Genomic DNA, 115,343 nt, shown 5'->3' with positions numbered 1-115,343 from the left:
CAGCTAAATTTAAGAATGGTAGATTTCAATGGAGAAGTGGTCTGGGAAAAATCAGTTTTAGCAAGTATCCCGCCAAATTCAAGCGCTTCCTACTTTGATGTAAACCGATTTGATTTCCTTCGTGACAAAGACAGTAAAACTCAGGTTTTAATTACTGAATTGATTGAGAATGGGAAAATAATTGCCAGTAATCAGTTTTACTTCAGACCAGTTAAAGAACTGAAACTGCCAAAACCAACGGTGGAATATAAAATTAATGAAGCTGAGGGTGGATTTGAAATTGTGCTATCTACCGATCTTCTCGCCAAAAACTTATTCATGACCATTGGAGATGAGGAAGGATTTTTCACAGACAATTATTTTGATGTGATGCCAAACGAAAAAGTGAAAATAAAATTGGAAACTTCAATTTCAAAAGATAAATTAGTCGAAGTTTTTACCATTCAAACAATGGATGGTGCCTTTTAACAATCTTTAATCGATTTAAGGAAAGGCTGTCTTAATGGGCAGCCTTTCTTTGTCATAACATAATGAATTTAAACACCATTGACATAATTGCATTTGATGCGGATGATACCCTCTGGGAAAATGAAAACTTTTTTAGAGAAGCAGAGAGAGAATTCTGTCGAATCCTTCACGAATACAAGCCTGATGAAGAATTGATGAGTAATTTATTTCAGGTTGAAGTACAAAACATGGAAATATACGGATACGGAATCAAAGCATTCGTCTTATCATTGATTGAAACAGCCCTGCTAATATCTGATCAAAAAGTTACCCCCAAACAAATTGATAAAATTCTGCAAATCGGGAAAACCCTCTTGAATAAAGAAGTCAATTTACTCCCGGGCGTTAAAGTAGTGTTGAATGAATTGCATGGGAAATATCGCTTGGTTGTGGCCACAAAGGGAGATTTATTGGATCAGGAACGAAAATTAAAAAAATCAGGACTGCTCAAATATTTCCATCACATTGAAGTGATGACCCATAAAAAAGAAGAGAACTACCTCGAATTACTCAATCATCTTGATATTCCCGCTAATCACTTTATGATGATTGGCAACTCGCTTAAATCAGATGTATTACCGGTTATTAATTTAGGAGGAAGCGCTGTTCATGTTCCCTACCACACAACCTGGGCCTACGAGCATATGAACCCGGAGGATATAAAAAGTGATCGCTTTTTTGAGAAAAATTCGATCGTTGAGGTGTTGGAATTATTCCAGTAATTTTGTTATTCTTTCATATTAAATTTTGAAACCACTATGGAATACCAAGGAAATATATTGAAAATGCGCACGGAGCTTGCCACGCCTATCCGTTATTTCTTACCAATCGGGGAGCATGAAATTCCAATGAATGACCTCATTGGAAAGAACATTCAACTCAAACATAATGGAGTTATCAATTGTATTTCCTGCGGTAAAAAAACAAAAACATCATTCAACCAGGGATTTTGTTATTCCTGTTATCAAACTGCCCCGGAAGCAAGCGAAGAGGTAATGCGTCCGGAATTGTCAAAAGCTCACTTGGGTATTTCACGCGATATGGAATGGGCTGAAAAACATGATCTGATTGACCATTTTGTTTACCTTGCAGCTTCGAGTGTTGTTAAAGTTGGGGTCACCCGCCATCTCCAGATTCCCACCCGATGGATTGATCAAGGTGCAAGTAGTGCGATAAAACTCGCACAAACGCCCAACCGACACATTGCTGGAATCATCGAAGTTTTCCTGAAAAATCATTACAGCGACAAGACGAATTGGCGCGAAATGCTGCAAAATAAGGTTGACGGATCGATTGCTCTATCCGAAGAAAAAAGCAAAGCTGCAGCTTTACTTCCAGCAGAGCTTCGACAATATGTTTCAGATGATGATTCAGTAACAGACTTAGTTTATCCCGTGGAAAATTATCCTTCTGTGGTTAAAAGCCTTAACTTCGAAAAAGCTCCAACTATTGAAGGCAAACTTTTAGGAATAAAAGGTCAGTATTTAATCTTCGATCAGAATCAGGTCTTAAACATCAGACGTCATAATGGATACCATTTAAGCATAAATGTCACTTCTTAATTATGTCCAAACGATTGGTAACGAATTGTTGCTAGTAATCATTTTTTTCTTAAAAATCCGTAATTGCCTGTTTTTGAATACATTTATATAACATCATTTTTTACACTTGATTAAGACTTTTAGCTTTTAATGTCAGGTTTTTTTTTCGTTATTTTAGGATTCCAAAAAAACCAGATTGCTAAACATTTAATTCTATGGGAAACAGAGACTGGAAAACGATAGGTTTTGGGTATAGCAAAGCCGATTTCAATATACGCTGTTATTACAAAAATGGTGAATGGGGACCACTTGAAATCAGTGACTCTGAAACTGTTAACATGCATATCGCTGCTACTTGTCTTCACTATGGACAACAAGCTTTTGAAGGATTAAAGGCTTTTATGGGGAAAGATGGGAAAGTTCGCGTATTTCGAATGACAGAAAACGCAAAGCGTATGCAACATTCCTGTGATGGAATTTTAATGCCTCAGTTACCCGTTGAAAAATTCAATGAGGCTGTTCGACTTGCAGTTAAAAAAAATATGAGTTTTGTTCCTCCATATGGTTGTGGTGCATCACTATATATTCGTCCTCTATTGATTGGAACAGGCCCGGAAATTGGCGTTAAACCATCTGAAGAGTACTTATTTATGATCTTTGTAATGCCAGTTGGACCTTATTTCCCAGAAGGTTTTAAACCAACCGATTTATTAATCATGAGACAGTACGACCGTGCTGCTCCTCAGGGAACCGGGAAATACAAAGTTGGTGGAAATTATGCAGCCAGCCTTGCAGCAGGCAAAAAAGCAAAACAGGGAGGTTACTCTGCTGTGCTTTATTTAGACTCAAGAGAAAAAAAATATATCGATGAATGTGGCCCGGCTAACTTCTTCGGGATAAAAGATAATACCTACATCACTCCAAAATCTGAATCAATACTACCATCTATCACCAACATGAGTATCATTCAGCTTGCTGAAGATATGGGGTTGAAGGTGGAACGAAGAAAAGTCCCAGTTGAAGAATTGGAAACCTTTGAAGAAGTAGGTGCTTGTGGGACTGCTGCAGTCATTTCTCCAATCAAACGGATCTATGATGCAGATATGGATAAAGAGTATTTGTATGGAAACGAACCGGGTCCTTTAAGTGTAGAATTATACACTAAACTTCGTGCGATTCAAAATGGCGAAGAGGAAGATGTTCACGGATGGACCGACATTATTGAATAGTAAAATTTAGAATCAAATTAAAAACCTCGTTTTGAATCAAAACGGGGTTTTATTTTATAACAATCACCTGATCATCAATCTGAACCTGATCTCCCTTCCTTATTTTAGCACGCTTCCGATATTCAACTTCCCCATTTAGATAAACTAGTCCATCCTCAACAAATAACTTTGCCTGCCCTCCAGATTCAACCAGACGCAATAGCTTTAAAAGCTTAATAAGTTCAATATATTCTGTATTCAGTTCAAATTCAATCATTACATTTGACTATAAATTGGCTAACTCTTCCTTTAATTTTTTTGGCAAACTGGCAACAATCAAATCATAAGAATCGTCGATCCAGCCTAAAATCATTTTGCTGGCAACTGATCCATCAACCATCACGGTGTTCCAATGTTGCTTGCTCATATGATAACCTGGCAGAACGCATGAAAATCGTTCTCTCAAATCGATGGCGTGTTCAGGATCACATTTCAAATTAATTCTTAATTCACCATCTAAACTTAAGAGAGCAAACATTTTATTCATCACTTTAAAAACCAAAGTAGTTTCATCAAACGGAAAACTTTCAGTTACCCCCTTTTTGGTGATACAATATTCTCTGATTTCTTCAACGTTCATAATCAAAGTTTTTACAAAAGTAGTTGAAAAGAGTAGATTTTCAAGTCTGATTAAGCAGTTGAATAAAACGCATCTTTATAATGCTCCAAGTCAAAATTTTGTCCGTAAAAAATGACGGAGATAACATCAAACCGGGTATCCAAATTAATATCATACTCCTGAATGTATGCTTCTGCTGCATTCACCAAAAATCGAATCTTCCGATCGGTAACAGCTTCAGACGGATGCTCATAACGGTCACCACTCCTTGCTTTCACTTCAACAATTACCAACTCATCCTTATCCTGTGCCACAATATCCAACTCATAATGATGAAAATACCAATTGGTCTTCAGAATCTGATATCCCAGCGTTTTAAGATAAGTTTGAGCAATTTGCTCTCCCTTTTTACCAATTTCCTGCTGTGGATTTTTGGATTTTGCCATGTTTTGTAATTCTTTCTTTAGGAGTGAGACAAAATAAAAGAAGACAAAAGTTACAACTATTCTGTTAAACTACATGATTATTTGAATGATAAAATATCTTTCATTATTGAATTGGTAAAAGTATCTTTGGATTTCTCACTAAATATAAATTCCATGGCAATTAAAGCATTTCGGGGAATGTCTCCCTGGTCTCAATTCATATTTGCAGCGTTTATCATACTCGTTACCTTTTTAGTGGTTTTTATTGTTGGCGTAATAGCCATTATCCCATTTGTTGGTTTGGAAGGAATGATCTCTTCACTTTCCGGATCCGTGAATTCACCAGAAGCAATTAAACTGCTTAAATATTTTCAAACGATACAGTCAATCGGATTATTTGTTTTACCACCTTTTATAATTGCCTATTTGTATGAGGGCCAAATTCGTAATTACCTCATGCTAAACAGAGGATTCACCGGGAAAGCTTTTATTTTGGCTATAACGGCGATGTTAGTTTCGTTGCCATTTATCGGGTTCACCGGGGAATTAAACAGCAAACTGGTTCTACCTGAATTTATGGTGGGTGTTCAAGAATGGATGCAAAATATGGAAGATAACGCCACCGAACTTATTGATCGTTTCATGGATGTTAAAACTACCGGCGGATTGCTTTTTAACTTGTTTATGATTGCTGTTATCCCAGCTCTGGGTGAAGAGTTTTTATTCCGTGGTGTGATCCAAAAGATCTTCATTAATATGACCCGAAACCATCATTGGGGAATCTGGATTTCAGCATTTTTGTTTAGTGCCTTGCACATGCAATTTTTTGGGTTCGTCCCACGAATGTTGCTGGGAGCTTTGTTTGGCTACATGCTGGTTTGGAGTCGTTCTATGTGGCTTCCGGTATTAGGACACTTTGTGAATAATGCAATTGGGGTGATGGCTCTGCACGTACAAAATCAAGCGAACGAAAAAATAGCAGAAATAGGCGAGTTTGCCGAAACCTTCTCTGTGTCCTGGATTGTTGCCCTTCTAAGTCTGGGTATCACAATTAGTTTGCTATTGGTATTAAAAAAGGAAACGACTGAATCTGTTAGTTAAAAATCAGATTAGTTTGTAGTTTTTCAGCTTCCATTTTTTTAAGTTCCGAAGCCCTGTAAACATAGGTCACACCATATTCTTGTGCCTTTTCGCGACGGACATCCGATGTAAATACACTGAATCGCTCCTCAACTTCATTCCAAACTTGTTGGATCAGTTCATCAGCACGATCGCGCATATCCTGCATTTTTTGTGACGCACGATTTGTATTGTTTTGAAGCGTAATCATATGCCGATGAGCATCCTGAAACGACTCAAAATGAACTTTTACCAGTGCAATGGATGGACTATAAATTGGACTTCCACCATTCATGCACCTTTTCCTCTCCCCCTCAATAATTCGCTCACCCCATTCCAAAACATTCTTCTCCAGGTTTAAGGAAGGAACATTTAAGGTATCAGGATTTAAGCCATAAAACTCGCGAACTTCAGGTTTCATTTCTTCACGAAGAATTGCAAAATTTAAAACCTGCACAAAATGGGATAAATAAAGTTTAGCTTTTTTGAAGATATTGCCATATTCATTTGATCTATCAAACTGAGTCTGCTTTGAAGATTGGAGCTGACGAATAGCACCAGAAAAATGAGGGTAGAGAATTTGCAGTTTCTCAAGACTTTGTTGACTAAAAGCCAACTCAGTCAATGCTGTTCTTTTGCCTTTTTCAAGTGCTTGCTCAATTGCTCTCTGACGAGCCTGGTCGGTATTAGGTAATCTTCTGTATGGCATCTAAACTAAGCTATTCATTTTATACGAAGATACAAAATCAGAAAGGCGCCTTGGTGTATTCGCAGCAAAACTAATCAACAGCTTACTGTTTACAACCCCCCTAAAACTCCGTATAAATCTTAATAAACAGAAACCTGCCCATAAGATATGAACAGGTTCGTGCTAATTTTATAAATGTCGTTTATCTATTTTGAAATTTCCAACATACGAATGATCGGGACTTGTGCTTTTTCTATAACTTCATCGGAAAGAATAACTTCAGGTTGCTCATGTTTCATGCAGATATAGAGTTTCTGAAGGTTATTTAATTTCATGTATGAGCAGTCATTACAAGCACATGTGGAGTCATTCGAAGGAGCTGGAATAAATATTTTATCCGGACAGGACTTGTTCATTTGATGAAGGATTCCACTTTCGGTAGCAACTATAAATTTCTTTGCATCACTTTTTTGTACGTAGTTTAACAACGATGTTGTTGAACCAATATGCTTTGCCAAAAGCAACACAGGCTGTTCACACTCAGGGTGCGCAATAAACTCAGCGTCCGGATGTTGATCCATCAAATCGATGATCTTTTCAACAGAGTATTCTTCATGAACCATGCAAGCACCGTCCCACAATACCATACTCCTACCGGTAATGCTATTGATATAGTTTCCAAGATTTTTGTCAGGAGCGAAAATTAATTTTTCATCTGCAGGAAAGCTCTGCACTATTTTTTCAGCGTTCGAAGATGTACAAACAACATCAGTCATTGTCTTTAAATCCGCCGTACAATTGATGTAAGAGATTACTTTATGGTCAGGGTATTTTGCCTTAAAAGCTGCAAATTTTTCAGCTGGTGCAGATTCTGCCAGGGAACAACCAGCTTTTAAATCGGGAAGAATAACCTTCTTCGAAGGATTAATAATTTTTGCCGTTTCCGCCATAAAATGCACGCCCACAAAAACAATCATATCAGCATCAGTTTTGGCAGCTTCCTGAGCCAAACCCAAACTATCACCAACATAATCAGCTATATCCTGCAATTCACCTTCAACATAAAAATGACTTAAGATGACAGCATTCTTTTCCTTTTTCAGCCGATTTATTTCGTCAACCAATTTTAGCTGTGGATCTATTTTTTCATCAATAAATCCTTTCTCCTCCAACATCTCCTGTACCAGTGTTTTTTCCATCACAAAAAACTTTTTCAAAAAATATGGCCGCAAAATTACTAATTCATTTAAAAAAACAGGTGAGAAAGCTGAAATGTTTTGAATATGAAGTGGTATAAATAAGACAAAATGGTTGCTAATTCTTAAACTTCAGCCCATAAAAAACCCGACTGGTATAACCAGCCGGGAAATATTTTATTCGCGAAATAGGAATCTAAGTCCTGATTGACTAGAACTTTTCTTTTGCGAGCTCAACAGGATTATCTTCTGAACCAATTGCTTTTATGCGGAACGAATAGCTATACGCTTTCTTTGTTAGTCGATACTGATCATGTGTCCATGCTCCCCAACTATCATCTCCGCCCACTCCCATTTGTTTGTCGTCAATATTCACAGAAGTTAAATCACGAGGTTTTACATCATTAATATGTCGGTGGACTGGTTTCACACCTTTCTGATGTCTTCCATCCGTGCGATCAGGAGATTCAAAATCTTCCATGATATTGTGATGGGCACTGACAGAAAGCAGCGGTTCTCCAACAAACAACAAGCCTGTTCCACTTTCATTTGTGATGGTCATCCAACGAACGTCTGTTTTATTTCCATTCTCTTGCGGACGTAAATAAGCCCAATACTGATCTGCTACAGCTCCGGAATATAAGCCAACAAACGCGCCTGTCTTGCGATCGGCATATGACTCTTGAGGGCCACGCCCAAACCAACTCATTTGATCAAATTCTCGTGGCATTACCAAGTTCATACCCATACGTACAATCTCCGGCAATTCGTCATTCGCCATTTTAAATTGATTTTCAACAACAATATCCCCACTTCCATAAATGGTGTACGTTGAAGTATAATCGGCAATTTTCGATGCATCCTTGTCATTCAATTCAAACTTGAAAGTAAGCTGAACTTTATTTCCCGATTCTTTAGTTAGCTTCGCCTCCTCGACTTTACGATTTTCGCCAGCCTTTCTCCATATGCGACTTCGCTTGTGCAAATTGTTTCCAAAGTCATTATCAATTGGTGCTCTCCAAAAATTAGGGATTGGTCCGCTCATTAACATTTCCTCTTCGCCAGACTTGAAGCTTTTTAAAACACCCTCAGTTTTATCAAACGATAGACTAAATCTGTCTCCCGTAATATAAACCTCCGAATCAGTCTCCTTTATTTCAAGTGACTGAAATTTCGAAATTTCAATTATTGACACAGATTTATAAATTGGTAGCTCCATTTGCTCCCCTGCCATTTCATAATCTGCCGGAACCAAATTTTCTTCCTTTTTAGTTTTCACCGAAAAGGTGACAAAATATTCCGTTCCTGGCTTAGGATCAATTGCGTAATCAATATTTACCTTTTTCGTGGACAGTGCTGCTAACTCAAAACCTTCCAACTTCCCATCGTTCACGATTTTACCATCAGCAGAGATATTCCAACTAATGTCATATTTATCAAGATTGGTAAACACATATTTATTGGCTATTTCAAAAACACCTTTGCTAAGATTGATCGCTTTAAAACCTACATTCTGATACACTTTCTTAACCTCTAACAACTGTGGTTTTACAGCACGATCAGGATCAACCAGCCCATTGTTACAGAAGTTTCCATCGGAAGGAACGGTATCCGGACCAAAGTCTCCACCATAAGCCCAAAATTCCTCTCCGGCTTCGTCTGTTGTTAACAGTCCTTGATCAACCCAGTCCCAAATGCAACCACCCTGCAACACATCATAACTTTCAATCAAGTCCCAATAGTCCTGCAAATTTCCAACACTGTTTCCCATCGCATGAGCATATTCACATTGAATAAGTGGTTTCTCAGGATTTGATTTTGCGTACTTTTCCATGCCTTCCATACGCGCGTACATCGGGCAATTAATATCCGTGTTTTCTCCACCATGAGCTTGCTCATACTGAACAGGCCGAGTACCATCTATTTCCTTCAGAAATTTATAATCTGCCATAAAGTTGATACCGTTGCCAGCTTCATTACCCAACGACCAAATAATAACTGATGGTTGGTTTTTATCACGCTCGAATAGGTTTTTGGTGCGATACAAGTGAGCTTTCCCCCAAAGAGGATTTTTGGCCAGCGATTCGTCCCCGTATCCCATTCCATGAGATTCAATATTTGCCTCATCAATTAAATACAAGCCATATATATTGCACAGTTTATACCATTCTTCAGGTTGTGGATAGTGAGATGTGCGAACGGTGTTGATGTTGTGCATCTTCATAGTTTTGATGTCTTTCAACATTGTTTCCTTATCAACTACATGCCCATTTACATCGTGGTGCTCATGCAAATTGACTCCCTTCACATAAATGGGTTTACCATTAACCATCAATTGGCTGTTCTTAATTTCAACCGTACGGAAACCAACATCTTGCCGAACCACTTCGATCAGGTTTCCTTCTCCATCTTTTAAAGAAATGAGCAACTTATACAAGTTTGGAGTTTCAGCGGTCCATGCTTTAACATTTGGGATCAGTGCTTTAAATGAGGTGCTCTCATCAATTTTGGCCAGAGCTACTTTTTCAGAAAACTTCTGTATTGATTGATCACCATCAAATAATTCAGCATCAACTGTAACATCTGTTTGCTCTTCTGATAGATTCGCAAGGTCGACTGTAAGTTCAAAAACACCATTCTGATAATTTTCATCCAATGTACTTATTACCCGAAAATCATCAATGTGCTTTTTATTGCGAGCCATTACATATGAGTCACGAGTAATTCCACTGAGACGCCAAAAATCCTGATCCTCAAGATAACTTGCATCACTCCAACGATGAATTTCAACTGCCAAGCTATTTTTCCCTTCTTTAATGACATTGGTTACATTAAATTCTGCAGGAGTCTTACTGTCTTCGCTATAACCAACATATTGTTCGTTCACCCATACACTTAAACAAGAGCTTGCTGCTCCAAAGTGAAGGTAAATTTCTTTTCCATCCCAATCTGCAGGGATTTCAAAAGTGCGTTTGTAGGAACCAACAGGATTGTAATTCTCCTGAATTAATGGGGGAGTTTTTGCATGAGGATAATCCACATTTGTATAAATAGGATAATCGAAACCCTGTACCTCCCAATTTGATGGCACTTCAATTTCATCCCAATCGCGGGTGTCATAATCATCTTTAAAAAACCAATAAGGACGTTCGCCGGGATTTTGTGACAAATGAAACTTCCATGTTCCATTGAGAGTTTGCAGAAGCGGAGAATTCCACATCACATCTTCATTCGCCTGATCAATAGAAGTATAAGGAATATAAGCCGCCCGGGGATCTTCCTTGTTTATCTGAACAATTTCAGGATCTTCCCATGGCTTGGGGTTCATTTCTTCAAATGGCACATCTGTGTATTTGCTCGTGCATGAAGCTAAAACGAAAAGTAAAATTACCGATAGTAGTTTATTCATAGTTTTGGATTTTGTTTGGCTCCAACCAGTTGGGACTAGTTGGTATGCAAAAATGAACAGAAACTTAGAATTTTGCAAACAAATATGCATGCTATATACAATTGATAGACTTAATATTCAGCGCATAAAAAAGCCGGAAGAAATCTCCCGGCTTTCGTTATATTTTAGCAATCTTAACTAACTAGAATATATATCGCAATGTGAATTGTGCTTGCCAGCGTGAACTCTGCAAGCCAGAATCATCAATATACCAGGGTTCGTTCTTATTTGGTTTTGGACTGGTATAAGATAAAACCGGAATTGTTTTCAGCCCTGTCGCAGCATCATTCGCCATTCCTTCAAATTTGATCAGCGAGATATTGCTGTTGGAAGCGTAATACATTCTTCCCCAATCCATATTCAATAGGTTTCCCACATTGAAAATATCAAATCCTATCTGGAAGGTTTGCTTTCTGTCTGCAACATTCACCCAAACATCTTGCAATATTTTCAAATCAAAAATATTCTCCCAGGGCAAACGAGAACCATTGCGTTCAACGTATTCTCCCCTACGTGTTTTAAGGTAATCATCTTGCGAAATATAGGCATTTAATGCTGTCCACATTTCCTGAAACTCCGGAGAATCCTTTTCGTAGATTGTTGTTCCAGTACCAAAATTGATGTCGGCCTGAGATACAGGCACATAAATTAGAGAAGGGCCACCATAGGCTTCATTGGTTAACGCACCATTGCTGTCATTATAAATATAAGAGAAACGTCTTCCGTCTTGTCCATTATAGAAAAGGGAAACAGTCGTTTTCAAGTTATTCAACCATTCCTTTTCATAACTTAGTGTACCTACGATTCTTGAACCCAAGTCAAAACTTGAATATCCCAATTCCGCTTCATTTCTTGGAACAGGACTGGAAACGAGATAATTCCATTGTGAGGAATTTTGAGAACTTGTTCCATCAAAGATAGACTTGGCTTCTCCATATGTATAAGCCAGTCCAGCTGTCAAACCAAATTCAAAACGCTTGGAAAGGTTTGCAGTTATATTATACGTGTATCCTTTATTGGTATTATCACCAAGCATGATCTGCCCAAAATCAGAATCGATTCCATTCTTGTATGTAATATATAAAGGACGATCGTCTCCGGAACCGGTTGCCTGAGCAAAAGCAGGCTTCACATTAACATCTTTCCACAATACATTATTGATTGTCTTGGTGTAAATAAACTCAAGGCTTCCAACAATTCCGCCAGGCAATTTCTGATCAATAGCCAAATCACCGCGAAGCATTTGTGGGCATTTAAAATCCTCAGTGTATAAATCAATCTGGCTTCCCGTTGGAAGATCTTTTGATCCTGTTGTTTGAGTTTGCCAATCCGGGTTGAATGTAATTCCGCTATAGATACGATAGTCACCAACCATTATCCCATTATTGGTATAGGAACCTGCCGGCCAAACAAAAGGAATCCTGGATGTAAATACGCCCAATCCACCGCGTAGCTGCGTTTTCTTTTCACTGGAAACATCCCAGTTAAAGCCAACTCTTGGTGAAAACATGAGATTTCCAGTAGGCATTTCACCAGCTTTTGCGCCTTTTAAATCGTAATGTTCTTCAAGCACTAGGATCGTGGTTGTATTGAACCCAGGAATTGCCATAGGCTTGTCGTTAATAAATGGGATATCAATTCTCAAACCTGCAGTTAATTTAAAATCCGGAGTAAATTGAATTTCGTCCTGCACATAAAATCCAAGTTGAAAAGCATTAAAGTCAGCTGCGGCTGCAGAGCCATCACCGCGAACATCATCAACCAATGAATATCCAATTCGATATTGCGATGCATTTTCATTTAGAAAATCCTCCACGCTGTCAAACTCATAATACCCAAATGCCCGACGCATAAATAAGTTATAAATGGAGTAAAACTCATTATGAGTTCCGAAAGTAAATGTATGCTTTCCGGAATATAACTGTAAGTTATCGGTGATAGTAAGAATGGTTTGTTTTAAATCATTTCCTGTTGAGTAAACCTCAGAACCGGCATTAATAGCACCATCTCCATCTTCAATATATATTCCAGGGAATTTTGCTCCCAGAGGATCTCTGTTATCATGCACATTGGTATAGCCAATTTTTAAATTGTTTGACCATTTCTCAGAGAAACGGCTATTTAATTCCAACGCTGATGCATGTGTTGTTGATGGAAAATAAACACCCCTGTTATAAAAATAGATGTTCCCGGGATTGGAAGTTGTTGGCGAGAAGCTTTCTCCTTTTGTATATTGATGGCGAACCATCAAATTATGCTTGTCATTAATATTCCAGTTAATTTTAACCAGCAGCTTTTCACCTTTTAATTCTTCATTGACACTTTCAAAACCTCCCGGTTCATATCCATAATTTCGTAACTTATCTGCTACCTGATTAATTTCAGACATTCCTGCATCTCCTTTATAAGTAGTAAAATCGTATGGTTTTGGAGTTTCATCCCGCTGTAGCTCAGCATTTATGAAATAGAATAATTTATTTTCGATAATTGCACCTCCAACATTAAAGCCATACATTTTTGCAGAAAAGTCTGCCAACTTGGTACGTTTAACAGCAGGATCATCAGTCGGCGTTTTTCCAGCCAAACCTTCATTCCTAAATTTATAATAAACGGTACCTTTCAATTTATTAGTTCCTCTTTTTGTTACAGCATTAATACCACCTCCAGCAAATCCACCTTGCCGAACATCGTACGGAGCAATAACAACCTGAAACTGATCGATGGCTTCAATACTAATTGGCGAAACACCAGCTTGTCCACCATTCATCCCATTCGAGGCCAACCCAAATACGTCATTATTTACCGTTCCATCAATCATTAATGAATTATATCGGTTATTGGCTCCGGCAATAGTGATACCATCACCGTAAAATCCAACCTGAGGAGTAAAACGCAATACATCATTCAGGTTTCCGGATAAGCTCGGAAGCACATCAATTTGTTGACGGTCCACTACTGTTTCTGAACCAGTACGGTTTCCATCAAACAAATCACTCCGGGCAGTTCCTGTAGCAAGAACCATAATCTCAGGAATCTCCAAATCAGCCGGAGTCAGACTAACATTGATTTTTAAAGACTGCCCCAACGATAAATAGATACCCTCTTTGGAATATTCATGAAATCCTACAAAAGAAATCTTAACCGTGTAGGGTCCCCCAACAGTGATGTTGGGAAAACGGAAAATCCCTTCACTATTTGTGATTGTACCATTTTGCGTTCCTGTCGGATTATGAACAATTAATACAGTTGCTCCGGGAAGCGTTTCGCCATCAACCGAAGTAACAGTTCCGTTAATTTCTGCAGATGTCATACCTTGAGGATAAGACACAAGATAGGTCAACCCCAAAATAAGAAGCAAGGTAATTTTTAAGTGTGTTGTTTTCATAGATTGATTGTTTTCTTAAAAATATCATTCAAGTTACTGAATTATAAGTTTTTGACACCATGACATTCATCCTGTTTTTCTTAAGTTTATAAACAGAATATGAACAATACATTGATTTGACAAATGTATACACTGCAAAGGAAACTGACTTACTTTACTTAATTATTAATGAAGCATTAAATCTGTTTTTTTTCAAGATGAGTACCCAACCCACTAATTATATGCGCATTATTAAATTAAATAGAATATGAATGTTAAATATCAATTCTCAAATTTTGACTGATAAGACAATTTTGAAGAATGATTTATACAGAATAATTTAACAAAGTAACCGCAACGAATTCAAAATTTCGAATCCAAAATGCTAATTCAGACTCAATTTTTGAGTTATTTCCACAAGTATTCAATTTTTTTTAAGGAATAAATCTCCCTTTCTTACACTATCTATTGAACTATATGTTATCAATTTTCTCAAACCTCAAAAAATATCTAAATTTTTTTGAAAATATTTTAGTCTATTTAATTGCTCTATTTCAGTCTCTTAACACACATACTGGAAAATAAATTTGAAAATATATGGTACTTTGTATTGCATAGTTCCATTTAATGTTCATATATTTGTATAGCAAGAAACAAGGTTTAAACCAGATGTAGTTTTAAAAAAGTTCTATACGAAGTGTAACGAAACAGAAAAACAATCGTCTTAAAGACAGAAACAGAAAACAAACAAGCTCTCAAAGCAACAAGAAAACAATTTGACAACAGAAAACAGAAAACAGAAAACAGAAAACAAACAGGAGGCCCAAACCATGAAAACACAGAACAACAAACAAGCAAACAGAAACAATCAAATTCAAAAAGTATTGTTAAGAAGCGCAGCCGTAATTATTAGTTTTGTATTAATTAGCTTTACCGTAAGCGCTCAAGGATTTTGGAAACAACTATTAACCAACAACAGTTTTGGAAAAATGGCCATGTTGATGGTTGAAGAATCTGAAGCAGATTTATATGCTCAATCCAGCGATGCAGCAGCTGAAGTTCCTTCAAAATCAGAAAGTACAGCTTTCTACTTTGAACAATCGACAGATAAAGCATTGGAATTGGAAAACTGGATGACCGATGATTATTATTTTGGAGCATATAATGAAATGTTAGAACCAGTTAGTGAACCTGCTCTTGAGCTTGAAGACTGGATGAAAAGTGATAGCCACTTCAAAACAACCAGCAACAATGTCTCTGATAAAGAATTAAATCTAGAGGCATGGATGGTGAATGATGAATACTGGGGATCATAATAAACCCAAACACAAGACAGATTCAATTAGAAACTCGCGATAAACGTGACGAAATGAAAATAGAGAATACAAAAGCACAAATGCGAAAAGGGGTTTTAGAGTACTGCATACTACTGGTATTAGACGGAAAACCCCTTTACGCCAGCGATATTATCGATGAATTAAAAAACTCGAAACTGATCGTTGTTGAAGGAACACTCTACCCCCTATTAACTCGTTTGAAAAATGCAGGATTACTTGGTTACAAATGGGAAGAATCAACACAGGGGCCACCCCGAAAATATTACGAACTGACTGATACCGGAAAGACCTTTGTTGAAGAATTAGGGAAGTCGTGGAACGAATTGGTAGAAGCAGTTGGAACGATTAAGTCATCAAAATCGTAATGATAAACGAAAAACAAACGCACAAAATAATAAAATCATGAAAAAGACTTTTACAATCAATATAAGCGGTAGCGTTTTTCATATCGATGAAGATGCCTATCAGAAACTTCAGAATTACCTGCAAATGTTGGGAAGCCACTTTGGAACCAGCGCCGAAGGTCGCGAGATATTGCAGGATATAGAAGCAAGGATTGCTGAACTTTTTAACGAAAGAAAGCAAACGGAAGAAAAAGATGTAGTGATTGAAGCCTGGGTTGACGAGGTTATTGCCAGAATGGGAAAACCTGAAGACTTCATGGAAGAAGAAGAGGAAGAAGAAAGCACAGAGGAAAAAACGGTTCAGGAACCTGCCAAAGTAAAACGTAGGATGTATCGTGATCCTGAACATCGGGTTCTTGGTGGAGTTTGCTCTGGAATGGGTGCCTATTTCAACATTGATCCAGTTATTCTTCGGATTATTTTCATTATTCTGTTCTTTGTAAGTGGTGGAATCGTGTTCTTTATTTATATCCTGCTTTGGATAGCTGTTCCTAAAGCAAGAACAACAGCACAGCGATTAGAAATGCGAGGGCAGGAAGCCACCGTTTCCAATATCGAGAAATCGATTAAAGAAGAAGTAAAAGAAGTTAAGGAAAGCTACAAACGCTTTAAAGACTCAGACTCCTATAGTAAAGGGAAAGATCAAATGTCACAGTTTGGCGATGTGGTTGTTAATGTACTGAAAGTTATTTTGAAGTTAGTTGTCGTTGTATTCGGTGCACTAATGATCCTTCTCGGATTTCTCGGATTAGTTGGATTTATAACGTCAATGGTTATCGGTCATTCATTTATAGAAACTGCACCTTGGATTCATGGATTTGTTCCCAATGTTCACATGCCTGCAGTAGCAAATCTGTTTATAAATCCTGCATCATTAACCATCCTTACAATTGCAATTTCATTGTTTGTAGGTATCCCTCTGCTAGCAGTTTTATTTATAGGTACTAAACTTATTTTCCGATACAAAACAAATAACAAACTTATTTTCCTTGGAAGCTTTGGTGTCTGGTTAGTGTCACTTATCGTTATCATCGTAGTTTCAGCAGGACAGTTAAATGATTACAGCAAAAGAACAAGTATCAATGAAAGTAAGGTTATAAACTGTCAGGATTGTACAACGCTTTACCTGGAACTGGGCGAAGACACCTATCAATGGAATAAAGGTTATGAACTGGACCTGGACAGAATGAAAGTGATTACAGATGACGGAGAAACAATTTTACTTGGAGAACCAAGATTAGATGTTGAGAAAAGCAGCAGCAATGAGTTCGTAGTTATGATTCGTAAGAAAGCCAGAGGAAGCAGCCAGGAAGCAGCAAAAGAGAATGTGGAAGAAATATCCTACACGTTCACTCAAAAAGACTCAACGATCTACTTCGACCCATATTACAAGTTGGAAGACGGTAGCCGTTGGCTAGATCAGGAGGTTGATATTACGCTAAAAGTACCTGAGGGAAAAAGCATTTATCTGGGTGATAAATTAGTAAAAATCATTTATGACATTGAAAATGTTTCCAACACCTGGGATGGCGATATGGTTGGTAAATACTGGAAGATGACTGATTTGGGATTGGAAGAAGTTGAGAAGTAATTCCTAATGAATTCAATTAACTAAAGATCAAAATCATGAAAACATATTCAATCAGATTACTAGTAATAATTAGCCTTTTGGCTGCTTCAACAGGTCTGTTCGGTCAAAGTAAATCAGATAAAATATTTGACAACTTCAAAAATAAACCTGGCTTCACCTACTTTTCTTTCAATAAGGATATAAAAGACGCGTTCAATATCAATCTGGATGATGAGAATAAGACGATTTCGGGTGATTTACATGAAATTAAATTCCTTTCATACAATCCGGAAAAAGGAGATTTGTCGGGTCGCGGATTCCTAAAAAGAGCAATTGATATGCTACCCTCAGCTTACGACAAAGTCGACTTGGATGACGATGACAACAATGTGGTTGTTTGGAAACTGGGAAAAAAGAAGAAAATTTCCGAATTCCACGTCTTTATCAAAAGTGATTCTCCTGATGGATACCACTTTTTGATCTCATTCCTTGGAGATTTTGATGTGGACGATGCCGAGGGAATCAAGGAAATTGGAGTAAGCTTTTCATCAAAATAAAAAATTAAAGCCATGACAAAAAGATTAACAAAATCATACGATAGAATTATTGCCGGAGTTTGCGGTGGTATTTCAGAATACATTAACCCGGAGCTTGATCCGCTAATTACAAGAATTGCATTTTTAGTGCTGACATTTTTCAATCCACTTTTGCTCATACTATATTTAGTTTTAGCGGCTGTAATGCCTTATCCAAGCAGAACGAATTAAGAAATCTTAATACATTAACAGCATAGTTTTTTAAAGAGCGGAGTATTCCATATACATCCGCTCTTTCAATTATAAACCTTATAAGTCAATGATGGTTATTATAGATTAATAAACTCACCTATGTTGGATCAGAAGAAACATACATTTGATACTTTTCAATTAATTGTTGAAGCCTCACCCAATGCTTTGATCCTTGTTAATAAATCAGGAAATATTGAATATGTAAATGCCTTTACAGAAAATCTCTTTTTGTATTCAAAAAAAGAATTAACCGGTGCCACTTTAGAAACGATCATTCCAAACCGATTCATTAATAAACACAACGAATATTTTCAACGTTTTCTAAAAAATCCTACGCCCAGGCAAATGGGAAAAGGAAGAGATCTCTTTGCAGTTAAAAAAGACGGACAAGAATTTCCAGTGGAGATTGGATTAAATCCAATTGTAGTAGGCAATAATCCCCTAATTCTGGCCCTCATTATTGATATTAGTGAACGGAAAAAAGCAGAAATTCTTTTACGCAAGCACTCCAAAGAATTAGAATTAAAAAATAAAGAACTTGAACAGTTTAATTCCATTGCTTCGCACGATTTACAGGAACCCCTCAACACCATAATAAGCTGGACCGACTTACTGCAACATACACTGGATTTATCTGAAGACGATGAAAGCACCCAGATGTTTGGCTACATTACAAATGCTGCTACCCGAATGAAAAAGCTCATTCACGGCTTGCTTGAATACAGTCATCTTGGTAGGGATGCAGAACTTAAACAAGTAAACTGCGCCAGTTTATTAGAATCAGTTGAAGAAGATTTATTGGCTTCCATTGAAAAATCAAATGCAACACTTGAAATATCTGATCTGCCAACAATTTGGGCTTATGAACTCGAGTTGCGATTGCTGTTTCAGAACCTGATAAGTAATTCTATCAAATATCGGAAAGAAAGCGAATCACCAAAAATTACTATTTCGGCGAAAGCCATCAATGATGCCTGGCAATTTACAGTAAAAGATAACGGCATTGGAATTGAAAAAGAATATCACGATAAAATTTTCACCATTTTTCAACGAATTCATCCGTCAGAAACGTACGAGGGATCAGGAATTGGACTGGCACATTGTCGAAAGATTATTGATTTACATCATGGCTCCATCGAAATTGAATCGGAATCCGGCAAAGGGTCATCCTTCATTTTTACTATTCCCGATTTAAAACATTACAAGTCAGCACCTGAATAAACTGTTATTGGAATCGCATACAAAAAACGGTTTCTTCGCCGGGAATTGATTTTGCCAAAAGCGCTCCTCCATGCAATCGCATAATTTGGCGTGATAAACTCAAACCGATACCTGAACCATTTTCACGAGTGGTGAAAAAAGGAACAAATATTTCATCCAACAATTCTTTGGAAATTCCTGGACCGTTATCTTTTACACAAAGCTCATGCTGCCCATTTCTGTTTCTTCCCGCAATTAAAGTAATCTGCCCATTGGCTTTATCGGTTAACGCTTCTCTCGAATTTTTCATCAGGTTAAGTAAAACCTGGGAAATTAATTTTTCATCGGCAAAAATTTCAAAATCAGGAGATTCTATTTGGACATTTAACTGAATGGATGAGTTTTGATTTTCAACCTTATTTAAGAGTATAATTTTATCGAACAGATCTTTCACCGGAATGCGCTTCTTCTCGGGCTTTGGCAATCGGGTTAACTTACGATACGACTCAACAAAAGTAATCAATCCTCTCCCCTGCTCTTTTATCACTTCAAGCCCGCGTATCGTAGTGCTAATAACCTTTTCATTAATTTCTTCCGGCGAAATGGCAACCCCGTCTTTTTGAAAATAGCTGCTTAAACTTTCAGACAATGAGGTAACCGGAGCAATGGAATTCATAATTTCATGGGTCAAAACCCGAATTAGTTTCAACCAGGAATCAAGTTCTTTTTCATCCAATTCCCTGTTAATATCCTGCACAGATAATAGAACCAAATTCCGCTCTCTATTTTTAAATGCATTTGCTTTGATTGCCAAGTTCACCTTTCCCTGTTTTCCGGAGAAGCTAATTAGTTTTTGATCTCTTTCCTGAACCTGCCTAAAAGAATTTAATAGGGTGGAATCAACACGTTCCAACTGCTTTAGGTGTGTGAAATGCTCCATCCCAAGAATCTTCTTCAGGGCACTATTCGCATGAATAACAAACCCCTTCTCATCATAGGTCAAAATACCCGTTCCAACATGCTCAATCACCGCTCTAAAATACTGGTCCTGCTGCTGGCTTTCAATTTTGATTTGCTGAATCTGCTGATTAACCTCATTCAGATTTTGATTCAGCTTATTAATAATTTTATCTCCTTTTATATTTGGATACAACTGGCTAAAGTCACCATTTTTAACAGCTTCAAAAAAATAGCTGATCCGTTCATTTACACTGTTCTGATAATTTACCAAGTTGATAATTACGCCAAGATTAACAAGGCAAAGAAATATCCCAAAGACAATTGAATGTAACTCGAAAAAAGACCATCCGATTCCAAATGAAACCACCGCAACGATTAGGATACGGACCACAATATTTAAAGTGAATGATTGTTTCATCCGATTCCAAATTTTTTCATCTTATTGTACAAGGTCTGGCGGGTAATTCCTAATTGCTCAGCTGCCGCACTCACATTTCCGGGATTTTTCTCCAAGGCCAGGATTACCAACCGCTTTTCCATTTCCTCCAGCTTCAGCGAATCACTGTCTGTTCTATTTCCGCTCACCGGTTTTAAAAAGAAATCATCCGCTTTTAATACATTGTTCTCACTCAAGATCACCGCTTTCTCAATGCTGTGTTCCAATTCGCGAATATTCCCGGGCCACTGGTATTTCAATAGTTTTTCCTGTGCCTGGTTATTCAATTTCAATAATGGCTTATCGTATTTGTACGTGTATTTCTTCAGGAAAAAATCTGCCAAAACCAGAATATCATTCCCACGCTCTCTTAGTGGCGGTATTTCAATCTGAATGGTATTTATTCTGTAAAGTAAATCCTCCCTGAACAATCCTTCGTCAACCAACTCAGCAAGGTTTTTATTGGTCGCGCAAATTAGTCGAATATCAATAGGAATTGTCTGATTGGAGCCAATTCTGGTAATTTCCCGATTTTGTAACGCAGCCAAAAGCTTCGCCTGTAAGTGGAAAGAAAGGTTACCAATTTCATCCAGAAAAAGAGAACCTTTATTGGCCAATTCAAACTTACCTGCACGATTTTCACGTGCATCGGTAAACGAACCTTTAACATGCCCAAACAATTCACTCTCAAACAACGATTCGCTAACCGCTCCCATATCCACACTAACCAACATTTCATTGCTTCGGTTAGACAGTCGGTGGATCTCACGTGCTATCAACTCTTTCCCTGTTCCATTTTCTCCAGTAATTAAAACATTGGTATCTGTTTTAGCTACCTTCCGCACAATTTTCAACACGTTCATTAATTCCGGTGAAGATCCGATGATGAATTTCTCATCACGATTGATCACCTTCTTCAATTCCTTTTCTTTCAATTTTAAATGATTCACCTCGGCACGAGACATGCTCAATTGAATAGATGACCGAATGGTGGCCAGCAGCTTGGTATTTTCCCAAGGCTTCAAAATAAAATCAGTAGCTCCAGATTTCAAAGCCTTTACCGCCAGTTCCACGTCACCATAAGCCGTAATCAGCACCACTGATATGTCAGGGTGATTATCTTTGATTTGCTGAAGCCAGAAAATTCCTTCATTTCCTGTATTTACTCCAGCTTTAAAATTCATATCCAGCAATACCAAATGATATGAATTTTTCCTCAATTCGCTAATAATCAAATTTGGATTTGAAAGACAATGTACTTTGTCAAACTCTGGTGAAAGCAATATTTCCAGCGCACTCAATACGCTCTTATTATCATCTACAACCAGAATGTTTCCTTTGGACATTTTTTATTTCAAAAGTAGTTCATCAAAAAAGCAAGCGCAATAACCTGTCAATTTTTTTTACAATTCAATGTCAATATATTTTACAATCCTGTATTTGCCGCCGCTCCCTAACTACTGATTATCAATACGTTTATTTTTTGGCATTATAATGGTTTTGAAACTGGCAAACATATATGAAGAATGATACAGAAAAGGAAACTTGCTATTTTGCTATTCACACTCATCGGAACAATGCAGCTATATGCTCAGAAAGATTGGAGCTTAAATGAGTGCATTAATTTTGCCATTGAGAATAACCTCAATCATCAGCTATATGAATTGGATGAGCAAACAGCATTAATAAATGCGAGACAATCAAAACTGAATTTACTCCCATCCGTGTCTGCATACTCATCTGCAGGTATCAATTTTGGACGATCAGTTGATCAATTTACTTATGACATTGTTAACACCCAGTTTTTCAATAATTCTTCGAACTTAAATTCCAATGTTTCATTATTTCATGGATTTACCCAGCTAAACCAAATAGCTTATTCTAAATTCAGAAAACAAGCGGCTCATTGGCAAAAAATAAATAATCAGGACGATCTTGCATTCACAATTCTGATGGCCTATTATGATGTGATATACTACCAGGGATTGGTTGAAATTGCCAAGGAACAACTGAAATTATCGTCTTTCAATCTTAAAAAAACAGAAACGCAAATAGAAACCGGCTTAAAAGCCAAAATGGATTTAGCAGAAATGCAATCCACTTATGAAATGGAGAAGCTAAATCTCCTTCAATCAGAAAACAAGTTAGCTGAAGTTAAGTTAGTGCTTGGCCAGCAAATGAATTTGCCAGCCGGGCGGTTAGTGAGTATTAATATCGAAGAAGCGGAACCTGTGGTCTCATCAAATCTTAGTCTGGCCTCAGATTCCCTCTTTGATGCTTTTGCACAACAATCTCCCTATGTAAAGATTGCTGAAAATGATTTTGAAGCAGCCAGAAAAAATGTATCCATTGCCCGTGGCAATTACTTTCCTTCTATTAATTTGAATGCATCTGTCAATACAGGTTACTATGAAACCAATCGTGATCAGTCAGGAAATACAATTTCTTTTTCCGATCAATTTGAGAACAATATGAGTCAATATGTTGGTGCCTCAATCTCGATACCAATTTTCTCGAGAAACCAGATCCGTAATAATGTTCATCGAGCTAAAATAGCAGAACAACAAGCTCAGACCCGACTTGAAAATTATCGGCAAATGGCTTATTACGAACTTGTAAATAATAACCGCGAATTGAAAGCACTTTTTACCGAATACTATCAAACCCAGAAGCAACTTGAAGCGGATGAGTTATCATATAAAGTAGCTGAACGCAAATACGACGAAGGACTTATTGATGTTATTCAACTATTAACTGTAAAACAAAGATTAGCAGAAACAAAAAGCCAATTATTGCTTTCGCGATTACAATGGAAGATAAAAGAACGGGTAATTGATTTTTATAAAGGAATCCGTTTTTGGAACGAATTAGAAAAAAATTAAAATCACAAGATATGTCAATGGACCGGGTTATAGAAAAGAAAAAAGGATTAAAAATGAAGCATCTTTACATGGGATTAGGTGCTGTAGTCTTATTGTTTTTAATCTATCAAATCATATTTACTGATCATCAATCGGTATTTCGTGCAGAAAGAGAGAAACTTACCGTCAGCTCAGTGGAAGACGGATTATTCAATGATTACATCACCATCATAGGACAGGTTGAGCCAATTTCAACCATTTACCTTGATGTTGAAGAAGGTGGTAAGGTAGAAGAAATCTACATTGAAGAAGGGGAAATGGTCAAAAAAGGCGATGTTATTTTAAAGCTTCGTAACAATGACCTTAATACCACTATCATGAATAGTGAATCGCAATTGGCCTACCATGCGAATGAACTTAGAAATACACAAATTCAGATTGAGCAACAACAACTTCAAAATAAGCAACAGCGCCTACAAATCGATTTAAAAGTCATCCAGGCAAAACGGAAATTTAAACAATACGAACGCCTTTTTAATGAAGATTTGGTTGCCAAGGAAGAATTCCTCCAAGCCAAAGAAAGCTATGAGTTGTCACTAAAAGAAAAAGAGTTGACCTACCAAAAGATGGTTCAAGACTCTATTTTCCGAAGCAACCAACGAACCAGCATGGATGAAAGTTTGGAAAACATGAAACTCAGCCTGCAAATGGCTCGTGAACGACTGGAAAACCTCAACGTAAAAGCACCTGTAGATGGGCAACTTGGCCTGTTGGATGCCGAAATTGGCCAATCCATTTCGCGAGGCCAACGACTAGGGCTCGTACATATCTTAACAGATTTTAAAGTGAATGCCAAAATTGATGAACACTATATTGACCGGGTAAGACGGGAATTATCAGCAGCCTTTGACCGGAATTCCGAAAGTTATCAGCTGAACGTCAAAAAGGTATACCCTGAAGTTCGCGAGGGACAATTTGAAATTGATATGGTTTTTGAAGGAGAAAAGCCTGACAATATAAGAACCGGACAAACTTATCACGTAAAACTTGAACTCGGTCAGTCTGAGAAAGCAGTGTTGCTTCCCCGCGGTGGTTTCTTTCAAAGTACTGGAGGGCAATGGGTATATGTGCTAAACGAAAATGAAACAGAAGCGGTAAAACGCCCCATCCGCATTGGCAAGCAAAACCCTCAATATTATGAAGTACTGGAAGGACTCAATCCTGGCGAGAAAGTAATTACATCAAGTTACGATTTGTTCGGTGATAATGATAAGATCGTGCTGAAGTAGCAAAGAGCGCAGAGTTTGGGGCAAAGCGTCACTAGAAATGGGTTTAGAAGATAAAGTTCTATAGTTCGGAAAAGAATAAGAAATGATCATTAATTCATAAATTGAATAAAAAACTTTAAAATGTTATTATGGCTCAATTTAGATTTATGGATTTAGAAATTTGGAAGGAATCAATCGCTCTGAATGATCAACTCTTTAATTTGGCGGATGCATTTACTGATGCTAAAAGCTATAGGGTTGCAGAGCAATTGCGCAGTGCATCCCTAAGCATCTCAAATAATATTGCGGAAGGATCAGGATCCTTTTCATCCAAGGACTTTGCCAACTTCCTAAATATTGCTAGAAGATCGGTTTTTGAAACAGCAAATATTTCAGTTGTAGCCCATCGAAAAAACTTCATTGACGATGAAACATTTAATCAAATCATAGAAGATTTAGATATTCTAAGTAGAAAAATTACAAACTTTAGAAAAGCGATATTAAAAAATAACTAAAAGCATAGCAAAAGAATTCACCATGCTCTTTACCCTATGCTCTAAGCATTAAAAATCATGATAAAAACAGTCAATCTTCAAAAAGTATTTCGCACGGAAGAAATTGAAACCAGTGCGTTAAATCAGGTGAATCTTCACGTTCAGAAAGGTGAATTTGTCGCCATTATGGGACCCTCCGGTTGTGGAAAATCAACTTTGCTTAATATCGTTGGGTTGCTCGATAATCCGTCTGGTGGTGAATATTATTTTGACGGACAAGAGGTCGGTCAGCTAAAAGAGCGCAACCGCACTCAGCTTCGAAAAGGTAACATTGGTTTCGTGTTTCAAAGTTTCAACCTGATTGATGAGTTGAATGTATACGAAAATGTTGAACTTCCGCTCATCTACTTAAAGCTAAAAGCCAGGGAGCGCAAGGAAATGGTTGAAAAGGTTTTGGAGCGCATGAAAATCAGCCATCGCCGCAAGCATTTTCCTCAACAACTTTCCGGTGGTCAGCAACAGCGTGTCGCCATTGCCCGTGCCGTAGTTGCCAATCCAAAATTAATTCTGGCCGATGAGCCTACTGGTAACCTCGACTCGAAAAACGGGTTGGAAGTAATGAACCTACTGACTGAACTCAACCGTGAGGGAACCACCATCATCATGGTAACACACTCATTACACGACTCTGAATTTGCTCACCGGGTAGTTAACCTGTTCGATGGTCAAATCATTACGGAAGAAGTGAAAAAGCAACTGGGAGAGGTTTTGCTTTAGATTAAGGAATGCCACATTTGTCAGTGGCTAAAATGGTGTGTATTAGATTGATTGAAAGGGGCTTTCTCTGAAATATAGTTGAAGTTATGATCTTATATTATTTAAAGACGGCAATAAAAAGTATCTGGAATAACAAAAGGTTTTCCGCCATTAACATCATTGGATTTGCTTTTGGTATTTCCATTTGCATGGCGATATCCCTGTTTCTAATCAAAGAATATTCGTATGACCGCTATCACGAAAATGCGGATCAAATAGTACGTTTGACAGATACCAAGAACAATTCAAGTTCGATTGACTACCGAATAAAAGATGTCCTGCAAAACAGATATTCTGAAATTGAAAATGCCTGTATCGTTCAACGGGTAGACCGTCCGGTAGAAATACAATCGGAAAACAAGGGCTTCTATTTAGATGATATCATGTCGGTCGATAACAACTTCTTTGATGTCTTCTCGATTCCTTTTGTTTCTGGAAACTCATTAAATCCACTTGCTAATATCAATTCAGCGATCACTACTGAAAGCACATCCCGAAAACTATTTGGAACAGCAAATCCAATTGGTAAAGAAATACTGGTAGATGGAAGAACAGTGGTTACAATAACCGGGGTGATAAAGGATTTTCCTGAGAACTCGAGCATTACCGCTGCACTTTTAGTTAATGCAGAAAATGAAAATTTTAAATTCAGTAAATGGATTGGGAACAGCAATGATTTAAGTACATACCGTTGGCCGTTTCGAGTTTATCTTCAGCTAAATAAAAATGTCGAGCCGAATACACTTTTATCAAAAATAAATGCGCAACCAGAATGGCTAAAACCATATGGAGAAGAAGTCGGGTTTTTAAAACTAAAGGACATTTACCTTCATGACACAACCACAGGAAGTAGTTCTAAACGAGGGAATGCCGGATTATTAAGACTGCTAACTATCGTTGCCGCTATCATTTTAGCACTGGCTGTAATTAACTACATCAACCTAAGTGTAGCGCAACAAAATAAACGCAACAAGGTAACCGGCATTAAGAAAACAATAGGTGCAACCCGTGGTAACATATTAATCCACTTTCTATTTGAATCCATACTTGTAACTGCCTTGGCCTTCGTTGTTGGAATTATTTTGGTTTGGCTGGGCTTACCAGTTTATCAATCGGTATTTAACACTCAGCTAAGCATAAATGCACTCTTCCAATTTCCTAATTTCATCTACCTGATAGGCTTCGTATTTTTAATTGGTGCGGTTAGTGGTTGCGGCCCCTCCCTGACATTATCAGGTGTTAATCCTGTCCATATTTTAAGTGGCTCAACCGCAGTATCGGGAAAACGAAATTATGTACGCAGCTCTTTAACGGTTTTTCAATTTGCAACATCTATAATTTTAATTTTCAGTGTTATTATTGTCGTTCGTCAAATCCAATATGTCAAACATAAAAATCCAGGATTTGCAGAAGAGCAATTGCTACGCCTGGATATTCCTGATATTCAAGAGAAAGATATTTCAAAAGCCCTGGCGTTAATAGATGAACTTCACAAATCACCCTACCTCGGAGGTATTTCCGTAACCAATGGAGTTCCCGGAAGAATTAGGATGAGCATGGGAACAAACATGGAGAATACCGATAAAAACACGAGTATCAAATGCCTTATGGCCGACACAACATTTCTTGAAACTTTTGATATTAATGTAATAAAAGGTCGAAATCTGCAACCCGGTGATTATGGAAATGTATGCATGATCAATGAAGCAGCGTATAAATATTTCGAATTTGACAATCTGGAAAATAAACGAATCAATAACTACAATCCCAATGGTTTTGAAATTATAGGAGTGATTAATGATTTTCAGTTCAATTCACTGCATAGCGCAATCGAGCCTATCTGTATCATGTTCACCCCAAGATATATGCCAACAACCATTAACATTCGACTGGCAGAAAATGGCGTTACTGCAGGAATGGATTTCATTCAAAAAACATGGCAGGATGTTTTACCGGGATATCCTGTCAATTACGAATTTTATGATGCCTGGTTTGACTCTATGTACCGTGCAGAAGAGCGATTTGCACAGTCAATCGGCCTATTTGCGCTGCTTGCAATTGTGATTTCATGCATCGGAATTTGGGGGCTGGCAATATTCTCCAGTGAACGAAGAACCAAAGAAATTGGAGTACGGAAAGTTAACGGCGCAAGAATCTCAGAGGTAATGACGATGCTCAATAAGGACTACATAAGATGGGTAGCAGTTGGCTTTATTATTGCCACACCAATCGCTTGGTATACCATGAATAAATGGCTCGAAAGTTTCGCCTACAAAACCACCTTAAGTTGGTGGATTTTTGCACTGGCCGGACTGCTGGCATTGGGAATTGCTTTGTTGACTGTTTCATTTCAATCGTGGAAAGCGGCTACTAAAAATCCTGTGGAAAGTTTACGATATGAATAATCAGCTTTTGTTCACCCCTCCGACTCCCCCAAGGGGGGAGAACAGAACAAAGGCACAATGACAATAGTAAAGAAGTAGATAACGACATTGAAAATGTGATTAAACGAATTGAAACAACAATCATACACCGACTTGAAAGTCCCCCTTTGGGGGATTTAGGGGAAATATTACTGACAAAGTTGGAAAGCGGCCACCCGAAATCCCGACATCTCGCGGATGGAAGCCTTACGTTACGAATAAAATGAAAAATCCTGCCTATGCTGTATTAATAGCTCAGGATAAATAGAAATGGAAATTATGAACAGAATTAAGTTTTTTATCCGAAGAAATTTTATCAATAGCAAAATGACTGTTTTGAACATTGCCGGGCTAACACTCGGAATGTTCACATTCCTTTTCATCTATTTTTATTTTTATTCGGAAAATAATTATGACCAGTTTCTGCCCAATGCCGATAGCCTTTATCACGTACAATGGGAAGTTGAAAAAAATGGGAACAGTTCGTTGTATTCAACTACCCCAATGCCTTTTGCGGAAACAGCTTGTAGTGAAGTTCCCGGAATTGATAATTGGTGCACTTATTGTTCCATTTACGAAACAGCAATTTTAGATAACGGAGAAACAGATTTCCTCAATCCCAAAGTACTGTATTCCAATCCCGGATTTCTCTCGATGTTTCAATGCAAAGCAATTAACGGGGATCTGAAAAATGCAATTGAGCCAGGGAAAGTGGTTCTAACACGTTCTGCTGCTAAAAAATATATTGGTACCGTTAATGCCACCGGGAAGCAGTTTAAATTACTCCACGACAAAAAAGCTCCTCTACTTGTAACTGTTGCTGCCGTTATAGAAGATATTCCTCAAAACAGTAATATTCATTTCGAAATGGTTGGCAGCATCGACGATTACGTGCAATTGATCGGCGATTGGATCAACTCCTGGAACATAAAAGCTTGTCAATCCTACATTGCCGTTCACAAAGGCACGAGCATTGCGCAAGTAGACAAACAACTTTCAAAGTTGATTGACAAGTACGTTAATAGTAAACAGGATCAATCTCAAGGTAGCATAACGGTTTCAACTGAAAAAATTTCAGAAAAACACTTTCAAAAAAATTATACATTCCAAATGCCATCAGAGAAATTTGTAAGCCGATTATCTCTGCAAATTATTTTGGCAGTCGGAATTATTACCTTGCTGATTTCGTGGCTTAATTACATCAACTTCCTGAATTTCCATCAAAGCAAACATTTTAAAGAAATTGGTATCCGGAAAATAATTGGGTCGACAAAAAGCCGGTTAATTGTTAGCCTGTTAAAAGAATCGCTGGTATTTACGGCAATCCCTGTTTCAATTACATTAATCTTGTTTTTCTGGCTGGCACCTTCGCTCTACCAGATGTTTCACCTCAATATGAATGGAATTGAAATTGATTTCTATTCCTTTTGGCCAGTAACCATCGGGTTATTTTTAATTGGTTCGGCATTATCGGCCTTGCACCCAATTATAAAAATCAGCGGAATACAGCCTCTGAAATTAATGCAACAGAAAAATACGCTCGCGGTCAAGAACAACAGGGGAGCCGTTATATTGATTGCTCAATTCACTCTCTCCATGGTACTGATTTCAGGAATCTTGGCAATAAACAAGCAGAACAGTTTTTTGGGTCAGCAAAAGCTGGGATTCACGGCCAACAACATTATGGTTCTGCCTGCTCCGATAACTTCTGATTTCGAATCGTACAACAAGAAAATGGAACTTTTTAAAGATCAGGCATCTCAATTACCCGGAATTGTAGCCTTATCAGCATCAAGCTCCATTCCGGGCAAGAAGCTAACCACCGAACATTTTGGTCTAAAAAACAGGGAAGAAACCATAAATAAATACGTGGGGCTTTCGTGCGACGCAGACTATTTCGAGGTTATTAATACTAATTTTCTGGCTGGACATAGTTTTAGTAAAAATCCGGAAATAAGTCGCAACGAAATTGTTATTAATAAAACCCTGTTGCATAAGCTAGGCTTTACGAATCCTGCCGATGCAATTGATCAACCCACGAACTGGGGCAATATGAAAATTGTAGGCGTGGTTGACGATTATCATCACACTTCGTTGCACGATAACTTTCAACCCATGCTTTTCCACTTTGGACTTGACAGGCTTTCTTTTTTGATGATTAAAGCCGATAAACAAATGCGCAAACAGCAAATAGATGAACTCAGTGGTATGTGGCAGCATATTTTCACCGACAGCCCCTTTGAATATACGCTGTTGAAATCGGAGTATGAACAGCAATATGCTGGTGATAAACAACTTTCTAAAATCGTTCTGCTGTTTTCAATTATTTCGATTCTAATTTCCACGCTTGGCCTAATCGGAACATCGCTGAATACTTCTGATACACGTACCAAAGAAATCGGGATAAGAAAAGTAAACGGAGCCAAAATATCGGAAGTGATGACGATGCTTAATAGAGACTTTGTAAAGTGGGTTGCAATCGCCTTCGTAATTGCCACGCCCATTGCATATTATGCCATGAATAAATGGCTCGAAAACTTCGCCTATAAAACAGAATTAAGCTGGTGGATTTTTGCCCTGTCCGGAATACTGGCGCTGGGAATTGCATTGTTGACTGTAAGCTGGCAGAGCTGGCGGGCAGCGAAAAGAAACCCGGTCGAAGCTCTCCGATACGAATAGTAAGGAGGGCTGAGATCCCGAGAACTCGTGGATAGAGGCATTGAGGTATGAATAATAAAGTAAATTGAGAATAAGAAAAAATATGAGGACTAATTTTATCATAGCATTTAGAAATCTCTACAGAAGTCAAATATCTGGAATATTAGGAATACTTGGATTTGCAATTGGGTTTGCAGTCTGCCTGGTTATTGGCGCTTATATTTATGGAGAACTAAACGTTGATCACCACCAAAAAAACTATCGAAATATCTTTCGACTTGTTGACTCAACTACTGACAATTGTGAAATTGATTATCGGTTACATGATATTTTAAAGGAAAAATACGCATCAATTAAGCAAGCAGTTCCTGTTGAGATACAACCAGATTTAAATGCTGACACCTATACTGATGAACACTCATACTACATTCAAGGATTAATAGCTACCACAAATGACTTCTTCGATATTTTTCCAATTCAAGTGCTGAAATGCATGGATACAGAGAATCCATTTGCTGACATTAATTCCTCCATTTTAACAAAATCTGCTGCTCAAAAGATATTTGGAAATGTCAACCCTCTCGGTCAGTCATTAAAAGTGTCTCACATGCAAACTACTGTTAGTGCAATAGTCGCAGACTTCGATGCCGGTTCAAGTTTTACTGGACAAATATTTTTGAATTCAGCAAACGAAAATTTCAGACTTAATAGTAATTGGGCTAAGGGTGAAATATTCAATACCACAAACCACTTTGTTTTATTAGAGGAAAATACACAAATTGATCAGCTCACGACAGAATTAAACCGATCAATTGGAAATTACAGCAAGCAAATAAGCACAATTAAATTACAGGCACTTACTAACATTTATTTAAATACCACGATACGTGATAAAAGCAGACATGGAAGCAAATCACTCATTATAACTATTTCAGTAATTGGAATTCTGATATTGCTTTTATCAATCATTAATTACATCAATTTCGCCATCGCCTTACAGCTTAAAAAACTGAACTTAATTGGCATTAAAAAGACAAATGGGGCTGGTATTTGGAATATCGTATTTTATTTTATTACTGACGTTTTCGTTTGGGTAATCCTATCACTCTCACTTTCAATTTTAATCGTTTATGTTTCACTCCCCTTATTCAATCGACTATTTCAGCAGCAATTACAGGTCGAATTATTTTACTCCTTCCCAATGATTGTTGGGGGTGCCATATTTTTATTGCTGATTGTTGTTGTTTCCGTTGTACCTGTACTTCTTCTGCTGTCCAGATTCAGCATTCAGGATTTCCTGAAAAACAACCTGCGAAATAATAAAAAGAGAAACTCTTCTAACTTCCTGTCTGTATTTCAGTTGTCTGTATCTATTGTTTTGCTGATCGGATTAATTGTAACGGTAAATCAGATTGCTCATATGAAACATCAAAATCTTGGTTTTGACGATCAGTTATTGCTGCACGTTGCCATTCCCTACAAAGCATTAAACGAGCAGAGTTTCAAGAATGAGTTATTAAAACATCCATCTATCGAGAAAGTCAGTTTGAGTGCAGGAATTCCTGGTAAGATATCAAATAAGATGAATAATCCTGCCTGGCCATACACACTTAATTTTATTGATATCGATAACGATTTTATTGAAACAATGGGAATTACGCTCTTGGATGGAAGACTACTGACTCCGAATGACAAGGACAATTGCATTGTAAACCAAGCAACGCTTAATGCACTTGAATATACTGACTATCAAAATAAAAAAGTGAACGGAATGAATATCGTGGGCGTTGTCCACGACTTCAATTTTGCCTCATTGCATCAAAAAATTCAACCCATAATAATGAAAATCGGCGAAGGACGTGATGTAAGCATTCGTATCGCAAATGGAGAAATTGCTCCTGCCATCGAATATATAAGAAACACTTGGGGAAAGATGACCTCGAATACTCCATTGCAATATCAATTTTATGATTCGTGGTTTGATTCTCTTTACAAGAAAGAGGAGCAGCTTGGAAACGCTATTACGATACTTGCACTTGTTGCTATTGCCATTACATGTTTAGGACTATTAAGTCAGGTTATTCAAATAGCAAGTCAAAAAACCAAAGAAATTGGTATCCGTAAAGTAAATGGTGCTAAAATTTCTGAAGTGATGACGATGTTGAATAAAGACTTTGTGAAATGGGTAGCCATTGCTTTTATCATAGCTACTCCAATTGCATACCTCGCTATGAATAAATGGCTTGAAAACTTTGCCTACAAAACAACATTAAGCTGGTGGATTTTCGCACTGGCCGGCCTACTAGCTTTGGGTATTGCTTTGTTGACGGTGAGTTGGCAGAGTTGGAAAGCAGCAACGAGGAATCCGGTGGAGGCGTTACGATATGAATAAAGAGACAACTAATTAGAAATAATTACACTATGTTCAAATTGTATTTTATACGGGAATTAAGGTCTTTACTGAAGAACAATTACATCTCGGCACTAAAAATTAGTGGACTGGTTGTTGGTCTTTGGGTTTTTATGGCCGCAGGTTATTACGTATTACATGAAACGAGCTTTGACTCTTTTCAAAATTCAGCGGAGAATAAATATAGTATGGAATGCCGTGATAAGTTTGGGGAGGATTATTTTCAATTTCCGTTACCTTATGTTCTTTGTGAATCCTTCACCGATCGTTATCCCAAGGTGGTTAGAAATACTAGCTTCGACAGTAGAACCACCAACATTTACATTAAACAGGAAAACAATCTCATAAAATCAGACTATACTGAAATTGGATTTGTTGAGGAAAACTTTTTCGATTTCTTCGCTTTCAGGTTTATTGTTGGTAGTGCAGAAGAAAGCTTTAATACTTCTAATCCTCTGATTATATCGGAGGATGTTGCGCTAAAAAGTTTTGGGAAAGTTGATGTTGTAGGCACGCCTGTCACTCTTATTGTGGAAGATCAACTTCTTAATTACACCATTACAGGTATTATCGAAAATCCACCAAGCAACTCAAATGTCAATTATCATTGGATCGGAAGTCTTTCTCATTTCTCACAAGTTCAGGGCAAAACGGATTACAAATCGGACTGGAACTACCAGTGTAAAAACTTTGTTGAACTGGCACCTGGAACTGATCTTTCTGATTTCGCTGCAAAACTTTCGCAGGATTATGTCAGGCTTGCACAATTAGAAAATGTACCAGATCTATTATTTACTTCATTAAAAACCTTGCATAGTAACAATCGGCTGAACATCTTTATCACGCTGAGCATACTTATACTTCTAATTTCAATAATCAACTATGTGTTGTTGTCTACAATTGAAAAAACACAACAAATGCGCTGTTGGGGTATCGAGAAAGTTTCTGGTGCCAGAAAATTCCATTTATTTTTAATGAACTCTATATCAGTATTAATCTATACGTTTATAGCTTTTATCCTTACGCTCGGATTATTTAGACTTACCTTACCCTACTTCCCTAATTTAATTGGCAGCGATGTTCCATTCAATGCAATTCTTGATATAAAAAAGATTATCATCGGGGCATTACTTTGTTCTTTTTCAATCATTTTGCTTTCGTCAATTATCAATCAATGGATTAGCGGCAATATTAAACCCCTGGAAATTCTTCAAAATAAATTGAGTAAAGGAATTGCTGGTAAAGTTCTTTTTAACTCCCTCCTAACATTCCAGCTGATAGCTTTTATTGCTTTAATATCTGCATCTATTCTTATTCAGAAACAGTTGACATTTATGCAAAAAAGCGATCTCGGTTTTAATAAAGAATCGTTGATTTCAATGAATATTGCACCTGACGATGTTCATTCTTACTCAGTCTTTAAAAACGAATTGTTAAAAACCACCAGCATCAAAAATATTGCTGGAACCAGTAATCTCCCACTTACAAAAATGAGCATGATTTATGGCGAAGCATATACCGATAGTCTGGGCAATAAACAGATAAAAACAACAGAGTTTATTAATGTTGATAATGACTTCTTCAAGACCATGGAAATCAAATTCAGCCAGGGTGCCGATTTTAAAGAGAATGCTGAAAATCAATGCATCGTTAATCAAACCCTGATTGAAGAACGCGGAGTTAAAGACCCTCTAAATGAAACAATTAAACTGGGCGGAACAGAATACCGTATTTGTGGAGTTATTGAAGACTTTCACTTCAAATCAATGCAAATGTCGATAATGCCATTTGTAGCTCACTGCAATCCCGATAAAATATCGCATGCGGTTATTCGGTTTTCCGGTAATCCTGCAGAAGCAATCGATCGAATAAAAAGTGCTGCAAAAAAATACCTGCCCAACACCATTTTTGAATACGAGTTCTTCGATCAACGAATAAAGGCAGCTTATAATTCTGAAAGACGGTTTAGTAATATAATTAATTTGCTAACAGCACTTTCGATATTTATTGCGATACTAGGTTTACTGGGAGTCTCCTATTTCTCTTCTCTCCTAAGGATCAAGGAAATTGGCATCCGCAAAGTAAACGGAGCCAAAATATCAGAAATTCTTGCAATGCTCAACAAGGACTTCGTGAAATGGATAATTATTGCGTTTGTAATCGCTACACCAGTTGCATATTTTGCAATGAACAGATGGCTTGAAAACTTTGCCTACAAAACCGATTTAAGCTGGTGGATTTTCGCACTGGCCGGCCTGCTTGCATTGGGATTTGCCCTGTTAACCGTGAGTTGGCAAAGCTGGCGGGCAGCCACTCGGAATCCGGTGGAGGCGCTGCGGTATGAATAACGAACGTAAATTTGAAAAGTAAACTGAAGTATCATGAACCTGTTAAAATCCATCTTTCGAAGTTTCATTAAATTCAAATACTATTCTGGCATTAATTTATTTGGATTAGTGCTTGGATTAACCTGTTCAATCACACTGTTTCTTTATGTCAGTTTCGAGTTTTCATTCGATCAATTTCATGCCGATAAGAATCGCATCTTTCGAATTAATGAAATATCGACCAGCCCAAAAAAAACAGAAAAATATCCGTTGGTGAGAATTCCTGTTGGTCCGGATTTGAAAGCAGCATTTCCACAGATTGAGGATTTTTCCCGGTTAAAGCCGAACCGTCAGAATTTACGACTGGAGTTCGGAGAAAAAAGCATCTCAATCAATCAGTCTGTCTATGCTGATGCCAACTTTTTTCAATTCTTCTCATTTGGGTTGAAGCTGGGAGAACCTGCTACGTTATTAGTCGATGAAAGAAGTATCGTGCTAACCGAGAATGTAGCGGGTCGGTTGTTTGGAGATCAAAACCCGGTGGGAGCAACCATTACATGTAACAATAAGTACTATGTCGTGAGCGGGATTGCAAATGACGTACCCTTAAATTCACATATTCCTTTTGATGCGGTATTTCCGATTGAACCACAAATTAAAGCTCCCGGCACTTATATTTCATGGGATGGCGGAATGTCTGCCACTACGTTCATCAAATTGTATCAAGCCAATCAACTTGCCGAATTGGAAAGCCAGATGCCCGATTTTCTCTGGAAAAAAACGAATAAAGCCAATGAGGGTAGCGGATTCTTTACCGAATTTGAGTTGGAACCCCTTGCAAGGATTCACGTTCACTCAACGGTCGATTGGGACCCGTTTCTCAAAAAATCCTATACAAATCTGATGACCCTTTTTGGTATTGGTCTCCTGATTTTATTGATAGCGATTGTGAATTACCTCTTTATTAGCAATGGCACACTGATGCTTCGTTCAAAAGAATTTGCCATTAAAAAATATCTGGGTATTAGTAAATTTAATATTGTCAGGCGATTCCTGTTGGAGTCGTTTTTACAGTACTTTGCTGCCAGTGTTATCGCGATTTTCGTTTTGATGTTGTTGCGGCCGGGTATCGAGAAGCTATTCGGCGATGTTTTTATTCTTCCGCAAATATGGAAAAGCTTACCTGTACTAATCGGCATTCTCCTTGCTATCAGTGTGCTTTCCGGGCTTATTCTTTATGGCAGTTTTCGCAGCAACCTGGGCACTCAATCGCAGCCAGCCATGGTTTCTTCGCCTTTCAGGAACAAGAAAATTGCCTACGTATCGGCGCTCCAATTTTGTATCTCGATTGCACTTATTGCCTCAATTCTGATTGTATACAAACAATTAAACTTTGCGCTTCATAAGGATTTGGGATTCAAAGCGGAGAATATCATCAATCTGATGCACGGAGAAATTGGGGCCAAAAGTGAAACACTGATTGCCGAATTGAAAAAAGTACCGGGAGTTGCAAATGCTTCAGCGAGCTTTGGAATTCCGGGTCTGGAGTCCACCCAAAATGGCTATAAACCAGAAGGAGAAGACCAGTGGCAAATGTACAATGCCCTTCATGTTGATGATCATTTTTTCGATACCTACCATGTTGAGCTTCTTGATGGACGTAATTTCAGGGAAGGGCGGAATATAGATGATAAATCCTTTATCATAAACGAAACACTTGCCAAACAATTGGGGTGGACAAATCCTGTTGGGAAGACCATTTTCAGAGATGGCAATCACGAAATAGTCGGCGTTGTCAAAGATTTCCAGATTTCTTCGATTTATGAAAAAATACCGCCGCTTATTATATCAAAAGAAATGCAGTCCTACTTCTATACCTTGTCGATTGCGCTCCGTCCCGATAATATACCGGAAACTCTTAAGCAAATTGAGAAGATTTGGATCCAGGTCATTCCAGGCTCCTCTTTCGATTATTTTTTCCTGGATCATCGCATCAACAGTATGTATGACAATGTCCAGCGAACCATTCGCATACTTCTGGTTTTCACCGGAATTTCAATCCTGATTTCAATTCTTGGCTTGTTTGGAATAACGCTTTTGTTGCTTCAGGGAAAGACGAAAGAAATTGGTATCCGGAAAGTGAATGGCGCAAAAGTATCCGAAGTAATGACCATGCTAAATAAAGACTTTATAAAATGGGTGATCGTTGCCTTTACGATAGCTACACCAATTGCATATTACGCCATGAACAAGTGGCTTGAAAATTTTGCCTACAAAACCACTTTAAGCTGGTGGATTTTCGCCCTAGCTGGACTACTTGCTCTGGGAATTGCATTGTTAACTGTGAGTTGGCAGAGCTGGAGGGCAGCAACGAGGAATCCGGTAGAAGCACTAAGATATGAGTAAGCAGAGCACCTCAATAATGAATCAGCTAATGGTCGATATACTGCAGTATAATTAAATAGAAATTGTAAACAAAAATGATAAATCTGATAATTAGATACATAAAAACTACTTTTCGCAATGCAGTAAAAAACAAATACATTTCATTGCTGAATTTGTTTGGATTAACCATAGGATTAACGTGTACGTTACTTCTTATCCTGTGGGTATCCCATGAATTGAGCTTTGACCATTTTTTTGCAAATAGCGAAAACATTTATCAGGTCAATTTTATGGGCGAGCAAAATAATAAGGAAGTTAAGGTATGCTCCACACCTCAAGGTATTGGAGTTGAAGCGAAAAAAATATTTCCTGAAGTCATCAATTTTACTCGTATACGTAAGCATAATCGGGCTGTTTTTAAAATTGAGGATCAACAATTTTACGCTGATGAAGGATTTTATGCCGATTCAACTTTTTTTTCTGTTTTTTCATTTGAAGGAAAACTTGGTGACTTATCTAATTCATTAAATAAACCTGACCAAGTCGTTATTGACGAATATTTGTCTGCCAAGTGTTTTGGCACGAAGTATCCATTAGGGGAAAATATAAATATAAATGGAAGAGATTACTCTGTTAGTGCTGTTGTAAAAGATGTAGCATCAAATTCACATTTACAATTTCACTACCTGATACCAATACTTAATCTTTCTGAGGGTTGGCAGAATACAAAATGGACCAGCGATAATTGTTTTCAATATCTTGTAGTAAATCATGCTGCAAACATACCTGAACTAGAGAAAAAATTGACTAACCTGGTCAGGAGTAAGTTTATTGTTTGGAAACAATTAAATGCTTTCATAAAGTTGTACCCGTTACATGAGATTCATTTTAGGTCTGGATATCTCCTGGATTATGCTGTTTTGGGAAATAAACAAAATGTTTTTGTTTTAGGCCTAATTTCATTTCTGATTCTGTTAATAGCATGTGTAAACTTTACAAATATTTTTATTTCTACATCGTTAAAACGCACAAAATCAACTGGAGTTAAAATTGTATCGGGAGCTAACAAAGCTGGAATTATTAAAGAATTTGCTTTTGAGGTTTTTCTATTTATTCTTATATCATTCCTGATTTCTTTTGGGTTGCTCTATCTAATGTTGCCAGTATTCAATAATCTGGTCAACTCAGAATTACATATAACAATATTTAGCCTAAAGTTCCTTTCAATAAGTTTTGCAGTAATTATCCTCACTTTATTGATGTCAGGACTTTTCCCTGGTTTCTATATTACACGTTTTAATGTCGCGTCAGTTTTAAAGGCCGGCTATTCGGGAGTCAAGGGGAACAAAAATAAGTTGCAACATGGCTTGGTAACTATTCAATTCATAATTGCTATCATACTTATCATTTCAGTGCTGGGCATCCAAAAGCAAGTTCATTTTTTACAAAATAAACAATTGGGATTTGATAAAGATAAGGTATTGTATGTTAGGACTTATGGTGAGTTAGATAATACTCAAAACATTAAACTAATGGCGTCAGAATTGTCACAAATCCCAAGTATTGTTGCCATTTCATCGCGCAGTTCTTTACCGACCCAACTTGTAAATGGAGGGCAAATGCAACTAAGTTCAAACCCAGATCATAAAGTACATGGCGAACGTGTTGAAGTTGGGGAAGGCTATTTTGATTTAATGAATATAAAGTTCATTGAAGGGGGACAAAAATTTGACTATTCTAACGAGCAAATCAATACCTGTATTATAAACGAAATTGCAGCCAAACGACTTCTCCTTAAACCTCCGTATTGTGGACAGTTCGTATTTGACTTAAATCAAGGACATGATTTGAAAATTATTGGTGTAATACCAAATATTAATACCAAATCCCTCAATTCAGAAGTAACACCTTGCCTATACACAAAGGCTTATAATTACAATGCCAATGGAGTTGTCCTATTTAAGTTGGCTAGTAATTTGGAACCTGCAATTAACCAAATTAAAGCCTACTGTGAAAAATATAACAGCGCTGTTCCTTTCGAATACCATTTTTTAGATGAGGTGTATGACAATTTATATGTGAATGAAATTCGGGTTCAAAAAATTCTGATCTGGTTCTCCATCATCTCAATTCTGCTTACGAGCCTTGGTCTATTAGCGATGTCGTTTTTTATGACAGAAAAACGAACCAAGGAAATCGGCATTCGGAAAGTGAATGGAGCTAAAATATCAGAAGTATTGACTCTGTTAAATAGAGATTTTATAAAGTGGGTGATGATTGCTTCCATTATTGCCGCCCCAATTGCCTGGTATGCCATGAATAAATGGCTCGAAAACTTTGCCTACAAAACTAGTTTAAGCTGGTGGATATTTGCTCTTGCCGGAGTAATGGCTTTGGGTATCGCATTGCTAACTGTTTCATTTCAATCGTGGAAAGCAGCCACACAGAATCCCGTAGAAAGTTTACGATATGAATAGTCTAATGGTGAGTTGTTGCTAAGAACTCGGAAGCGAGCTGCTACGAGGAATCCGGAAGAAGTATTGCGGTCTGAATAAAATTAATAGTAACAATTCTAAAAGTTTGTCGTCATATAGTTAATAGTCAGACAAAACCATTAAATCAAGATCATTATGAAAACTCAAAAAAACTTCAAACTTTTTACAATAATTGTAGTGTTAACTGCAGTGCTTTCGCTGAACGGATTTTCAGAAAATAACCGTCCCAGTATCACAAAAACTTTTGATCTGAACCAGCCGGGTAAACTTCACGCTGTTTCGTCAGGAGGCGGAGTAACCGTCCAAGCTCACGATCAGGCTAAAGTGGTTATTCAGGCATTTGTTAGAAAAAATGGCAAACTTATTTCTCCAACCGACAGATCATTGGATGAAGTATTGGATGACTTTGACATCGATTTTTCAAAAAGCGGATCTACAATTTCAGCGATTGTTAAACGCAAGTCCCTAATGAATTTCTGGAGAAACAATGTAGGTATTTCACTAACCATTACTGTGCCAAAAGAAATGTCATGCGAGGTCTCGTCAAGTGGTGGCGGTTTAAAAATTTCCGGTGTAAAAGGAACACACGAATTCTCGAGCAGTGGTGGTGGAGTAAAACTGGAAAATACCAGCGGAACCACAAAAGCAAGCTCTTCGGGAGGAAGTGTTAAGGCAGCAAATCACAACGGAGATATCCGTTTAAGTTCGAGTGGTGGAGGCGTTAGCCTAAATGGGGCTCACGGAAGAGTGTATGCCCACAGCTCCGGTGGCGGAGTACACTTGGAAGATATTCATGGAGCAGCAGATGCTTCGAGCAGTGGAGGCGGTGTTAGTGTAACCGGAGAAGCCTCATCGGTGAAAGCCAAATCGAGCGGTGGATCGGTACACGTAGATATTCGCAATTTAACTGAGGAACTATACTTACAATCAAGTGGTGGTGGTGTTTCTGCGATTATACATGGTGGCGATCAATTGGGACTTGACCTGGATTTAAGTTCCGGCAGAGTGAATATTGACCTTCATAATTTTTCAGGCACCTCCGAAAAAGATCGTGTAAAAGGTTCGATGAATGGCGGTGGAATACCAGTTTACATGCATGCATCCGGAGGTAATGTGAATGTGGAATTCTGATAATGGAAAGGTCGATATGACAACTGAATTTTCATTTCTGCAACACCAATTCCATTAATGCTAATTGAATGGCTCGAAGGTTTTGCTTTGACAACCTCTTTGAGTTGGATAAACTTTTCTCTTATAGGTTTGCTGGAAAATAGGAAAACAGCAATTAGAAACCTTGTTGAAACCTTATGCAGTGAGTAAGGCTGAAAACCTTGACAGCCTATCTTCAGGGTAAAGACACTAAAGGATCGGTGACAAAATTATTGACGTTAAGTGTGTGATAATTTGACAGGTTGCACCCATCACATTTCCTATATCATTGATATTCACCCATTAATGCTGACGGCATGGTTTATGAAATGCTCAATAAGCATGAACCATAATCGATAAATGATGAAAACAAAACTGTCCCTTTTAATCGCCCTTTTCGTTTCTATTTTCATCGCTTGTAACCAATCAAAAGCAACCAAGGAAAAAGAACCGGAACCAAATAGTACCGAGAAAGTCACCATCGAAAAGAAAGATCCAATTGTTGCCAAAGGAGTGTTACTAAATGAGAAAAACGATGAACCGATAGGTATGGCAATGGTAATTATTGCCGGAACCAAAGTTGCTACGATGTCTGATCAGGACGGTAAATTTCAAATTGAAGCTCCTGCCGAAGCCAAACAACTCATCTTTAGTGCTTCCGGATTCGAGTCCCTGAAAGTAAAAATTGATGGTGAAAAAGAGATGACCGTTAAACTGCAACCAAAAACAGAATAATAGAATCAAGCGCTCATGATTCTCCACAATATAAAATCGGCATTTCGATATTTCCTAAAACAAAAAATGTTTGTGGGAATCAACCTATTGGGTTTAATAATTGCATTTTCAGTTTCCTCATTAATCATGCTTTATGTAATTAATGAATTGAAATACGACGCAGGTCACAAAAATGCAAAACACATTTATCGTATCATAAACAATATAGAATCAACCGGGACGACTGATGCACTGACGACTCTCGATTTAGGTCCACTTATTCAGGAAAATATTCCGGAAGTGGAAGATATGACCCGCTTAACAAATGCTAAATCATGGGTGATTATTAATGGAGAAGAAATCAAGTCGAAATCAATTTTTGTTGATCCCGGGTTTGTTGAAATGTTTACTCTAAAAAGTAAAGAAAAACAGACAGCCTCTTTGCTAGAGGACCCAAATTCAGTATTAATTACTGAAGATCTTGCGCAACGAATATTTGGCAATGCCTACCCCGTAGGGAAAGAGATCAAAATAAAATTTCCAAAGGGTGAATATTTTTTCCAGGTAAAAGGAATCATTGATAATTTCAGCAATTTTTCATCTGTAAATGGCGATTTGCTTTTAAATTTTCAATTCTTCCACAAAAATCTGTGTAGTGCATTCATAGAATCATACCCATACTTTACCACCTTTCTAATGATCAAACCAAGCGCAAATATCGCGTTTGTGGAAGATAAAATCAATAAGGCCAACATCGAAGAGTGGACCGGAATTTCAACATCCAAATACGAATTGCAAAAATACAGTCAAATGTATCTGCATTCGGATTACCTGAGCAATAATTTCTTTAAAAAAGGAAATGCACGGATAGTATACGGGCTGATGTTTTTGATTGTTCTGGTTGTATTGACTGCTTGCCTGAACTTTGGCATTTTGTCAACCGCTTGTGCCCTATCGCGAAATAAGGAAATTGGCGTAAGAAAAATAAACGGAGCTTCAACCAATCAAGTAAAGAAACAATTGATGTTTGAGTCGTATTTTCTTGCAGTTATTGCATTGCCGGTTTCACTTTTTATTGCAAAAGCTCTACTACCCTTTTTTAATAACTTTTTTAACCGAAAACTTGAATTCAATTTCCTTGAGAATTTTCCTTTCATATTGTCAATGCTGGGCTTGGTCGTATTAACCGCATCAGTTTCAGGAATTTTCACATCGTTCAGTACGAGCCAGATAACTCCAATTAGATTACTAAAAAAAGAAAATACAAAACTCAAGTTAGGCATTAACCTCAACAAAGTGCTGCTGACCGGCCAAATGCTCATTGTAATTTGGTTTCTCGCACTTGCGTTTCTAATTTTTAAGCAGATTAATTTTGCTCAAAAAAAAGGACTTGGATACAATCCCGAAAATTTGATCGTTTGTTCAGCGGTCAATCCGAATTGGAAGGGTGGCTTTGAAAATCCGGATATTGAAAATTTTAATAAACTGGAAGATTTAATCGCTCGCATAAAAGAACACCCTTCTATAAAAGATGTAACTCTTTTGTATGAAACTCCACCTTTGGGCGACCAACTTGGTTCAGGCGTTATTCAGCTAAAAGAAACCCATGAAACCTACCGAATTGCAACTATTGGCGGCATCGCTAATTTTCCCGAAATGTTAGGTTACAGGTTAAAAGAAGGGGGTTTTCTGACCGAAAATTATTCAGGAGATGCAAAAAATAATATTCTTCTAAATGAAGCTGCAGTAAAGTATTTGGGATTGAAAAATCCGGTAGGCACTCAAATTAGCATGGATGGTGCTGAAAATGCAAAAATTGTTGGAGTGGTTTATGATTTTAACTTTCAGTCCATGCGCAAAGAGATAGTACCGGTAAGAATTAGAAAAACCAATCGTTTTTTGCGATCTTTCGATGTGGTTGTCAGGTATCTTCCAGGCTCCGAAAATGAAGCTCTGTCTCATTTGAACAGTAGTTTTAGTCAGCTTTATCGGGGATACGAAACCGAGCTTGTTTTTCATGAAGAAAAAATGAAAGCCCTGTATGAAAAGGAAATTAACGAAGCCCGTGTGATTACCCTTGGAATTGTGTTGGCAGTTTTCATTTCAATTATGGGAATTTTTGGTATTTCCCTATTCTCCATCCGACAACAAGTAAAGGAAATTGGTATACGCAAAATAAACGGTGCCAAAATTCAATCGATTTTATACCTGATTAATTTGAATATTGTGAAGTGGGTAGGACTGGCTTTCGTTATTGCTACTCCTCTTGCCTGGTTATCGATGAACAAATGGCTCGAAAATTTTGCCTACAGAACCACATTAAGTTGGTGGGTATTTGCTATTGCTGGCTTGTTGGCTTTGGGAATTGCATTACTAACTGTGTCATTTCAATCGTGGAAAGCAGCCACACGAAATCCGGTGGAAGCGTTAAGATATGAATAACCGAATAGCAACAAATTAAACCCAATTATTTACGAATTTAGAATCAATACAATATGATCACGCATCACATAAAACAATCGTTTCGAGGTCTAAAAAAGAATAAATTATTCTCCTTCTTAAATATTGGCGGATTTGCTGTTAGCTTTTCAGTTTGTATGATCCTTGCCCTTTATACTTATAAAGAGTTCAATGTGGATAAAGATTATACTTCGCATTCAACAATCTATAGGCTTATTGATACAAAAACAAATTCGTGTCGTATTGATTTTGAATTTGCTCAGAAACTAAAGGAACAATATTCCGATATCAAATTGAGCATTCCTCTGAATTATATTTCTTTTTCTGGAGAAAACGTTTTCATAAAAACATTGGATAAGACTGATTATATCAAGTCAAAGGCGATGATTAGCACCACCAACGATTTTTTTAAGGCGTTCTCTGTACCAATCATTTCAGGGAATCCCAATGCCCCTTTTGCAGACTTGAATTCTGTTGTTATAACCAAAAGTGCTGCGATCAGATTATTTGGTAAAACAGATGTGTTAGGTGAAATTATTAACTTCGGTGATGTATTTGAACTTCCGGTAAGTGCTGTTTCTGAAGACTTACCAGCCAATTCGAGCTTCGATGCTGATGTATTTTACAATGGTGAAAACGAAAAATTCAGGTTTGCCCGCTCAAGCTACAATGGTATTAAATACAATCCAGTTGATATTTATGTCCAGTTGAATGATGAAACTGATGCCGCCCGATTTGCGACAATGGTTAATAAGAATATCCCGCCAAATAAATCACGTCTAGAAAGCATCGGTTTACAGAAACTGACCGACATTTATCTTACTACTGGAATTGAAGGAAATAGGAACAGAACAGGCAGTCTTGGAATGATACGTATTTTCCTTTCAATTGCCCTGCTAATAATGCTCTTGTCGGTTATTAATTATGTGAATTTCTCTCTGTCAAAGCAATTATCTACACTTAAAGAAATAGGAATAAAAATAACGAATGGCGCCGGAACAAGACAGCTGCGAAGCTATTATCTTGTCGATGTTAGCACCTCTGTTCTTATTGCTTTCATTCTTGCCTTAGTAATTACCAAAGTACTTCTTCCTTTTGCAGACAACCTTCTAGGTGTATCTTTGGACTTTAATTGGCTGTTTTCTCCTGTATTGATGGGCCTCTTTCTCCTTATTCTGCTCACGGTTATACTTATCTCATCGTTTGCTCCTGTGTATATTGTTTCAAAATTCGATGTGCAACGACTGTTTGGCATGAAACAATATGCTTTTGGAAAACAACATGGCAAAAAGGTGTTAACGGTATTTCAATTGTCGGCGGCCATCGCGCTATTGATCGGATTAATGGTGATACAAAAGCAAATTCACTATGTAAAATCTACTGACTTAGGATTTGACAAAGAACAATTGGTTCGAATTGATTTTCGAAAGGACATGATAAACATCGATGCAATGAAACAGCAAATCGACCAACTTCCATTTGTACAAAATTCAACGCTCAGTCACGGTGCCCCCGGAAGTATCTATATGACAATGTCCAGTGATATACATGACAAAAATAATTTTGATGTAGAAACTATAAACGTTGATGAAAAATTCATAGAAACCTTTGACATTCAATTGTTGCAGGGAAGAAAATTTGAAGCTTCCGATATTGGACATGCCTGCTATATTAACGAAGCAACATTCAAACGATTTGGATGGGATAACCTTGAAAACCGGAAAATAGACAGTGGAATAGATGAAGGTTTCAAGGTGATAGGAATTGTTAACGACTTTAATGTGGCATCGCTACATACGGGAATGGAACCTGTATGTCTGATATATCGTAAAAAATACACTTCAGTTAGCGTTAAACTAAGACAAGGTAATTTGGCTGAACAGATGAAACAACTCACCGCTATTTGGAAAGGTTTTGTTCCCGAAAATCCTATGATGTATACATTTTATGATTCCTTTTTTGATGCTTTTTATAAAAAAGAAGAGCGACAGGGGAAAGCTATTGCCACTTTCTCAATTATCACATTTATTATTACATGCCTGGGATTAATGGGGCAGATATTCCAAACCACAAACGCCCGAATCAAGGAGATTGGTATCAGAAAAGTGAATGGTGCAAAAGTATCAGAGGTTATGGGAATGCTTAACAAAGACTTTGTAAAATCGGTCATGATTGCTTTTATAATTGCAGCTCCGGCTACGTTCTTCGCCATGAATAAATGGCTCGAAAACTTTGCTTACAAAACCAGTTTAAGCTGGTGGATATTCGCTCTAGCAGGAACAATCGCGATGGGAATTGCCCTGTTGACCGTTTCGTTTCAAAGCTGGCGGGCAGCGACACGAAATCCTGTTGAGGCACTCAGGTATGAGTAAAGCGAAGATCCTCGATAGCGAAACTTGTTCCGTGCCTTTGGCCGGAAGCGTATCGGGATGGAAGCTTTACTATATGAATAATTAAAATAGAAAAATAACCATGTATAACAGAATTATATACGCATTGCGAAATATTAAGCGAAACAAGTTAAATGTGGCAATCACTACAATTGGACTTTCTATGGCACTTGCCAGTGTAATTATCATCTTTCTGTTTGTACGGCAAGAACATTCGTATAATGATTTCCACGAAAATGCAGATCGGATTTATCGCGTTAACTACTCGGTTACAATGAAAGATGGGACCAAAGGTTCTGATGAACTTACCAGGCCCGAACTTGCAAAATATCTTGAAGATAATGTTCCGCAAATAGAGCATGCCACAGCCTTTAGGATGGGATACATGGCCCAACTGGATTTAAAAGAAGAGAACCTCAGGATTGAACTGGGAATTGCTGAGCAGGAATTTTTCGATATGTTTAGCTTCGAGCTTTTAAAGGGAAACAGAAATGATTTGCTGGTTGATCCCACCAGTATTGTCATCACAAAATCGCTTGCACAAAAAATAACAGGTACAGAATCTCCTGACTACGATCAGCTTATTGGACAAGGCCTTGAGTTTACTTTCATTAAGGATGTAAGTTTTACCATAAAGGGGATACTTGTTGATGTTCCAAAAAATTCAACACTCGATTTTGAAGCAATCATTCCGTTTGAGCATCAGGGGCCATTCTGGCAATCGAACAATGCCCTTGGTAATTCTATCCTGTTTTATCAATTAAAAGAGGGTATTAATACTGAGCAGGCTAATAATCTGGTTGCTGATGAAGTTAAAGAATTTTATCAGATGGATATTGAAAAGGCACAAAAGGAAAACTTTCTTTCTTCTTCATCTGATTGCTTTCAACCATTCGTTCTTCCGCTAAAAAGTTTATACCTCGACAAAACTGTCGATGATTCAACATACCAACTTACAGGTAACAGAACTCAATTGCGGATTTTAACCATCATTGCACTTCTTATTTTATTCATCGCTTTTAGCAACTACATCATTTTAACCATTGGCCAATTCTATAAAAAGGCAAGCGAAGTAAGTATCAGAAAGTCGATGGGAGGAAAAAACGTCGATATTTTTAAAATGTTCCTGAGTGAAAATACAATCACCATATTGATTTCATATGTTGTAGGTGGGATGCTTGGCTATCTGTTAATTCCGTTATTTAATGACATTTCGGAGAGTCAGATCCACTTCAGTCTGATAAATTTTCCTTCACTTGCAGTTTTCTCTGTCTTGTCGATATTTTTACTGATTGCACTAACCAGTACCATACCTGTTTTTATTTTTCGAAAGGTTAAACCAACACTTTTGTCAACAAAAAAGTTGTTTGCAGGGACTAAGGCCGGAGCTTCGCAGGTATTTGTTGGATTACAATATGCATTAACTATTGTGCTTATTATAGCTACCATTTCCATTAATAAGCAAACCAATTACCTGAAAAATAAATCCCTTGGTTTTTCGGATAAGAATATTATTTCTTTGGATGTTCGGTATCTGAGCCAGTCAAAGGCGGCGGTTTTAAAGAACATATTAAACAACAAGGCAGGTGTTATTAATACCTCGTTAACCAACCGCGACTTTTTCGATGGTTATTCTACCAGTACATTCGAAGTGTCCAGTTCGGAAGTTTTGAATACATATATTTTTAAGGCTGATAATTACTTTATCCCTACGCTGAATCTTAAGATTATAGATAGTAGAAACTTCGCTGAAAGTAATGTAGATTCCGCCGACAGGTCAATAATTGTAAACGAGGAGTTTGTAAAAAAAATGAAGATTGTAGGTTCTCCCATCGGGCTTAATGTCAGAGGCGACCTGGATCAGTTCGAAATTATTGGTGTAGTAAACGACTACCAGTTTCTAACATCGAGGGAGAAAATCCAACCGATGGTTTTGTATTCGAATACAACTATTGGGAATGGCTACAGCTCTATTCTAATAAAATACAATCCACAGGATTTAAGCAATGTAATTTCTGCTATAAAAGATGGGTGGAAAGAGATGGACACAAAGGAAAACCTGAATTATACATTTTGGGATAAAGAGTTGGAGAATCGCTACAAGGCAGAAGAGCGATTAAGTAAAACAATACTTTATGCGTCGATTATTGCCATCATTATCCTATCCTTAGGGCTTTTCGGTTTAACCGTTTTGATATCAGCTCAACGAACACATGAAATAGGCATCCGAAAAGTTAATGGTGCCAGAATAGGCCAGGTTGTAATGATGCTTAATGCCAATTATTTGAAATGGGTATTTTTTGCTTTTACCCTTGCCTGTCCAATAGGATGGTCTCTAATTGTTAAATGGCTCGAAAACTTTGCCTACAAAACCACTTTGAGTTGGTGGATTTTTGCCCTGGCCGGAATAATGGCATTGGGAATAGTCCTGTTGACCGTTTCGTTTCAAAGCTGGCGGGCAGCGACACGAAATCCTGTCGAGGCACTCAGGTATGAGTAGCATCAATATAAAATGATTTGAAAGAAAAATCCGAATGAAAAAAGAGAGCTAAAGATATATCCGATAGAAACTATACACCCATGAAAAAATCAAATTTCAGACTAGCGCTTAGAAATATTTTCAGGAACAAATTTCATTCATCAATAAATATTTTAGGCTTTGCAGTGGGTATTGCTGTATTCATGCTAATTGTTCGTTATGTAGATCATCAGTTCAGTTTTGATCGTTTCCATAGCCAAAACAAGAATATTTATAAAATTCATTTAGGCGATAATAAATCGCTCCCACCAGCAACAGCTCAGTTTTTAAAGAATAATGTTTCAGGCATCGAAGATGTGGTGAGGTTAGATGAATGGTACGGCGGAGGTAGTAAAGGTTATTTGAAAAATGAAAATGTTACATTTAAAACTTCTGATTTACTATTTGCTGATAGCAGTTTTTTCAATTTTTTCAATTTTGAATTATTATATGGCGAATCAAAGCAGGCGTTATCCGCACCTAATTCAATTATACTATCGGAAAGCTTATCGCAAAAATTATTTGGAAACGAAAACCCAACCGGAAAACAAATTGAATACTTAAGTGATTACCCAAGTGCGACCTATCGTTTTACCATCCAGGGGGTAATTGCAGATAATCCTGATAATTCATCCATTCAATACAACGGTTTAATTTCAATGTCAACCATTGAGTTCAATCATATTAGGAATGGAAACATTGACGAAGATTGGAGTAACTGGGGATTTGGAACTTTTGTTAAACTAAATAGCCCGGAAATAGCAACTCAAATAAATTCAGAATCGCCAAAATTCTGGACTGATTTTGTTGCTGAAAGGTGGAAAGCCCCCAAAGATAGCCCTCGGGCACAAGATTATAAATTAACATTTGTGCCGTTAAAAGATGTACATTTTATGAGCGGTGCTAAACGCTCATCGGTTTATTTAATCTTTCTGATAGGCTTAATCATATTAATTATTGCCATTATTAATTACATTAATTTATCGGTTGCTATTTCAACAAGCCGGGTTAAAGAAATTGGAATTCGGAAAGTGATTGGTGCAGGTAAAGGTTCACTTTCCCGCGAGTTTATTGCTGAATCGATTGTTGTTACTTTCATTTCGGCAGTCCTTGCTGTATTAATTATGTATGTGGTTCATCCATATTTATACGATTTCACCGGATTTAATGAAATTGTCGAGCAAGGCGAAATTTTCAGGGCATTATTATTATTTATAGGAGGCCTCTTTTTTATCGGCTTTATATCGGGTATATATCCGGCATGGTTCCTTACAAATGTAACTCCTGTTCAAAGTTTGAAAAATGAGTTCAATAAAGGTAAAAAAGGAAATACCTTAAAGCATATTTTAATTACATCACAATTTGTGGTATCTATTTTTCTATTAATCTCTGTCGTTACCATTTCAAAACAGGTTAATTATATAAAAACCAAAGAACTTGGATTTGACAAAGAGCATATTGTTTATCTTTCAGGAAGCGCAAACCTGAATCAAACATACCAATCTTTTAGAGAAACATTGCTGAAAAATCCAACTATTCAAGATGTTGCAAGATCGAATGGTACCTTTGCCGGCCATTTGAATATTGGCTCAAAACATAAAGTCAACGGCGAGTATAGAAAATACAATGCAACAACTGTCGATTCCGATTTTATTGAAACCTTCGGTATAGAACTTATCGAGGGCCGAAATTTTTTAAGGAACAATAAAAATGACCAGAGCAACTCTGTATTGGTTAACGAATCATTTGTAAAGGAAATGGAATTGGATGAACCAATAGGCTCAAAAGTTACTTTTCTGGGAGACGAAGTCACCATTATAGGTATCGTTAAAGACTTTTATATAAACTCCTTACACCACAAAATCGAACCGTCTTTGCTTAGTAATATGCCATGGAATGTGTGTGTAAATATTAAAATTTCTGAATCAGACATACAAAATACCATTGCTACAATTGAAAAAACCTGGAAAGAGTTTTTACTCGAAGTGCCATTCGAATATCATTTTCTGGATGAAAATTTTGACGACTTATACAAAGCCGAAGTTGAGTTTAGTCTATTAATAAGAGTATTTTCCATTCTGGCGGTATTTATTGCTTGCCTGGGTTTATTTGGTTTAATCTCCTATTCAGCCGTTCAGCGAAAAAAAGAAATCGGTGTTCGTAAAATAAACGGTGCCAAAACTATTGAAGTTATATCCCTGCTTAACCGCGATTTTATTAAATGGGTAGCACTAGCATTTGTCGTAGCCTGTCCAATTGCCTGGTACGCCATGAATAAATGGCTTGAAAATTTTGCGTACAAAACCAGTTTAAGCTGGTGGATATTTGCTCTTGCCGGAGTAATGGCTTTGGGTATCGCATTGCTAACTGTTTCATTTCAATCGTGGAAAGCAGCCACACAGAATCCCGTGGAAGCGTTAAGATATGAATGAGCCCAACATCATTAGCTGAAGGTAGCGAAAAGTATTAAAACTGAAATATAATTAAAGACAAACACAATGACACTCATAAATTATTTACTGAGAACCGTTAAGAAAAATAAGCTGGATTTTTTCCTTAATCTGATTGGACTCTCAGTTGCAATGGTTGTATTTATTTTCGTCACTATGTATGTTCAAAACGAAGTCACTTTCGACTCGTATCACAAAAATGCAGATCGGATTTTTCGAATTACCACCTCGCTTACCTCCCCAGCCGGACAAGCCACTGATATGGCTCTGGCCAATCCTCCGTTTGTGCAGTTTCTGAAAGATGAATGTCCTGAAATTGAAGAATTCGCGTGCGTGGAAACCGAAGGAAGCGATGCTATCACTTACAACGAAAATGAATACAAAAACTTAAATATCAGGGAGGCAACCCCTTCCATTTTCAAACTATTTTCCTATCCCTCCATTCTGGGAAATTCATCTAATTTTCTAACTGCTCCAAATACAATTGTTCTGACCGAATCTCTTTCTAAAAACATTTTTGGAAAGAGTTCTCCTATTGGTGAGAAACTAACGATAGGCAAAAAAGACTACGAAGTTACCGGCGTAATCGCAGATTTACCCACCAACACTGACCTTCAGTTTTCGGCGCTAATTCCGTCAGATTTTAATGGAACAGGGGAGATATTTGATTGGGGAGATTACTATGTATATATCCAGTCAATCAATTCAGATGTCTCCGGGCTAAATTCAAAAATTGAGAGAATTACAGATGAGAAATACACTGATTTATTAAGTGGAATTGGTGGGTTCAAACTTGTCCATCACCTTCAACCCTTAAAAAATATTCATTTTGAAAACACCCTCTTAGCTGACACACCAAAGGGAAATAAAGCAAACGTTTATATTTTCTCAGTAGTTGCACTCTTAATTCTACTTATAGCCGGAATTAATTACACTAATTTATCACTGGCTCAACTTGAAAAACGAGACCGGGAATTTTCAATCCGGAAAACAATTGGCTGTGGAAAACGATGGATTTTTTACCATATTATCGGAGAATCCATTCTCAACGTATTAATTGCGTCAGCCATTTCATTGATCCTTTCTATTTTTTTGCTTTCCTACTTCAATGAACTTTTTGCCAAAAAATTCGATATCATTTCCATCCTGAAACTGATCTTACCGCTATTGTCTGTATTCCTCGCTTTTGGAATATTAACCGGTATCTACCCGGCATTTAAAACAACAAAAACTACCACCAACAGGCAACCCGGATTTGGCATGTTTGGAAAATCATTGGTCACTTTCCAAAATGTAATTGCTATTGTAATGATTGCCGGTTTGTTTATGATTTGGAACCAGGTTCACTATATGAGAAATGCTGACTTGGGTTTTGATAAAGAGCAACTTTTGGCAATTTCACTGCCTCAGGAGCCTGAAAAATTCCCGGGAAAAGAAGTCTTAAGACAGGAATTTTCATCGATTCCGGAAATATCAGGTCTCGCGTTCGGAGGAGGTGGAACAATTCTGGGAAATACCGGCAACTGGATGAAAACCATCATGGCGGTAAAAGATGAAACAGGGAATGAAGTTCAGTTTGTTTTAAACCAGCCACAAATTGATGAAAAATATATTGAGTTATTTGGAATTGAGTTATTGAAAGGCCGAAACTTTTCAACTGAATTATCCAAAGAATCTGAAGAAGCGGTGATCATCAATGAATCCTATGCAGGAATAATGGGTTGGGACGATCCAATTGGGAAAATCCTTGATGAAACTCCTAAACAAAAAATAGTTGGGTTAGCTAAAAATTTTCATTTTGACGCGCTGAATAATCCCATTGAACCCTTAAAATTTAGATTGCTAAATGGAAATCCATCCTACCTGTTCGCAAAAATTAACCCCCGGGATATACCTGCCATCCAACAAAAATGGGAAAGTATTTTTAGTGACCAAGCTTTTGAGTTCCAGTTCATGGATCAGCATATGGCCAGCCTTTATCAGAAGAACGAAACTGAAATGACTATCTTTTCCTACCTGACAATTATAGCTATCCTTATTTCGTGCCTGGGCTTGTATGGGCTGGCATCGCATTTCATCAGCAATCGCACCAAGGAAATCGGCATCCGGAAAGTAAATGGAGCTAAGATAGAGGAAGTAATGGCAATACTAAATAAAGGATTTATTAAATGGATTTTAATTGCTTTTGTTATTGCCACGCCCATCGCTTACTACGCCATGAATAAATGGCTCGAGAACTTTGCCTATAAAACAACTTTGAGCTGGTGGATATTTGCATTGGCCGGTTTGCTCGCTCTGGGAATTGCACTACTCACAGTAAGCTGGCAAAGTTGGAAAGCAGCCACGAGAAATCCGGTGGAGGCTCTCCGATACGAATAGTAAGGAAGGCTGAGATCCCGAGAACTCGAGGATGGAAGCTTCAAGGTATGAATTGTAAAATTCTACATATGTGAAATTGAGACATTGAGACGTAATTTGCGTAAATTTATTTTACAATTCTTGTAAAATAAATTTACACTTAGATTTCCATGCAACAAATTAAACACCACGATTACAGTCGTTTGCAATCAAGGCACAAGAGTTGATAGAAATGTTTTTCATGATGAAAATAAACCCGGTTGAGGCGTTGGGGTCTGAATAATTACAATTGATCATTATAAAAAAGAAGAAAATGATTTTGGCAAAATTCAGTAACATTTTTCGATACTTAAGAAAAACCTGGGTCTCAACCATAATAAACGTGGTAGGTTTGGCTTTTGGATTCACTTGTGCCATCCTTATATTGTTGCACGTCGCCAAAGAAAACTCCTACAACGACTCCATTCCAGAAAACGAACGAGTATTCAACCTGTTACAAAAAACTCCGGATTCCCCTTTGGGAGGTACTTCCATAAGCTATGCCCTTTCTCCTTTACTTGCCGAACATTTTCCCGAAATTGAATATTTTGCACGTACTGAAAATTACAGTTGGTTTAGCAATTGTATTGTATCGTACCAACCATCTGGTGAAACTGATTTATTAAGCTTTAACGAACCTGATTTCTACCTGGCGGATCCCGATTTGTTTCAAATTATTCAATACCCGTTTATTGAAGGTTCTCGCGAAAACGCACTGAAAGATCCAAATTCAATAGTGCTGTCTGAAAATACTGCTGAAAAATATTTTGGAAATGCCAGTGCCCTTGGAAAAACATTGGTGCTAAATAATAATCAGTCATTTGTGGTTTCTGGTGTTGTGGATTTTCCAGATTATACAACTTTCCGATTTTCCATGTTAGCCCCAATGACAACTGTACGATCTGAATCAAAACTGGCTGGTTGGGATAGCAACGGACAGCCTTTTTTCAAGCTGCATAAAAATATTTATTATAAGGAATTCAATAAAAAAATCGAACATTTTTACAGTGAGCTAAATTTGGATGACATTTCCAACCCGGAGCAGCTGACACTGTCTCTGTTACCAATTACTGAACGACACCTCTATTACAATAAAAATCCACTCTACCTGCTAATTTTTATAGGTATTGTTGTCTTAATTGTAAGTGTTTTGAATTATGTGAATATGTCTACGTCGATGGTTCACAAACGCCGATCTGAAATTGCCCTGAAAAAAATATCCGGTGCTAGCAAAAAAGTTATTGCCCGTCAGTTTATTTGGGAAACCTTGTTGATTGGATTTATGGCGGTCTTACTCGGGGGGATTCTTGCGATTATCGGCACGCCGGTTTTTCGAATGCTTGTCGGCTCAAATGTTCAACCGTTCCTTAAAGCTCATATCGGATTTTTTATCATCGGGAGTGTCTGCCTCTGGTTAATTACATCGATACTTGCCGGATTTTATCCGTCCATAATTTTATCGGGAGTAAAACCACTCGTCCTTTTCCGAAAAGAAGGTAAAACAAAAGTTGGCCTGTCCAGTAAAAATATTTTAATTACTTTTCAGTTTGTCATCTCAATTATTTTGGTGATTATCACCTTGATGGTCGACAGACAATACAGGTACATGGAGAACATGTCATTAGGGTTCGACAATAAAATGGTCTTGCAAATTCCGTTTACCAATCAACTGAAAGACAACTATACAAATCTGAAAAATGAATTGAAACAGAACCCTTCTGTTAAAGATGTATGCGCCGCATCATCAATGCCGGCGGGAATTCCGAATCATTCCGGAGTATCCTGGGTTGACGATCAGGGCTTAAAACATGAAGAGTCTTTTGGTTTTGCAATTGTTTCAGACGGCTATACTCAAACTTTTGACATGACTATGTCACTGGGAAACGAGTTTAAAGCTGACCGGCCAGATGAATTGAAAGGATTGATTATCAACGAAACTGCTGCAAAGAGGTTGGGAGTTGAAAACCCAATTGGCAAACTGCTTCACTTTTGGGGAAAGGATAACCTGGTCATTGGTGTAGTGAAAGATTTTCAGAATAATTACCTGTTCAATACGGTTAAACCCATGATTATATCAGCCCGTCCCGAAAACCAGGGATTCACCAAGTTTTTATTTGTAAGCCTGTTCCCCGGTCAAGTTGATCGAACGATCAATCGCATTGAAAAAACAATCAAAGAGATATCTCCGGATTTTCCTTTTGAGTATAGTTTTACAAATGCTGAAGTTCAAGGATACATCAATGAGATCAAGGAAATAAATCTGACATTTCGATTCGCAAGCATTGTTTCCATCGTATTAGCTATCATTGGTCTCGTTGCTCTTACATATCATGCCACACAAGCCAGAATAAAGGAAATTGGCATCCGAAAAGTAAACGGAGCCAAAAACATTGAAATTATCAACTTACTTAATAACTCGCTTCTGCGATCCGTGATCATTGCTTTTGTTGTTGCATCTCCGATTGCATGGCTAATCATTTTTAATTTATTGAAAAGTATTGGAAATAAAACCAATATCGCCTGGTGGGTATTTGTTCTGGCGGGCGCAATGGTCGGTATCATTGCAGTTATCACTGTAACTTGGCAAAGTTGGCAGGCGGCTACGAGAAATCCAGTAGAAGCACTTCGCTATGAATAAATTTTAAATGAGACCTAATCCTAAACCTTATAAATACTATGCTTCAAATAAAAAATATCCTCCGGAATTTAAAAAAGAATAAGGCCTTTACCTTTATCAATATTGGAGGATTAAGTATTGGCATCGCGGCTTTCTTTCTTCTTATGATTTATGTGGCATTTGAAAAAAGTTACGATGAATTTTTAGATAATAATGAAAATACGTATCGGGTTCAGCTTAAGCAATATAAAAATGGTGAACCACTTTTCAATAAAGCTACATCAACCTATAATATTGGTCCGCTAATTAAGGACGAAATCCCTGAAGTTAAAGAATTTGCACGGGCAGGTTTTGAGAAATGTTTGGTATTTCGCGAAAACAATTACCTAAATTCTCAGGATTTATTTTGGACAGACTCAACATTTCTAAACGTTGTGAAGGTTGAAATGGTACAAGGAGACAAGCAAACGGCACTCATCTCTCCATACACAACTGTTTTATCAGATAAGCTTGCTAAGATATATTTCGGAGATAGTGATCCAATAGGGCAGATTATCTACATTAATGAACACTTACCATTTACGGTTACCGGAGTCTTCAAATCGCTTCCCGCCAACAGCCATTTGAATTTTAAACTTTTACTTTCACTTTCAACAGGCAATGTTTTGTGGCCGGGTTGGGGAACCGATAATTATAGCTGGGGTGGACACGGATGGCTTTATACTTACATCACTTTACAAGAAGGAAGTTCTCCGAAAGTAGTAGAGGATAAAATTGCAAAACTGGTGAAAGAGAAAATGCCGGAGAATTTTCTGGCAGAGAATATTCAATTTGAGTTTCACTTGCAAAAAGTCACAGACATTCATCTCAATTCAAAACTCGAAAACGAATTTAAGGTGAATGGTTCAAAACAATACATTAATATTTTCATGCTGATTGGTATTATCGCTCTAATTATTGCATGGATCAATTTCATAAACATATCAAATGCTCAGGCATACGACAAGGTTAAAGAATCGGCCATTCGAAAAGTAAATGGAGCCACCCGGAAAGACATCACCAGTATATTTATTACTGAAGCATTTATACTGAACCTGCTGGGTACAGTAATTGCATGCATTTTAATTCTAATTAGTATCCCAGTCTTTTCGCAATTAACAGGTAAAGCGCTCGATGTATTCTTGAAACAGAATCCTTCTTATATATTCATGCTACTTGGTACAATGATCATTGGCGCTATCATTTCAGGAATTTATCCCGGACTAATCCTTTCCTCAATTAAACCGGAGAAAGTATTGAAGTCGAACCATGTTAATCCAAAGTCAAAACTTAGCTTCCGGCATGCACTGGTGGTTTTTCAATTGGCAGCATCAATATGCCTTATAATTACTGTAACCACAATCTACAAACAGATGCAATATATTTCTAAAAAAGATTTGGGTTACAATAGAAACTTTGTTGTTGTTTTAGAGGCCCCACGCTCCATGAATATGGACTCCACCAAATACGTTAAATACAGAACATTTAAAGAAAACTTTACACAAATCAGTGCTGTAAGAAACATTACAAGTACTCTTTTTAAAATGGGAGAAGAATCCGTGTACGATTTCAGTGTAAATCGAATAAACGGAGAAGAAACCAAAGACATTCTTATCAAGAGGAATCTTATAGATGACGACTACTTAAATGTGTTTGGCATTCATCTACTGGCCGGGGAAAATTTTAGGTCAAATACAAGAAGGAGAAGTGAAGAGATTATTATAAATCAACAAGCATGTGAATTACTCGGCTTTAAATCACCGGCCGATGCTATCGGTAAATCAATTTCATCGAATGGGAACAATCGAGCGAAAATTATAGGAGTCACAGCCAACTTTCACCAGGAAAATCTTAAAGTTCCTGTTCGGGCGATGTGTTTTTCTTTTGACCATCCAAATAATTTTGGCAGCTACATTGTTTCTGTGAATCCTTCAGATATTAATGGAACTATATCACAAATAGAAACTATCTGGAATGAAATCTATGTCAACGATCCATTTATTTATCAATTCCTTGATGAGCAGCTAGAAAATCTATATTTCTCAGAAATCAGGTTAGGTAAATTATTGATGATTTTTGCATGCATCACCGTGTTTATAACCTGCCTTGGACTACTTGGATTAATATTGATAACAACTAAGAAAAATATAAAGATCATCGGCATCAGAAAAGTTAACGGAGCAAATTCCATCGAGATCATCAACCTGTTAAATAAGGATTTTGTAAAATGGGTTGTGATTGCCTTTATCATTGCAATCCCAGTAAGCTGGTACGCGATGACCCAATGGCTTGCAAGTTTTGCCTATCGAACCACCTTAAGTTGGTGGATATTTACCATGGCCGGATTAGTAATATTTGGCATTGCTATGCTAACCGTGAGCTGGCAAAGCTGGAAAGCCGCCAGCCGAAATCCCGTGGAAGCATTGAAGTACGAATAAAATTGAATTGAAATTAACTAAAATAAGCTGGCAATTTATGAACTTCAGATTTTTGAAAATTTTCATCAGAAATTATAAAAAACACAAGGTTGTTACGACCATCAATATCCTTGGGTTAACGATCGGCATCCTGAGTTCGTTGTTTATATTCGAATATGTGTTTTTTGAGCGGAGTTTCGATGACTATCATGAAAAGGGCTCAAGAATTTGCCGTGTTGTTTACAATCGGTACCAGAATGAAAAGCTTCAGTGGAAAACGGCTAACTCATTTTATCCAACAGGTAAGTGGTTGAAAGAAAATTACAGCGAAGTGCAGGATTGGGCTGTTATTTCGAGAAAGTATAACATTACGGTAAGCTACGAAAATACGGTTAACGACAAGGTGTTTTACAATGAAGAAAAAACTTATTATGCCAGTAATTCCTTATTCAATTTATTTACCATTCCTATAATTAAAGGAGAACAGCAGTGTCTGGAACAACCGAATACAGTAGCCATTTCGCAGCGCGCTGCGAAGCGGTACTTTGGGAAGGAGAATCCAATTGGCAAAGTGCTTACAGTAAACAATTCTGAAAATTATACGATAACCGCGGTTTACCAGACCATCCCTGCAAACTCGCATCTGCAGACTGACTTTTTGTTCTCATACTCAGCCGTCATTACATCTCAGAATTTAGAAAATAACTGGTGGAACGACTATTTACATACCTATATTTTACTAGCCCCGGGCGTTAACCCTGATGAATTTTGTAAACGAGCTATGCCTGAATTGATTGCAAAAAACTATTTAGCCGACTTGGAAAACACCCAATCGCGTGATGAATATTTTTTGCAGCCTGTTCCCGATATTCATCTTAATTCCAATATTGAATACGAAACTGAACCGCCAGGAAATGCCAAAACAATGAATATACTATTTGGATTTGCCATTTTCCTTTTGGTTATAGCATGGATTAATTACATCAACCTAGTTACCGCGCTATCGTTAGATCGTGCGCGAGAAATTGGTATCAAAAAAATAAATGGTGCCCGAAAAATAATGTTAATCGGACAGTTTATTTCCGAAGCATTTCTGTTCAATTCACTTTGTTTGACGCTTACCCTTGGGATGTACTTCCTGATCAATCCGATATTTAAATCGGTTACTAATATTCATGACTTTAACTTGCTTCTGCAGGCTAGTTTCATAAGAACCGGTTTGCTAGTCTTTTTGTCGGGAATTATAATTTCTAGCATTTATCCGGCAATAGTGCTTTCATCCTACAGACCTGTCACTATTTTAAAGGGGAAATTCAAGAATTCAATGCAAGGAATTGTTTTTCGTAAAGGACTAGTTACCACACAATTTATTATTTCTATAATCTTGTTGATCGGAACAATAGTTACATTCCGACAGGCTTCTTTTTTACAGCAGAAAGAAATGGGGATTGATTATAATTCCAGTTTGGTGATCCGTGCTCCTCAAATGGCAGATAATCTGGAAACACGAATGAAGAAACTCCAGCTTCTTAAAAGCCAAGCACTTCAGCTTCCTGAAATTACAGATTGCACCTTGTCTTCAGATGTCCCCGGACAAGAAATTAACAACGGATTCGGTGGTCGTCGGAAAGGTTTTGATAAGAATGATAGCAAGGCTTATTTTCATATTGCCGTAGATGATCAGTTTATGGATTTCTATAAAATAAAGGTGTTGGCAGGCCGAAAATTTCATAAGAATGAGACTACTGGACAGAATACTCTTCTGATGAATAAATTGGCAATGGAACGTTTTGGGTATTCTAATCCAGAAGATGCGGTCGGTCAGGTTTTTATAGACTGGGGCAATCGCGAGTGGCAGGTAATAGGTGTTGTTGATGATTTTTATTATAAATCAGTAAAAACAGAACCGGTACCAACCATTATTACCCTTGATGACGGAGTTAAAATATTTCTGACATTCAAATTGAGTAATCTGGGATCGGGATCTTTTGCTTCGTTAGTTCCACAATTACGGTCTTATTATGAAGCGATCTTCCCAAACCAACCGTTCGAATATTTTTCGCTTGATGATCGAATGCGAATGGATTTAAAGCCAGATAAAACATTCGCATCAGTGTTCACCCTGTTTTCTGCATTGGCCATCTTAATTGCAGTTATTGGAATCATTGGATTGATCTTGATTACGATTAGTCAGAACAAGAGAGAGATGGGGATTCGTAAGGCTTTGGGTGCTGAGATCGCTGATGTGGGGAGGCTTTTGTCGAAGCAACTTATTACTCAGTTTGTCGTTGCGATACTTGCAGCTATTCCACTATCATATTACGGCTATAAACATTGGTTCCTTGAAACCTACATTCATCGCATCAATTTGGATGTCTGGTTTTTTGCCGTTCCTGTATTGCTTTTATTAACGGTGATCTTTTCAGTTGTATATCTTCTTTCAGTTAATGTTTTTAGAATGAGAACATCGGATGTTTTAAAATGTGAGTAACTAAAAATCAACCCACCAAAGTCATGATCGGATACCAACTAAAACTTACACTTCGAAGAATAATAAAGGACAAAGTCTTTTCAATTATCAACATTGCCGGACTGATGATCGGTATCACTTCGTTCTTAATTCTGTTTCTTCATGTGAATAATGAAAAAAGTTTTGACAAGCACTTCACGGATCATCAGGATATATATCGGGTGATTTCTACTCCAGTTGGCCACGACGCGAATATCTGGGCACGAAGCTTAGGCATTGTTTACGAATCGGTTGCCGGAATTCCCGAGGTTGTTGAAGCAACACAATTTTCGCATACTCCTGTTGGGACTTTAAAAATAAATGATCAGATTGTTCAACAGAAAGATATCATGTCAGTCGACTCCAGCTTTATCAGCATGTTTTCGGTGCAGAGTCTGGTTGGCGACTTGTCAGAAATTAATAAACCAAATACGGTTTTCATTTCTGAAGATTTTGCAAAAAAGTATTTCAAAAATGAAAATCCAATTGGTAAAACTCTGGAGGTAGACGCGCTCCAATACACCCAAAACCTTGGAACCTATGAAATCAGGGGAATTGTAAAAAATACACATCCAAAAACACATTTTCAATATGAACTGTTATTGTCGCAAAAAGGAGCTTTGCAGGAACGATTCACCTCGCTACCCGATCGGAAAATTCAGTGGGTCTATAGCTATATCAAACTCCAAAAAGGAGCAAAACCGTCCGAAGTAGCTTCCAAAATCTTAGCCTTTTACAACGATAGTGAACTAAAAGAGACACGTGGCCCAAAAGATTATCAGTTCTCTTTAATGCCATTGGATGATATCCATTTAAAATCTGATTATCGCTTTGAACTGAAAGAAAGTTCCAGCAAAATAAACATCGGCTTATTCATCATGATTTCTGTGGTTATTTTGTTGATTTCACTACTCAATTTCATCAACCTGACCATTGCAAAATTAATCAAACGAGCACGCGAATTAGGTTTAAAAAAATCAATTGGAGCAGCCAAAATCCAACTTATTGGACAGGTCTTGGTGGATGTTTTAATCATGTGCTCTTTTTCAATATTATTAGCTTTCGGTTTGGTCGAATCTCTAAAACCACTCATTAATCAGCTTTTCGAAATCAATTTTGATATTTATTATTCCGAACCGGTTGTTTACCTCAGCATGCTTGGGATTGTCCTTACTTGTCTGATATTAACTGCTTTGTTTGCTACTTTCTTTTTATTCGGAAAAACATCAACCATCGACATTCTCGCAGAAAGAAACAATTTCTCGGGAAGTCTTATCCTTAAATCACTACTTGTTGGGCAAGTGTGTATTGTCATCATCTTGATGTCCGGAACTTTTTTGGTGAATAAGCAAATCAATTTTATCTCGAACAGATCATTGGGATTTGATAAAGAAAATGTTGTTGTTCTTCAGGTGAAGGATTTTTCAAAAGATCCGGAAGTATTTGCCGACGCACTCAGAAAACAAAGCCAGGTAAAAGCAGTCGGATTTACCAGTCAGCATTTTGGTTATCCATCGCAAAGCTTACCCCTTGATGGTTTGGGAATTGACGGAAGTGCGGAATTTGTTTTTGCGAACTACGATTATCTAAAAACCATGAATATCCAGCTAGTTGAAAGCTGGATTAATCCGTCCGCCGATACTGTTCAAGGCATGATCATTAATGAACATTTATACAAAAAGCTGATGGAACGCCACGGAAGTATGGAAGCGCTGAATGCCTATCAGCAAACACAACCCTTGGCTCCAGATCAAGTTCGGATCAAATTCATTGGTGTTGCTAAAGATTTTAATTACCACTCGGCACACCAGGTTATTGGTGACTTTGCTTTTTGGCTGGATGAATCACGAAACCGAGCCCGATTTACCCATGTCCGGTTAAATCCTGGAAATCTTCGGTCGGCAATGACACAAATAGAAACCATTTGGAAAGACTATTATCCTGCACAGGACTTCAATTATTTTTTTATTGATGATAAAATTGCCCAACAATATAAGGGAGAAATTATTTTAAGCAGGATTTTATCCTCATTCTCAATCCTCGGAATCCTGATCAGTATTATAGGTATCAGCGCCCTTTCGCTGTTCATTTCACAACAACGCACTAAAGAAATCGGCATCCGAAAAGTAAATGGCGCCAAAGTATCTGAAGTATTGACAATGCTGAATAAAGACTTTATTAAGTGGGTAGTAATAGCATTTGTAATAGCTGCTCCTTTGGCATATTATACCATGAGTAAATGGCTTGAAAACTTTGCCTACAAAACCAACCTGAGTTGGTGGGTATTTGCCCTGGCAGGCTTGCTGGCGCTGGGAATTGCGCTATTAACTGTTAGTTGGCAAAGCTGGAAAGCAGCAACTAGAAACCCGGTGGAAGCACTGAGATATGAATAACAATGTAAAATCACGTAAGCTATGTATAACCTAAAAATAACCATTCGCCGACTTTTAAAAGACAGAGCTTTCTTGCTCATTAATGTCTTTGGGTTGGTAATTGGCATTTCATCATTTCTTGTTTTATTTATCCATGTTTCCAACGAAAAAAGTTTCGACAAGTGGATTACAGGACACGAAAATATTTACCGAATCAGCTCGACTGCCAAAGGCAATCCCAGCAAATGGGCACGTAGTTTGGGTATTGTTCATTCCGCTTCGTATGAAATTCCTGAGGTTGAACTGGCGACTCAGTTTATACATTGCCCTGTTGGAATCCTAAAAATCGATGACAACTCGTTTCAGCAGAATGATATTTTTTGGGTTGATAAGGCTTTTATTAAAATGTTTGAAGTTAATTCGAAGGTAGGTGACCTATCGGAATTGGAGAAGCCAAATACCCTTTTTATTTCAGAAGATTTTGCTCGTAAACACTATGGAAACCTAAATCCCATTGGGCAAATCATCAAATTTGAAGCCGGTCAATACACAAAAGATATTGGTGATTACGTAATTCGTGGAATTGTAAAAAACACGCATCCCAAAACACATTTTAAATACGAATTGCTGGCATCACAAAAAGGTAACATGCAAAGATCTTTTGATAAAACATTACCCTCCTTAAAAACTCTATGGGCTTACCATTACTTTAAACTTCAGAAAGGTGCATCTCCCAAATTGGTTGCCAAAAAGATAGCAGCTTTTTGGGACAAGAGTTCTTTAAAACAGGAAGGAGGACCTAAGGAATGGGATTTTTCCTTGTTCCCATTGGACGACATCCACTTGAAATCGGATTTTCGTTTCGAAATGCGTGAAAGTTCGAGCAAAATAAATATCTCTCTTTTTGTAATTATCTCCTTTGTTATTTTGCTGGTTTCGTTGCTAAATTTTACCAACCTAACCATAGCCAAGCTCATTAAACGTTCAAAAGAAATGGGGATGAAAAAGTCCATTGGTGCTAACCGGTGGCAAATTATCAGGCAAGTATTAACCGAAGTATTTATAGTTTGTGTCCTGTCAATTAGTATTTCATTGTTATTTATTCACGGGACAAAACCCTTTGTTAACCAATTTTTTGATATCGATTTTGAAATATTTTACAACGAACCGGCTATTTACTCGAGTATACTGACAGTTATTGGTGTCTGCTTAACGGTAACAGCCCTTTTTGTTACCGTGTTTTTTCTGCGTAGAAATTCCACCATAGATATTCTTGCCCAACGGAATAATTTTTCGGGAAGTTATGTGCTTAAAAGCCTTCTGGTGGGCCAGATTGTAATTGTAATTATATTAATATCAGGGACATTTTTGGTAAACAAACAAATTGACTTTGTATTAAACAAACCCTTAGGTTTTAATAAGGAAAATATTGTTGTTCTGGAATTAAAAGACTTTTCAAAAGACCCGACAATTTTTGCGCGGGAACTGAAAAAACAAGCAACTGTTGAGTCTGTTGGATTTACCCGACAATACTTTGGATGGCCAACTCAAACATTCGCTCTTGAAGGTTTAGGAATTGAAGGAACCGCCGAAGCTGTCTTTGCCAATTACGATTACCTTAAAACCATGAATATTAAGTTGATTGAAAATTGGATAGAACCTTCAAGTGACACTGTACGTGGAGTGGTAGTTAACAACCATCTGTACAAACGTTTTATGGAGAAATACGGTAGTCTGGAAGCAATTAATGCGTACCAGCAAACACAACAAATGCAACGAGGGAAGGAAAATTACCAGATCATAAAATTTTTAGGTGTGGCTGAAGATTTTAATTACAACTCGGCACACGAAGACATTGGAGATTTTGTTTTTTGGTTGGATGAATCCTTGAACCGTGCGCGTTTTATTCATATCCGCTTAGGCAAGGGAAGTTTGCATACTGGCATGAATGTCATTAAAAAAGTATGGAACGAGTATTACCTCAACCAGAAAATGGATTACTTTTTTATGGATGAAAAAATAGCACAACAATACAAAGCTGAAACCATCCTAAGTCGCATTCTTTTTGTTTTTTCAACTATAGGTGTACTAATTAGCATTATCGGGATTAGCGCACTTTCACTTTTCATTTCACAACAACGCACCAAAGAAATCGGTATCCGAAAAGTGAATGGAGCCAATGTCTCTGAAATACTGACAACACTCAATAAAGAGTTTGTAAAATGGGTAGCAATTGCTTTCATAATAGCTACGCCAATTGCTTGGTACACCATGCAAAAATGGCTTGAAAATTTTGCCTACAAAACCACATTAAGTTGGTGGATTTTTGCACTGGCAGGATTGCTGGCGCTGGGAATTGCGTTACTGACTGTTAGTTGGCAGAGCTGGCGGGCCGCTACCCGAAATCCGGTGGAGGCATTGCGATATGAATGACATCATTCAACAAAAATGAATAACCTAATATCTAACCTAAAGCCAAGAGAACAATATGAATACTAACCTAAAGATGATAATTAGAGGCATACTAAAAAATAAGAACTACATCTATTTTGGAGTTGGTGGTTTAGTGATTGCCTATAGTTTCTCCTTGTTGCTCATCACCTATCTTCATGTTGAATTAAGTTTTGACACTCAAATCCCTGAATATAAGCAAATATACAGGGTGAGCACTCAGGTTAATTATGAAGGAGCGAAAATTAAACAGACGGCTAAGTCTCAGATGCCACTGGGAGATGCATTGATTAATGAGATACCCGGCATCGATTTATATACCCGCATATTGGACGAAGAATGTTTATTTAGGAAAGGTGACATTAAATATAACCACCAAAAAGTGTATTGGGTAGATGAAAAATTTCCAGAGATATTTTCTCTTACCATGCTTGAAGGTAATGCAAATGATGCACTAGCCAAGCCCCTTTCAATGATTATCTCGGAGACAGCTTCAAAACGCTTTTTTGGAGACGAATCTCCAGTGGGCAAAAGCCTCGTTTTAAATGAAGGGATTATTATTGATATACGTGGAGTATTTAAAAACCCAACGACTCAATCTCATTTCAACTACGATTATCTACTCTCCTTCAACACCATTACGGCCAATGGCTGGAATGAACACCAAAATAATTGGGATACCGATGCTTTTTACACTTACGTGAAATTAGCTAAAAACGCTAATATTGAAACTGTTCGGCAAAGTCTCACTGAATTCTCAAATAGAACTTATACCAATCATCACAAAAAAAATCAACAGGTCGTTCTCAATCTTCAACCTATTAAATCCATTCATCTGCATTCACATCTTGACGATGAATTAAGTCAAAACAATAAGTACAGTTTTATTCTGATTTTAGCCCTCCTTGGATTGGTAACCTTGCTAGTTTCGTGGATGTATTTCTCTGCGATGGTATGCTCCCGATATTCCTCCAATCAAGTATCTTTATTTATAAATAATATCCTCGGAGCTTCTAAATATTCGCTGATAAAATCTATTGCTGTAGAAATCCTTTTGCTTAATTTTATAGCAATTATTATTTCATTCTCTTTGTTTTCTTTTGTGGGTGATTCAATCTTCAACACACTTGAATTACCAACTGGACTTTATCACCAAAAGATTAATTTTTCTCTTCAGATGTTAGTGGCGCTATTAATCTCAGGTGTTCTTGTCTGCAGTCTCATGCCGGTTTCTGTACTTGCTCAAAGAATGAAGGATGCCGTTAAAAAAGATAAATCGGCCATCTTAAAAACATCAAATAATCATCAAACATCATTTGTTGTTTTTCAATACAGCTTCTCCATTTTCCTTATCATCTTTTTGATAGTAGCCTTTCAGCAAATCAGGTTTTTAAAAGATAGCAATCCTGGATTTAATAAAGATCAGGTACTGGTGGTTCATTCTCCACGAACATTGATTTTTAATCCAATTCGAATAGTAAAGGGGAAGCAATTTATCGACCTTCTAAAGCTGAATGAATTTGCCAAAGAAGTATCTTATGCTTCGGATATTCCAGGCAAAGCGGTCCAAACTGACGATAAGGGTTTGTGGATATCTCCTTCTGAGAATCCGGATATAAAAATTGCAGTCGATCGTCTAAATATTGACGACCATTATTCTAATACACTTGACTTAAAAATCATTGCCGGCAGAAATTTTGAATCTCAAAAGGAGTTCAATGACACAAAGTTGATTGTTAATGAGTGTGCGGTGAGTGAATTGAATTTTAATGATTCAGAGAGTGCTATTGGATCACAAATTAAAGACCAAAATGGAAATTCTTTTACGATTGTTGGCGTTGTTTCAGATTACCATCAGGAAGGTTTGCAAGAGGAAATAAAACCTATGGTATTTCAATTCGGATATGACTATCTATTTGGCTATTGTACTGTCAAATTAGCAAATGTATCAGAATCAACGATTGCTTCAATTAAGCACCTCTGGGAATCCATCTATCCGGACGATCCATTTGACTATTTTTTCCTTGATGAACAATTCAATAACCAATATAGAAACGAAGCATTATTTTTTAAACTGTGTTTCATTTTTGGTATTGTTTCAATGTTAATTGCATGCTACGGGCTTTTTAGTATATCATTGGAGACTATTCTTAAAAAACAAAAAGAAATTGGAATTCGAAAAGTGAATGGTGCAACCATTGCAAAAATTATAGCAATGTTGAATCTAACTTACGTCCGACTAACAATAATCTCATTTTTGATCGCTACTCCTTTTGCGTACATTTTCATCCATAAATGGCTTCAAAACTTTGCTTACAAAATTGACCTTAGTTGGTGGATTTTTGCCATTTCGGGTTTGCTTGCAATGGGCATTGCTCTGCTGACAGTAAGTTGGCAAAGCTGGAGAGCAGCAACGCGAAATCCGGTGGAAGCTTTGCGGTATGAATAGTGAGAAGTGTGAAGATCCCGATCGCTCGGGATGGAGGCATTGAGGTATGAATAATTTGAAAACTCATATGCTATTTGCACAGAATGCTTTTCTATTTTGCTGTCAAAATATTATACAGAATATGTGAAAACTTTACACATATCTATAACCGCAAGAACACACAACACACTGATAATAAGCACACTTAAAATTAGGCATTGAAATTGACCTAAGTAAAATAATCGATCTTGTATTTCCCATTTTCGATAAATCTAAACTTGAACCTAAACTAAATAACTATAATATGATTGTAAACTATTTGAGACAAATACTTCGGGGAATTCGGTCAAAAAAAACCTATTTTCTGCTTAACCTGCTCGGTTTAACTACCGGAATCACAGCATTCGTTTTAATTGTTCTTTGGGTTAAAACCGAAACTTCATTCGACCAGTTTCACGAAAATGCACAGAACATTTACCGGGTAGATTACAAACTTTATGAAGAGGAAGTTCTGGAACTTTATTCTGCGGCAGCTGTGCCGGTAATTGGGCCGCTTTTGCAGGAAACTTACCCGGAAGTGGAACAGTACACACGTTTTAGCAGAACAGAGGGAGTAATAAAATACAACAACCTGTTTTTCAAGGAAAAGCAACTATTTTTTGCTGAATCATCATTTTTCTCACTGTTCAATTTTCAGTTGGCAGCTGGTAACCTCAATGATGATCTACTTGCCGTTAACAAAGCCGTAATTTCAGAACGCGCAGCAAAAAAGTATTTCAACAATGAAGATCCAATTGGGAAAGTTATCACACTCAACGGGAATGATAAATATTCCATTTCTGCTGTTGCCAAGAACGTTCCCGAAAATTCACACATCAAATTTGATATCTTACTTTCCTATGAAAATCTAATTAACCGGAATTCCTTTTTTGACAACGGCTGGTTTGGCCCTTCATTTCAAACCTACGTCCGGCTTGCCCCTGGAACTGATTTTAAAGCAACTGAAAGAAAAATTCCGGATTTGGTGGAAGAGAATCTCGGGGACTTTATGAAACGGGCTTTTTTCCTGGCTGAGTTTAAGTTGCGCCCACTACTGGACATTCACCTAAATTCGAACCTCAAAAATGAGTTGGGAGTTAACGGAAATCGAAGCCACGTACAATTCATGTCTATAATTGCCTTGCTGGTACTCGTGATTGCTTTTATCAACTACATCAACATGGCCACAGCCCGATCTGCCGAAAGGGCTTCAGAAGTAGGCGTGCGAAAAGTGATGGGAGCTATCCGAAAACATTTGCTTGCACAATTTCTTTCAGAATCAGTAATTGTAAATGCAACTGCCATAATACTCAGTTTAGGATTGGTCATCATCCTCCTGCCCATTTTTAGCGATTTTACCGGCAGTCCGGTTTCAATTCCTTGGGGAACATTGCCAATTATTCTAATCGTTATATTTCTTATTAGCAGTTTTAGCACCGGCATTATTCCGGCCACCTATCTTTCACGATTATCGCCTAGTCTTATTTTAAGGGGGAAAGGAAGTTCTCGTTCCCAGAAGGTATCCAGGCTTAGAAATGGTCTCGTAGTTTTTCAGTTTGCAATCTCGGTAATACTCATCGTTGGAACCATTGTTATTGGGAAACAGCTATCCTTTCTGCAAAAGCAGAATATTGGAATTGATATTGACCAGATGCTGGTGGTTGAAGGCCCTAAAGCAGTGAACAATGAAACTTACACAAACAGCCTTGATGCTTTCAGAAGCGAAATGGTGCAACTGGCTCATGTCAAACAAATGACTGTCTCAACCAGTGTGCCCGGAGAAGAAATTACGATCCAGCCAGTGTATGGGAAGTTGGTTGATGGATTGAATACGGAGAAGAAAATAGATATGATCGGAATTGATCAGCATTTTATGGATACCTACGGACTAAAATTAATAGCGGGCCGCAATTTTGACAAAAATTATACACAAGATATTCGCGAAGTCATTCTCAACGAGTCAGCATTGCCATATCTTGGTTTCAGTAGCGCAAAAGAAGCTATTGGCAAAAGATTAACCGGAAGTCCGGGAGAAGCTGATATCATTGGCGTAGTTAATGATTACAACCAGCAATCACTTCGTCAGAAACCATATCCGATGATTTTCTGCAATCGCCCCAACAATTCCTGGTATTCCATAAAAGTGAATGCTTCACAGGCTGACCTTGTGATCTCAAAATTGGAGAACCTTTGGGGGCAAAAGTTCCCAGGCAACCCACTCAAGTATTTTTTCCTTGATGAACATTTCAACGAACAATACCGGGCTGATAAGAAAATAGGCTCACTTTTTATGCTGTTTTCCGTGCTTGCCATTTTCATTGCCTGCTTGGGATTACTGGGTTTATCGGCTTATGCAACGGCCCAGCGAACCAGAGAAATTGGTGTGCGAAAAGTGAATGGAGCTAAAGTGGGCGAAGTCTTGTTGATTTTAAATAAAGATTTTATAAAGTGGGTAGCGATGGCTTTTGTAATTGCAGTGCCTGTTGCATGGTATGCCATGAATAAATGGCTTGGCGGATTTGCCTATAAAACTGCCCTCAGTTGGTGGATCTTTGCCTTATCAGGAATACTCGCCTTAGGAATTGCCCTATTAACTGTTAGCTGGCAAAGTTGGAAAGCAGCAACTAGAAATCCGGTGGAAGCACTGAGGTATGAATAATAGTTAGAATTGAAAATCACTAAATAAAAATGGTGGTTGGTTCCACTAGATACTATTTCTGGAGGTGTTGATTATTTTCTTCAGCACCTCTTCTTTCTTCTGACGTGAAATTGGAACATTGCCTCCGCCATCCAATAAAATATAGCCACCATCGGTTTTAACGTAGGCAGATATTTTACGACAATTGATAAGGTGAGACTGGTGGGTACGTATAAAACCATAAGGTTCCAGAATCTCATGATATTCTTTGAGTGTTTTGCAAACCAGGTATTCTTTGCTGCCTTCAATAAAAATGCGTGTATAATTGCCATCTGCTTCGATACGAACAATGTGATTTATCACCACAAATTCTATCTTATCCGCCAACGGCAAAGCGAGTCGCTTCTCTTCGTCAGGACGATCGATATTAGCAACCAACTCAGCAAGTCGCTGGTTTTCCTTTTTTCGATTAATTTGAATAGAAGCTTTTTCGACAGCTTTAGAAAGTTCAAAAATATCGATAGGCTTTAGCAGGTAATCTATGGCACAAAACTTAACGGCCTGAATGCCATATTTGTCGAATGCGGTAACAAAAACAACTTCAAATTGCTGGTCATTTAAAGATTTTAAGAGATCAAACCCAGAACCACCCGGCATCTCAATATCGAGAAAGACGATGTCCGGGTTTACTTGTTTCACCAGTTTCAATGCCTCAATAGCTGATGCTGCTTCACCAACAATTTGGACTTGTTTGCAATATTCACTTAGCAGATCGCGAAGGTTACTCCGGCTTTTCGGTTCATCATCGACAATTATGCTTTTAATGCTCATGCTCATTTACTTTAAGAATTTTAATCAATTGGAATAATAAGAGTAGCTTTTGTTCCACTACCCCCGCCATTATTCACAATCGTAAGTTTTGCCTGTTTATTTCTATGGCTTAAAATAGCCAGACGTTCTTCAACCAGTTTCAACCCAAATCCTTTCTGGCTTAACTTATCTTCTTTCTGTTTTGAAAGACCTACACCATTGTCAATTACATAAACACAAATACTGTCATCACACTGAGTTACGTCTATCATTAACCTCCCATTCTCACGGATGGGCGACAAACCGTGCACGACCGCATTTTCCACTAAAGGTTGAATAATCATTCCCGGTATTTCAATCAAGTCGCTATTAATTTGAGGAGAAACTTTAATCGTCAGCTCAAACTCGAAGCGCAATTGTTCCAATTCGCAGTATAGCCTAACTGCTTCCAACTCGTCGGATAAAGTTACCATATTTCGTTCCGAATTACTGAGCACACTACGCAAAAGCACCGAGAATTTTGACAGGTAAATATTTGTTTCCTTAAATTGGTTGCTATTTACCAACGATTGAATGGAATTTAGCGCATTAAATATAAAATGAGGATTCATCTGCGAACGAATGGCTTTTATTTCCAATTCTTTAATTCGTCGTTTTGCAGCCTCCTTCCGCTTAAGTCTCCGGATTCGAATTCGATACACCCACAAACCAGCTAAAAATGTAAAAAGGATGGAGCCTAAGCTCCACCCTGCGTTTTTATACATCGCAGCCTTTTCTTCTTTGGAATATCGTTTTGCCAGAATGGCCTTTCTAATTGCATTCTCAAGGCTCTTTGACCCAAAATAATTATTGGGATCTTTAGCTTCATCATCAACAATCCGCAACCATTTATCAAGCAAGAATATCTTTGACCCACTTGATAATAAAACCTGCCTTTTCAAATCTTTCTCAGTTACGTCAATCACTTTTACATTGGGTAGGGCAAGTATTGTACTATCCACAGGGTCTTGGGTTATCCAATTACGAGGCATTACAACGAAGACAAAATCAATTTGATCGGGTTCAAATTTCTCAATATTCTTCTTAAAGTTATTGATGTTTCCCCTTGGTGCATCTAAGATAACCAAACAAACAGGCTTTCCCTTATGAGTAGAAAGATCAAATATTGTACTGTCTTGCTGAAGGAATGATTGTACCGGGAAAGTTTCACCCGTGGCGAGTTTTGCTACTGTTTCATGCACTTTGGCTAGAGGTTCGGTAAGCAATGGATCTTTGCAGTTATTCATAAAGTCCTGGTAGAAAGGTTCAACTTCTGAGGCAGATGCGAAACCTGATCTTAATTCCAGATCAATAGCCTTAGCAAGAGCGGAATATAGCGGAAATCCTTTTAAGGAAGCTCTTGAGAAATAGTAGTTTGCGTAAAAGTCGTTATCTAAACCGCCGACAGCCATCCCCAACCTGTTTTTTCTAAATTTATAAGCTTCTTCGAGATAAGCCTTGTAATGTTTACACCAGGGATCGTTAACCATTAAAGTTGCAAGGGTATCACATTCCAAGAAAAAATCATCAGGATAGTCAATGTTTACTTTTACAAACTTTTGAAAGGAACCAGACTTATCTGCGATAAACTTTGTCTCAATCTTTTCAGGAAGCGCTAATTTACTGTATGCCAAATAGTAATCCCACTTTGTTTTAAAGTAATCAATGCATGTCTCCGATGCTTTCCTGCGATAGTGATTAATAAGTTCATTTACCTTTTGAACCATTACGTTTCGGTATTCCTGATAGGCTTGTAAATCTTTCGGCACTATAAGATAATTCGTCATCCATTCATCCATTTCAACAGATAATTCTGCATTGAAAGCTGCATTCCCTTTAAAATTTGCTGAACCTAACAAATAACCAGGGCTTGTTGGACAATCGTGAAAAGCACCTCTGTATGAAACTCTTTCAACTTTCTGAGAAATCGCAAGAATCTCCAATGTATCTTTTGGCTCAACAAAAGCACTTAGCTTCTTATTTCCTATTTCTATGTTCAAATAAAATGAGCGATTCAAAAAGATAGGACAAATAAACGATCCATCTTCATCCGTTTTAAAGGTTGCTTTTTTAAAGTAGAATTCTTTATCATCTCCATCCAGACTGATTGTTATCTCCTGATTGGCCTGGTCTGTCAGTTCCCCTTTAATTAATGTATTTGCAGGAATGCGAAATGAAGCATTCTCCAAATGACACATTTGATCAGCAACAAGAATCCTCTCCTTTTTTAAACATTTGATTTCTACTGAGATCGAATCATTTGATCTTATCTCATATACGCCATAAAATTCTGTTTCACTATAGTTATTGGTTTCAATTTTATTCTCCAGTAAAGTTTTAAACCCCGATTTTGGTGGTAAAAAAGCCACAAAGTTTGAAAATAACTCAATCGATTTTGTTGGAAGATTTAGGGAGTATGATGATCTTACTCTATGATTATTATCTGGACTAATCTTAGAATGATTAAACGAAGGAAAGCAACCTGAGATTGAATCAAAACGGCTTACAATCCCATCAGGTGTTACTTCCATTTCAAATTGTATGAACTCTTTCGCTGCATTATTATCATCCTGATAAGGGGGATAATAGGAATCATAGCCCATCCATCCCTCAGAACCAAGCAGTTTACTTTGAACTCTTTTAATTGATACGTTGAAAAGCTGGTTCCCATTTGAACGCTGATTCTGCAATTGATAACGCAAAAATACTGTAAACGTTGCGCCACCTGAATCTTTAAAAAAATCAAGTGGAGAAGTGCAACCAGATCTAAAGCTCAAGGGAAGATCAAACTTCATTTCGAACCAGTCGCCCACTTCTAGTCCAAATCGTCCTTCCGGGGGGACGGCTGAAAGTTTGGTGGAAAGGAATAAGAATCCGAGGACAAAAAAGATTAAAAGGTTTTGTTGTTTCATGGTGTTCAAATTTTATGAATTAATATTTCATAAGCAAAACACGACAAAACATTTTGTATAAATCAGGTTCATTTAGCATTCAGCAGATCTGGCTAAATATTTGGTAGTTTTTCGATAATTTAGACACGCGTGGCAGTTAAGCCTTTGGAGTCAGTTGGATATTCGCCGCGTAAATTGTATTTAAAGTTGAAGCATAATATAAATGACTGGTAACTCATATTCATTGAAGGAAACCAAATAGAAAAGTAAAAGGCGCTTATAGGCGCCTTTCTTTATATGGTCACATCGTCGGGTGTTGCTCATATATTGTCCAAAGTTGAAGCTTCGAGCCTGACTTTTTCTTCAGGATAACGGGGGAGTTAGTTGCTCCTTTGGGGTCAGACGGCATTACATAGAGCTCGGTTCCAGCCAAACGAATCAGGTAAGTTTTATCGCCTTGATCAATGAATTCCCATTTCTGCATTTCATCGTTAGCGCTGATGGGCAGCTGTTTTAACTCAACACCTTCCTTGGCTGGCTGCCCAGCCGTTGTGAATGTTTTACCAGTAAAAAGGTTTTTAAGATGATAGGTTTCACCTGAAATATTCTGAAAGTCCCAGGTCATACATTTCCAATTAACGGGGGAGTATAGAACTAAGGGTGTTAAGTCTTTACCGTTTGCATCTTTTATTCGAAGCAATTTACCCGTTTCCACATTTTTTATCGCATACGTTCCCTCAATGTTTTGCGCTGTAACAACTCCAAAAAAGAAAAAAAGAACCACTAGTAAACTCGAAATTTTTGTTTTCATATCACTCAAATTTTATTTTTCACTCTGCATTTCTAAAAATAAGAAGTCTCAGCTAATATATTCGCATGTTCTGACTTAGATTTTGTAATAATCGATCATTAATACCAAATTTCTCCCTGAATATTAAGATAAACAACCAACTACTGACAAATAATTACACAATGCACTGTCTAAATATTTTACACAACATGATGGCTTAAAAAATTAACTTGCTGTTATCATGAGAATTATAAAATTGGTATATTTTCTGATTTAAAATCGAAAATTAAAATATCAATTATGATCAGGCTAACGGACATCGACAAGTACTACGATTCAAAGTTTCAACGGACTTTTGTTTTAAAAGGCATTAACATCACTGTAAATGATGGAGAATTTTTAAGCGTAATGGGGCCAAGTGGTTCCGGCAAATCAACCTTATTAAACATCATTGGGTTGTTGGATACTCCTTCCGCAGGAAACTACCATTTGTATGACGAACCCGTTCTTGATTTGAAAGAAAAAAAGAAAGTGGAATATCACAGAAATTTCATGGGATTTATTTTTCAGGCCTATCACCTGATTGAGGAAATGACTGTTTATGAAAACATTGAGACCCCACTAATTTATAAAGGAGTAAAAAACAAGGATCGAAAAGCAATGGTAGCAGATCTTTTGGATCGTTTTAATATGGTTGCGAAGAAGGATCTTTTCCCAGCTCAACTATCTGGCGGGCAACAACAACTAGTAGGTATTGCAAGAGCAATTGTTGGAAAGCCCAAACTACTTCTGGCTGACGAGCCTACCGGAAACCTGCATTCATCTCAAGGAGAAATGATCATGGACGTATTAAAAACACTCAATGAAGAAGGGATGACTATTATTCAGGTTACACATAACGAGAAATTTGCCAACTATGGAAAACGAATTGTTCGCCTGGAAGATGGTTTAATTCGTACAGATGAAATAGTGAAATAACATCAGGCAACAAACGCTTTCTTTTTGGGAGCCCACTTCAGTATTACAAAAAATAGGACGAATATAAAAGGTAGGTTGATTAATAATAACGTCTGCCAACCAACAGCAAAAATAAACCAACCTGCTGACAGGGAAGCAATTGCCTGAACTCCAAAGATCACAAAATCATTTACAGCCTGAACCTTAAATCGTTCACTTGCCCGATAAACCCGAGGCAGTATCGTGGTGGCTCCAATAAAAAGGAAGTTCCAGCCCACGCCAAGCAATACGAGTGAAAACCAATAGTTCCCAAAATGCTTACCGGCAAACGCAATTCCAATACAAATAAGGTAGGCAAGCAATCCTGTTATCATCATCCTGGAAATTCCCAGTTTACCAATAATCCAGGCCGCTATTAATGATGGCAAATACATTGCAATAATATGACTCTGAATCACCCATTTGGTATGGCCAAGTGAATGACCATCCATGACGTGCATACTTACCGGAGTGGCAGTCATTATAAAACTCATCACTGCATAGCCAACCGTCGCGCCCAATAATGCCACCCAGAACAACGGTTGTTTCAATATTTCCTTCAGAGGACGTTGATCACCATCTGCTTTTTCCTCGTTGATTTCAGGATTTCTAAATCCAGACAAAACAAGCATGCCTAACAAAAACAGAACTGCTAACAATAAAAATGAACCAGCGTATTCCACACTCAAAAGATCTTTACCAAATACTGCTATTTCGGGACCAATAAAAGCTGCTACAATACCTCCAACTAAAACCATTGATGCAGCCTTTGCAATCAAATCTCCGCTTACACTTTCCATTGCTGCAAACCGAAATTGCATCACGCATGAATAAAGCGTACCAAAAAGAAATGTGCTCAAACAAAAAAGGTAAAAATGACCGATTGTAATCGCATAGCTTGCTAATAATGCTACAAAAATGGAGAACGTTACAATGGTGAAGAACGCCTTTTTCCGACCTATTAATTTCATTAAGAGCGTAACTGGTGGTATGGTTAATGCCGTTCCGATGACTGTACATGCAATCGGTAATGTTGCCAGATTTTCGAGAGGTGCCAACTTGGTGCCTACCAATCCACCGACAAACACAACCATTGAACTAACTGATAAAAGTAATGCTTGAGAAATGGTTAATAACCACACGTTTCTTGGAAGACTTTTCATTCGACTGATATTGGATTACTGTACTATTTATTGTCAAATTTCACTCCAATAAAGAACGAGTCAATACCATAAAAGTTCGAACAATAACCATTTAAAACGCTGGTCTATCCATTCTTTCTTCCTGTTTCCAATTTGGTAGTGACCTCACGCCGAACTCTTCCATGAAGCTGATCCCAATATTTATCCATAAAATCAATCACAGCTTGCTTATCAGATTTTGAAAGTTCCCGTAAGGCCCACGACAATGCTTTGATCACCATATCGTCACGATCATCTATTACTTTTTCACAGACCATCAATGTCCGCTCAACATCACCAGTTCCTCCTTTTGCCCGAAGATTTAACGGAATCGTACAAACAACTGCTACCCTTCTCCACCAACGGTTCTCACTTTCCAACCATTTTAGAATCTGAGCATCCTGCAGCGTACCTTCTCTCCAGTGCCAACCAGCAATCATGGTGCAATAACTATCTACTGATGCCCAATTATCAAGCTTCCCAGCAAGATCAAGAACTTGTTGTTTGGATAAGCTTTTCAATAACGGCTTATTCTTCCATACCAATTCATATGCTAATTGCTGGCACTCGAAAATGCCTTTATTAACCAATTTCACACACAGATCTATCCAATCTTTCAATGAAAAATCATATAAAATGCCTCGCCAATTCTTTGCAACTGCCTTCAAATCCGCTGCACGAACACCGAGCATTTCCATTGATGTTGGGAAATTTATCACTCCCAAAGCCTTTCTTTCATGAGTTGCAGTGGATTCTAAGTCCTCAATCATCTTATTAATAATTTCATCGTGTGTCATTGGCAGGATTTTGTAAATTTGACTTCTTCAAAATTAAACAACACAAATTAGATTGATAGAAGATGGAACTTGTTTTTGCAACAAACAATCAACATAAATTAAGGGAACTGCAACAGATTTTAGGCGATTCAATCTGCTTATTAAGTTTAAAAGATATTGGTTGCGAGGAAGAAATTCCCGAAAACCAGGAGACATTGGAAGGAAACGCCTCAGAAAAGTCTTTTTTCATTTATAATAAATACGGATACAACTGCTTTGCCGATGATACAGGTTTGGAAATTGAAGCACTCAATGGCGAGCCTGGTGTCTATTCTGCCCGTTATGCAGGGGAGGAAAAAAGTGCAGATGCAAACATGCAAAAAGTGCTTCGAAAATTAAGTGAAATAAAAAACCGGAACGCACGTTTTAGAACTGTGATTTCGCTGGTTATTGATGGCGAAGAAACCCAGTTTGAAGGCATTGTGGATGGAGCAATTTTAGAAGTACGAAAAGGCATGGAAGGATTTGGATACGACCCTATTTTTCAACCTAATGGCTTTAAAGAAAGTTTTGCAGAAATGGATGCTGAGCAAAAGAATGAAATTAGTCATCGTGGAAGAGCCGTACAAAAACTGGTGCAATTTTTAACTCGCACAAGCAGCTAATTATGAAAAGAACTCTACTGTTAGCAGTTTTAACTGCATTTGTAACACTATCATTTGCTCAGGCCGGCATTGGTGAATGGAATGATTACCAATCCTATTCCAACGGTAAAAAGATTGCAATTGCTAACGACCACATATATTGTGCAACTTCCGGTGGCTTATTTACTTATGAGAAAAGTGATAATAGTATACTAAAATTAACAGGTGCAAATGGACTTTCCGATGTTGGCATCCAAACCATCGCTTATGGCGAAGAATCCAATGTTGTTTTGGTAGCTTACGAAAACAGTAATATTGACTTGATCTATGACAAGGAAATTTTCAATATTTCTGCGATTAAACGCAAGCAGATTCCGGGGGATAAAAAGATTTATAACATCCTGTTTGTTGATCAGACAGCATACCTTTCCTGCGGTTTTGGAATTGTTGCGATCAATCTTGAAAAGAAAGAAGTTAAAGACACGTATTATATTGGGAATAACGGATCATCGATTGTCGTTTATGATATGACTTCTGATGGGCAAAATTTATTTGCAGCCACGGAAGAGGGTATTTACAAAGCACCAATAGATTCACCAAACTTGCAAGACTTTAGCAACTGGGAACACGTGGAAAACATTCCTCATGCGAATGAAGCCTACAGCATGCTGGAGCTTTTCAATGGTGACATTGTTGCTGCATATTCTGGTGATGACTTTGGGACAGAAGAACTGTATCGGCAGGATGGAGCAAATTGGATCTCCTACCTCCCGGTTGTAACTTACATTGATGATATGCAAGCCGTTGGGTCGACCCTCGTTTTAGCAAGAACCGGACAAGTTGATCTCTATAATCAAAATGGTGAACGACTTGAAAAAATTGCTTCTTATTCTTTACTGGATAATCCTATTTCAACCATACACGCGAAAAGTGCAGCAATAGATGCTGATGGAATTGTTTGGATTGCAGATTCGCAATTGGGAATGATCAAAAAACAGGGAAATAATTATGAGCAAATCATGCCAAAGGGCCCGGTAGATAATATGGTTTTTTCTCTTTACACAGTCGAGGATAATCTCTGGGTATCAACAGGAGGCCGGAATGCTGCTTGGGGAAACTTATGGAATCCGGCACAGATACAACGATTCAGTAATGACGACTGGACTACTTTTAATCCAACGACACACGCTGAAATCTCTGGATTTCCGGACATGGTTTGTGTAATTTCTCATCCGAATGACCCGGCTCACATTTATGCAGGCTCTTGGGGTGGTGGGTTAATTGAATTCCAAGGTGATGAATTCGTAGAAAGATATGCCCTCCAAAACAGCAGTTTGCAAACCGCACTTCCCGATCAACCAGACGAGCCATATGTTCGAGTTGGAGGGATGGATTTTGATTCACAAGGCAACTTATGGGTGACAAATTCAGGTGTTGGCAAACCCCTTTCTGTCCTTAAAACAGATGGCAGCTGGGAAGCATTTTCATTAACCGGCATTTCCAGCAGTTATACCATTGGACAAATTGCAGTTACGGAAAATGACGACCAATGGATTGTTCTGCCAAGAGGAAATAACCTCTACGTGCGAAAAGCAGATGGTTCCGGGGGGAAAAGACTTCCTCTGATTGCATACTTTTACAATGGAGAGAGAGAGAATTTCACCCCGTTGAATGACATTTACTCCATAGCACTTGATAAAGATGGAGCCCTTTGGTTAGGAACTACTAAAGGAGTTGCTGTTTTTTACAATCCTGAAGAAATATGGGAGCATGAAAATTTTTACGCTGCACAACCCGGTCTTGACCTAAATGACGGAATCTATCATCCACTTTTGGAGACCGAAACAGTAACATCCATCGCTGTTGATGGCGGAAACCGCAAATGGTTTGGCACTAAAAACTCAGGGTTGTTTTTAATCTCCGAAGATGGAGAGCACGAGTTGGAGCATTTTACTGAAAGTAACAGCCCTCTCCTGTCGAATGAAATTACCAGCATTGCCATCAACCCAAAAAATGGAGAAGTATTTATAGGTACTCCAAAGGGATTAGTTTCCTACATGGGTGAGGCAACTGAAGGATCGAATGAATATGCCGATGTTTATGCATACCCAAATCCAGTTCGTGAAGACTATTATGGAGATATTGTAATTGCCGGCCTTATTGAAAATACGGAGGTGAAAATAACCGATATTAGTGGCAACCTTGTCTATGAAACCAATTCAGTTGGCGGGCAGGCAACCTGGAATGGAAAAAATACCTTTGGACATCGGGTCAGTACGGGTGTGTATATGGTTTTCGGGAATGATCGGCTGGGCGAAAAAACCTTTGTAACAAAGATTCTTTTCATTCATTAAAAGTTATTGCCATGCTCGAAAAAACCCGTGGCATTTTTTTACATCATATTAACTATTCCGAATCGAGTATCATTGCACGGATATATACCGAAAAATTTGGTCGGCAATCGTATATCATAAATGGAGCTCGCGGGAAAAAATCCAATACAAAAGTGAATCTCTTTCAGCCTCTCTTTTTACTTGACATGGAGGTCTATCACAAACCCGGAAGAGAACTTCAACGACTGAAAGAAGCTCGAATAGCCATTCCTTTTGAACATATTCCATACGACATCCGAAAAAGTTCGCAAGCTATATTTTTAGCCGAAGTACTCATGCGATCTCTCAAAGAGGAAGAACCAAACGCAGAATTGTTTGACTTTCTCTTTCATGCTGCTTGTTTGTTGGATTTAAAAAGTGACGGCATCTCTAATTTCCACATCGTTTTTCTTCTAAAGCTGACCAGGTATCTCGGTGTTTTCCCTCATTTGAAAGAGAATTTTGACAACTTGTTTTTCGATTTACTATCTGCCTCTTTTAAAAGAACTGCGCCTGCCCATCAACAGTTTATGAATGTTGAAACCAGTAACAATTTCAGGAAGTTATTCAAAGTTGAAATGAGTGAAATTGAAAAGCTATCATTTACTGGAAATCAGCGAACTGTTTTACTATCCAAATTGTTGGAGTATTACAATATTCATCTGGATATGAAAGAAGAAATAAAATCATTGGAAGTATTGAAAGAGGTGATGGAATAAAATTAATTGATAATTATTTCCGTATTTTTGCAAATATATAACAACCATCAACCGTTAAGAATGATGGTCAATATAGAAAAATGATACAATCAAAATTACCAAATACAAAACAAAGCATATTCACAACCATTCACCAATTAATTGAGGAGACTGGTGCCATTGACGTTGCCATTGGAAAAACTGACTTTGGCTGCCCGAAAGAATTGTCAGCTCTGGCTGCGAAATACTTGCAAGATGGCTATAATAATTATGCACCCCTTGAAGGAATTATTGAACTACGCAAAGCCATTTCGGAGCGCGTACTTGAGAATTACGGTCACCAATATAGTCCCGAATCTGAGATAACAATTACCGCTGGAACGATACAGGCAATTCATACTGCGATCAGTGCTGTAGTAAAAGAAGGTGACGAGGTTATCATTTTTGAGCCTGCTTTTGAGTCATTTGCCCCTTCAATTATTTTAAATGGTGGGAAGCCGGTCTACGTAAAACTTAAAGAACCTGCTTTTCGAATTGATTGGGAAGAACTCAGGAAGATGATCACTTCGAAAACGAAGATGATTTTATTAAACTCCCCACACAATCCGACAGGATCAGTTTTCTCAGATGAGGACATGAAGCAACTTCAGAGGTTAACAAATGGAACGAATATCATTCTTTTAGCCGATGAAATATTTGAATCAATTGTCTTCGACAACCAAGTGCATCAAAGCATAGCCAGATATGAAAAGTTGATCGACAGAAGTTTCATCGTTTCCTCATTTGGGCCTTTATACAATATTAATGGGTGGGGAGTTTCCTATTGTTTGGCTCCAATACACTTAATGGCTGAGTTTCGCAAAATGCAGCAAATTCAGCTTTACAATGTAAATACACCTATGCAATATGCATTGGCAGAATATCTACCCATAGATTATTCATTTGCTGATAATTCTGAGCTTTATCAAGGAAAAAGAAATTACTTTAACCGACTGATGAGCAATAGCCTGTATAAACTAATTCCTGCTCAAGGTGGCTATTTTCAACTACTGGATTATTCTAAATTAATTGATGAGCCTGATACTGCATTTGTTGAAAGGTTAGCTCGTGATTTTGGAATTGCAGCACTGCCAATCTCCGCTTTTTACCATGAAAAAAGCAAATCACGATACATTCGTGTTTGCTTTGCAAAAGATAATGGAAAATTGGAGCAAGTCGCAGAGCGCTTACTCCAAGTCCCATCTATGATTGTAGAAAATCTTTAAGTTCCCTTACTTTTTAATCAACAACCAGGTATCAGCATACTTAGGAAAATCTGTCCTGATTTGGTATACCCTTTTTCGGGCCTCCATTTCATTTGTAAATGAATTTACACATACCCTGTAATACCCTGTTTCACTGTGTAGAACAATCGGATTAAATCCTTGAGGTACCAATTCTGATTTATATCGGTTTGCATTTTCGTTGCTGCTAAAACTTCCAATAATTACGAAATAACTGCTACTCTCATTCTTCACTTTGTCTTCTGCTTTATCAAAAGTGAAACTTTCAGTTTGCATGCGAACTGGTGGAGCTTTTTCAGCAGGTTCATACATCACATCTGAAGTTGGTTCTTTTCGAACACCTGGATTCGCATTTGGCACGGAGAACACTTTTGTTTGAGGTTCCTCAACAGCAACCGCTGTAGGTTCATCTTTCTTTTTCAGGCTTTCAAAAACTTTACATCCTGAAAACAAAAAAGCAGCTAAAATACTGGCAATGATTATTTTTTTCATGGTTGTTTCCTTTAATTGATTTCAATCAACAAAAATACAAAAAAGACATTCGTGTATTCAATTCTGGAAGAATCGTTATTAACCGTTGATTGTTGAAATCTAAAGGTTAAGCTCCCTTTTTATAAAGCGTTGTCCATTTTGACTCATGTAGAATTTACACCGACGAATGGCTTTAACCTTGGTGTCAAATCCTTCATGATAAACCATCACCCATGGAGATACATCTTTAGTCAAATCAACTTTGCCCTGATTATGAGCAATTTCCGCATTTTTCAAATTGTCAGTAAATCCATAATAAAAGCGGTGATATTCCTGATTATAGATCACATATGAAAAGAAATTCATGTATTAATTTTATCAATGAGTAATGTAAATGATACTTTCGATCGTTATTAATGTTACAAAATTATAAAAATTGAGAGATATGAACGCCTAATGTCACAATCGCAGTATATAATTAATATGGTTCTTGTGCTATAATGCTTAGTATTGTATCTTCAAACTACGATTCAAAATATCCTAAATGAATTTCAACCAGCAACAGAAAGAAGCTTATCAGAAAGCAGCGTTTTTGTGCAGCAAATCGGAAAAGTCATCCAATAAAATCAAATTGAAATTGATTGATTGGGGATTGACAGAAGATGAATCTATTTCGATTGTTGAAAAGCTGATCGAAGAAAAATACATTAATGACGAAAGATATGCCAGTAGTTTTGTTCGAGATAAATTCCGTTTTAATAAATGGGGCAAAATCAAAATTGCTTACCACTTAAAGGCAGATCGAATTTCTTCAAATGCAATTGACAAAGCGCTCAAAGAAATTGATGATTCAGCATATCGCAATACTTTAGAAAAACTTCTTAAAGAAAAAACCCGAAAAATAAAGGCCGTAAATCAATACGACCAAAAAGCAAAACTCTTTCGTTTTGCACAGAGTCGTGGATTTGAAAGCGATCATATTTTCTCTATTCTAGATGAAATATTGAAAGCTTAATTTACCTTCTTTACTTTTTTCATGTTTTATCAACATCCATTTCATCAGCAAAATGAAAACCTTAATTTTATGCTGCCCGCAATTACGGCATGAGGATTTGACGAAGATTGACAAAACTTATTGAAAATGATTCCATTTACGCATTTACATGTTCACTCACAGTATTCCATTTTAGATGGTGCAGCCAGCATAAAAGGATTGGTGAACAAAGCCAAGAATGATGGCATGACAGCTTTGGCACTTACCGACCACGGAATGATGTTTGGGGTTAAAGATTTTTATGACACGTGTAAGAAAGAAGGAATCAAACCAATACTTGGTTGCGAAACGTATGTGGCTAGTCGCTCTATCAAAGACAAAAGTGACAAAATAGACCGATCGGGAGATCACCTGATATTGCTCGCTAAAAATAAGACTGGTTACCGAAATCTGATCAAATTAATATCAATTGCCAATACGGAAGGATTTTACTACAAACCGCGTATTGATAAAGACATTCTGGCTAAACACAGCGAAGGGCTTATTGTATCATCTGCTTGCCTTGGTGGAGAAGTTCCACAGAAAATAATGCAGTCAAACATTCCGGAAGCTGAAGAAACCATTTCCTGGTACAAATCAATTTTTGGCGATGATTATTATTTGGAACTGCAACGACATCAATCTGAAATTTTGGAACTCAATGAGGATGTATACAAAAATCAGGTCATCGTCAATAAAGCAATTTTAGAATTAGCTGAAAAACATCAGGTTAAAGTAATTGCAACCAACGACGTCCATTTTATCAACTCGGAAGATGCCGACGCGCATGACTTGCTAATTTGCTTAAATACGGGAAAAGACTTTGATGACCCAAACCGTATGCGATATACCAAGCAGGAGTGGTTCAAAACGACTGCGGAGATGAACAAACTTTTTGGTGATGTTCCGCAGTCTCTTGAAAATACCGCAGAGATCGTTGCAAAGATTGAAAACTACGAATTAAACTCTGCTCCTATCATGCCACCATTCCCGATTCCTGAGGAATTTGGCACAGAGGCGGTGTATCGTGAAAAAATAAACGAAGAAGACCTTCGCAAAGAATTTGGAGATAGCGCTTTTGAGCGTTTGGATGGCTATGAAAAAGTTATCCGTATTAAACTGGAAGCAGATTATCTGCAACATCTGACTTACGAAGGTGCCAAGGAAAGGTATGGAGATCCTATTCCGGAGTCTGTTCAAGAGCGACTCGACTTCGAGCTGGACACGATCAAAACCATGGGTTTTCCAGGATACTTCTTAATTACACAAGACTTTATTAATGCAGCCAGGGACATGGGAGTTTTGGTCGGACCAGGCCGGGGATCGGCAGCTGGTGCTGCGGTTTCGTACTGTGTTGGAATTACAAACATTGACCCGATCAAACACGACCTGCTTTTTGAACGTTTCCTGAATCCCGACCGTATTTCAATGCCCGATGTCGATATCGACTTTGATGATGACGGCCGACAGTTAGTACTCGACTGGGTTACTGAAAAATATGGACAGGATAAAGTTGCCCACATCTGTACATTTGGTACTATGGCCACCAAACTGGCAATTCGGGATGTAGCAAGAGTTCTTAAGCTTCCTCTTCCGGAAGCTGATCGTTTAGCAAAATTAGTTCCGGATGCTCCAAAAATGAGTTTTGTAAAAGCTTACAAAGAAAGTCCAGAACTAAAGAGAGAGAAAGACTCCAGCATTCAATTGGTAGCGGATACGTTAAAATTTGCAGAAACCCTGGAAGGTTCTGTTCGACAAACTGGAGTTCATGCTTGTGGAATTTTGATCAGTCGCGACCCGCTTACCGACCATATTCCAATCATGCCCACCAAAGAAGAATCGCTATACACCACTCAATATGATGGTAGATTCGTTGAAGCGATTGGCTTGTTAAAAATGGATTTCCTGGGACTAAAGACGCTTTCCATTATTAAAGAGACTCTGGAAAACATTCGTCTTTCAAAAGGAATAATAGTTGACATTGAAAAAATCCCGGGAGACGACGCTAAAACATTTGAATTGTTTAGCCACGGTGATACCACTGCGATTTTCCAGTTTGAATCTCCCGGAATGAAAAAACATCTTCGAAACCTAAAACCCAACCGTTTTGAAGATTTGGTTGCGATGAATGCCTTGTATCGCCCCGGTCCAATGGAATATATACCTGATTACATTGATAGGAAACATGGACGGAAAAAAGTTGAATACGACCATCCAATGATGGAAAAATACCTTAGTGACACCTATGGAATTACCGTCTTCCAGGAACAGGTAATGTTACTTTCGCGCCATTTAGGAAACTTCACCCGGGGTGATTCCGACTCCCTCCGTAAAGCGATGGGTAAGAAAATAAAGGCAATGATGGACACCCTTAAGGTGAAATTTGTGGAAGGTTGTAAAGGTAATCCCAAGTTTATTGAAGGATGTGAACAAGTTAAGAAAGAACCGGAAGAGCTGATCAATAAAATTTGGAAAGACTGGGAAGCCTTTGCCAGTTATGCTTTTAATAAGTCTCACTCCGTTTGCTATGCCCACATTGCCTACCAAACCGGATACCTGAAGGCACACTTCCCTGCAGAATTTATGGCTGCCAACATGAGCCGCAACCTGAATAACATTACGGATATCACCAAATTAATGGAAGAATCAAAACGAATGGGAATCAATGTGCTGGGCCCGGACGTAAATGAGAGCTTCCTGAAATTCATGGTTAACAAAGAAGATGATGTTCGATTTGGATTGGCTGCCGTAAAAGGAGTTGGAGCCGGAGCAGTTAGAGATATTGTTGAAGCCAGAAAAGAAGGTGAATTCAAATCTGTTTTTGATTTTGTGGAAAGAGTGAATCTTCAGTCGGTAAACAAAAAGAATATTGAAGCACTAGCTATGGCCGGTGCATTTGACAGTTTCTCTATAAAACGAAAATCATTTTTTAGTAGCCAAACTGAAAATGAACCTGTTTTTGTCGAACAACTTATTAAATATGGGCAAAGTATAAAAGCGCAGAACAGCAACACTAGCCTTAACTTGTTTGCCGATGTAAATTCATATAATGATGAAATAAAGCAGCCAACAATACCTGACCTTGGAGAATGGCCTAAAATTGTATTGCTTGAAAAGGAAAAAGCCCTTATCGGAATTTATTTATCCGCCCATCCATTGGATGACTACAAGCTGGAGATCAAAAATTTCACCAGTAAGGAATTCTCATTAAAAGATTTAAATAACAACATAGAAGTTTTAAAGGGTAGAGAGCTTACGTTTGCAGGAATGGTAACTGAAGCATTTGAAGGAATGACCAAAACTGGCAAGCCATACTGCAAAATGACCTTAAGCGATTATACCGATTCATACGCGTTTCCTTTCTTCGGGAAAGATTACGTTGAATATTCTAAATATTGCAAACAGAATCTATTTGTTTTGGTGAAAGGAGCTGTTCAGGAAAGTTTTCGCCCCGGACAATTGGAATTTAGAATTAGGAATATCGACATGCTCGATGAAGTGAGAGCAAATCATTTTAAAAGTATTACAGTGAACATTCCTTTACAGGCTATTACTTCAGAATTAATTGAAGATTTTGAATACATTAGCCAAAAAAATAAAGGAAAAGTTCTTCTGCGTTTTAATGTTTGGGATACCGAAACAAAAAGTGTTATTAATCTGTTTTCCAGAAGTACTCGCATTGAAGTGACCAAAGAAGTGGAAGAGTTTTTTGAAGAAAGGGACTTTCTGAATTTTAAAATAAATTAGTTCGAATTAAATTATTTGATTAAACAATTATAAAATATTCGTTATGGCAATAGAAGTAAATGATGCAAATTTTGAAGAGGTTGTTTTGAAATCAGACAAACCTGTGTTAGTTGATTTTTGGGCAGAATGGTGTGGCCCATGCCGTATGGTTGCGCCCGTGGTTGAAGAATTATCGCAAGACTATGAAGGAAAATTATTGGTTACTAAAGTTGATGTTGATAGCAATCCGGATACAGCTGTAAAATTTGGTATTCGCAATATTCCTACAATCCTTTTCATCAAAGGTGGAGAAGTAGTTGACAAGCATGTTGGTGCTGCCCCAAAAGCTGCGCTTGCTGAAAAAGTTGAAGCCTTATTATAAGATCAAAGATATTATTACCAAATAGAAAGGGAGCTCGATTTGAGCTCCCTTTTCTGATCTTTACTAAACTATTTTCTAAATTATCTAATTGTTTCCACGGCTTTGTGGAGGTTTTCTATGGTTCAATAGGTTTAACAAACGCCGTGCCAATTTTCAACAAAACAATAATTATTCAAACATTAATTTGGCAATCTCCACAGAAATTTGGCTGATGTGCTCAAACAGAAATTTTGAAAAAGCATGATTCGCCTTTTCGTCCGCCTTGTCTGAAATTATTCTTATTACCATGCAGGGAATATCATAATCAGCACCAACCTGGGCAATAGCAGCTCCCTCCATCTCCGTGCAAAGAATATCAGGTATCTTCTCCCCAATTTGCCTTTTGCTTTCGCTGGAAGCAACAAACTGATCCCCTGTTCCCACAGTTCCAACAAAAATATTAGGTTGGTATCCTCCGTCAATTTCAGGATAATGACCATCTGCCAACCTTTGGCAAAATGTTTCGCAAACCACTTTTGCGTCCTCTACCAATTTTTCGGGAACTGAAAAAGAAAAATCTAACCAAAATGGGCTTTTTATCCCCTCGTACCCTTGAAGCAGCGAAAGATCAACATCATGCTGAACCAGACGGTCCGCAATTACAATATCTCCAATCTCCAGTGAGTTTTGCATCGATCCTGCCAATCCAATAAAAAGCAGACGATCGACATTATAAAGGTTTACTAAACTGGTAGCTGTGGACGATGCTGCAACTTTTCCCCAACCGGAAAGACACATCACAACTTCATTTGCTCCAATCGTTCCCAAATAAAAATTGCGCGATCCTTTTCGCTCAACAGTTAAATTATTGATATCCTTCTTAAAAAGAAGAATTTCCTCTTGCATTGCACCAATTAGTCCGATTTTCATAAATAAATCTTTTTGAGGCAAAAATAAGGTACTTGCAGTATTTTAAAGAATGCTTGATCTGAAAATTCTGAAAATCTATATATTTGTTAGATGGGGCATATCGTAAGAAAAAATATCATTCTTGTTATTTCCTTACTAGTCAGTGGATTTTCCTTTGCACAATTAAAAAACGTTGGTGTCCCTGATATCCAGAATTTCACGAAAAAGGAGTATGAGGCGAGCACTCAAAACTGGCAAATAGAGAAGAACAGCAAAAACTTCATGTATTTTGCAAACAACAGTGGCCTTCTGGAATATGACGGAGCTCAATGGCATCTTTATAGTTTGCCAAACCAATCGATTATCAGATCAATTAAAGTTGACGAGAACGATCGAATTTACATAGGCCAACAGAATGATTTTGGCTACATGGAAGCTGACGACAAAGGAGAACTTCAGTATCATTCACTGAAAGATCTGGTGCCGGCTGAGGATCGAAATTTCGAAGAAATCTGGCGAATTCACATAACTAATTTCGGTGTTGTTTTTCAATCATATACCCACCTGTTTATTTATCGTGATGGACATATTTTCCAGGCCAAGGTTAAGAATCGTCTTCGATTTTCATTTTATGTGAATGGACAATTATGGGTTCAAGATGAAGTCGAAGGGTTACAAGAATATCGTCAAGGACAATTTCACATACTAAGTGGCTTTAACCTCCTTAATAACAAAGAAATCTGGTCAATACTTCCAATTTACAACAACCGGGTTCTAATTGGTACTGCAAACAATGGTGTATACATACATAATGGGGAATCTGTCACTCCTTGGAAAGGAGAGGCAAATGATTTCTTAATTAACAACCAGATCTTCTCTGCCACTAAGTTCAAGGACGTTTATTATGCATTTGGTACGATCCAAAATGGATTAATGATTACCGACGAAACAGGAAAAATAATACAGCACATCAATAAAAAGAAAGGTCTACAGAACAACACAATCTTAAGCATTGGAACCGATCAGGATGAAAATATCTGGCTGGGTTTGGATAACGGAATTGACTATATTGATATTAATTCACCATTTACATTCATGTACGATACTGAAGGATTGGGATCGACATACACTTCACTGGTTCATGATGGGAAACTATACGTGGGTACTAACCATGGCTTATTCGTTAAAGACTGGCCAGAGAAATTGGAAATTGATGAAAAAGGCTTTAGGCTTATACCTAAAACAGTTGGGCAGGTATGGTACCTGGGTGTCCACCACCATGTCATTTTATGTGGGCATGACAATGGTGCATATGTGATCAACGATGAAGCAGCGACTCAAATATCAGACATAAAGGGTGGTTGGATATTTATGGAGCCAATCCAAAATGACAATTATTTGATTGGCGGGAATTACAGTGGCCTGACACTTTTCAAGTTAACAGAAGACCAAAAATCTTATGAATTTGTGGGGCAAATAAAAGGCTTCGATGAATCGTCAAAGCTCATTGCACAAGATGAAAATGGCGTTTTGTGGATGAGTCACGGCTTTAAAGGTGTCTTCGAAATTACACTAAATGAGCAATTGGATAGTGTTACCAATTATGTATTCCACAATTCAAAAGATGGGTTGCCCGATGATATCTACAACAACTTAATGGTTATTGGAACGAATATACTATATGCCACACCGAGTGGAATTTATGTGTATAATGAAAGAGAAAAACAATTTGAACGCTCGGCGTATTACAATAATATTTTTGGAGAAAATAATAGTGTTGATTATTTGGTGGAAGATCAATATGGGAACATTTGGTTTACAGATCAAGGCATACCCGGTGTACTCCGATTTCAGGAAGACGGGACTTACACAAAAGTAATCGCTCCATTTGAAAAGTTATCAGGAAGAATAATTGCCGGATTTCAGCATATCAATGTTGTTGATATGCAAAACACATTTATCACTTTGGAAGATGGATTAGCCCATTACACTCCTTCTTATCAGTCGGGAAATGACATTCCTTTCAAAACCTTTTTACGGGAAATCATCAACCAAAATGATGGAAAAGCCTTTTACCCTGCATTAGTTAAGGGTGAAATACCAATTGATTCGTTAACATTCAACTTTAAAGGGAACAACCTAAAATTCACTTATTCAAGCCCCGATTATAAAAACAATGACAAAATAAGATATAGTTACTTCCTTGAAAACTACAACTCTGAATGGACAGATTGGAGCGAAGAGGCAAGCTGTGATTTTATGAACCTGAAGGAAGGAGAATACATATTTAAAGTAAAGGCAATCAATCCCTACGGCAACGAAAGTACGGTAGCTGCTCTCCCATTTTACATTCAGCCACCATGGTACAGATCCATCTTGGCTTATATAATGTATACACTCTCCGGGCTAATTTTGATTGGCTTACTAATTTGGTGGGTATACCACCGGATGCAAGTATCAAGGCGGCAAGAACGCTTGAAACACCTTCAAGAGTATCGGAAAAAAGTGCAACACTTCCAGCGCGAAGCGTTAATATCCGAAAAAGAGATCATCAAACTTCGTAACGATCAATTAAGAGGTAAAATGATCCATCTTGATAAAGAGCTTGCCAACCAAACCATGAGCTTAGTGCAAAAAAATAAGTTTATGGGTAAATTAAAATCTGAACTAAGGAGTCTCCAAGGGCAGGTTTCAGACAGTTCCCTCAAGTCGAAAATTAGTTTAATCATCAATCGAATTGATAAAGAGTTTGACGATAAAAAACAAAAAGAGCTATTTGAAACCTACTTTGATGAAGTTCACGAAGACTTTTTCAAAAGACTTTCCGAGAAATTTCCGTCACTCACTCCTCGCGAACAAAAACTATGTGCGTATATTAAAATGAACATTTCCACAAAAGAAATTGCAACTCTTCAGAACATATCGGTACGTGGAATTGAAATAAGCCGTTACCGTTTACGAAAAAAATTAAACATTGACCGGGACACCAACCTTGGCACGTTTATTTCCAATATTTAATCCTTCCGATTACACTTTTTTAGATCCTGTTGTAAAGCATACTCTGCTATGATGTATCTAATCACAGACACTCAATCTGCCTAATAAACTGTTTTACTGTTTATTAGTATTTTACGTGTAGTATTTTTGTATAGGTGATGAATGGGCATATGTAGTATTATTGAAGTAGGAATTTATTTTCATATGCAAATAAGTGAATACATTTTTGATCCAAGATTTGATGAAAATTTATTTGCTATTTAAAAACTTAACTTATGAAAAGAATCTTATTTTTCTTATTCTGTTCTGTCTTTAGCATAGGTTTATTTGCCCAGGAAATTACTGTACAGGGTAATGTAACCGCTAAAGAAGATGGACTATCCCTGCCGGGGGTATCAGTATCTGTTCAGGGGACAACTAATGGTACAATTACCGATTTTGATGGTAATTATACACTGAATGTTCCGGCAGATGCCTCACTAGTCTTTTCTTACATCGGTATGAAAAGCCAAACGATAAGTGTGGAAGGTAATTCAATTATTAATGCAGTACTTGAAAGTGATGCGTTTGATGTGGATGAAGTTGTTGTAGTTGGGTACGGTGTTCAAAAGAAAAGTTTGGTTACCGGCGCAATTAGTAAGGTTGGAGGGGACGAACTTCAGAAAACTTCAGATATGCGGGTATCACAAGCACTTCAGGGAAAAACTGCAGGTGTTGTTATTACCAGCAACTCAGGCCAACCAGGCGATCAGGTTTCAATTCGTATTCGTGGTATTGGCACCAATGGTGATGCAGAACCATTATATATTGTAGATGGCTTACCAATGAGCCGGGAGGGAATTGATTTCCTTAACTCGGGTGATGTTGAATCAATTGAAGTTTTGAAAGATGCAGCTTCAAGTGCTATTTATGGAGCAAGGGGTGCAAATGGAGTAATCCTGATTACAACTAAAACCGGTAAAAAGAATGAACGTTTTACGGTTAGTTATGATGGATATTATGGAGTACAAAATCCATGGAAAAAAATTAATGTACTAAACGCTCAGGAATACGTTGCTCTAACCAACGAGGCATCACTAAATGGAAGCGGAGTGGCTCGATTCTCAGCAGCAGACATTTCTGGTTTCACGGCCGATACTGATTGGCAAGATAAAATGTTTAACTATGATGCTCCAAAGCAAAATCATTCCATTTCATTTACTGGTGGAAGTGAAAAAATCAGTTATTCATCTTCTTTGAATTACTTTAAGCAAGAAGGTATTGTTGCAAAAGGTAAATCTGATTTTGAAAAATTTGCATACCGCTTAAATACAGTTGGTGAATTTGGATTCTTAAAAGTAGGCTCAAACATCAACCTTCTTCGAATCACCAGCAAGGGAATTGATACCAACAGCCACTTTGGAAACGGATTGGCTCAAGCATTAAACATGCCGCCAATTATTCCTGTGAAAAATGAAGATGGATCATGGGCTGTGCCAGAACAAGTAGGTATTGGTCTTCAGGAAATAACTAACCCAATTGCTCAATTGGATCAGGTTAACTCTGAAACTAAAACCAGCAAATTTGTTGGAGGTCTTTTTGCAGAAGTCGATTTCGGAAAAATTGATCAGACACTGCAAGGGCTTACATTTAAAACAACCTACAGTGGAGAGATGTCATTGGTTGATACCAGAGGTTACACTCCTCTGTATTATTTAGATGCAATGCACTTTACTGTTGCAGATGAGGCTTCAAGATCTATGGATATCTGGTCAAGATGGAACTTTGAAAATGTCTTAACTTACGATAAAACTATTGCGGACCATCACTTTACCGTAATGGCCGGTATGACAGCGTTTAAAGACTTCCACGACAACCTTTCAGGAAGCAAGAAAGATGTCATCTTTGATGATTTCGAACATTCCTATATTGACAATGGAACAGATCCGGAAAGTATCAATGCCGGTGGTGGTTATGCAGAACACACTGTATCTTCCTTATTCGGTCGTGTAAACTATGATTACATGGATCGTTATATGATGACTGCCACAATCCGTCGTGATGGCTCTTCTCGTTTTGGTTCAGAAAATAAATATGGTTATTTCCCATCAGTATCTGCTGGTTGGGTAATCTCCAGAGAAAGTTTCATGAGCAATACTTCCTCATTTTTAGACATGCTTAAATTACGTGCCAGCTGGGGACAAAACGGTAGTGAAAACATTGGTGATTTTGGTTACACTTCCATTATTGGAAACCAAAACATCTATTACTTCGGCGATAATAAAACACAATACAATGGTACTCAACCAACAAAAATCGCAAACCCTTCATTGAAATGGGAAACTTCTGAACAAACCAACATTGGGTTAGATGTTGCAACCTTGGAAAGCAGTTTAAGAATTACACTTGACTACTATGTCAAAACGACCAAAGACTGGTTGGTAACTGCTCCCGTGCCATTATTGGTTGGAAACTCTGCTCCAACAATTAATGGTGGATCAGTAAGGAACTCAGGTTTTGAAGCAGAATTCGCTTACAAAAAGAATTTTGGAAAATTATTCTTCAGTGCTTCTATCAACGGAGCCTACAACAAGAATGAAGTTCTTGATATTAAAAACTCTGAAAAACGTCTTCAAGGCGGTGGCGGTGGATTTGGCCAGGGTGATGTGATTTATGCAAAAGTTGGCTCTCCAATGGGATACTTCAACGGTGTACAAACTGATGGTATTTTCCAAACACAGGATGAGATCAATGCCTATGTCAATTCAGACGGAGGATTAATTCAACCAAGTGCAAAACCTGGTGACATCAAATTTATTGATGAAGATGGTGATGGAAGTATTGGTGATGGAGACCGCGTGAACTTAGGTTCTCCGCATCCTGACTTCACAGGAGGTTTGAATTTGAATTTGGAATATGCAGGGTTCGACTTCAATATGTTTGTATATACAGCATTGGGCCAAGAAGTTTATGATGCAACAAGACGTTATGATATGAACGAAACAAACTACCGTGGAGATTGGCTGAATCGCTGGACAGGACCCGGAACATCCAATGAATATCCTCGTGTAACATTTGTCGATAATAACCAAAACATGCAAACAGTGAGCGACTTCTTCGTTCACGATGGAAGTTTCGTAAGATTGCGCAATATGACTTTGGGTTATACGCTTCCTAAAAGCGTAACCAATTATCTAAAATTAAATCGGGTACGCTTCTACGTATCGGGAGAGAACCTCTTAACATTTACCAAATACAAAGGATATGATCCTGAAATTGGTGGTGGTGTATTTGACAATGGTATTGACCATGGTATTTATCCGCAAGCCCGCACAATTCTTGGTGGTGTAAATATTACTTTTTAATGTGAACATTTAAAAAATAAATGAAATGAAAAATAAATCAATATATATATTCAGCTTCATTGCCCTAATGTTCATTCAAGTTTCTTGCACAAAAGATTTCCTTGAATTGGAACCGAAAACAGGACAAGTAGAAGCAAACTATTACAAAACAGAAAATGACGCTTTATTAGCCGTTACCGCTGTTTATGATGCCTACGCTGTACAGAATTGGCAGTTCGTTCCGGTAATGTCGGATATTTTCTCAGACGACGCTTTCGCTGGTGGCGCCAACGCAAATGACATGTCTCAATGGCACGACATGGAAATGTTTAACATGACTGCCGAGAATAATACTGCAGGAGACCTGTGGAACAGGTGTTATTCTGGTATTTACCGTGCTAACCTGTATCTACAAAAACAGGAAGAAATTGAATGGGAAACAGAAGGTTTAAAGGAAAGAATGGAAGCAGAAGTTTTGTTTATCCGTGCCTACTTCTATTGGGATTTAGTACGTCATTATGGTTCTACTCCACTTATTTTAGAAGTGTTGCCATCCGTAGAAGACTATAAGTCCATTCCTCAAAATTCTCCGGATGAGTTGTTTACTCAAATTGCAACTGACTTATTAAAAGCAGTAGCGGTGTTGCCAACAGCCGACGAAATTCCAGCGGAAGAAACCGGACGCATTACCAAAGGAGCTGCACAAGCTTTAATCGCCAGAATCTATATGTATCATGAAGGCTTTGCTAAACCAACACTTGGATTATCCTCCTGGAGCAATGGAAGTACAACAATCGACAAAAGCTATGCTCAATCAGCACTTGAAGAAGTCATTGCAAGCAATGCTTATTCTTTGGTTCCTAATTACGCTGATCTTTTTGATTGGGACAACCAAAATAATGAAGAGTCTATTCTTGAAATTCAATATTCCGATAAAGCTAAATCAGGCGACTGGGGTGGTTGGAATATAAACGGAAACTTTATGTGTGTATGGATAGGTCCACGGAACCCTGTCGGAGACAACGATGCAATTTTTGCAGGCTGGTCATTGGCTGTTCCAACATGGAGCCTTGTTAACGAATTTGAAGCTGGAGATCCAAGGAAAGACGTTTCGCTTTACAATGCGGAGGAAAAACTGGATGACTACACCCGGGCTTTTATGAATACCGGTTACTTTAATAACAAGTACCTGGCCAGAAAGGCATACCTTGGCTCAGGTGGCGATCCAGCTCACAACTTCCCTAAAAACTTCATGGACATTCGTTATGCTGATGTCTTGTTGATGGCAGCTGAATTATTCCTTAATGACAATCCAACAAAAGCTGCTGGCTACTTAAACCAGGTAAGAACTCGCGCGATGGGAGCCGGTGCCGCAAAATCGTCAATCACACTAGATGACATTTATCACGAACGTCGTGTTGAATTGGCTGGTGAAGGTTCAAGAAAATGGGATCTATTAAGAAGAGGAAACGACTATGCTGCTGAAAAAATAAACGCAAGTTTTAACGTGCCTCAGGATATTCCAAACTTAGCTCATTTTACCCCTCGAAATTTCAAAGCAGACACATGGGGAATGTTTCCAATCCCAGCTAGTGAACTGAGAAATACGAACGAGGGAGTGTTGAGCCAATTTGTACCTGCTTATAAATAGGTAAATGCAAGTTTGATTTGAATAAACAATAAAAATGAAAATAATGAAAAATAAAAGATATTTTGGGCTGATTTGGATCTCTATGCTAGCCATATTGTTTGCCTGTGAGCCCTACATGGATGACAAACCAGATGCTGGGATCGTTCCTGCTCCAGACGCAAGTACCCTGGATTTCTCAATAGCACCGGGAGATGATGCATATCATTACAACCTGGAATATTTGAGCCCACAAATTAATGGTATTAAAACTGTTTCATTTAACCTGGGAAACAACTCAAAAGTAACCGGAGAAGAAGCGGTAGGTTACTATCCACTTCCTGGAGATTACACCATTACGATGACTGTTAAAACCAATGGTGGCGAAGCTTCTGTTTCTAAGTCTTTAACAACAACTGAAACAGACTATTCCATTTTCACCGATCCAAAGTACGTATTCCTAACAGGAGGTGTTGATGATTTGGATGGAAAAACCTGGGTTGTAGATGCTGAAACCAAAGGGCACTTTGGTGTTGGTGATGCAAACCTTGCCGACGGTGTAGGCTTGGATTGGTGGTCTGCTGATCCGTTTGTTAAAGAAGGAACAGGCGCTTATGACGATGAATTAACATTCTACCTGAATGGTTTTGAGATTAAGTACGACAATAAAGGTGTGAGCTATGTAAAGGGTTATATGAAAGATGATCCTGCCCTGGCAAATGTATACTTGAATCCACGTCAAAATAAAGATGATTATGATGTAGATTACGATACTCCAGTTACCGGAACATGGTCAATTACCGAACGAAATGGAAAGCTTTATTTAGGAATTAACAGTGAAACTCCAATTGCTCCAGGACTTGATGTAGGTGCACTAAACAATGAATATGAGATTCTAAATATCTCTGAAAATTATCTGGAATTAGCTTGTTTCAGTGCTTACGAAAACTGGACCAAATGGCATTTCTTCCTGCGTAATAAGGAATATGAAAAGCCAAAAGTAACCTTTGATGTAGCACTTGATGCTGGTACTGAAATCAATGAATATCAGGTAAGCGTTTCCAATGCAGATATTCCTGCCGGACAGTCTATTGATAAAGTAACTGTTGACTTTGGCGATGGAACAGTTAAAGAAACCATGAGCTATACGGACGTTGTGAGCAATGTATACATGCGCAAGGGAACTTACCCGGTTAAAGTTACAGTTACCACTTCAGTTGGAGACGAAGAAAGCACCTTCTCTGCGGTAATTGCTGAAAATCATCCTGATTACGTGCCTTTCCTTTTGGCTGAGCAAGTATTGTATGTTGATTTCACTGAAGTTCAGCTTGCACCGGTTTCTGGTGAGGATTGTGACGTATTTGTAACGGATAATCCAAGTCGTATCTATCCAAACAAAAGCTCAAAGGTTGCCTTTTATTCCAAAACTGATCAGGCATGGGCAAATGCGAATATGCAATTACCTGCTGGATACCGTTTTGACTTACGTCAGGCACACACATTTAAACTAATGGTTTATGGAAAAGCTGGTGACGAAGTCCTATTGAAACTTGAAAACACAGATAAGGGTGGAGATGCATGGCAAACAGGAACTGAGTTAAGATACACCATCCAACAAGATGAAGCATGGGAAATTGCCGAATTCAATTTCGAAGGAGCCGCCGTACAGGCGGGTGCTGAAGGTTGGAAGTGGTGGTCTGATCCGGTTTCTTACGACGTAGCAAATGACGATTATTACAATCATGATTTCTACAATATTATCAGGATCATGCTTAATGCAAATGAATCCGGTGGAAATGTGGGTACTCACGAATTCTATTTCGATGAGTTAGCAGGACCTCACGTAGAAGGATTAAAATCCGCAAGTTTTTAAAATATTAATTCTAACATGCTTACCCACCAATGTGAGTGGGTAAGCATATTTTCCTAATTATGAAGTTGAAGATCCTTTCAATCACGGCTACTCTTGTATTCGTCCTTTTGAACCATACAGCATTTTCGCAATATCTGCATCAACAGGGAAAATATATTGTTGATGGCGATAATAACGAATTTATTTCGCGCAGCATGGGATTGGGAGGATGGATGTTGCAAGAAGGTTACATGTTGGAAACCGCAGGATTCGCAGGAACCCAGCATGAAATTCGTTCGCTGATTGAAGAATCCATCGGAAAGGATAGAACAGACGAGTTTTACGATGCCTGGCTTGCAAACCATTGCACAAAAAAAGACATTGACTCACTCGCATCCTGGGGATTTAATGCTGTGCGCCCTGCCCTGCATTATAACTTATTCACCCTTCCCGTTGAAGAAGAATTAACCCCCGGAAATGATACCTGGTTACTTGAGGGATTTAAGATGCTTGACGACCTGGTAAGTTGGTGTGCCGAGAATGAAATGTATGTATTTATCGATCTTCACGGAGCTCCGGGCGGCCAAGGTAAAAACGCTGATATTTCTGACTATGATCCTTCAAAACCATCCCTTTGGGAAAGTGCAGAGAATAAGCGAAAAACAATCGCTCTTTGGAGAAAAATCGCCCAACGATATGCCAATAATAAATGGGTCGGGGGCTATGATTTAATCAATGAGACAAATTGGGGATTTGATAGCGACAACAGTGGCTGTGGAGGCAGTAACGAACCCCTATACTACTTAATGGTAGATATCACCAATGCAATCCGTGAAGTTGACCAAAATCACCTAATTATTATTGAAGGAAACTGTTGGGCCAACAACATGGACGGCTTATTTCCGCCGTGGGATGATAATATGGCGTACAGTTTTCATAAGTACTGGAGTGGAACCGATGTTGGAAGCATTCAGGGATATCTTGATTTAAGAGATGAATACAATGTTCCGATGTGGATGGGAGAAAGTGGTGAAAACTCCAATCAATGGTTCTACGAAACCATTCAAATGTTGGAATCACAAAAAATAGGTTGGTCATGGTGGCCAATGAAAAAAATAAGTTCAGTTGTTGGTCCATTAACCGTTGTAAAAACAGATGATTACCAACAACTTTTAAACACCTGGAGTCAGGGAGTAACTCCTGAATCAAACTTTTGCTATAACACCCTCATGGAAATCACAGAGAACTTAATGATTGAAAACTGTGATTATCACCCCGATGTGATTGATGCCATGTTCAGACAACAAACCGAAAACACTTCGAAACCTTTTAAAAATATTACCCTCCCGGGAACCTTACACATGGTTGATTTTGATATGGGCAGGCACGATGTTGCCTATCATGACAACGATATCATGAATACCAAAGGAAACGGAGGAGCTACCTGGAACAACGGATGGATCTATCGAAATGATGGAGTTGATATTGAAAAGTGCCAGGATCAATCAACTAAAAGCAATGGATTTAATGTAGGCTGGCTGGAAGCAAATGAGTGGATGCAGTATACAGTAAATGTAGCACAAACCGGCTCTTATAGTTTGACATTCAGAATAAGCAGTCAATATGGACAAGGGCGCTTCCGATTAGAAGCAGACGGTAAAAATATCACAGGGACTGTTTCTTCAATTAGTACATCTGGCTGGCAAAACTGGAAAGATGTTACCGTTGAAAACATCGCGTTGTATCAAGGTGAAAATAAATTGAAATTTTATGTGGAAAAAGCCGGATTCAACTTGAATTACATTCACTTTGAACGAACCGGAGATGTTAGTCAGGTTCCATTTAATATTCTAAATTCATTTTCTTCCGAATCTGGCGAACAGGTTTACTTAGCAGTCAACAAACATTTCAATCAAGCAAATGAGTTAAATGTTAGTGATTTTTCAATTCTTGTGAATGAAGAGAATCGTACGATTGCCGCTCTTAATTTTGACACTCAGGATTCGTCTAAACTAGTTCTCACACTGGACGAACCAATTAGAAGTCACGATGTGGCACTATTATCCTACGAAGCAGGCAACCTTGAATCAGAATCTGGTCAGCAACTAGCTAGTTTTTCAGCATTAAATATTGAAAATAAAACACCATTTCGTCATTTAATCCCGGGCAAAATTGAAGCAGAAGATTTCACTGTTAATAATGGATTGGCACTGGAAGATTGTACAGATATTGGAAGCGGTTCAAACATTGCATACACCGATGCGGGTGATTATCTTGATTACGTAGTGACGATTCGCGACGGAGGAAATTACCAGGTTACCTACCGGGTTGCCTCCGAGAATAGTGTGGGTGGTAAAATCGATCTGCAGTTAATCGACTCAGAAGGAACCATTCAAGATCTGCACAGGGTTAATGTTCCATACACGCAGGGATGGCAAAAATGGGAAACGATTGAAGCACATGCAGAACTTCCGGAAGGTGAATATACGCTCCGAATGCTCGTTAATCAGCGCGAATTTAACCTGAACTGGATTGCTTTTGATATGACAGCAACCTCTGCTAATTCCATCCTCAAATCTGATAGTTTTAAAGTTTACCCCAACCCTGCTTCCGATTTCATTCAGGTGCTCAGCAGCGACCCTGGAGCTACAAGCAACGAAATTCAAATTATCAATTTATACGGGAAAATCATAAAGGCAAGTAACCCAAAAAATATAAATGAAGGCTTGATACATCTTGCTGGAATTCCTAGCGGCCAATACTTGGTTAGGATAGTTTTAGATGATCAGGTTCTTACTAAAAAGTTGATTGTATACAGACCATAAAAAATTATAATTAAACATCATGAATAAGTATAGCATTCCTTTAGCATTAATCATTCTTACCCTGCTTTTCTCCTGCAGCTCAAATACTGGTGAAACAGGAAGTTCCGCGGACCAAAATACGGAGGTTCGAATCAATAAACTGATTGCACAAATGACGCTTCAGGAAAAATTGGGACAAATGTCTCAATTCGATCCCATGCAGTTTGGTAGTGACGAAAATGCCAAACAAGCCATCAAAGAGGGCAAAGTTGGCTCAATGCTAAATATCATAGGAGCAAAACGAGTTAACGAGCTTCAAAAAACAGCTATTGACGAAAGTCGGCTAGGAATCCCAATTATCATCGGACGTGACGTCATTCATGGCTATCGGACAATCACTCCAATTCCTCTCGGAATGGCAGCTAGTTGGAATCCAGCTCTTTCCTCAAAAGCAATGGCAATGGCAGCAGAGGAAGCAGCATCTGAAGGAATTCACTGGACTTTTGCCCCCATGATTGATGTTTCACGTGATCCTCGCTGGGGACGAATTGCGGAAAGCTGTGGAGAAGATACTCACCTGGCTTCAGCGATGGCCAAAGCAATGGTTTTGGGCTTTCAGGGTGAAGACTTGAGTGACCCAAAAACAATCGCTGCCTGTGCCAAACACTATGTTGGATATGGTGCAGCAGAAGGAGGACGCGACTACAATACAACCTATATTCCTGAAAACCTACTCAGAAACGACTATTTACCTCCTTTTAAAGCAGCGGTTGATGCAGGTGTTGCAACATTCATGTCTGGATTTAATGATCTGAATGGTGTTCCTGCCAGCGGAAACGAATTCACGTTAAAAACGGTGCTGCGCGAAGAGTGGGGTTTTGATGGCATGGTTGTGAGCGACTGGGCTTCCATTGCTGAAATGATTGCCCATGGATATGCAGCTGACAGCAAAGAGGCTGGATTTAAAGCATTGCGTGCTGGTGTGGATATGGAAATGGTCAGCGATTGTTATGTTGCCAACGTGCAAATTTTATTGGATGAAGGCAAAATTGACATGTCGATCATCGACAAATATGTTGCGAACATCTTAAGAGTGAAATTCCGATTGGGATTGTTTGACCATCCTTATACTGATGAGACTCTTGCCGAAAAGACCATTCTTTCTGAAGAGCATAAACAAATTGCAAAGGAAGCAGCCAGCGAAAGCTTTGTCTTACTTCAAAATAAAAATAACGTACTACCCCTTTCAAAAGAAATTAACTCGGTGGCAGTAATTGGTCCTTTGGCTGATGCACCACACGACCAAATGGGCACCTGGGTTTTTGATGGTAAAAAAGAAAACACAGTTACTCCATTGACCGCACTAACCAACATGCTAGGAGCTAAGAAAATAAACTTTGCCAAAGGGCTGGAAACAAGCCGTACTAAAACCAGTGAAGGTTTTGCAGATGCTATCAAGGCAGCAAAAAAATCGGATGCAGTATTGCTATTCTTTGGTGAAGAATCCATTCTTTCTGGAGAAGCACACAGTTTGGCCGACCTGAATCTAAGAGGTGCTCAAACTCAATTGTTGGAAGCTGTTGCAAAAACAGGAAAACCAATTGTACTGGTCATCATGGCTGGAAGACAGTTGACCATTGAGAAAGAATTAGATAAAGTTGATGCTGTTTTATATGCCTGGGCACCCGGAACAATGGGAGGTCCTGCACTTGCTGAAATGATCTTTGGAGAAACGGTTCCTTCTGGGAAATTGCCGGTCACTTTTCCAAAAACTGTCGGACAAGTACCATTGTATTATGCTCATAAAAATACCGGCCGCCCGGCAGATTACAATAGTTGGACTTCAATTGATGACATACCAGTTGAAGCTGGTCAAACATCACTTGGAAATACTTCACACTACCTGGATGCAGGTTTTGAACCACTCTTCCCATTTGGTTTTGGATTGAGCTATACCACATTTGAATACTCAGACTTGGAATTATCCTCCAATACAATGGGAACCGATGGATCAATTGATGTCTCTGTAAATCTCAAAAATGCAGGGGATCGTGCAGGAATTGAAGTTGTTCAACTGTATATTCGCGACCGGGTTGGTAGCCTTACCCGTCCTGTAAAACAATTAAAAGGATTTAAAAAAGTAAGTCTTACCCCTGGTGAAACAAGAAAAATATCAATCACCCTAAACGCAAAAGATCTGGAATTCTATAACGGAAAAGACTACATCATCGAAGCTGGTGACTTTGATATTTGGGTAGGAGGAAGTTCTGCAAAAGGACTTCATGATGAATTTTCAGTTAACTAAAAATGAATTTAAAACTAACTAATAAATAGCACTACCAGCCTTATGAACGTAAATATGAAACTTACTACACGAATTATATTGCTGTTTATGTTTTTACCCGTTTTGATGTCGGCTCAATACCTGCATCAAAAGGGTAAATACATTGTTGATGGGGACGAAAATGAATTCATCATCCGAAGCATGGGGTTAGGCGGTTGGATGTTACAGGAAGGGTACATGTTGGGCACCGGTGGATTTGCCGGGACTCAACATGAAATTCGAGCACTCATAGAGGCATCCATGGGCAAAGAGCGAACAGATGAGTTCTACGATGCCTGGTTCGCCAATCATTGTACAAAAACAGATATCGATTCGTTGGCTTCATGGGGCTTTAATGCTGTACGGCCCGCTTTGCATTACAACTTATTCACCCTTCCAATTGAAGAGGAACCAGTAAAGGGACAAGATACCTGGCTGGAAACCGGATTTCAGATGGTTGATGAACTGTTGGATTGGTGCAAGGCTAATGAAATGTATGTAATTCTGGACTTACATGCCGCACCCGGCGGACAAGGGAAAAACGCAGATATTTCAGATTACGATCCTTCGAAACCATCCCTTTGGGAGAGTGAAGAGAACAAACGAAAAACGGTAGCGCTGTGGCGAAAATTGGCAGAGCGCTATGCAAATGAAAAATACATAGGTGGCTTCGATTTGATAAATGAAACAAATTGGAACTTTAACGGCACGCATGAAAATGGCTGTGACAGCAGTAATGAAAAATTGCGGGAGTTGATGATTCGAATCACAAATGCGATTCGTGAGGTCGATCAGAATCATCTTGTTTTTATTGAGGGGAACTGCTGGGCAAACAACATGACTAGTATGTTTCCCCCATGGGACAATAACATGGCGTTCAGCTTTCATAAGTACTGGAATGCTACCGATAAATCAACCATTCAGCAATTTTTAGACTGGCGTGATCAATACAATGTTCCATTCTGGATGGGCGAATCCGGAGAAAACTCCAACCAGTGGTTTTATGAAACCATTGATATGCTAGAATCTCAGAAAATAGGCTGGTCGTGGTGGCCATTAAAAAAAATAGGTTCGATTGTTGGGCCATTGACTGCCAATAAAACTCAATCATACAGCCAACTTTTGGAAAAGTGGAAAAATGGTGAGACTCCTGATCCGGACTTTTGCTACGAGACGCTGATGCAGATCACCGAAAATTTGATGATTGAGAACTGCGAATATCATCCGGATGTGATTGATGCACTATTTCGGCAACAAACAGAAAGCAAAACCATCCCTTACAAAAAGCACGAAATCCCTGGAGTTCTCAATGCAGCTGATTTTGATATGGGACGCCTTGGGCATGCTTATAGCGACGAGGACTTCATGAACACAGGCGGTCCGGGAAGTTCGCAATGGAACAAAGGCTGGGCCTACCGGAATGATGGAGTTGATATTGAGAAATGCGAAGACATCTCTTTTTTTAGCAATGGGTTTAATGTCGGATCGATTCGTGCAGGCGAATGGATGGCATACACGATGGATGTAAAGGAAGCTGGAAGCTACCAGGTAATTTTCCGCGTTTCCGGAGACACAGGTAATGGCAAATTTCACCTTGAAATCAACCAAAAGAATATTACCGAAAAGGTGAGCATTGTAGAAACGGATGAAGAAACTAAATGGAGAGATGTAATTGTAAATAACATAGTGCTCGAACAGGGAATTCAAACGATCAGGTTTGTCGTGGATGAAGGTGGATTTAAACTGAATTATATCCGCTTTTCAAAATCATAATAGACCCGTCATGAATTCTTAAAAGCTGATCTCAAATCGATAACTAGAAAAACTAAACATATGAAGCCGAAACAAATAATCAAACTCTTCCTTCTGATAGTAGTGGCAACAGGATATTCATGCGGTAGCGTGAAAAAGGAGAAAAAAGAAGTAGTGAGCAATTCGCCGTATGAATTAGTGTGGTGTGATGAGTTTGATTATGTCGGCTTACCTGACACTGCAAAATGGAGTTATGACACCCGGGGGAACAGCCATGGGTGGGGAAACAATGAACTTCAATTTTACACGAATCAGCGCAGTAAAAACGTGCGCGTTGATGATGACAAACTAGTTATTACAGCCCTCCGCGAAGATTATGAAGGTAGGAACTATACCTCAACCCGATTAAGCAGCAGAGGAAAAGGTGATTGGCAATATGGACGGATTGAGGTGAAAGCAAAATTACCTTTTGGAAAAGGAACCTGGCCAGCAATTTGGATGATGCCTACCGAGAGTAAATACAAGGGATGGCCAGCTTGCGGAGAAATTGATATTATGGAGCACGTTGGCTACGATCCGGGCGTTGTTCATGGAACCATTCATACGCTATCCTACAATCACTCTATCAATACACAAAAAGCAAATACGATTGAAGTTCCGAACCTCTTTGCCGATTTCCATGAGTATGCTATCGAATGGGATCAGGAACAAATTCAATGGTTTGTGGACAATGAACCATTCTTCACTTTTAAAAATGAGCATAACTCATATAAAGAATGGCCATTCGATCAAAAGTTTCACTTGCTTCTCAATTTGGCTGTTGGCGGAAACTGGGGAGGAAAATTTGGTGTTGACGATTCCATATTTCCGCAATCAATGGTAGTAGAATACGTCAGAGTCTATAAAAAACGAGAACAATAGCGGCAATCACTTTTTAGCTAACTAAAATGAAATATCCTGTTCTAATATTTACATTATTGGTTGGAATGATTGGTGTTCAAGGGCAGAATTCAAAGCGAGGTATTGCCTATGGACACCATTCTCCGGAAGATCTGCAAGTTCTTTCTCCAGAGCTTAGCTGGTGGTATAACTGGTCAGAAGCCCCGGAAAGCTCCGTTGCCAATGTATTTGAAGATTATGGTTTTGAGTTTGTTCCAATGACTTGGAATGGGAGTTTTAGTGAAAGTAAACTACGTCAATTTCTATCCAATCATCCTGAAACAAAATACCTGCTGGCATTCAACGAACCAAACTTTTTGGAACAGGCAAACATGACTCCCTCTCAAGTTGCAGCTCAATGGCCAAGACTTGAAGCTATTGCAGATGAATTCAACCTTAAAATAGTGGCTCCTGCCGTCAATTACTGTGGCAATTGTGTGCAGGAAAATGGCACCACCTACACGGACCCTTTTGAATATCTCGACGACTTTTTTGCAGCTTGTCCGGATTGCCAAGTGGACCACATCGCAGTACACAGCTATATGAATACGGTTGCTGCGTTGGAATGGTACATTGGTGAATTTGAAAAATACAATAAGCCTATATGGCTGACAGAATTTGCAGGATGGGAGTACAACGGGAATATTAATAATCTGAATGACCAAATGAACTTTATGATTGGAGCAGTTGACTGTCTGGAATCCAATCCCAATGTTTTCCGTTATGCTTGGTTTATCGGTCGTGGAAGTGGCACATCAACCTTTCCTTATATCGACCTGCTAGGAAGCAATGGTACACTCACAGCTCTTGGTGAAGTGTATAAAAAGATGCCGGAGCATAGACTTAATCAGCTGGTTGATATTCCGGGAACAATTGAAGCGGAAGCCTACAATCAAATGAGTGGAATTCTAATTGAAAAAACTACAGACCAAACTGGTTTTGCCAATGTTGGATATATTGACACCGGAGATTGGCTGGAATATAAAATCAATGTGTCTCAATCAGCCGATTATGATGTAAAATTTAGAATAGCATCAACCAGAAATGCCAGCTTAAAGCTTATCCTGGACGGCAACGAAGTTTTAACTCAGAGCCTGAATAACACCAATGGCTGGCAGAACTGGAGCACCATCAGCAATACAATCAATCTGACTGGCGGGATACATACTCTCAGAGTGCAGGCTGCAACTGATGGATTTAATATCAATTGGATCCAGATTGGAGACGATACCGCTACCGGAATCCCCAAGTACAAGTTCAACGATAACTCTTTTACAATTTACCCGAATCCGGGAAGGGGAACTTTCACTGTTCAAAATACTGAACCGGTTGACGAATTACATGTTTTAAATTTAAATGGTACAACTGCTTTAAAACTAACATTTGCAGCAAAAATTGATTTAAGCATGCTTCCTGCCGGAATGTATTTTATAAAGGCACTAACGACAAACGGACAAACTGTTGCCACGTCCAAATTAGTTATAAACTAAGCCTTATTACTTGCTTAAAACGAATATAAAAATGAAACTAAGTACATCCATAATACTCCTGTTACTACTCACACTCATCTCGGCTCAAACTATTGCTCAACAGAACGAATGTGATAAGGTAATTTGGTCTGATGAGTTTGAGGTAGATGGTGCCCCTTCATCTGAAAAATGGGATTATGACTTAGGCGGTGACGGCTGGGGAAATAATGAACTGCAAACCTATACCAATAGTAGAAGCAATTCCTGGATTGCTGATGGCAAGCTATATATCAAGGCAATCAAATCAAATGGGAGCTGGACCTCTGCGCGATTGGTTAGCCGGGAAAAAGGAGATTGGCTGTATGGACGCATTGAAGTAAAAGCAAAACTCCCATCCGGGAAAGGAACCTGGCCGGCAATATGGATGCTCCCAACTGATTGGGAATATGGCGGCTGGCCTGCCAGTGGCGAAATCGACATCATGGAACATGTGGGTTACGATCCGGGAGTGGTGCATGGAACCATTCACACTAAAGCCTACAACCACGGAATTGGAACCCAGCAAGGAGCAAGTATCACCGTCGCTGATGCAACGACAAACTTTCACGTCTATGCCATTGAATGGACCGAAGAACAAATGCGTTGGTATGTGGACAATCAATTATACTTCACCTTCAACAATGAACACAAGACCTACAAGGAATGGCCATTCGATAAACGATTCCATTTGCTGCTAAACATCGCCATTGGTGGTGACTGGGGAGGAGCTCAAGGCATTGATCCCAATTTAACGCAAGCTACCATGGAAATAGAATACGTTCGCATTTCCCAAAACAAAATACCCACCCCCGTGATTATCGGGTCCAATTTAAATGAGATCGGCGAAGTGCAAACTTATCAGGTTGATCCTGTGGAGGGAGTGAGCTACCTGTGGCATTTGCCAGACGGCGTCAATATCATCAGTGGCGCGGGAACCAATCAAATCACCGTTCAATGGAATGATATCCCCGGAGATATTCAGCTGGAAATACGAACTGCCTGTGATACGGTCTTTTCCAATGAGTTTCATGTTAACATTGCCCAAAAACCAGAGGATGACACCTTCCCAATCAGTCCACTTGATCTCTCCAATAATCTGGTCTGGCAATCAGAAGCTAGCGAGAATAACAGTTTCATCCTAGATGAAAATTCTGAAGTTTTGAATGTAAACTATGCTATTCAATCACCCTTAAACAATCCATACATTTATTACAATTTTGGTGTAGCAATTGATTTTACTGAACTGCATGAAATGTCGCTGGATCTAAAAATTGATCCTTCCAATCCACCGTCAAACATGCGGATTGATTTAGTCGACATCAATGGAAATGTTCGCATCAATGACTTATTCAAAATAAATAGTTTTAACTCCGATGACCAGTTCCACAAGTACACATATACTTTCAATGAAGTTCCTGATAGAACCTATCAATTGGACAAGATTACGCAGCTCCGAGTGTATGTTAATTATGGAATTTTGGGCGCTCCCGGGAATTCAAGTTTCCAATTGAAAAATATGCAGATGCAAATACCCGGGGCCACCGCTGTCAGTAATATGAACAGCCAATCATCTTTCCGAATTTTTCCAAATCCAGCAAGCTCAATCCTGAATATTCAGGGAGATGGGAACCTAGAAGAAATTGCAATTTATCAAGCAGATGGACGCCCTGTAAAACAGCTTACATCTGTCCGAAAGAAGAATTACCAACTGAACATTTCCAATTTATCACCCGGAACTTATTTTGTGAAAATCAACAATTCATTCTCATCAGCTGTCATCATTTATTAAACGATTTTTCGTTTATTTGAGGGCATGATTGTCAAGCAAACGATAAAAAATATCATTTTTGATCTGGGCGGGGTTCTGTTGGATATTGATCCTCTCAAAACGATTCAGGCATTTGAAAAGCTGGGTCTTTCCGGAGTGATTGATGAGGGAGGATGGAGCTACAACCACCCGGTATTCCTGAAATTGGAGCAAGGTCAGCTAAGCGATGTTGAATTTCGAAACGAGATACGAAGCCTTCTTCCATCTGATACAAGTGATGAAGAAATTAACGCTGCCTGGTGTGCGATGATCATTGATTTCCCTGCAGAAAAAGTCGAATTACTTAAGGCATTGAGCAATTCATTTAAGCTATTCCTCTTTTCAAATACCAACACCATTCATCTTTCTTTTTTCAGACAATTGTTTCGCAAGAAATTTGATATTGATCTGGATGATCTGTTTTCAGACACCTTTTACTCACACGAAATTGGTTTGCGAAAACCCTTGGCGGATTCATTTGTACATGTAATCAATAATGCGGGAATTGTAGCTGAGGAAAGTCTATTTATTGACGACTCCAGGCAAAATACAGAAGGGGCTGAAGCGCTGGGCATACAGACCATCCACTTAGCAAGAGACAAGAAATTGCATAAAATTTTTGAGGGATACTATTAAGCCTCCGGATCACTCCAATCGCCATTTTCACGAATCAGGTTTTCCAATTCATAAACAGCCATTTCAAACGGAATGTGTCTCTTTTTCAGACTTTGACCTTTATACAGATTAACTTTCCCGGGACCTGCGCCAACAAAACCATAGTCAACATCACCCATCTCACCAGGACCATTCACCACGCAACCCATCACCCCAATTTTCAAGTGACTTAAGTGCTTAAAGTGTGTCTTAATATTTTTAGTGGTTTCATGCAGATCAAACAAAGTACGGCCACAACCTGGACATGAAATAAATTCAGTTTTGGTTACCCGCATGCGGCTCGCCTGCAATACCGAGAAACTAAGATCTTTCAAGTCAGTGAAAGTCATGTTATCGCCATCATTGCTGATACATATTCCATCGCCATAACCATCAATCAGCAATCCTCCCAAGTCCACCGATGCTTTAATCTGTAGATCTTCCAACCTGCTCTCCTTATATTTCCTATAAATAATCACCGGCACTTTCCAGATGTGCGTTTCCAGGTTCATAAAGAACGCGCGCAATTCTGCAAATGGATTTTTATTAAAACTTTCAAGGATAAGAACGGTCTTCCGGGTTTGCTTCAACTTCATGATAATCTCTGGATTCTCGTTCATAAAACGGTCGAATTCCGGCTTATTGGTGCGGATAAACTTCATCTGTCCCCAGTGAGTTCCACCAAACAAATAATCATCAATACTTAAAATCGGATAACAGTTTCCTTCAATGTCGTACACCTCATCATTCTTCAGGAAATACTCAGGGATTTGCTTCCCACGCATCGGCAATATCTCAGACAAGCTTCTATGTCGAAGATCAGCCAACACAACAGGAACCTGCTTCCCGCCCATATCCATGACCGGCCTTACCGAACGCCTTTCATATTCAAACGGGTTGGTTTGTGCAAAAAGAGGTGCTTTTATGGGTTCGTGCCCCACATAGGAGCGAATATGATTGATCATCTTTTGAGCTACCGGAATTTCTTTTTCAGGCGACTCAGTCAACGATACACGAATTGTATCACCAATACCATCAGCCAGCAAAGCTCCGATTCCAACTGCCGATTTTATACGGCCATCCTCTCCTTCTCCGGCTTCAGTAACTCCCAAATGCAAAGGAAACTTCATTTCTTCCAAACGCATTTTCTTATTCAGCAGACGGACGGTATAAACCATCGTCCGGGTATTACTGGACTTAATGGAAATAACTACGTTTCTGAAATCAACTTTCTTACAAATGCGCAGGAACTCCATCACGGACTCAGATATTCCGGCAGGCGTATCCCCAAATCGGCTCATAATGCGATCGGACAATGACCCCTGATTTGCTCCAATTCGTAACGCAGTTTTTGTTTCTTTTAATATCTCGAGGAAAGGAATAAATTGTTCTTCAATCTTTTGCAGCTCTTCTTTATATTCCTGATCCGTATACAGGTGCATCTCAAAACGGGCGCGCTTATCGTAAAAGTTTCCCGGGTTAATTCGGATTTTGGAAATATATTTCGCAGCAATCTCTGCAAGTCTTGGATTAAAATGAATATCAGCAATTAAAGGGGTCTCAAAACCACGGCTAACGAGCTCTTTTTTAATGTTACGCAGATTTTCAGCGTCGTTAATTCCTTTAACGGTTACCCGAACATAATCGGCTCCTGCCTTTACAATGCGAATAATCTGTTCAACAGTAGCTTCGGTATCTCGCGAGTCGGTATCGGTCATTGATTGAATGCGAATAGGATGCTCACTTCCCAGAGGCACTTTCCCAATGTCCACCGTCGTTGTAGTTTGCCGTTGATACTTGGTTAAATCTTTGATGTAATTAAAATTCCGATCTTTCATAATAAAGCCTGCAATTTTGCGGACCACAAAGTTAATTTAAAGTTAAGAAATAAAAAATCCCTTTTCTAATTTAGAATGCATAAGACTACGCAAATCTATTGAATTCATTCGGCTTTTCGAACCATCGGAAGTAATTTTCTAATTCCTTTCTTCACTCTTTTTTCCGCTTTCAAAAAAGGCAAAAATAAGTTATCCGGAAATTACCTCAACATAAAGATTAGATCAAGTTCTCCGTTTCATTAATCAGATTTCTTTACTTTTGGAGGAATAAACTCCATTTCATGTCGGTAATCATTGAAAATATCAGCAAATCATACGGTGCCCAAAAGGCACTCGACTCAATAAGTTTTAAGCTTGCGAAAGGAGAACTTGTTGGTTTTCTGGGACCTAATGGCGCAGGAAAG

General features: G+C 38.2%; 73 protein-coding genes (2 of these 73 cut by a window edge). 55 read left to right on the top strand and 18 right to left on the bottom strand.

Annotation, left to right across the window (positions count from 1 at the left end; all coding sequences use genetic code 11):
- From ACUNWD_RS12920 to ACUNWD_RS12905, 4 genes are all read left to right on the top strand, one after another.
- A protein-coding gene (locus ACUNWD_RS12920) for a beta-mannosidase (RefSeq protein WP_445588238.1) crosses the window boundary here: on the top strand, positions 1-468 show its final stretch. The gene continues 2,109 nt to the left of window position 1, outside the view; the window shows 468 of its 2,577 coding nt (coding positions 2,110-2,577); its start codon lies off the left edge, out of view; the stop codon is at positions 466-468.
- Between the two features lie 62 nt (positions 469-530).
- Positions 531-1,229: an HAD family hydrolase gene (locus tag ACUNWD_RS12915; protein ID WP_445588237.1), complete on the top strand. Its 699-nt coding sequence runs from the start codon at positions 531-533 to the stop codon at positions 1,227-1,229.
- A 36-nt stretch (positions 1,230-1,265) separates the two neighbouring features.
- A complete protein-coding gene (locus ACUNWD_RS12910) occupies positions 1,266-2,069 on the top strand; it encodes a DUF2797 domain-containing protein (protein ID WP_445588236.1) in 804 nt (267 codons plus the stop codon).
- 194 nt (positions 2,070-2,263) lie between these two features.
- On the top strand, positions 2,264-3,277 hold the full coding sequence (locus ACUNWD_RS12905; protein WP_445588235.1) for a branched-chain amino acid aminotransferase: 1,014 nt from the start codon (positions 2,264-2,266) through the stop codon (positions 3,275-3,277).
- Positions 3,278-3,326: 49 nt separating this feature from the next.
- On the opposite strand, the gene ACUNWD_RS12900 is transcribed toward ACUNWD_RS12905, so the two are convergent.
- From ACUNWD_RS12900 to ACUNWD_RS12890, 3 genes are read right to left on the bottom strand one after another with little or no spacing between them, the layout of a single operon-like run.
- The gene (locus ACUNWD_RS12900) at positions 3,327-3,533 is read right to left on the bottom strand and encodes an RNA-binding S4 domain-containing protein (protein ID WP_445588234.1); all 207 of its coding nucleotides are present in this window, start codon (positions 3,531-3,533) and stop codon (positions 3,327-3,329) included.
- Between the two features lie 9 nt (positions 3,534-3,542).
- Positions 3,543-3,896, bottom strand: a complete 354-nt coding sequence (locus ACUNWD_RS12895; protein ID WP_445588233.1) for an MmcQ/YjbR family DNA-binding protein — start codon at positions 3,894-3,896, stop codon at positions 3,543-3,545.
- Between the two features lie 50 nt (positions 3,897-3,946).
- Positions 3,947-4,321 (bottom strand): YraN family protein, encoded by a 375-nt coding sequence (locus tag ACUNWD_RS12890; protein ID WP_445588232.1) that lies wholly within the window; start codon positions 4,319-4,321, stop codon positions 3,947-3,949.
- Positions 4,322-4,474: 153 nt separating this feature from the next.
- Here ACUNWD_RS12890 and ACUNWD_RS12885 point away from each other — a divergent pair, with 153 nt between their 5' ends.
- Positions 4,475-5,401 (top strand): lysostaphin resistance A-like protein, encoded by a 927-nt coding sequence (locus ACUNWD_RS12885; protein ID WP_445588231.1) that lies wholly within the window; start codon positions 4,475-4,477, stop codon positions 5,399-5,401.
- On the opposite strand, the gene ACUNWD_RS12880 is transcribed toward ACUNWD_RS12885, so the two are convergent.
- The 4 genes from ACUNWD_RS12880 to ACUNWD_RS12865 form a co-directional block, all read right to left on the bottom strand.
- Positions 5,394-6,128, bottom strand: a complete 735-nt coding sequence (locus ACUNWD_RS12880; RefSeq protein ID WP_445588230.1) for a hypothetical protein — start codon at positions 6,126-6,128, stop codon at positions 5,394-5,396. The two genes, ACUNWD_RS12885 and ACUNWD_RS12880, sit on opposite strands and share 8 nt — an antisense overlap.
- Positions 6,129-6,313: 185 nt before the next feature.
- On the bottom strand, positions 6,314-7,306 hold the full coding sequence (gene nadA, locus ACUNWD_RS12875) for a quinolinate synthase NadA (RefSeq protein WP_445588229.1): 993 nt from the start codon (positions 7,304-7,306) through the stop codon (positions 6,314-6,316).
- Positions 7,307-7,514: 208 nt separating this feature from the next.
- The gene (locus ACUNWD_RS12870; protein WP_445588228.1) at positions 7,515-10,712 is read right to left on the bottom strand and encodes a glycoside hydrolase family 2 TIM barrel-domain containing protein; all 3,198 of its coding nucleotides are present in this window, start codon (positions 10,710-10,712) and stop codon (positions 7,515-7,517) included.
- 181 nt (positions 10,713-10,893) lie between these two features.
- Complete coding sequence (locus ACUNWD_RS12865; protein ID WP_445588227.1) at positions 10,894-14,136, bottom strand: TonB-dependent receptor; 3,243 nt, start codon at positions 14,134-14,136, stop codon at positions 10,894-10,896.
- A gap of 809 nt (positions 14,137-14,945) precedes the next feature.
- Here ACUNWD_RS12865 and ACUNWD_RS12860 point away from each other — a divergent pair.
- From ACUNWD_RS12860 to ACUNWD_RS12835, 6 genes are all read left to right on the top strand, one after another.
- A complete protein-coding gene (locus ACUNWD_RS12860) occupies positions 14,946-15,431 on the top strand; it encodes a hypothetical protein (RefSeq protein WP_445588226.1) in 486 nt (161 codons plus the stop codon).
- Positions 15,432-15,484: 53 nt separating this feature from the next.
- Complete coding sequence (locus tag ACUNWD_RS12855; RefSeq protein WP_445588225.1) at positions 15,485-15,817, top strand: PadR family transcriptional regulator; 333 nt, start codon at positions 15,485-15,487, stop codon at positions 15,815-15,817.
- Between the two features lie 37 nt (positions 15,818-15,854).
- Positions 15,855-17,447, top strand: a complete 1,593-nt coding sequence (locus ACUNWD_RS12850; protein ID WP_445588224.1) for a PspC domain-containing protein — start codon at positions 15,855-15,857, stop codon at positions 17,445-17,447.
- Positions 17,448-17,482: 35 nt separating this feature from the next.
- Positions 17,483-17,983, top strand: coding sequence for a DUF4252 domain-containing protein (locus tag ACUNWD_RS12845; protein ID WP_445588223.1), 501 nt, complete (start codon positions 17,483-17,485; stop codon positions 17,981-17,983).
- Positions 17,984-17,995: 12 nt separating this feature from the next.
- Positions 17,996-18,193, top strand: coding sequence for a PspC domain-containing protein (locus ACUNWD_RS12840; RefSeq protein ID WP_445588222.1), 198 nt, complete (start codon positions 17,996-17,998; stop codon positions 18,191-18,193).
- A gap of 120 nt (positions 18,194-18,313) precedes the next feature.
- Positions 18,314-19,435, top strand: coding sequence for a sensor histidine kinase (locus tag ACUNWD_RS12835; RefSeq protein WP_445588221.1), 1,122 nt, complete (start codon positions 18,314-18,316; stop codon positions 19,433-19,435).
- Positions 19,436-19,439: 4 nt separating this feature from the next.
- On the opposite strand, the gene ACUNWD_RS12830 is transcribed toward ACUNWD_RS12835, so the two are convergent.
- Both ACUNWD_RS12830 and ACUNWD_RS12825 read right to left on the bottom strand, forming a co-directional pair.
- Positions 19,440-20,792: a sensor histidine kinase gene (locus ACUNWD_RS12830; RefSeq protein WP_445588220.1), complete on the bottom strand. Its 1,353-nt coding sequence runs from the start codon at positions 20,790-20,792 to the stop codon at positions 19,440-19,442.
- Entirely contained in the window at positions 20,789-22,156 is a 1,368-nt protein-coding gene (locus ACUNWD_RS12825) for a sigma-54-dependent transcriptional regulator (RefSeq protein WP_445588219.1), read from the bottom strand. The genes ACUNWD_RS12830 and ACUNWD_RS12825 overlap by 4 nt, the downstream gene beginning before the upstream one ends.
- Before the next feature lie 180 nt (positions 22,157-22,336).
- Between ACUNWD_RS12825 and ACUNWD_RS12820 the strand changes: the two genes are divergently transcribed.
- The 24 genes from ACUNWD_RS12820 to ACUNWD_RS12705 all read left to right on the top strand — a co-directional run bounded on the left by ACUNWD_RS12820 (position 22,337) and on the right by ACUNWD_RS12705 (position 72,556).
- The gene (locus ACUNWD_RS12820; protein WP_445588218.1) at positions 22,337-23,692 is read left to right on the top strand and encodes a TolC family protein; all 1,356 of its coding nucleotides are present in this window, start codon (positions 22,337-22,339) and stop codon (positions 23,690-23,692) included.
- Positions 23,693-23,703: 11 nt separating this feature from the next.
- A complete protein-coding gene (locus tag ACUNWD_RS12815) occupies positions 23,704-24,960 on the top strand; it encodes an efflux RND transporter periplasmic adaptor subunit (protein ID WP_445588217.1) in 1,257 nt (418 codons plus the stop codon).
- Between the two features lie 128 nt (positions 24,961-25,088).
- Positions 25,089-25,454 (top strand): four helix bundle protein, encoded by a 366-nt coding sequence (locus ACUNWD_RS12810; RefSeq protein WP_445588216.1) that lies wholly within the window; start codon positions 25,089-25,091, stop codon positions 25,452-25,454.
- 57 nt (positions 25,455-25,511) lie between these two features.
- A complete protein-coding gene (locus ACUNWD_RS12805; RefSeq protein WP_445588215.1) occupies positions 25,512-26,210 on the top strand; it encodes an ABC transporter ATP-binding protein in 699 nt (232 codons plus the stop codon).
- An 86-nt stretch (positions 26,211-26,296) separates the two neighbouring features.
- A complete protein-coding gene (locus ACUNWD_RS12800; RefSeq protein ID WP_445588214.1) occupies positions 26,297-28,654 on the top strand; it encodes an ABC transporter permease in 2,358 nt (785 codons plus the stop codon).
- A gap of 297 nt (positions 28,655-28,951) precedes the next feature.
- Entirely contained in the window at positions 28,952-31,351 is a 2,400-nt protein-coding gene (locus tag ACUNWD_RS12795) for an ABC transporter permease (RefSeq protein ID WP_445588213.1), read from the top strand.
- Positions 31,352-31,433: 82 nt separating this feature from the next.
- Positions 31,434-33,722 (top strand): FtsX-like permease family protein, encoded by a 2,289-nt coding sequence (locus ACUNWD_RS12790; protein WP_445588212.1) that lies wholly within the window; start codon positions 31,434-31,436, stop codon positions 33,720-33,722.
- A 29-nt stretch (positions 33,723-33,751) separates the two neighbouring features.
- A complete protein-coding gene (locus tag ACUNWD_RS12785) occupies positions 33,752-36,088 on the top strand; it encodes an ABC transporter permease (RefSeq protein ID WP_445588211.1) in 2,337 nt (778 codons plus the stop codon).
- A 33-nt stretch (positions 36,089-36,121) separates the two neighbouring features.
- Positions 36,122-38,473, top strand: coding sequence for an ABC transporter permease (locus ACUNWD_RS12780; protein WP_445588210.1), 2,352 nt, complete (start codon positions 36,122-36,124; stop codon positions 38,471-38,473).
- Between the two features lie 74 nt (positions 38,474-38,547).
- On the top strand, positions 38,548-40,929 hold the full coding sequence (locus tag ACUNWD_RS12775) for an ABC transporter permease (RefSeq protein ID WP_445588209.1): 2,382 nt from the start codon (positions 38,548-38,550) through the stop codon (positions 40,927-40,929).
- A 153-nt stretch (positions 40,930-41,082) separates the two neighbouring features.
- On the top strand, positions 41,083-42,078 hold the full coding sequence (locus ACUNWD_RS12770) for a DUF4097 family beta strand repeat-containing protein (RefSeq protein ID WP_445588208.1): 996 nt from the start codon (positions 41,083-41,085) through the stop codon (positions 42,076-42,078).
- 381 nt (positions 42,079-42,459) lie between these two features.
- Positions 42,460-42,831 carry a carboxypeptidase-like regulatory domain-containing protein gene (locus tag ACUNWD_RS12765; RefSeq protein WP_445588207.1) on the top strand — a complete coding sequence of 124 codons (372 nt, stop codon included), beginning with the start codon at positions 42,460-42,462 and terminating at the stop codon, positions 42,829-42,831.
- A 72-nt stretch (positions 42,832-42,903) separates the two neighbouring features.
- Complete coding sequence (locus tag ACUNWD_RS12760) at positions 42,904-45,252, top strand: ABC transporter permease (protein ID WP_445588206.1); 2,349 nt, start codon at positions 42,904-42,906, stop codon at positions 45,250-45,252.
- A gap of 53 nt (positions 45,253-45,305) precedes the next feature.
- On the top strand, positions 45,306-47,642 hold the full coding sequence (locus ACUNWD_RS12755) for an ABC transporter permease (RefSeq protein WP_445588205.1): 2,337 nt from the start codon (positions 45,306-45,308) through the stop codon (positions 47,640-47,642).
- 100 nt (positions 47,643-47,742) lie between these two features.
- Entirely contained in the window at positions 47,743-50,160 is a 2,418-nt protein-coding gene (locus tag ACUNWD_RS12750; protein WP_445588204.1) for an ABC transporter permease, read from the top strand.
- Between the two features lie 80 nt (positions 50,161-50,240).
- Entirely contained in the window at positions 50,241-52,610 is a 2,370-nt protein-coding gene (locus ACUNWD_RS12745; RefSeq protein WP_445588203.1) for an ABC transporter permease, read from the top strand.
- Positions 52,611-52,676: 66 nt separating this feature from the next.
- On the top strand, positions 52,677-55,007 hold the full coding sequence (locus tag ACUNWD_RS12740; protein WP_445588202.1) for an FtsX-like permease family protein: 2,331 nt from the start codon (positions 52,677-52,679) through the stop codon (positions 55,005-55,007).
- A 292-nt stretch (positions 55,008-55,299) separates the two neighbouring features.
- Positions 55,300-57,663, top strand: a complete 2,364-nt coding sequence (locus tag ACUNWD_RS12735; RefSeq protein ID WP_445588201.1) for an ABC transporter permease — start codon at positions 55,300-55,302, stop codon at positions 57,661-57,663.
- 38 nt (positions 57,664-57,701) lie between these two features.
- Positions 57,702-60,119 (top strand): ABC transporter permease, encoded by a 2,418-nt coding sequence (locus tag ACUNWD_RS12730; protein ID WP_445588200.1) that lies wholly within the window; start codon positions 57,702-57,704, stop codon positions 60,117-60,119.
- Positions 60,120-60,156: 37 nt separating this feature from the next.
- Positions 60,157-62,589, top strand: a complete 2,433-nt coding sequence (locus ACUNWD_RS12725; RefSeq protein WP_445588199.1) for an ABC transporter permease — start codon at positions 60,157-60,159, stop codon at positions 62,587-62,589.
- A 23-nt stretch (positions 62,590-62,612) separates the two neighbouring features.
- Entirely contained in the window at positions 62,613-65,000 is a 2,388-nt protein-coding gene (locus ACUNWD_RS12720; protein WP_445588198.1) for an ABC transporter permease, read from the top strand.
- A 21-nt stretch (positions 65,001-65,021) separates the two neighbouring features.
- Positions 65,022-67,412 carry an ABC transporter permease gene (locus ACUNWD_RS12715; protein WP_445588197.1) on the top strand — a complete coding sequence of 797 codons (2,391 nt, stop codon included), beginning with the start codon at positions 65,022-65,024 and terminating at the stop codon, positions 67,410-67,412.
- A 55-nt stretch (positions 67,413-67,467) separates the two neighbouring features.
- The gene (locus ACUNWD_RS12710; protein ID WP_445588196.1) at positions 67,468-69,879 is read left to right on the top strand and encodes an ABC transporter permease; all 2,412 of its coding nucleotides are present in this window, start codon (positions 67,468-67,470) and stop codon (positions 69,877-69,879) included.
- Positions 69,880-70,162: 283 nt separating this feature from the next.
- Positions 70,163-72,556, top strand: coding sequence for an ABC transporter permease (locus tag ACUNWD_RS12705; RefSeq protein WP_445588195.1), 2,394 nt, complete (start codon positions 70,163-70,165; stop codon positions 72,554-72,556).
- Positions 72,557-72,601: 45 nt separating this feature from the next.
- On the opposite strand, the gene ACUNWD_RS12700 is transcribed toward ACUNWD_RS12705, so the two are convergent.
- The 3 genes from ACUNWD_RS12700 to ACUNWD_RS12690 all read right to left on the bottom strand — a co-directional run bounded on the left by ACUNWD_RS12700 (position 72,602) and on the right by ACUNWD_RS12690 (position 77,086).
- On the bottom strand, positions 72,602-73,366 hold the full coding sequence (locus tag ACUNWD_RS12700) for a LytR/AlgR family response regulator transcription factor (RefSeq protein WP_445588194.1): 765 nt from the start codon (positions 73,364-73,366) through the stop codon (positions 72,602-72,604).
- Between the two features lie 20 nt (positions 73,367-73,386).
- A complete protein-coding gene (locus tag ACUNWD_RS12695) occupies positions 73,387-76,296 on the bottom strand; it encodes a sensor histidine kinase (RefSeq protein ID WP_445588193.1) in 2,910 nt (969 codons plus the stop codon).
- 280 nt (positions 76,297-76,576) lie between these two features.
- On the bottom strand, positions 76,577-77,086 hold the full coding sequence (locus ACUNWD_RS12690) for an RICIN domain-containing protein (protein WP_445588192.1): 510 nt from the start codon (positions 77,084-77,086) through the stop codon (positions 76,577-76,579).
- A gap of 279 nt (positions 77,087-77,365) precedes the next feature.
- Here ACUNWD_RS12690 and ACUNWD_RS12685 point away from each other — a divergent pair, with 279 nt between their 5' ends.
- Positions 77,366-78,043, top strand: coding sequence for an ABC transporter ATP-binding protein (locus tag ACUNWD_RS12685; protein ID WP_445588191.1), 678 nt, complete (start codon positions 77,366-77,368; stop codon positions 78,041-78,043).
- Positions 78,044-78,045: 2 nt separating this feature from the next.
- Here the strand turns inward: ACUNWD_RS12685 and ACUNWD_RS12680 are convergent, their stop codons facing one another.
- Together ACUNWD_RS12680 and ACUNWD_RS12675 are read right to left on the bottom strand one after the other, a co-directional pair.
- Positions 78,046-79,224 (bottom strand): MFS transporter, encoded by a 1,179-nt coding sequence (locus ACUNWD_RS12680; protein WP_445588190.1) that lies wholly within the window; start codon positions 79,222-79,224, stop codon positions 78,046-78,048.
- Positions 79,225-79,328: 104 nt separating this feature from the next.
- On the bottom strand, positions 79,329-80,039 hold the full coding sequence (locus ACUNWD_RS12675) for a DNA alkylation repair protein (protein WP_445588189.1): 711 nt from the start codon (positions 80,037-80,039) through the stop codon (positions 79,329-79,331).
- A gap of 62 nt (positions 80,040-80,101) precedes the next feature.
- Here ACUNWD_RS12675 and ACUNWD_RS12670 point away from each other — a divergent pair, with 62 nt between their 5' ends.
- The 4 genes from ACUNWD_RS12670 (at position 80,102) to ACUNWD_RS12655 (ending at position 84,997) form a co-directional block, all read left to right on the top strand.
- Positions 80,102-80,683, top strand: coding sequence for a non-canonical purine NTP diphosphatase (locus tag ACUNWD_RS12670; protein WP_445588188.1), 582 nt, complete (start codon positions 80,102-80,104; stop codon positions 80,681-80,683).
- Between the two features lie 2 nt (positions 80,684-80,685).
- Entirely contained in the window at positions 80,686-83,016 is a 2,331-nt protein-coding gene (gene porZ / locus ACUNWD_RS12665; protein WP_445588187.1) for a type IX secretion system anionic LPS delivery protein PorZ, read from the top strand.
- An 11-nt stretch (positions 83,017-83,027) separates the two neighbouring features.
- Positions 83,028-83,753 (top strand): DNA repair protein RecO, encoded by a 726-nt coding sequence (recO, locus tag ACUNWD_RS12660; RefSeq protein ID WP_445588186.1) that lies wholly within the window; start codon positions 83,028-83,030, stop codon positions 83,751-83,753.
- 80 nt (positions 83,754-83,833) lie between these two features.
- Complete coding sequence (locus ACUNWD_RS12655; protein ID WP_445588185.1) at positions 83,834-84,997, top strand: methionine aminotransferase; 1,164 nt, start codon at positions 83,834-83,836, stop codon at positions 84,995-84,997.
- Between the two features lie 6 nt (positions 84,998-85,003).
- On the opposite strand, the gene ACUNWD_RS12650 is transcribed toward ACUNWD_RS12655, so the two are convergent.
- Positions 85,004-85,507: an SPOR domain-containing protein gene (locus ACUNWD_RS12650; RefSeq protein ID WP_445588184.1), complete on the bottom strand. Its 504-nt coding sequence runs from the start codon at positions 85,505-85,507 to the stop codon at positions 85,004-85,006.
- A 99-nt stretch (positions 85,508-85,606) separates the two neighbouring features.
- On the bottom strand, positions 85,607-85,852 hold the full coding sequence (locus ACUNWD_RS12645) for a GIY-YIG nuclease family protein (RefSeq protein WP_445588183.1): 246 nt from the start codon (positions 85,850-85,852) through the stop codon (positions 85,607-85,609).
- A 178-nt stretch (positions 85,853-86,030) separates the two neighbouring features.
- Between ACUNWD_RS12645 and ACUNWD_RS12640 the strand changes: the two genes are divergently transcribed.
- From ACUNWD_RS12640 to trxA, 3 genes are all read left to right on the top strand, one after another.
- Positions 86,031-86,501 (top strand): regulatory protein RecX, encoded by a 471-nt coding sequence (locus tag ACUNWD_RS12640; RefSeq protein ID WP_445588182.1) that lies wholly within the window; start codon positions 86,031-86,033, stop codon positions 86,499-86,501.
- A gap of 126 nt (positions 86,502-86,627) precedes the next feature.
- On the top strand, positions 86,628-90,266 hold the full coding sequence (gene dnaE / locus ACUNWD_RS12635; protein ID WP_445588181.1) for a DNA polymerase III subunit alpha: 3,639 nt from the start codon (positions 86,628-86,630) through the stop codon (positions 90,264-90,266).
- Positions 90,267-90,309: 43 nt separating this feature from the next.
- On the top strand, positions 90,310-90,627 hold the full coding sequence (trxA, locus tag ACUNWD_RS12630) for a thioredoxin (RefSeq protein ID WP_445588180.1): 318 nt from the start codon (positions 90,310-90,312) through the stop codon (positions 90,625-90,627).
- Positions 90,628-90,795: 168 nt separating this feature from the next.
- On the opposite strand, the gene ACUNWD_RS12625 is transcribed toward trxA, so the two are convergent.
- Positions 90,796-91,536: a 5'-methylthioadenosine/adenosylhomocysteine nucleosidase gene (locus tag ACUNWD_RS12625; protein WP_445588179.1), complete on the bottom strand. Its 741-nt coding sequence runs from the start codon at positions 91,534-91,536 to the stop codon at positions 90,796-90,798.
- A 90-nt stretch (positions 91,537-91,626) separates the two neighbouring features.
- Between ACUNWD_RS12625 and ACUNWD_RS12620 the strand changes: the two genes are divergently transcribed.
- The 11 genes from ACUNWD_RS12620 (at position 91,627) to ACUNWD_RS12570 (ending at position 113,083) form a co-directional block, all read left to right on the top strand.
- On the top strand, positions 91,627-94,533 hold the full coding sequence (locus ACUNWD_RS12620; protein ID WP_445588178.1) for a triple tyrosine motif-containing protein: 2,907 nt from the start codon (positions 91,627-91,629) through the stop codon (positions 94,531-94,533).
- Positions 94,534-94,787: 254 nt separating this feature from the next.
- Positions 94,788-97,856 (top strand): SusC/RagA family TonB-linked outer membrane protein, encoded by a 3,069-nt coding sequence (locus ACUNWD_RS12615; RefSeq protein ID WP_445588177.1) that lies wholly within the window; start codon positions 94,788-94,790, stop codon positions 97,854-97,856.
- Between the two features lie 25 nt (positions 97,857-97,881).
- On the top strand, positions 97,882-99,486 hold the full coding sequence (locus ACUNWD_RS12610) for a RagB/SusD family nutrient uptake outer membrane protein (RefSeq protein WP_445588176.1): 1,605 nt from the start codon (positions 97,882-97,884) through the stop codon (positions 99,484-99,486).
- Between the two features lie 43 nt (positions 99,487-99,529).
- Complete coding sequence (locus ACUNWD_RS12605; RefSeq protein WP_445588175.1) at positions 99,530-101,335, top strand: PKD domain-containing protein; 1,806 nt, start codon at positions 99,530-99,532, stop codon at positions 101,333-101,335.
- 59 nt (positions 101,336-101,394) lie between these two features.
- A complete protein-coding gene (locus tag ACUNWD_RS12600; RefSeq protein WP_445588174.1) occupies positions 101,395-104,139 on the top strand; it encodes a carbohydrate-binding protein in 2,745 nt (914 codons plus the stop codon).
- A 19-nt stretch (positions 104,140-104,158) separates the two neighbouring features.
- A complete protein-coding gene (locus tag ACUNWD_RS12595) occupies positions 104,159-106,423 on the top strand; it encodes a glycoside hydrolase family 3 N-terminal domain-containing protein (RefSeq protein ID WP_445588173.1) in 2,265 nt (754 codons plus the stop codon).
- Between the two features lie 54 nt (positions 106,424-106,477).
- On the top strand, positions 106,478-108,214 hold the full coding sequence (locus tag ACUNWD_RS12590; RefSeq protein ID WP_445588172.1) for a cellulase family glycosylhydrolase: 1,737 nt from the start codon (positions 106,478-106,480) through the stop codon (positions 108,212-108,214).
- 60 nt (positions 108,215-108,274) lie between these two features.
- Positions 108,275-109,114 (top strand): glycoside hydrolase family 16 protein, encoded by an 840-nt coding sequence (locus ACUNWD_RS12585; RefSeq protein ID WP_445588171.1) that lies wholly within the window; start codon positions 108,275-108,277, stop codon positions 109,112-109,114.
- A gap of 26 nt (positions 109,115-109,140) precedes the next feature.
- Positions 109,141-110,622 carry a glycosyl hydrolase gene (locus ACUNWD_RS12580; RefSeq protein WP_445588170.1) on the top strand — a complete coding sequence of 494 codons (1,482 nt, stop codon included), beginning with the start codon at positions 109,141-109,143 and terminating at the stop codon, positions 110,620-110,622.
- Between the two features lie 31 nt (positions 110,623-110,653).
- Positions 110,654-112,429, top strand: coding sequence for a family 16 glycosylhydrolase (locus ACUNWD_RS12575; RefSeq protein ID WP_445588169.1), 1,776 nt, complete (start codon positions 110,654-110,656; stop codon positions 112,427-112,429).
- A gap of 24 nt (positions 112,430-112,453) precedes the next feature.
- Positions 112,454-113,083 (top strand): HAD family hydrolase, encoded by a 630-nt coding sequence (locus ACUNWD_RS12570; RefSeq protein WP_445588168.1) that lies wholly within the window; start codon positions 112,454-112,456, stop codon positions 113,081-113,083.
- Here ACUNWD_RS12570 and ispG read toward each other — a convergent pair.
- Entirely contained in the window at positions 113,080-114,939 is a 1,860-nt protein-coding gene (ispG, locus tag ACUNWD_RS12565) for a (E)-4-hydroxy-3-methylbut-2-enyl-diphosphate synthase (RefSeq protein ID WP_445588167.1), read from the bottom strand. The two genes, ACUNWD_RS12570 and ispG, sit on opposite strands and share 4 nt — an antisense overlap.
- A gap of 281 nt (positions 114,940-115,220) precedes the next feature.
- Here ispG and ACUNWD_RS12560 point away from each other — a divergent pair, with 281 nt between their 5' ends.
- A protein-coding gene (locus tag ACUNWD_RS12560; protein ID WP_445588166.1) for an ATP-binding cassette domain-containing protein crosses the window boundary here: on the top strand, positions 115,221-115,343 show its 5' end (the start). The gene runs 798 nt beyond the window's last position; only the first 123 of its 921 coding nucleotides appear in the window; its start codon is at positions 115,221-115,223; its stop codon lies off the right edge, out of view.

The sequence above is a fragment of the Sunxiuqinia sp. A32 genome (assembly GCF_052690465.1).
The sequence above is the reverse complement of the archived record's forward strand: the minus strand, read 5'-3'. Positions and strand labels throughout refer to the sequence as shown.

Bases quoted from the DNA above. Each gene is read 5' to 3' on its own strand.
- ACUNWD_RS12845 (WP_445588223.1), top strand. From the start codon at position 17,483: ATGAAAACATATTCAATCAGATTACTAGTAATAATTAGCCTTTTGGCT.
- ACUNWD_RS12860 (WP_445588226.1), top strand. From the start codon at position 14,946: ATGAAAACACAGAACAACAAACAAGCAAACAGAAACAATCAAATTCAA.
- ACUNWD_RS12590 (WP_445588172.1), top strand. From the start codon at position 106,478: ATGAAACTTACTACACGAATTATATTGCTGTTTATGTTTTTACCCGTT.
- ACUNWD_RS12620 (WP_445588178.1), top strand. From the start codon at position 91,627: ATGGGGCATATCGTAAGAAAAAATATCATTCTTGTTATTTCCTTACTA.
- ACUNWD_RS12640 (WP_445588182.1), top strand. From the start codon at position 86,031: ATGAATTTCAACCAGCAACAGAAAGAAGCTTATCAGAAAGCAGCGTTT.
- ACUNWD_RS12680 (WP_445588190.1), bottom strand. From the start codon at position 79,224: ATGAAAAGTCTTCCAAGAAACGTGTGGTTATTAACCATTTCTCAAGCA.
- ACUNWD_RS12585 (WP_445588171.1), top strand. From the start codon at position 108,275: ATGAAGCCGAAACAAATAATCAAACTCTTCCTTCTGATAGTAGTGGCA.
- ACUNWD_RS12915 (WP_445588237.1), top strand. From the start codon at position 531: ATGAATTTAAACACCATTGACATAATTGCATTTGATGCGGATGATACC.
- ACUNWD_RS12895 (WP_445588233.1), bottom strand. From the start codon at position 3,896: ATGAACGTTGAAGAAATCAGAGAATATTGTATCACCAAAAAGGGGGTA.
- ACUNWD_RS12740 (WP_445588202.1), top strand. From the start codon at position 52,677: ATGACACTCATAAATTATTTACTGAGAACCGTTAAGAAAAATAAGCTG.
- dnaE (WP_445588181.1), top strand. From the start codon at position 86,628: ATGATTCCATTTACGCATTTACATGTTCACTCACAGTATTCCATTTTA.
- ACUNWD_RS12755 (WP_445588205.1), top strand. From the start codon at position 45,306: ATGATCACGCATCACATAAAACAATCGTTTCGAGGTCTAAAAAAGAAT.
- ACUNWD_RS12770 (WP_445588208.1), top strand. From the start codon at position 41,083: ATGAAAACTCAAAAAAACTTCAAACTTTTTACAATAATTGTAGTGTTA.
- ACUNWD_RS12705 (WP_445588195.1), top strand. From the start codon at position 70,163: ATGATTGTAAACTATTTGAGACAAATACTTCGGGGAATTCGGTCAAAA.
- ACUNWD_RS12900 (WP_445588234.1), bottom strand. From the start codon at position 3,533: ATGATTGAATTTGAACTGAATACAGAATATATTGAACTTATTAAGCTT.
- ACUNWD_RS12805 (WP_445588215.1), top strand. From the start codon at position 25,512: ATGATAAAAACAGTCAATCTTCAAAAAGTATTTCGCACGGAAGAAATT.
- ACUNWD_RS12720 (WP_445588198.1), top strand. From the start codon at position 62,613: ATGATCGGATACCAACTAAAACTTACACTTCGAAGAATAATAAAGGAC.
- ACUNWD_RS12880 (WP_445588230.1), bottom strand. From the start codon at position 6,128: ATGCCATACAGAAGATTACCTAATACCGACCAGGCTCGTCAGAGAGCA.
- ACUNWD_RS12890 (WP_445588232.1), bottom strand. From the start codon at position 4,321: ATGGCAAAATCCAAAAATCCACAGCAGGAAATTGGTAAAAAGGGAGAG.
- ACUNWD_RS12810 (WP_445588216.1), top strand. From the start codon at position 25,089: ATGGCTCAATTTAGATTTATGGATTTAGAAATTTGGAAGGAATCAATC.
- ACUNWD_RS12850 (WP_445588224.1), top strand. From the start codon at position 15,855: ATGAAAAAGACTTTTACAATCAATATAAGCGGTAGCGTTTTTCATATC.
- ACUNWD_RS12725 (WP_445588199.1), top strand. From the start codon at position 60,157: ATGAACTTCAGATTTTTGAAAATTTTCATCAGAAATTATAAAAAACAC.
- ACUNWD_RS12615 (WP_445588177.1), top strand. From the start codon at position 94,788: ATGAAAAGAATCTTATTTTTCTTATTCTGTTCTGTCTTTAGCATAGGT.
- ACUNWD_RS12905 (WP_445588235.1), top strand. From the start codon at position 2,264: ATGGGAAACAGAGACTGGAAAACGATAGGTTTTGGGTATAGCAAAGCC.
- ACUNWD_RS12855 (WP_445588225.1), top strand. From the start codon at position 15,485: ATGAAAATAGAGAATACAAAAGCACAAATGCGAAAAGGGGTTTTAGAG.
- ACUNWD_RS12745 (WP_445588203.1), top strand. From the start codon at position 50,241: ATGAAAAAATCAAATTTCAGACTAGCGCTTAGAAATATTTTCAGGAAC.
- ACUNWD_RS12625 (WP_445588179.1), bottom strand. From the start codon at position 91,536: ATGAAAATCGGACTAATTGGTGCAATGCAAGAGGAAATTCTTCTTTTT.
- ACUNWD_RS12735 (WP_445588201.1), top strand. From the start codon at position 55,300: ATGATTTTGGCAAAATTCAGTAACATTTTTCGATACTTAAGAAAAACC.
- ACUNWD_RS12595 (WP_445588173.1), top strand. From the start codon at position 104,159: ATGAATAAGTATAGCATTCCTTTAGCATTAATCATTCTTACCCTGCTT.
- ACUNWD_RS12670 (WP_445588188.1), top strand. From the start codon at position 80,102: ATGGAACTTGTTTTTGCAACAAACAATCAACATAAATTAAGGGAACTG.
- trxA (WP_445588180.1), top strand. From the start codon at position 90,310: ATGGCAATAGAAGTAAATGATGCAAATTTTGAAGAGGTTGTTTTGAAA.
- ACUNWD_RS12815 (WP_445588217.1), top strand. From the start codon at position 23,704: ATGTCAATGGACCGGGTTATAGAAAAGAAAAAAGGATTAAAAATGAAG.
- ispG (WP_445588167.1), bottom strand. From the start codon at position 114,939: ATGAAAGATCGGAATTTTAATTACATCAAAGATTTAACCAAGTATCAA.
- ACUNWD_RS12610 (WP_445588176.1), top strand. From the start codon at position 97,882: ATGAAAAATAAATCAATATATATATTCAGCTTCATTGCCCTAATGTTC.
- ACUNWD_RS12865 (WP_445588227.1), bottom strand. From the start codon at position 14,136: ATGAAAACAACACACTTAAAAATTACCTTGCTTCTTATTTTGGGGTTG.
- ACUNWD_RS12800 (WP_445588214.1), top strand. From the start codon at position 26,297: ATGATCTTATATTATTTAAAGACGGCAATAAAAAGTATCTGGAATAAC.
- ACUNWD_RS12700 (WP_445588194.1), bottom strand. From the start codon at position 73,366: ATGAGCATTAAAAGCATAATTGTCGATGATGAACCGAAAAGCCGGAGT.
- porZ (WP_445588187.1), top strand. From the start codon at position 80,686: ATGAAAAGAACTCTACTGTTAGCAGTTTTAACTGCATTTGTAACACTA.
- ACUNWD_RS12790 (WP_445588212.1), top strand. From the start codon at position 31,434: ATGAGGACTAATTTTATCATAGCATTTAGAAATCTCTACAGAAGTCAA.
- ACUNWD_RS12580 (WP_445588170.1), top strand. From the start codon at position 109,141: ATGAAATATCCTGTTCTAATATTTACATTATTGGTTGGAATGATTGGT.
- ACUNWD_RS12840 (WP_445588222.1), top strand. From the start codon at position 17,996: ATGACAAAAAGATTAACAAAATCATACGATAGAATTATTGCCGGAGTT.
- ACUNWD_RS12765 (WP_445588207.1), top strand. From the start codon at position 42,460: ATGAAAACAAAACTGTCCCTTTTAATCGCCCTTTTCGTTTCTATTTTC.
- ACUNWD_RS12675 (WP_445588189.1), bottom strand. From the start codon at position 80,039: ATGACACACGATGAAATTATTAATAAGATGATTGAGGACTTAGAATCC.
- ACUNWD_RS12570 (WP_445588168.1), top strand. From the start codon at position 112,454: ATGATTGTCAAGCAAACGATAAAAAATATCATTTTTGATCTGGGCGGG.
- ACUNWD_RS12785 (WP_445588211.1), top strand. From the start codon at position 33,752: ATGTTCAAATTGTATTTTATACGGGAATTAAGGTCTTTACTGAAGAAC.
- ACUNWD_RS12575 (WP_445588169.1), top strand. From the start codon at position 110,654: ATGAAACTAAGTACATCCATAATACTCCTGTTACTACTCACACTCATC.
- ACUNWD_RS12600 (WP_445588174.1), top strand. From the start codon at position 101,395: ATGAAGTTGAAGATCCTTTCAATCACGGCTACTCTTGTATTCGTCCTT.
- recO (WP_445588186.1), top strand. From the start codon at position 83,028: ATGCTCGAAAAAACCCGTGGCATTTTTTTACATCATATTAACTATTCC.
- ACUNWD_RS12750 (WP_445588204.1), top strand. From the start codon at position 47,743: ATGTATAACAGAATTATATACGCATTGCGAAATATTAAGCGAAACAAG.
- ACUNWD_RS12695 (WP_445588193.1), bottom strand. From the start codon at position 76,296: ATGAAACAACAAAACCTTTTAATCTTTTTTGTCCTCGGATTCTTATTC.
- ACUNWD_RS12775 (WP_445588209.1), top strand. From the start codon at position 38,548: ATGATAAATCTGATAATTAGATACATAAAAACTACTTTTCGCAATGCA.
- ACUNWD_RS12885 (WP_445588231.1), top strand. From the start codon at position 4,475: ATGGCAATTAAAGCATTTCGGGGAATGTCTCCCTGGTCTCAATTCATA.
- ACUNWD_RS12870 (WP_445588228.1), bottom strand. From the start codon at position 10,712: ATGAATAAACTACTATCGGTAATTTTACTTTTCGTTTTAGCTTCATGC.
- ACUNWD_RS12795 (WP_445588213.1), top strand. From the start codon at position 28,952: ATGAACAGAATTAAGTTTTTTATCCGAAGAAATTTTATCAATAGCAAA.
- ACUNWD_RS12605 (WP_445588175.1), top strand. From the start codon at position 99,530: ATGAAAAATAAAAGATATTTTGGGCTGATTTGGATCTCTATGCTAGCC.
- ACUNWD_RS12830 (WP_445588220.1), bottom strand. From the start codon at position 20,792: ATGAAACAATCATTCACTTTAAATATTGTGGTCCGTATCCTAATCGTT.
- ACUNWD_RS12825 (WP_445588219.1), bottom strand. From the start codon at position 22,156: ATGTCCAAAGGAAACATTCTGGTTGTAGATGATAATAAGAGCGTATTG.
- ACUNWD_RS12820 (WP_445588218.1), top strand. From the start codon at position 22,337: ATGATACAGAAAAGGAAACTTGCTATTTTGCTATTCACACTCATCGGA.
- ACUNWD_RS12685 (WP_445588191.1), top strand. From the start codon at position 77,366: ATGATCAGGCTAACGGACATCGACAAGTACTACGATTCAAAGTTTCAA.
- nadA (WP_445588229.1), bottom strand. From the start codon at position 7,306: ATGGAAAAAACACTGGTACAGGAGATGTTGGAGGAGAAAGGATTTATT.
- ACUNWD_RS12835 (WP_445588221.1), top strand. From the start codon at position 18,314: ATGTTGGATCAGAAGAAACATACATTTGATACTTTTCAATTAATTGTT.
- ACUNWD_RS12910 (WP_445588236.1), top strand. From the start codon at position 1,266: ATGGAATACCAAGGAAATATATTGAAAATGCGCACGGAGCTTGCCACG.
- ACUNWD_RS12645 (WP_445588183.1), bottom strand. From the start codon at position 85,852: ATGAATTTCTTTTCATATGTGATCTATAATCAGGAATATCACCGCTTT.
- ACUNWD_RS12655 (WP_445588185.1), top strand. From the start codon at position 83,834: ATGATACAATCAAAATTACCAAATACAAAACAAAGCATATTCACAACC.
- ACUNWD_RS12710 (WP_445588196.1), top strand. From the start codon at position 67,468: ATGAATACTAACCTAAAGATGATAATTAGAGGCATACTAAAAAATAAG.
- ACUNWD_RS12690 (WP_445588192.1), bottom strand. From the start codon at position 77,086: ATGAAAACAAAAATTTCGAGTTTACTAGTGGTTCTTTTTTTCTTTTTT.
- ACUNWD_RS12650 (WP_445588184.1), bottom strand. From the start codon at position 85,507: ATGAAAAAAATAATCATTGCCAGTATTTTAGCTGCTTTTTTGTTTTCA.
- ACUNWD_RS12730 (WP_445588200.1), top strand. From the start codon at position 57,702: ATGCTTCAAATAAAAAATATCCTCCGGAATTTAAAAAAGAATAAGGCC.
- ACUNWD_RS12780 (WP_445588210.1), top strand. From the start codon at position 36,122: ATGAACCTGTTAAAATCCATCTTTCGAAGTTTCATTAAATTCAAATAC.
- ACUNWD_RS12715 (WP_445588197.1), top strand. From the start codon at position 65,022: ATGTATAACCTAAAAATAACCATTCGCCGACTTTTAAAAGACAGAGCT.